This is a genomic window from Neobacillus vireti, from assembly GCF_036962345.1.
GTDB classification, from domain to species: Bacteria; Bacillota; Bacilli; order Bacillales; family Cytobacillaceae; genus Neobacillus; species Neobacillus vireti_A.
Map to the genome: position 1 here is coordinate 86,766 of NZ_JBALNB010000003.1, position 109,007 is coordinate 195,772.

The 109,007-nt window shown below is 37.5% G+C and carries 119 protein-coding genes, 1 other RNA gene and 1 riboswitch; of the genes, 22 read left to right on the plus strand and 98 right to left on the minus strand.

Going from position 1 to position 109,007, the window contains the following annotated elements:
• Nucleotides 1-212 (plus strand): hypothetical protein (locus tag V7108_RS01875; protein ID WP_335567242.1); only part of this gene is annotated, 212 nt, incomplete at its 5' end.
• A 144-nt stretch (nucleotides 213-356) separates the two neighbouring features.
• On the opposite strand, the gene V7108_RS01880 is transcribed toward V7108_RS01875, so the two are convergent.
• Together V7108_RS01880 and V7108_RS01885 are read right to left on the minus strand one after the other, a co-directional pair.
• A complete protein-coding gene (locus tag V7108_RS01880; RefSeq protein WP_335567243.1) occupies nucleotides 357-929 on the minus strand; it encodes an isoprenylcysteine carboxyl methyltransferase family protein in 573 nt (190 codons plus the stop codon).
• Between the two features lie 3 nt (nucleotides 930-932).
• A complete protein-coding gene (locus V7108_RS01885) occupies nucleotides 933-2,021 on the minus strand; it encodes a type III polyketide synthase (protein WP_335567244.1) in 1,089 nt (362 codons plus the stop codon).
• Between the two features lie 688 nt (nucleotides 2,022-2,709).
• Here V7108_RS01885 and V7108_RS01890 point away from each other — a divergent pair.
• The 3 genes from V7108_RS01890 (at nucleotide 2,710) to V7108_RS01900 (ending at nucleotide 5,210) form a co-directional block, all read left to right on the plus strand.
• Complete coding sequence (locus tag V7108_RS01890) at nucleotides 2,710-2,859, plus strand: cytochrome c oxidase subunit 2A (RefSeq protein ID WP_335567245.1); 150 nt, start codon at nucleotides 2,710-2,712, stop codon at nucleotides 2,857-2,859.
• Nucleotides 2,860-3,067: 208 nt separating this feature from the next.
• Nucleotides 3,068-3,544: a cytochrome c oxidase subunit II gene (locus V7108_RS01895; protein ID WP_335510190.1), complete on the plus strand. Its 477-nt coding sequence runs from the start codon at nucleotides 3,068-3,070 to the stop codon at nucleotides 3,542-3,544.
• A gap of 1 nt (nucleotide 3,545) precedes the next feature.
• Entirely contained in the window at nucleotides 3,546-5,210 is a 1,665-nt protein-coding gene (locus V7108_RS01900) for a b(o/a)3-type cytochrome-c oxidase subunit 1 (RefSeq protein ID WP_335510192.1), read from the plus strand.
• Between the two features lie 59 nt (nucleotides 5,211-5,269).
• Here the strand turns inward: V7108_RS01900 and V7108_RS01905 are convergent, their stop codons facing one another.
• Both V7108_RS01905 and V7108_RS01910 read right to left on the minus strand, forming a co-directional pair.
• Nucleotides 5,270-6,778, minus strand: a complete 1,509-nt coding sequence (locus V7108_RS01905; RefSeq protein WP_335567246.1) for a carboxypeptidase M32 — start codon at nucleotides 6,776-6,778, stop codon at nucleotides 5,270-5,272.
• A 185-nt stretch (nucleotides 6,779-6,963) separates the two neighbouring features.
• Nucleotides 6,964-7,197, minus strand: coding sequence for a DUF2249 domain-containing protein (locus V7108_RS01910; protein WP_335510196.1), 234 nt, complete (start codon nucleotides 7,195-7,197; stop codon nucleotides 6,964-6,966).
• Between the two features lie 127 nt (nucleotides 7,198-7,324).
• Here V7108_RS01910 and V7108_RS01915 point away from each other — a divergent pair, with 127 nt between their 5' ends.
• The 6 genes from V7108_RS01915 (at nucleotide 7,325) to V7108_RS01940 (ending at nucleotide 10,347) form a co-directional block, all read left to right on the plus strand.
• Complete coding sequence (locus V7108_RS01915) at nucleotides 7,325-7,471, plus strand: hypothetical protein (protein WP_335510198.1); 147 nt, start codon at nucleotides 7,325-7,327, stop codon at nucleotides 7,469-7,471.
• Nucleotides 7,472-7,600: 129 nt separating this feature from the next.
• Nucleotides 7,601-8,293, plus strand: a complete 693-nt coding sequence (locus tag V7108_RS01920; protein ID WP_335510200.1) for a Crp/Fnr family transcriptional regulator — start codon at nucleotides 7,601-7,603, stop codon at nucleotides 8,291-8,293.
• 17 nt (nucleotides 8,294-8,310) lie between these two features.
• Nucleotides 8,311-8,553, plus strand: coding sequence for a DUF2249 domain-containing protein (locus tag V7108_RS01925; protein ID WP_335510202.1), 243 nt, complete (start codon nucleotides 8,311-8,313; stop codon nucleotides 8,551-8,553).
• Between the two features lie 15 nt (nucleotides 8,554-8,568).
• Nucleotides 8,569-8,775 (plus strand): DUF2249 domain-containing protein, encoded by a 207-nt coding sequence (locus tag V7108_RS01930; RefSeq protein ID WP_335510204.1) that lies wholly within the window; start codon nucleotides 8,569-8,571, stop codon nucleotides 8,773-8,775.
• A 14-nt stretch (nucleotides 8,776-8,789) separates the two neighbouring features.
• Complete coding sequence (locus V7108_RS01935; protein ID WP_335510207.1) at nucleotides 8,790-10,034, plus strand: hypothetical protein; 1,245 nt, start codon at nucleotides 8,790-8,792, stop codon at nucleotides 10,032-10,034.
• Between the two features lie 13 nt (nucleotides 10,035-10,047).
• The gene (locus V7108_RS01940; protein ID WP_335516957.1) at nucleotides 10,048-10,347 is read left to right on the plus strand and encodes a metal-sulfur cluster assembly factor; all 300 of its coding nucleotides are present in this window, start codon (nucleotides 10,048-10,050) and stop codon (nucleotides 10,345-10,347) included.
• A gap of 35 nt (nucleotides 10,348-10,382) precedes the next feature.
• Here V7108_RS01940 and V7108_RS01945 read toward each other — a convergent pair whose 3' ends face one another.
• The 5 genes from V7108_RS01945 to V7108_RS01965 form a co-directional block, all read right to left on the minus strand.
• Entirely contained in the window at nucleotides 10,383-12,308 is a 1,926-nt protein-coding gene (locus V7108_RS01945) for an ATP-dependent DNA helicase (RefSeq protein ID WP_335567247.1), read from the minus strand.
• Nucleotides 12,309-12,374: 66 nt separating this feature from the next.
• Entirely contained in the window at nucleotides 12,375-13,517 is a 1,143-nt protein-coding gene (locus V7108_RS01950; RefSeq protein WP_335516951.1) for a THUMP domain-containing class I SAM-dependent RNA methyltransferase, read from the minus strand.
• 160 nt (nucleotides 13,518-13,677) lie between these two features.
• An RNA gene (gene rnpB, locus V7108_RS01955) (RNase P RNA component class B) lies at nucleotides 13,678-14,072 on the minus strand.
• 80 nt (nucleotides 14,073-14,152) lie between these two features.
• The gene (gene gpsB, locus V7108_RS01960) at nucleotides 14,153-14,458 is read right to left on the minus strand and encodes a cell division regulator GpsB (protein WP_335516947.1); all 306 of its coding nucleotides are present in this window, start codon (nucleotides 14,456-14,458) and stop codon (nucleotides 14,153-14,155) included.
• Between the two features lie 110 nt (nucleotides 14,459-14,568).
• Nucleotides 14,569-15,138 (minus strand): DUF1273 domain-containing protein, encoded by a 570-nt coding sequence (locus V7108_RS01965; protein ID WP_335516945.1) that lies wholly within the window; start codon nucleotides 15,136-15,138, stop codon nucleotides 14,569-14,571.
• A gap of 306 nt (nucleotides 15,139-15,444) precedes the next feature.
• Between V7108_RS01965 and V7108_RS01970 the strand changes: the two genes are divergently transcribed.
• Nucleotides 15,445-16,818: a PAS domain S-box protein gene (locus V7108_RS01970; RefSeq protein ID WP_335567248.1), complete on the plus strand. Its 1,374-nt coding sequence runs from the start codon at nucleotides 15,445-15,447 to the stop codon at nucleotides 16,816-16,818.
• Nucleotides 16,819-16,881: 63 nt separating this feature from the next.
• Here V7108_RS01970 and V7108_RS01975 read toward each other — a convergent pair whose 3' ends face one another.
• The 3 genes from V7108_RS01975 to V7108_RS01985 form a co-directional block, all read right to left on the minus strand.
• Entirely contained in the window at nucleotides 16,882-17,343 is a 462-nt protein-coding gene (locus V7108_RS01975; protein ID WP_335567249.1) for a CotD family spore coat protein, read from the minus strand.
• Nucleotides 17,344-17,802: 459 nt separating this feature from the next.
• Nucleotides 17,803-19,056, minus strand: coding sequence for a ribonuclease H-like domain-containing protein (locus tag V7108_RS01980; protein ID WP_335567250.1), 1,254 nt, complete (start codon nucleotides 19,054-19,056; stop codon nucleotides 17,803-17,805).
• A gap of 19 nt (nucleotides 19,057-19,075) precedes the next feature.
• Nucleotides 19,076-21,349 (minus strand): DEAD/DEAH box helicase, encoded by a 2,274-nt coding sequence (locus V7108_RS01985; protein ID WP_335567251.1) that lies wholly within the window; start codon nucleotides 21,347-21,349, stop codon nucleotides 19,076-19,078.
• Nucleotides 21,350-21,657: 308 nt separating this feature from the next.
• Here V7108_RS01985 and V7108_RS01990 point away from each other — a divergent pair, with 308 nt between their 5' ends.
• Nucleotides 21,658-22,356: a Crp/Fnr family transcriptional regulator gene (locus V7108_RS01990; protein ID WP_335520158.1), complete on the plus strand. Its 699-nt coding sequence runs from the start codon at nucleotides 21,658-21,660 to the stop codon at nucleotides 22,354-22,356.
• Between the two features lie 37 nt (nucleotides 22,357-22,393).
• Here the strand turns inward: V7108_RS01990 and hcp are convergent, their stop codons facing one another.
• On the minus strand, nucleotides 22,394-23,692 hold the full coding sequence (gene hcp, locus V7108_RS01995) for a hydroxylamine reductase (protein WP_335567252.1): 1,299 nt from the start codon (nucleotides 23,690-23,692) through the stop codon (nucleotides 22,394-22,396).
• Between the two features lie 190 nt (nucleotides 23,693-23,882).
• On the opposite strand from hcp, the gene V7108_RS02000 reads away from it, so the two are divergent.
• On the plus strand, nucleotides 23,883-24,362 hold the full coding sequence (locus V7108_RS02000; protein ID WP_335520160.1) for an Hsp20/alpha crystallin family protein: 480 nt from the start codon (nucleotides 23,883-23,885) through the stop codon (nucleotides 24,360-24,362).
• An 83-nt stretch (nucleotides 24,363-24,445) separates the two neighbouring features.
• Here the strand turns inward: V7108_RS02000 and V7108_RS02005 are convergent, their stop codons facing one another.
• Complete coding sequence (locus V7108_RS02005; protein WP_335520162.1) at nucleotides 24,446-25,036, minus strand: YppG family protein; 591 nt, start codon at nucleotides 25,034-25,036, stop codon at nucleotides 24,446-24,448.
• A gap of 159 nt (nucleotides 25,037-25,195) precedes the next feature.
• Between V7108_RS02005 and yppF the strand changes: the two genes are divergently transcribed.
• The gene (gene yppF, locus V7108_RS02010; protein WP_335520163.1) at nucleotides 25,196-25,405 is read left to right on the plus strand and encodes a YppF family protein; all 210 of its coding nucleotides are present in this window, start codon (nucleotides 25,196-25,198) and stop codon (nucleotides 25,403-25,405) included.
• A gap of 361 nt (nucleotides 25,406-25,766) precedes the next feature.
• Here the strand turns inward: yppF and V7108_RS02015 are convergent, their stop codons facing one another.
• The 3 genes from V7108_RS02015 to V7108_RS02025 all read right to left on the minus strand — a co-directional run bounded on the left by V7108_RS02015 (nucleotide 25,767) and on the right by V7108_RS02025 (nucleotide 27,802).
• Complete coding sequence (locus tag V7108_RS02015) at nucleotides 25,767-26,120, minus strand: DUF1798 family protein (RefSeq protein WP_335509899.1); 354 nt, start codon at nucleotides 26,118-26,120, stop codon at nucleotides 25,767-25,769.
• A 94-nt stretch (nucleotides 26,121-26,214) separates the two neighbouring features.
• Entirely contained in the window at nucleotides 26,215-26,490 is a 276-nt protein-coding gene (locus tag V7108_RS02020) for a hypothetical protein (RefSeq protein WP_335567253.1), read from the minus strand.
• Nucleotides 26,491-26,827: 337 nt separating this feature from the next.
• Complete coding sequence (locus V7108_RS02025; protein WP_335567254.1) at nucleotides 26,828-27,802, minus strand: DUF2515 family protein; 975 nt, start codon at nucleotides 27,800-27,802, stop codon at nucleotides 26,828-26,830.
• Between the two features lie 181 nt (nucleotides 27,803-27,983).
• On the opposite strand from V7108_RS02025, the gene recU reads away from it, so the two are divergent.
• Together recU and V7108_RS02035 are read left to right on the plus strand one after the other, a co-directional pair.
• Nucleotides 27,984-28,595, plus strand: a complete 612-nt coding sequence (recU, locus tag V7108_RS02030) for a Holliday junction resolvase RecU (RefSeq protein WP_335509905.1) — start codon at nucleotides 27,984-27,986, stop codon at nucleotides 28,593-28,595.
• Between the two features lie 42 nt (nucleotides 28,596-28,637).
• Nucleotides 28,638-31,214 carry a PBP1A family penicillin-binding protein gene (locus V7108_RS02035; protein WP_335567255.1) on the plus strand — a complete coding sequence of 859 codons (2,577 nt, stop codon included), beginning with the start codon at nucleotides 28,638-28,640 and terminating at the stop codon, nucleotides 31,212-31,214.
• 24 nt (nucleotides 31,215-31,238) lie between these two features.
• On the opposite strand, the gene V7108_RS02040 is transcribed toward V7108_RS02035, so the two are convergent.
• The 18 genes from V7108_RS02040 to V7108_RS02125 form a co-directional block, all read right to left on the minus strand.
• Nucleotides 31,239-31,643, minus strand: coding sequence for a YpoC family protein (locus V7108_RS02040; protein ID WP_335567256.1), 405 nt, complete (start codon nucleotides 31,641-31,643; stop codon nucleotides 31,239-31,241).
• Nucleotides 31,636-32,298, minus strand: coding sequence for an endonuclease III (gene nth, locus V7108_RS02045; RefSeq protein ID WP_335509912.1), 663 nt, complete (start codon nucleotides 32,296-32,298; stop codon nucleotides 31,636-31,638). The genes V7108_RS02040 and nth overlap by 8 nt, the downstream gene beginning before the upstream one ends.
• A gap of 65 nt (nucleotides 32,299-32,363) precedes the next feature.
• Nucleotides 32,364-33,068, minus strand: a complete 705-nt coding sequence (locus tag V7108_RS02050) for a DnaD domain-containing protein (RefSeq protein ID WP_335567257.1) — start codon at nucleotides 33,066-33,068, stop codon at nucleotides 32,364-32,366.
• Nucleotides 33,069-33,194: 126 nt separating this feature from the next.
• Complete coding sequence (locus V7108_RS02055; RefSeq protein WP_335520572.1) at nucleotides 33,195-34,388, minus strand: pyridoxal phosphate-dependent aminotransferase; 1,194 nt, start codon at nucleotides 34,386-34,388, stop codon at nucleotides 33,195-33,197.
• A gap of 25 nt (nucleotides 34,389-34,413) precedes the next feature.
• Nucleotides 34,414-34,887, minus strand: coding sequence for a cell wall elongation regulator TseB-like domain-containing protein (locus V7108_RS02060; protein ID WP_335567258.1), 474 nt, complete (start codon nucleotides 34,885-34,887; stop codon nucleotides 34,414-34,416).
• 19 nt (nucleotides 34,888-34,906) lie between these two features.
• Nucleotides 34,907-35,077: a YpmA family protein gene (locus V7108_RS02065; RefSeq protein ID WP_335517514.1), complete on the minus strand. Its 171-nt coding sequence runs from the start codon at nucleotides 35,075-35,077 to the stop codon at nucleotides 34,907-34,909.
• A gap of 34 nt (nucleotides 35,078-35,111) precedes the next feature.
• Nucleotides 35,112-35,966 carry an ATP-dependent DNA helicase gene (locus V7108_RS02070; RefSeq protein ID WP_335517516.1) on the minus strand — a complete coding sequence of 285 codons (855 nt, stop codon included), beginning with the start codon at nucleotides 35,964-35,966 and terminating at the stop codon, nucleotides 35,112-35,114.
• Between the two features lie 46 nt (nucleotides 35,967-36,012).
• The gene (dinG, locus tag V7108_RS02075; RefSeq protein ID WP_335567259.1) at nucleotides 36,013-38,820 is read right to left on the minus strand and encodes an ATP-dependent DNA helicase DinG; all 2,808 of its coding nucleotides are present in this window, start codon (nucleotides 38,818-38,820) and stop codon (nucleotides 36,013-36,015) included.
• A gap of 125 nt (nucleotides 38,821-38,945) precedes the next feature.
• Nucleotides 38,946-39,329 carry an aspartate 1-decarboxylase gene (panD, locus tag V7108_RS02080; protein WP_335517521.1) on the minus strand — a complete coding sequence of 128 codons (384 nt, stop codon included), beginning with the start codon at nucleotides 39,327-39,329 and terminating at the stop codon, nucleotides 38,946-38,948.
• Nucleotides 39,330-39,352: 23 nt separating this feature from the next.
• On the minus strand, nucleotides 39,353-40,204 hold the full coding sequence (gene panC, locus V7108_RS02085) for a pantoate--beta-alanine ligase (protein ID WP_335567260.1): 852 nt from the start codon (nucleotides 40,202-40,204) through the stop codon (nucleotides 39,353-39,355).
• Nucleotides 40,201-41,037 carry a 3-methyl-2-oxobutanoate hydroxymethyltransferase gene (panB, locus tag V7108_RS02090; protein WP_335567261.1) on the minus strand — a complete coding sequence of 279 codons (837 nt, stop codon included), beginning with the start codon at nucleotides 41,035-41,037 and terminating at the stop codon, nucleotides 40,201-40,203. Before panB ends, panC begins: the two co-directional genes overlap by 4 nt.
• Nucleotides 41,038-41,296: 259 nt before the next feature.
• Nucleotides 41,297-42,274 carry a biotin--[acetyl-CoA-carboxylase] ligase gene (locus V7108_RS02095; RefSeq protein WP_335567262.1) on the minus strand — a complete coding sequence of 326 codons (978 nt, stop codon included), beginning with the start codon at nucleotides 42,272-42,274 and terminating at the stop codon, nucleotides 41,297-41,299.
• A complete protein-coding gene (locus V7108_RS02100) occupies nucleotides 42,259-43,458 on the minus strand; it encodes a CCA tRNA nucleotidyltransferase (RefSeq protein WP_335567263.1) in 1,200 nt (399 codons plus the stop codon). The genes V7108_RS02095 and V7108_RS02100 overlap by 16 nt, the downstream gene beginning before the upstream one ends.
• A gap of 10 nt (nucleotides 43,459-43,468) precedes the next feature.
• On the minus strand, nucleotides 43,469-44,596 hold the full coding sequence (bshA, locus tag V7108_RS02105; protein ID WP_335567264.1) for an N-acetyl-alpha-D-glucosaminyl L-malate synthase BshA: 1,128 nt from the start codon (nucleotides 44,594-44,596) through the stop codon (nucleotides 43,469-43,471).
• Nucleotides 44,597-44,598: 2 nt separating this feature from the next.
• Entirely contained in the window at nucleotides 44,599-45,309 is a 711-nt protein-coding gene (gene bshB1, locus V7108_RS02110) for a bacillithiol biosynthesis deacetylase BshB1 (protein ID WP_335567265.1), read from the minus strand.
• The gene (gene mgsA, locus V7108_RS02115; protein WP_335519748.1) at nucleotides 45,299-45,718 is read right to left on the minus strand and encodes a methylglyoxal synthase; all 420 of its coding nucleotides are present in this window, start codon (nucleotides 45,716-45,718) and stop codon (nucleotides 45,299-45,301) included. The genes bshB1 and mgsA overlap by 11 nt, the downstream gene beginning before the upstream one ends.
• 10 nt (nucleotides 45,719-45,728) lie before the next feature.
• The gene (dapB, locus tag V7108_RS02120) at nucleotides 45,729-46,532 is read right to left on the minus strand and encodes a 4-hydroxy-tetrahydrodipicolinate reductase (RefSeq protein ID WP_335519745.1); all 804 of its coding nucleotides are present in this window, start codon (nucleotides 46,530-46,532) and stop codon (nucleotides 45,729-45,731) included.
• A gap of 6 nt (nucleotides 46,533-46,538) precedes the next feature.
• The gene (locus V7108_RS02125; protein ID WP_335519742.1) at nucleotides 46,539-46,883 is read right to left on the minus strand and encodes a nucleotide pyrophosphohydrolase; all 345 of its coding nucleotides are present in this window, start codon (nucleotides 46,881-46,883) and stop codon (nucleotides 46,539-46,541) included.
• A 178-nt stretch (nucleotides 46,884-47,061) separates the two neighbouring features.
• Here V7108_RS02125 and V7108_RS02130 point away from each other — a divergent pair, with 178 nt between their 5' ends.
• Entirely contained in the window at nucleotides 47,062-47,934 is an 873-nt protein-coding gene (locus V7108_RS02130; RefSeq protein ID WP_335519739.1) for a YitT family protein, read from the plus strand.
• Nucleotides 47,935-47,962: 28 nt separating this feature from the next.
• On the opposite strand, the gene V7108_RS02135 is transcribed toward V7108_RS02130, so the two are convergent.
• The 29 genes from V7108_RS02135 to V7108_RS02275 all read right to left on the minus strand — a co-directional run bounded on the left by V7108_RS02135 (nucleotide 47,963) and on the right by V7108_RS02275 (nucleotide 73,844).
• Nucleotides 47,963-48,643 (minus strand): zinc metallopeptidase, encoded by a 681-nt coding sequence (locus tag V7108_RS02135; protein ID WP_335519736.1) that lies wholly within the window; start codon nucleotides 48,641-48,643, stop codon nucleotides 47,963-47,965.
• A gap of 55 nt (nucleotides 48,644-48,698) precedes the next feature.
• Nucleotides 48,699-49,493, minus strand: a complete 795-nt coding sequence (gene ypjB, locus V7108_RS02140; RefSeq protein ID WP_335519733.1) for a sporulation protein YpjB — start codon at nucleotides 49,491-49,493, stop codon at nucleotides 48,699-48,701.
• A gap of 78 nt (nucleotides 49,494-49,571) precedes the next feature.
• Nucleotides 49,572-50,165 carry a DUF1405 domain-containing protein gene (locus V7108_RS02145; protein WP_335567266.1) on the minus strand — a complete coding sequence of 198 codons (594 nt, stop codon included), beginning with the start codon at nucleotides 50,163-50,165 and terminating at the stop codon, nucleotides 49,572-49,574.
• 65 nt (nucleotides 50,166-50,230) lie between these two features.
• On the minus strand, nucleotides 50,231-51,004 hold the full coding sequence (locus V7108_RS02150; RefSeq protein ID WP_335519728.1) for a menaquinol-cytochrome c reductase cytochrome b/c subunit: 774 nt from the start codon (nucleotides 51,002-51,004) through the stop codon (nucleotides 50,231-50,233).
• A gap of 65 nt (nucleotides 51,005-51,069) precedes the next feature.
• Nucleotides 51,070-51,744 carry a menaquinol-cytochrome c reductase cytochrome b subunit gene (gene qcrB, locus V7108_RS02155; protein ID WP_335567267.1) on the minus strand — a complete coding sequence of 225 codons (675 nt, stop codon included), beginning with the start codon at nucleotides 51,742-51,744 and terminating at the stop codon, nucleotides 51,070-51,072.
• Between the two features lie 3 nt (nucleotides 51,745-51,747).
• On the minus strand, nucleotides 51,748-52,257 hold the full coding sequence (locus V7108_RS02160) for a ubiquinol-cytochrome c reductase iron-sulfur subunit (RefSeq protein WP_335519722.1): 510 nt from the start codon (nucleotides 52,255-52,257) through the stop codon (nucleotides 51,748-51,750).
• A gap of 140 nt (nucleotides 52,258-52,397) precedes the next feature.
• Nucleotides 52,398-52,862 carry a YpiF family protein gene (locus V7108_RS02165; RefSeq protein ID WP_335567268.1) on the minus strand — a complete coding sequence of 155 codons (465 nt, stop codon included), beginning with the start codon at nucleotides 52,860-52,862 and terminating at the stop codon, nucleotides 52,398-52,400.
• A gap of 109 nt (nucleotides 52,863-52,971) precedes the next feature.
• Complete coding sequence (locus V7108_RS02170) at nucleotides 52,972-53,538, minus strand: ReoY family proteolytic degradation factor (RefSeq protein WP_335567269.1); 567 nt, start codon at nucleotides 53,536-53,538, stop codon at nucleotides 52,972-52,974.
• Between the two features lie 36 nt (nucleotides 53,539-53,574).
• A complete protein-coding gene (locus tag V7108_RS02175) occupies nucleotides 53,575-54,840 on the minus strand; it encodes a tetratricopeptide repeat protein (protein WP_335567270.1) in 1,266 nt (421 codons plus the stop codon).
• Between the two features lie 26 nt (nucleotides 54,841-54,866).
• On the minus strand, nucleotides 54,867-55,769 hold the full coding sequence (locus tag V7108_RS02180) for a hypothetical protein (RefSeq protein ID WP_335567271.1): 903 nt from the start codon (nucleotides 55,767-55,769) through the stop codon (nucleotides 54,867-54,869).
• A gap of 103 nt (nucleotides 55,770-55,872) precedes the next feature.
• The gene (gene aroA, locus V7108_RS02185) at nucleotides 55,873-57,162 is read right to left on the minus strand and encodes a 3-phosphoshikimate 1-carboxyvinyltransferase (protein WP_335516110.1); all 1,290 of its coding nucleotides are present in this window, start codon (nucleotides 57,160-57,162) and stop codon (nucleotides 55,873-55,875) included.
• Between the two features lie 24 nt (nucleotides 57,163-57,186).
• Nucleotides 57,187-58,296 carry a prephenate dehydrogenase gene (locus V7108_RS02190; protein WP_335516111.1) on the minus strand — a complete coding sequence of 370 codons (1,110 nt, stop codon included), beginning with the start codon at nucleotides 58,294-58,296 and terminating at the stop codon, nucleotides 57,187-57,189.
• A gap of 11 nt (nucleotides 58,297-58,307) precedes the next feature.
• Nucleotides 58,308-59,420 carry a histidinol-phosphate transaminase gene (gene hisC / locus V7108_RS02195; RefSeq protein ID WP_335516113.1) on the minus strand — a complete coding sequence of 371 codons (1,113 nt, stop codon included), beginning with the start codon at nucleotides 59,418-59,420 and terminating at the stop codon, nucleotides 58,308-58,310.
• A gap of 36 nt (nucleotides 59,421-59,456) precedes the next feature.
• Entirely contained in the window at nucleotides 59,457-59,831 is a 375-nt protein-coding gene (gene aroH, locus V7108_RS02200; protein ID WP_335516116.1) for a chorismate mutase, read from the minus strand.
• A gap of 203 nt (nucleotides 59,832-60,034) precedes the next feature.
• Nucleotides 60,035-61,105, minus strand: coding sequence for a 3-dehydroquinate synthase (gene aroB / locus V7108_RS02205; RefSeq protein WP_335567272.1), 1,071 nt, complete (start codon nucleotides 61,103-61,105; stop codon nucleotides 60,035-60,037).
• Complete coding sequence (aroC, locus tag V7108_RS02210; RefSeq protein ID WP_335567296.1) at nucleotides 61,105-62,277, minus strand: chorismate synthase; 1,173 nt, start codon at nucleotides 62,275-62,277, stop codon at nucleotides 61,105-61,107. The genes aroB and aroC overlap by 1 nt, the downstream gene beginning before the upstream one ends.
• A 240-nt stretch (nucleotides 62,278-62,517) precedes the next feature.
• On the minus strand, nucleotides 62,518-62,964 hold the full coding sequence (gene ndk / locus V7108_RS02215) for a nucleoside-diphosphate kinase (protein WP_335567273.1): 447 nt from the start codon (nucleotides 62,962-62,964) through the stop codon (nucleotides 62,518-62,520).
• A gap of 155 nt (nucleotides 62,965-63,119) precedes the next feature.
• Nucleotides 63,120-64,082 carry a heptaprenyl diphosphate synthase component II gene (gene hepT, locus V7108_RS02220; RefSeq protein ID WP_335516126.1) on the minus strand — a complete coding sequence of 321 codons (963 nt, stop codon included), beginning with the start codon at nucleotides 64,080-64,082 and terminating at the stop codon, nucleotides 63,120-63,122.
• A gap of 42 nt (nucleotides 64,083-64,124) precedes the next feature.
• Complete coding sequence (locus V7108_RS02225; protein ID WP_335567274.1) at nucleotides 64,125-64,829, minus strand: demethylmenaquinone methyltransferase; 705 nt, start codon at nucleotides 64,827-64,829, stop codon at nucleotides 64,125-64,127.
• A 4-nt stretch (nucleotides 64,830-64,833) separates the two neighbouring features.
• On the minus strand, nucleotides 64,834-65,655 hold the full coding sequence (locus V7108_RS02230) for a heptaprenyl diphosphate synthase component 1 (protein WP_335567275.1): 822 nt from the start codon (nucleotides 65,653-65,655) through the stop codon (nucleotides 64,834-64,836).
• 175 nt (nucleotides 65,656-65,830) lie between these two features.
• On the minus strand, nucleotides 65,831-66,067 hold the full coding sequence (gene mtrB / locus V7108_RS02235) for a trp RNA-binding attenuation protein MtrB (RefSeq protein WP_335516134.1): 237 nt from the start codon (nucleotides 66,065-66,067) through the stop codon (nucleotides 65,831-65,833).
• Between the two features lie 12 nt (nucleotides 66,068-66,079).
• The gene (gene folE / locus V7108_RS02240) at nucleotides 66,080-66,646 is read right to left on the minus strand and encodes a GTP cyclohydrolase I FolE (RefSeq protein WP_335567276.1); all 567 of its coding nucleotides are present in this window, start codon (nucleotides 66,644-66,646) and stop codon (nucleotides 66,080-66,082) included.
• Between the two features lie 219 nt (nucleotides 66,647-66,865).
• Nucleotides 66,866-67,138 carry a non-specific DNA-binding protein Hbs gene (hbs, locus tag V7108_RS02245; protein WP_034676225.1) on the minus strand — a complete coding sequence of 91 codons (273 nt, stop codon included), beginning with the start codon at nucleotides 67,136-67,138 and terminating at the stop codon, nucleotides 66,866-66,868.
• 359 nt (nucleotides 67,139-67,497) lie between these two features.
• Complete coding sequence (spoIVA, locus tag V7108_RS02250) at nucleotides 67,498-68,976, minus strand: stage IV sporulation protein A (protein ID WP_335516143.1); 1,479 nt, start codon at nucleotides 68,974-68,976, stop codon at nucleotides 67,498-67,500.
• Nucleotides 68,977-69,332: 356 nt separating this feature from the next.
• The gene (locus V7108_RS02255) at nucleotides 69,333-70,043 is read right to left on the minus strand and encodes a hypothetical protein (protein WP_335567277.1); all 711 of its coding nucleotides are present in this window, start codon (nucleotides 70,041-70,043) and stop codon (nucleotides 69,333-69,335) included.
• 207 nt (nucleotides 70,044-70,250) lie between these two features.
• A complete protein-coding gene (locus V7108_RS02260) occupies nucleotides 70,251-70,436 on the minus strand; it encodes a DUF2768 domain-containing protein (protein ID WP_335516149.1) in 186 nt (61 codons plus the stop codon).
• Nucleotides 70,437-70,679: 243 nt separating this feature from the next.
• On the minus strand, nucleotides 70,680-71,735 hold the full coding sequence (locus V7108_RS02265) for an NAD(P)H-dependent glycerol-3-phosphate dehydrogenase (protein ID WP_335567278.1): 1,056 nt from the start codon (nucleotides 71,733-71,735) through the stop codon (nucleotides 70,680-70,682).
• 22 nt (nucleotides 71,736-71,757) lie between these two features.
• Nucleotides 71,758-73,068, minus strand: a complete 1,311-nt coding sequence (der, locus tag V7108_RS02270) for a ribosome biogenesis GTPase Der (RefSeq protein WP_335567279.1) — start codon at nucleotides 73,066-73,068, stop codon at nucleotides 71,758-71,760.
• Between the two features lie 167 nt (nucleotides 73,069-73,235).
• A complete protein-coding gene (locus V7108_RS02275) occupies nucleotides 73,236-73,844 on the minus strand; it encodes a YphA family membrane protein (protein WP_335567280.1) in 609 nt (202 codons plus the stop codon).
• Between the two features lie 111 nt (nucleotides 73,845-73,955).
• On the opposite strand from V7108_RS02275, the gene V7108_RS02280 reads away from it, so the two are divergent.
• Nucleotides 73,956-74,102 carry a YpzI family protein gene (locus V7108_RS02280; RefSeq protein WP_335518048.1) on the plus strand — a complete coding sequence of 49 codons (147 nt, stop codon included), beginning with the start codon at nucleotides 73,956-73,958 and terminating at the stop codon, nucleotides 74,100-74,102.
• 25 nt (nucleotides 74,103-74,127) lie between these two features.
• Here V7108_RS02280 and fni read toward each other — a convergent pair whose 3' ends face one another.
• The 15 genes from fni to V7108_RS02355 form a co-directional block, all read right to left on the minus strand.
• On the minus strand, nucleotides 74,128-75,183 hold the full coding sequence (gene fni, locus V7108_RS02285) for a type 2 isopentenyl-diphosphate Delta-isomerase (protein ID WP_335567281.1): 1,056 nt from the start codon (nucleotides 75,181-75,183) through the stop codon (nucleotides 74,128-74,130).
• A 12-nt stretch (nucleotides 75,184-75,195) separates the two neighbouring features.
• Complete coding sequence (rpsA, locus tag V7108_RS02290) at nucleotides 75,196-76,335, minus strand: 30S ribosomal protein S1 (protein WP_335567282.1); 1,140 nt, start codon at nucleotides 76,333-76,335, stop codon at nucleotides 75,196-75,198.
• Between the two features lie 128 nt (nucleotides 76,336-76,463).
• Nucleotides 76,464-77,045, minus strand: coding sequence for a lysophospholipid acyltransferase family protein (locus V7108_RS02295; RefSeq protein WP_335518080.1), 582 nt, complete (start codon nucleotides 77,043-77,045; stop codon nucleotides 76,464-76,466).
• 2 nt (nucleotides 77,046-77,047) lie between these two features.
• Nucleotides 77,048-77,722 (minus strand): (d)CMP kinase, encoded by a 675-nt coding sequence (gene cmk, locus V7108_RS02300; RefSeq protein WP_335518057.1) that lies wholly within the window; start codon nucleotides 77,720-77,722, stop codon nucleotides 77,048-77,050.
• Between the two features lie 149 nt (nucleotides 77,723-77,871).
• Nucleotides 77,872-78,051, minus strand: coding sequence for a YpfB family protein (locus V7108_RS02305; RefSeq protein ID WP_335567283.1), 180 nt, complete (start codon nucleotides 78,049-78,051; stop codon nucleotides 77,872-77,874).
• Nucleotides 78,052-78,129: 78 nt separating this feature from the next.
• Complete coding sequence (gene ypeB / locus V7108_RS02310) at nucleotides 78,130-79,482, minus strand: germination protein YpeB (RefSeq protein WP_335567284.1); 1,353 nt, start codon at nucleotides 79,480-79,482, stop codon at nucleotides 78,130-78,132.
• A gap of 12 nt (nucleotides 79,483-79,494) precedes the next feature.
• Nucleotides 79,495-80,364, minus strand: a complete 870-nt coding sequence (sleB, locus tag V7108_RS02315; RefSeq protein WP_335567285.1) for a spore cortex-lytic enzyme — start codon at nucleotides 80,362-80,364, stop codon at nucleotides 79,495-79,497.
• Nucleotides 80,365-80,473: 109 nt separating this feature from the next.
• Complete coding sequence (gene prsW / locus V7108_RS02320) at nucleotides 80,474-81,163, minus strand: glutamic-type intramembrane protease PrsW (RefSeq protein ID WP_335518070.1); 690 nt, start codon at nucleotides 81,161-81,163, stop codon at nucleotides 80,474-80,476.
• 94 nt (nucleotides 81,164-81,257) lie between these two features.
• Complete coding sequence (locus tag V7108_RS02325) at nucleotides 81,258-82,214, minus strand: asparaginase (protein WP_335518073.1); 957 nt, start codon at nucleotides 82,212-82,214, stop codon at nucleotides 81,258-81,260.
• A 4-nt stretch (nucleotides 82,215-82,218) separates the two neighbouring features.
• Nucleotides 82,219-83,190: a YpdA family putative bacillithiol disulfide reductase gene (locus V7108_RS02330; protein WP_335518077.1), complete on the minus strand. Its 972-nt coding sequence runs from the start codon at nucleotides 83,188-83,190 to the stop codon at nucleotides 82,219-82,221.
• Nucleotides 83,191-83,319: 129 nt separating this feature from the next.
• Nucleotides 83,320-84,597 carry a Glu/Leu/Phe/Val family dehydrogenase gene (locus V7108_RS02335; RefSeq protein ID WP_335567286.1) on the minus strand — a complete coding sequence of 426 codons (1,278 nt, stop codon included), beginning with the start codon at nucleotides 84,595-84,597 and terminating at the stop codon, nucleotides 83,320-83,322.
• A 217-nt stretch (nucleotides 84,598-84,814) separates the two neighbouring features.
• Nucleotides 84,815-85,399, minus strand: coding sequence for a genetic competence negative regulator (locus V7108_RS02340; protein WP_335519783.1), 585 nt, complete (start codon nucleotides 85,397-85,399; stop codon nucleotides 84,815-84,817).
• A 70-nt stretch (nucleotides 85,400-85,469) separates the two neighbouring features.
• Nucleotides 85,470-86,381, minus strand: coding sequence for a MerR family transcriptional regulator (locus tag V7108_RS02345; RefSeq protein WP_335519780.1), 912 nt, complete (start codon nucleotides 86,379-86,381; stop codon nucleotides 85,470-85,472).
• 22 nt (nucleotides 86,382-86,403) lie between these two features.
• Nucleotides 86,404-87,171: a metallophosphoesterase gene (locus V7108_RS02350; protein WP_335519777.1), complete on the minus strand. Its 768-nt coding sequence runs from the start codon at nucleotides 87,169-87,171 to the stop codon at nucleotides 86,404-86,406.
• A gap of 368 nt (nucleotides 87,172-87,539) precedes the next feature.
• The gene (locus V7108_RS02355) at nucleotides 87,540-88,172 is read right to left on the minus strand and encodes a CBS domain-containing protein (protein WP_335519774.1); all 633 of its coding nucleotides are present in this window, start codon (nucleotides 88,170-88,172) and stop codon (nucleotides 87,540-87,542) included.
• A gap of 138 nt (nucleotides 88,173-88,310) precedes the next feature.
• Between V7108_RS02355 and V7108_RS02360 the strand changes: the two genes are divergently transcribed.
• The 3 genes from V7108_RS02360 (at nucleotide 88,311) to V7108_RS02370 (ending at nucleotide 89,433) form a co-directional block, all read left to right on the plus strand.
• A complete protein-coding gene (locus tag V7108_RS02360; RefSeq protein ID WP_335519771.1) occupies nucleotides 88,311-88,541 on the plus strand; it encodes a spore coat associated protein CotJA in 231 nt (76 codons plus the stop codon).
• Nucleotides 88,538-88,798, plus strand: coding sequence for a spore coat protein CotJB (locus V7108_RS02365; protein WP_335519768.1), 261 nt, complete (start codon nucleotides 88,538-88,540; stop codon nucleotides 88,796-88,798). Before V7108_RS02360 ends, V7108_RS02365 begins: the two co-directional genes overlap by 4 nt.
• Before the next feature lie 65 nt (nucleotides 88,799-88,863).
• A complete protein-coding gene (locus tag V7108_RS02370) occupies nucleotides 88,864-89,433 on the plus strand; it encodes a manganese catalase family protein (RefSeq protein ID WP_335519765.1) in 570 nt (189 codons plus the stop codon).
• A 28-nt stretch (nucleotides 89,434-89,461) separates the two neighbouring features.
• On the opposite strand, the gene V7108_RS02375 is transcribed toward V7108_RS02370, so the two are convergent.
• The 5 genes from V7108_RS02375 to V7108_RS02395 form a co-directional block, all read right to left on the minus strand.
• Nucleotides 89,462-89,917, minus strand: a complete 456-nt coding sequence (locus tag V7108_RS02375; protein WP_335519762.1) for a DUF2663 family protein — start codon at nucleotides 89,915-89,917, stop codon at nucleotides 89,462-89,464.
• A 90-nt stretch (nucleotides 89,918-90,007) separates the two neighbouring features.
• Nucleotides 90,008-90,649, minus strand: a complete 642-nt coding sequence (locus tag V7108_RS02380; protein WP_335567287.1) for a LysM peptidoglycan-binding domain-containing protein — start codon at nucleotides 90,647-90,649, stop codon at nucleotides 90,008-90,010.
• Nucleotides 90,642-91,250 (minus strand): CPBP family intramembrane glutamic endopeptidase, encoded by a 609-nt coding sequence (locus tag V7108_RS02385; RefSeq protein WP_335519758.1) that lies wholly within the window; start codon nucleotides 91,248-91,250, stop codon nucleotides 90,642-90,644. The genes V7108_RS02380 and V7108_RS02385 overlap by 8 nt, the downstream gene beginning before the upstream one ends.
• Nucleotides 91,247-92,752: a RecQ family ATP-dependent DNA helicase gene (locus V7108_RS02390; RefSeq protein ID WP_335567288.1), complete on the minus strand. Its 1,506-nt coding sequence runs from the start codon at nucleotides 92,750-92,752 to the stop codon at nucleotides 91,247-91,249. The genes V7108_RS02385 and V7108_RS02390 overlap by 4 nt, the downstream gene beginning before the upstream one ends.
• Entirely contained in the window at nucleotides 92,743-93,789 is a 1,047-nt protein-coding gene (locus V7108_RS02395) for a helix-turn-helix domain-containing protein (protein WP_335567289.1), read from the minus strand. Before V7108_RS02395 ends, V7108_RS02390 begins: the two co-directional genes overlap by 10 nt.
• A 238-nt stretch (nucleotides 93,790-94,027) precedes the next feature.
• Between V7108_RS02395 and V7108_RS02400 the strand changes: the two genes are divergently transcribed.
• Nucleotides 94,028-94,276, plus strand: a complete 249-nt coding sequence (locus tag V7108_RS02400) for a ferredoxin (protein WP_063251244.1) — start codon at nucleotides 94,028-94,030, stop codon at nucleotides 94,274-94,276.
• A 105-nt stretch (nucleotides 94,277-94,381) separates the two neighbouring features.
• On the opposite strand, the gene V7108_RS02405 is transcribed toward V7108_RS02400, so the two are convergent.
• The 14 genes from V7108_RS02405 to V7108_RS02470 form a co-directional block, all read right to left on the minus strand.
• Complete coding sequence (locus V7108_RS02405) at nucleotides 94,382-94,951, minus strand: ECF transporter S component (protein WP_335518635.1); 570 nt, start codon at nucleotides 94,949-94,951, stop codon at nucleotides 94,382-94,384.
• A gap of 164 nt (nucleotides 94,952-95,115) precedes the next feature.
• Nucleotides 95,116-95,247: riboswitch (FMN riboswitch) on the minus strand.
• A gap of 312 nt (nucleotides 95,248-95,559) precedes the next feature.
• Nucleotides 95,560-96,282 (minus strand): peptidoglycan DD-metalloendopeptidase family protein, encoded by a 723-nt coding sequence (locus V7108_RS02410; protein WP_335518638.1) that lies wholly within the window; start codon nucleotides 96,280-96,282, stop codon nucleotides 95,560-95,562.
• Between the two features lie 179 nt (nucleotides 96,283-96,461).
• Entirely contained in the window at nucleotides 96,462-97,640 is a 1,179-nt protein-coding gene (locus tag V7108_RS02415; RefSeq protein WP_335518640.1) for a hypothetical protein, read from the minus strand.
• Complete coding sequence (gene sigX, locus V7108_RS02420) at nucleotides 97,615-98,187, minus strand: RNA polymerase sigma factor SigX (protein ID WP_335518643.1); 573 nt, start codon at nucleotides 98,185-98,187, stop codon at nucleotides 97,615-97,617. Before sigX ends, V7108_RS02415 begins: the two co-directional genes overlap by 26 nt.
• Before the next feature lie 179 nt (nucleotides 98,188-98,366).
• A complete protein-coding gene (locus tag V7108_RS02425) occupies nucleotides 98,367-100,148 on the minus strand; it encodes an ATP-binding protein (protein ID WP_335518645.1) in 1,782 nt (593 codons plus the stop codon).
• Complete coding sequence (locus V7108_RS02430; protein WP_335518648.1) at nucleotides 100,145-100,861, minus strand: response regulator transcription factor; 717 nt, start codon at nucleotides 100,859-100,861, stop codon at nucleotides 100,145-100,147. The genes V7108_RS02425 and V7108_RS02430 overlap by 4 nt, the downstream gene beginning before the upstream one ends.
• Nucleotides 100,862-101,023: 162 nt before the next feature.
• A complete protein-coding gene (gene ccsB / locus V7108_RS02435) occupies nucleotides 101,024-102,208 on the minus strand; it encodes a c-type cytochrome biogenesis protein CcsB (RefSeq protein WP_335518651.1) in 1,185 nt (394 codons plus the stop codon).
• Nucleotides 102,209-103,840 (minus strand): cytochrome c biogenesis protein ResB, encoded by a 1,632-nt coding sequence (locus V7108_RS02440; RefSeq protein WP_335567290.1) that lies wholly within the window; start codon nucleotides 103,838-103,840, stop codon nucleotides 102,209-102,211.
• Between the two features lie 22 nt (nucleotides 103,841-103,862).
• Complete coding sequence (gene resA / locus V7108_RS02445; RefSeq protein WP_335517413.1) at nucleotides 103,863-104,387, minus strand: thiol-disulfide oxidoreductase ResA; 525 nt, start codon at nucleotides 104,385-104,387, stop codon at nucleotides 103,863-103,865.
• Nucleotides 104,388-104,492: 105 nt separating this feature from the next.
• Nucleotides 104,493-105,230 (minus strand): 23S rRNA pseudouridine(2605) synthase RluB, encoded by a 738-nt coding sequence (gene rluB / locus V7108_RS02450; RefSeq protein WP_335517416.1) that lies wholly within the window; start codon nucleotides 105,228-105,230, stop codon nucleotides 104,493-104,495.
• Between the two features lie 198 nt (nucleotides 105,231-105,428).
• Nucleotides 105,429-105,965, minus strand: a complete 537-nt coding sequence (locus V7108_RS02455) for a spore maturation protein (RefSeq protein WP_335517419.1) — start codon at nucleotides 105,963-105,965, stop codon at nucleotides 105,429-105,431.
• Nucleotides 105,966-105,970: 5 nt separating this feature from the next.
• Nucleotides 105,971-106,558 carry a nucleoside recognition domain-containing protein gene (locus V7108_RS02460; protein WP_335517422.1) on the minus strand — a complete coding sequence of 196 codons (588 nt, stop codon included), beginning with the start codon at nucleotides 106,556-106,558 and terminating at the stop codon, nucleotides 105,971-105,973.
• Nucleotides 106,551-107,696, minus strand: a complete 1,146-nt coding sequence (locus tag V7108_RS02465; protein WP_335517427.1) for a D-alanyl-D-alanine carboxypeptidase family protein — start codon at nucleotides 107,694-107,696, stop codon at nucleotides 106,551-106,553. The genes V7108_RS02460 and V7108_RS02465 overlap by 8 nt, the downstream gene beginning before the upstream one ends.
• A gap of 301 nt (nucleotides 107,697-107,997) precedes the next feature.
• Complete coding sequence (locus V7108_RS02470; protein ID WP_335517430.1) at nucleotides 107,998-108,888, minus strand: superoxide dismutase; 891 nt, start codon at nucleotides 108,886-108,888, stop codon at nucleotides 107,998-108,000.
• Between the last annotated feature and the right edge of the window lie 119 nt (nucleotides 108,889-109,007).

The window sequence follows — 109,007 nt, forward strand, 5'->3', positions numbered from 1 at the left end:
TCTTCGGTCACTCCAGCTCCTCTGGATTTACCCACATGCTTTTTCTGATTGCTGCTCGGTCACTCCAACCCTCCTGCATTTACCTAAATGCTCTCTCTGAATTCTATTCAGTCACTCCAGCCCCCAAAGGCACAAAAAAAGCCAAGGCACTCGCCTTGGCTTCAAAAAAACATCCTATTAATGCGTTACATTTTTTAAGACGTGTTTCATGACAAATGCGTATATAATTACCGTTCCACCTACTAATGCAAAAGCCATAAGATACACCTTCCTATCCGCTCAAATTGAATGAGAATGATTTTCATTACCTTTAAAAATAGGATATCACAGGTGATAATCATTTTCAATACAAAAAGTTAATTGTCATATTTATTTAACAATTTCGGCAGAAATCGATTACATTTTTCAAAGCTGCCGCCATATTCTGTTAGCTCCTGCAGTGCTTTTTCCTCTGCAGGTATGCGGATTGACAACATCAATACATTTAATAGCGTAAACAGACCCGCTGTTATGTATGCGCCAAACAGTAATGGAACCACCAAAAGTTCAATCGTCACGACTAAATAGTTGGGATGTTTGATAAAACGATAAGGTCCTTTTCTAACGACCTCCAAGTTCGGCAAGACAATGATTTTTGTATTCCAGAAACGACCGAGAGAAGAAATGGCCCAGATTCTAATCAGTTGAGCAACAACAAACACAGGCGCAAACAAAGGCCAGATAGGTGATATTTCACGTGAAAAGGTAAAAGTCTCGAAAAATAAAACTAGAAAAAACAATACATGCATCAGCACGATAAAAGGATAATGACCCCTTCCATATTCGATGGCTCCTTGCTCTTTCATCCACTTTTCATTTCTTCGAGCAATCACTAACTCAAGTAAACGCTGAATAATTAACACTGAAACAAAAATAATAAAAAGAATCATCTGTTACCCCCATTTCAGTAATAGCAATTCGGAACTAAATCCAGGTCCAAGAGCGGTACAGAGTCCATATGAATTCTTTTCACCACCGTTTTCCATAAATCGTTTAAGAACATATAAAATCGTTGCCGAAGACATATTCCCATAATTCCTTAATACATCAAGTGATATGTCTGTCATGGACGCAGGAATTCCCAAGGATTTTATATAGGCATCTATGACTTTTTTTCCGCCAGGATGAGCAATAAAATGTTCAATATCCTCTAGCTCCAGCCCATTTTCTGTTAAGAAATGACTTACATTAGGTTTTAACCACTCTTCGATAATACTTGGGATATCCCTTGAAAATACAACAAACAGTCCTTGATTGCGAATATCCCATCCCATAACATCTAATGAATCGGGCATTAAGGTAGATTGAGTATTTATTATTTCGGGTACAGTCTTTTTCTCACTTAAGTAACGAAGATTTACTTCGTCTCCACAAACTAATGCACAGGAGGCTCCATCTGCAAATAGAGACGTCCCAATTAAGTTGCTCTTTGAGAAATCATTCCGTTGAAAAGTCAAGCTGCAAAGTTCTACAGAGAGCACTAATACCTTCGCTTCAGGGTATGCCTTACAATATTCAAATGCCCTGGATAAGCCAGCAGCACCTCCCGCACAACCAAGACCCCATATTGGTATTCTTTTTGTATGTGATCGAAATGGCAATAGATTCATGATTCTAGCTTCAATACTTGGAGTTGCCATACCCGTTGTTGAGACATAGATGATGGCGTCTATTTCTTGACAATCTATTTCTCTAGACAAAAATGTCTCATTTTTTAGACAGTTAACAATGGCTTGCTTACCGAGAGTGACAGCTGATTCAATATAAGCATTGTTTTTCTCTGCTAATGATTGTTCTTCTTTATACCAATCGATATTTTTTGCCATATGCCTTTTTTCGATTTGTCCATTTTGAAAGGCTTTAAGCAATCTTTCGATATCCTTGAACCTCTCAGTAAAAAGCTCTCTGGCAAAGTCCATCGCTTGCTCTTGTTTAATTTCATAAGGGGGAACTGCTTCTGCAATTGAAAGAATCGAGGGCATCCGTTCTAACTCCTTTAATGTATGTATTGGTATTTTTACCAAATAAAGGAGATTTATGTATAAAAAAAAGCTTCCCTGCGAGAGGGAAGCAAACGTTTTGAAGGTTGTTGTTGTTGTGCTCTTTGATTATAACCCGGATAGTGGATGTATTCATTACGAAAACTTTTCCAATTACAAAAAATTCGACATCATCTCAACCATCGTCAACACAATCGTTTATTTTTTTTCTGATTGTGTTTGAACCTCAATCTTAATCTTTTTATCTGCCAAGACCCCACAGATTTTACAATCTTGTATTTTGTCATACAGGAGACGGCATGGTTCACAATAATATTTTTCCATCAATAACACGCTCGCTTCTCGGAAAACTCATATGCTTCTTTTATTCTATTTAAAATTTTCATAATTGTGACAACAGCTAAAAAAACAAGCTTTTTCATCAAATAAGTCATAATCAATTACTTATATCACAGGCACTAAGTGACAGTTCACAATTTATCCACAACTACCCTGCTACTATTGTGATATATATCACTGATATATCAATTTTATAACATTAACATAGTGGATATATAAGGAATGAACTTTTTGTGAACTGTCGATTTTGTTATTTTTTCTTCACAATTGTTTTGTATTATGAAAGAGAACTTATTATTTAATTTTAATTTTCTGAAGGGAGTCTTGTGGGATGGCGAAAGCGGAACTTAAAACAAACAAAAAAACAGAAATTGAAGACAGCTCTTCTCTTAAAGGGACTTTAGCATCCGTTTTTCTTTTGGGGATCTTTATAGTTGTCACATGGATAAGTGTCTATTTCTTATTTTTAGACCGTTTTTAATAATAACTGTTTTCGTAAAGTTGTTGTTAAAATCCTAAAGCCAATTTTAACGTGGAAATAGTTATTTTGCGCTTTAGAGTTAGTTTGCAGGCTCTTTTCTAATTAAATTTATGCAATTTTCTATTATCCCAAGATAACTTAGTACAATTGTTCCAAAAAGAAACAGTGTTTAAGAAAAGAGCCTTAAAGAGAGAAAGGGGAAAAAACCATGCATATGCATAAGTTTGAAAAAATTTGGTTGATCTTCGGTGTTGGCGCACTTATTGTTTTTTTATCCGTTGTAGGGGTAAGCGCTTTTTACTTGGGTAACAAGCCGCCTAGTTGTTTAACAACCATTGATCCAAAAAAGGTAGATACAGAGGCTCCGTTTGACAAACCTGGATTAAACAAAGTAGAAGGAAAAGAATGGGATTATGAATTAGTGTATGTTGCTTCTGCATTCTTCTATAATCCTGGAGAAGTAGAAGTACCGCTGGGAGCGAAGGTAAAAGTTATTGCCACCACAAAGGACGTTATTCACGGCTTTCAAGTAGCAGGAACCAATATCAATATGATGCTTGAGCCAGGATATGTGAACGAAATTGTTACAACGTTCGATAAAGAAGGCGAATACTTAGTGGTATGTAACGAGTACTGTGGTACCGGTCACCACTTAATGAGTTCTAAGATAAAGGTGGTTAAATAAAATGACTAGCCAAACAACAAAATTAAAAGTTGATCCACGTGATGGAAAGCTTGCGATGGCACACTTTTATGTTGCCTTTATTGCTCTTGCTTTAGGCGGTCTAATGGGTCTGTTACAGACCCTCGTCCGTTCAGGTAAATTCGAGCTTCCATGGGGTATTGATTATTATCAAGTTTTAACTGTGCATGGTGTTTTGATGGGGCTAGTATTAACAACATTCTTCATCATGGGATTCCAATATGCAGCTGTCAGCCGAACTGCAGGAACCCATTCACCAGCTGCAAGAAGAATTGGCTGGATTGGCTTTTGGGTGATGACCATCGGCACCATCATGGCTGCAACCATGGTTTTACTTAAAGAAGCATCTGTTCTTTATACATTCTACGCACCACTGAAGGCTCACTGGATCTTTTACTTAGGTATGACATTCGTAGTAATCGGAAGCTGGCTTGATGGTGCTGCCCAGATTATGACTTATGCCAGATGGCGTAAAAATAATCCGGGTAAACCTAGTCCATTGTTAAGCTTTATGGCCATCATAAATACAGTCATGTGGATTGTAGCAACATTGGGAGTAGCTGCAACCGTATTATTCCAGTTACTTCCATGGTCACTTGGCTTGGTAGATACAGTTGATGTCCTTGTCAGCCGTACATTGTTTTGGTATTTCGGACACCCGCTCGTTTATTTCTGGCTTCTTCCCGCTTATATGTGCTGGTATGCAATCATACCAAAAATTATTGGCGGTAAAATTTTCTCAGATTCATTAGCACGTCTATCCTTTATTCTGTTTTTACTATTCTCAATTCCAGTTGGTTTCCACCATCAATTGACAGAGCCCGGAATTGATCCAGCATGGAAGTTTTTACAGGTCGTTTTAACGTTTATGGTTATCATTCCATCGCTGATGACGGCATTTTCTTTATTTGCAACGTTTGAGAGATATGGACGCTCTAAAGGGGCTACTGGACTGTTTGGCTGGTTCAAGGTTCTTCCATGGAATGACGCTCGTTTTACAGTTCCATTCATTGGGATGGCCAGCTTTATCCCTGCCGGTGCAGGCGGTATCATCAACGCCTCCAACCAAATGAACCAAGTTGTTCATAACACGATTTGGGTAACAGGTCACTTCCATTTAACTGCTGCAACTTCTGTTGTGTTGACATTCTTTGGAATTACTTTTTGGCTTGTCCCACACTTAACTGGACGTAAATTAACGAAAGCAATGAACAAGTTAGGAATTATTCAAGGCTGGGTTTGGTTTATCGGTATGGTCTTTATGTCAGGTGCCATGCACTTCCAAGGTTTACTAGGTGGTCCTAGACGTTCTGCCTTCTCTACTTATGGCGACTCAGCTCAGGCTATGGAATGGATTCCATACCAAATCGCGCAAGCGGTTGGCGGATCCATTCTATTCCTTGGAATCATACTAATGATTATCATTTTTGTTAATCTTGCTTTCTTTGCACCAAAGGGAGACGAGGAATTCCCTGTTGGCGAAGCAGAGAATTTGGAGGAAAAAGCACCAATGATTTTTGAAAACTGGAAGCTGTGGCTTGGAATTACAGCTGCACTTATCTTGTTCGCTTACACAATACCGTTTATTGATATTATTCAAAATGCACCTCCGGGATCAGAAGGTTTTAAGACTTGGAGTTCTTGGTAAATTATAAAGAAGAGGGTGTCCCAAAAGTCTAACTTTTGGACACCCTCTTTTCATTATTGTTATTTTAATTGATATACCTTTCCATACTTATCATACAAATAATCAACTAAATACTGGGCATTTAAGCCTTCCCCTGTTATATCTTTTAGAATTTCAAGCGGTTTTTTAAGCTTACCATATTGATGAACGTTTTTGGTTAGCCATTCTTTAATAGGCAGCAGATTCCCTTCCTCTAACAGTTGGTCAAAGTTTGGCAGGTCTTCGAGCATTTTCTTCTTAAACTGTGCCGCATACATGTATCCTAATGCATAGGATGGAAAATACCCAAAGCTTCCTCCCGCCCAGTGAACATCCTGAAGAACGCCACTGGCGTCATTTTTCGGTGTGATGCCTAAGTACTCTTGATATAATTTATTCCAAACTTCTGGGAGATCCTTAACCTTTATCTCCCCATTAAATAACCCTTTCTCAATTTCATAACGTATAATAATATGAAGTGGATACGTTAATTCATCTGCCTCGATTCGAATAAGTGAAGGTTTCGATTCATTAATGGCTCTGTAAAAATCCTCAATTGCAACTTGATCAAACTGACCGGTTGAATATTTCTTTAAAAGCTCATAATTGTTCTTCCAAAAAGAAAAACTGCGTCCTACCATATTTTCATAGAATAGCGATTGTGATTCATGGATGCCCATTGAAGTTCCCGTACACAATGGCGTTCCAATTAACTCTTTTGAAATATTTTGTTCATACAAGGCATGCCCGCCTTCATGGATGGTACCGAAAACGGCTGTACGAAAATCCTGTTCATCGTAATTTGTGGTAACCCGGACATCCCCTGGATTTAGACCTGACGCAAAGGGGTGCACCGTCTCGTCCAGTCGGCCGGCATTGAAATTGTAGCCCATTTTTTCAAGAATATCCAAACTAAATGCGCGTTGTTTTTCCTTCTTAAATGTTTCAAATAAAAATTCTGTTTTCGGCTTATTCGGCGATTCTGCGATTTGTTTCACTAGTGGGACGATTTTATCCCTTAAATCCCCAAATACGTTGTCAAGAACTTCCACGGTAATTCCTGGCTCATATAGGTCCAACAAAACATCATATCGATTTCCTTCATATCCCCAATAATCTACGAATCTGTTTGTCGTTTCGACCAGCTTTTCTAAGTAAGGTTTAAACATTTCAAAATCAGACTTATCTTTTGCCTCTTCCCAAACTGTTTCAGCTTTTGATTGGAGTATAACATATTCTTTATATTCCTCTGCTGGAATCTTTTTGTTTCGTTCGTATTCTTTTTTGCATTCCTCTAGAATTTTCCTAGTAGTTTCAGGTAGATTGTTCTTATATAAAATTGCTATGTATGCTGCCATTTCTTCAGATGTTGACATTTTAAAGACCTCAGATGAGAGAACACCAATTACTTCTGACCGTTGATCTATCCCTTGCTTTGGCGCACCTGTCCTCAGGTCCCAAAAGATTAGTCCTAATGCCTCATTATAGGCACTCATTTTTTTTACGTATTCTAAAAACTTCTTTTCTATTTGCTCTGGTGTAAGGCTCATAATAAATCCTCCTTTTTCCTAACCATCCCATTTTATCACATTTTTCTGAGAATTAATGGATAAAAAAAACAACAGAAACTAAATTCAGTTGTAAAGTATTTATAGGGAAAGAGGATGTTTCGGAATAACAAAATTAAAAAATATTATAGAGAGGTTTAGACTGTTTCTCAAATTAAACTAGCATTTTACTTTTTACCGATTGTAACTTTCCAAACTTCTGGGCCCTGCTCTTCATATTCCCATGTAAATTGTTCAGGTCTTTCCATCATAAACTGATATTGAAGTGGTCTAGGGTCATGGTCGTTTACAATTTGCATAAATTCACCTGGTTTTAGCTCATCAAAACCATTGAAAATGGTTGGGTGTTTTTCTCGCGGCGGGAAATCTGGTACGTGAATAATCTTTGCATAAGTTTGCAATGCTTTCACTCCTTTTATTTGTTTAACTTCTTTTTCATTATAAAAATTTGATAGTAATGCTTTAGTGCTTATCATCACACCTTTGGGATGATTTTGCTTATATGTATATCTGGAAGGAGAAACTACGATGAAAGAATTAGTAGGTATATGCTCGACTTGCTCTAAAGAGATATTTTGCTTAGACGGCTTCCTAAACGGAGTCCAATCTGATGAGCGAAAGTTATATTGCTTTGATTGCTATGAATCGAGTGAAGAGGAAAATCCGCAAAGTTAGCTCTTGCGGATTTTTTTTACTTGATTTTTTCATTGAGAATAATTTTCACATCTATGATGGAGGTCACATTCATTTCAGCCAATCATTGATAAAATGGTATCAAGAATTACTAATATGAAGGTGATGTTAATGAAACAAGAGGACATAAAAAAGCGATTATCAGATGTTCCTCTATTCAAAGAACTATCCGATGTGGAACTGGAACCTTTTATAAAAATCGCATTGACACGTTTCTACAAGCAGAAGATGTATGTTTTTATGCAGGATGATCCACTTGACAGGGTATTTTTTATCCATTCTGGAAAAATTAAAATCTATAAAACTGATTTTTCGGGGAAGGAACAAATTGTTTCCGTGCTAGAACCGGGAGAGATGTTTCCACATGCCGGCTTTTTCCGGGATGGAAACTTTCCAGCACATGCAGAGGTCTTAGAAGAGGCAAATCTTATTGTTATACCGATTGATAAATTTGAAGAAACGCTTATTGCTTTTCCAGAGCTCTGTATAAAGCTTTTCAAAGTGTTAGGTGAAAAGATTGTTGACCTCCAAGGAAGATTGGAGGCTCAGGTCCTTCATAATACGTTTGAACAAATTGTATTACTACTTATCAGACTTTGCCAATCAAATGGTGAACAAGCAGGCAGCCGGTTTCAGCTAACGACACAATTTACGAACCGCGAATTGGCCAATATGATTGGAACCTCAAGAGAAACAGTCAGCAGAACCATCAACCTTTTAAAAAAGAAAGACTATGTTCATCAACGTGAAGATGGTTTTTATTTAATCGACCGCGAGGGTCTTAAGCAAGAATTATTTTATTAAAAAAGGAGATGTTTGAAATGCAACAAAAAATTATTGAGCTTGATGTTAGAGAAGATTTAAAAAATAAGATTGAACCTTTCCAAAAAATTATGGAGGCCATAAAGGAAGTAAAGAATAATGATATTTTTATCCTCCACGCTCCTTTCAAGCCTGTTCCATTGTTTGCGGTATTGAAAGCAAAAGGTTTTAGCCATGAAGCAAAGGAAATTGAAGCTAAGCACTGGAAAGTTACCTTTACAAAGAATGAGAAATCAGAATAATGAAGGGTGATTAGAATGATATTAGATAATCGAGGTTTAGAACCACCACAGCCAATGATGAGGACTCTTGCAGCTTTAGAAAACCTTGGTGAAGGTGAAGTCTTAACAATCATCAATGACCGCAGACCGATGTTTTTGTATGAACAGCTAGAAGAACTCGGGTTTAAGCAGCGAACAGAACCACAAAACGACGGAAGTTTTAAAATTGAAATCTTCCGATAAGAAGGTGTACAAATATGGTTCCACAGACTACGGGAAGTGAAACAAACATAAAGCTTCCTTTTTCATTTATTATTTTTAGTTTATTTGCGCTCGTGATATCACAGTTTCTTGTGTTGGTAAATGGCCAAATGCTTGTGAATGGCAGTTTCCGGATACCCGCGATTTGGTCAGCAGCCCACATGCTTGTCTTAGGCTGGGCACTAATGGCAGCGATGGGTGCAATGTATCAGCTTGTTCCTGTAGCATTCTTAACAAAGATATGGAATGAAAAATTTGGCTTTATTCAGTTTTTTGTGACTGCTATAGGAATTGGATCATTCTCATGGTTGCTATATGTTTCGCCGCAGAACGCACTCCTGCCAGGCATTTTAATGCTGCTGGGAATCTTAATGTTTTTATTTCAAATGTTAATGACATTAAGAACACAAGCAAAACCAAATATCCTTACAGCCTTTGTTGGCAGTGCACTTATTTGCTTATTCTTAACAATATTCTTGGGAATTACCTTAATTTATTCTCTTCAAACAGGCTTTGCAGCAGAATACTACCAAGCTATCTTTAAGAGCCATCTTCTAATGGGGGTAACCGGCTGGTTTACACTATTAATTTTTGGGTTTTCTTATAAAATGGTACCGATGTTTTCATTATCACACGGGTTTCCAATGGTACATGCACGTTATGTATATGGACTTTATGTTTCCGGTCTTGTCATTACATTACTATCATTCTTTAATGGGAGTCCATTTCTATTAAAAGCAGGATTTTTCTTATTGCTTGCGGGGTTTTCAGTTTTCAGCTGGCATATCTCTATCATTATTAAAAAGAGGTTAAAGAAAAAGCTCGATAATTCGTTTACATTTGCCTTAGTGGCAATTGGGTTAGGAAATATTATCCACCTTGCAGCTTTTATCTCATTATGGAGTAAAGAAAATTCAGTCCTATTGGGTCCGTTCGTTTACTTATATTTATTGCTGTGGATTGTCCTTAGTATTATGGGTTATTTATATAAAATTGTTCCATTCCTTTGGTGGACATATAAGTATAGTAAGGAAATTGGAAAGAAATCAGTTCCATCCTTAAAAGACATGATGAACGAAAAAATTGTTGTTCCCTTATTTTCTACATTTGTAATAGCTGTAATCGCTGTGTTTCTATCAATCATCTTAGAAACCATTCTACTTTTTAATAGCGGACAATTTGTACTATCCATTGTATTTATCGCAATTGCTATTAGTATTCTAAAAGTATTAAAAAAATAATGAGGTGTTTAGGATGAATTTAAGAGATAAAGTAATCGATGCGTTAAAAACTGTATATGATCCTGAATTGAATATAAATGTTGTAGACTTAGGATTGATTTATAATGTTGATGTAACGGATGAGAATGATGTTGCTGTTACGATGACGTTAACAACCCCTGGCTGCCCTCTTCATGACAGTATCACAAGAGGTGTACGTTATAGTATTGAAGGAATTGAAGAAACAAAAAACGTAGAAGTTAATCTTGTTTGGGAACCAGCATGGTCACCTGAGAAGATGACAGCTGATGGTCTTCGATTATTAGGAAGATAAAGAAAAAGGTCAGCCGCTCTGGCTGACTTTTTCTTCTATACTTCGACTGCCTCTGTAGGAAGCACAGCCTTAATTTTCTGCAACAGCGATGGATTGATGTCCTCATTTAACATGATATGAACCGTACCTTTATCTTGTTCACTTCGAATCAATCGACCTATCCCCTGTCTTAGTCGAAGGAGCATATAAGGTAAGTCTACCTCTTCAAATGCGTTCGTAACCCCATTTCTCTTTGCTGTGAACACCGGATCATTTGGTGGAAATGGCAGCGAAAAAATCATTACATTTTCTAACGATCTTCCTGGGATATCTAAACCTTCCCAAAGATGAATCGTACATAGAATCGCATGCTCGTCATTTTGAAACTTGGAAACAAGCGTACTAATTTCTTCGTCTCCTTCGAAATAAACTGGATAGGGAACCTTTCCTGAAAGCCTTACTTTAAGACTCTTTAGTTCATTTTGATTATTTAGGAGAATCAGTGCCCGACCCTCTGATTGGACAATCTTGCTGACAACATAGTCAAGTTTCTCCTCCACTGTGCTCATATTAAATTTTGGCAGAAAGACTTCCATTTTTTCCTGATAATCAAATGGTGAATTAACAGAAAAGGATAAATACTCTTTAATCCCCAAGCTATTGGCAATATAATCAAACTTCTTGTCATTTGATAAGGTTGCAGAAGAGAAAATAAATGGTTTTTTCTGAGAGAATACTTCATCTCTCATTACTTCTTCCACCATTTTCGGCATAATGACAAGTGTCCGTTCATAGCCCTTTTCTTCAAACCAAGTAATTCCGTTCATTTCTTTCAAGAAAAGTGATAACGAGTAAGTGATTTGCTCTAAATATTCTTCAACAATTTTTAAATCGTAATCATTAATAACGTACAATTCACTTTCAAAGACAAGCTCTTCCTCTATTGCTTGCAGCCTATTTAGCAGCTTTTTACCATACTCTATGAGAACAGGGCTCATGGTAATCATTTGTTTTTCTGACCCTTCTGATGGTACCGCATGCTGTGAAATCGCACTAAAGAACTTATCATTTTCCAAAAGGGCTTCTTCAATGGTATATAACGTTTTTTCACGTACTTCATTTTCCATTAATCTTGTCAAAAGCGTTTCAAGGGTGGAATCGGTAAAACGATAGCTTAACGCTTTCTGTGCTGCATATTCAAGTAAGTGTCCTTCATCGAAAACAACTGAAGAATGCTCAGGCAGTAACGGAAGCTGCCCTTCACGTTTCCGTGACTCTTTTGTCCAGATATGTTCCATATAAAAATCATGGGAGCAAATGATTAAGTCTTTTGCATGTCGGTAGTAATCACGATTTAATGTGAGTCCGCAACGGTGTCTTTTTTCACAAGAGAAACAGTCCTGAACCATATCCCAGTTGATTTTTCCCCAAGTATCATCAGACAACGAAGGATAATCCCTGCGATCTCCATATCGTTCAAACTTTTGCATAGAACCATCACTATGTACAAAATCTGGTAATTCCTCATAAATTCTGACAATATCATCATTAAAGTCTTCATGCCTCACATAATCAAGCTTTTTCAAACAGAGATATTGATCTCTTGATTTTGCCAATCGAACATCGATATTGAGCCCTAGTATTTTCTCAAGCTTGGCAATATCGCCTTCTTTTTTAACGAGCTGTTCAATTAATGTCTCATCTGCACAAGCAATTATAGCCGGCCGATTTGTATATCTGGCATACATAATCGCGTAAAGCAAGTAAACAATTGTTTTTCCAGTTCCAACCCCTGCTTCAGCAAACATGACTTTTTTTTCTTTAAAGGCCTTTTCCAGCTGGAAGGCCATAAAGATTTGTTCATCACGTAATTCAAACCCTGCTTCGGGCAAAGTGTCATAAAATAAGTCACCAATCCACTCACTCAGCTTGTCATAAAAAGATTCAGTTTTAGAAACAACAAATGGAATGCGGTCTTGCATATAGCCCCTCCTAGAAACGAATGAAATGGAGCCCTATTTGATAGGCTCCAAATTTAATTTTAATTATTATTCAATTGTACGGGGAGGTCTTTTCCCCCAATATTGATAAAGATCTGTACGAATAAAACCATTAAACAACTTCCGCTTTTTTGTAGCTGGTTTGCCATAAAATTGCTCGAACTGTTCATTTGACGTCATTATATAAATTGACCAGGTATCCAGCTTACTAAAAGCCTTTCCCATTTCACTGTACATTTGCTCAACTGCTTTTTTCTCACCGAGCCGCTCTCCATAGGGAGGATTTCCGACAATGACGCCATATTCCTTATTCGTGGTGATATCTCTCACTTGCATTTGCTTATATTGAATGAGGTCTCCAAGACCTGCTTCAAAAGAGTTTTCCTGTGCGATCTTAACCATTCGGTGATCAATATCTGTCCCTGTAATATCGAGTTGCTGATCATACTTTGCTAAATCCTCTGCTTCTGTTCTTGCTTGATCCCAGACCGTTTCAGGAATCCAATTCCAAGACTCTGAGACGAATTCTCGGTTAAAGCCTGGTGCAATATTTTGACCGATCATAGCAGCTTCTATGGGAATAGTACCAGAACCACAGAATGGATCAATAAACGGTTTGTCAGGCTTCCAATTGGTCAGTGAAACCAATGCTGCCGCAAGAGTTTCCTTTAATGGAGCCTCCCCTTGATCAACCCGATATCCTCGTTTATGAAGACCTTGACCACTCGTATCAATCGTGATGGTTGCAACGTCTTTTAACAATGCAACTTCAATTCGAAAATAGGCACCGGACTCCTCAAACCAAGAATTTCTCTTATAATGGCTTTTCATCCGATCAACAACAGCTTTCTTCACAATCGCTTGGCAATCTGAAACACTGAAAAGTTTGGATTTTACCGATTTCCCCGTAACGGGAAATTCAGCATCCTCCGGTAGATACTTTTCCCAAGGTAAAGCTTTTGTCTTTTCAAATAATTCATCAAAAGTATAGGCTTTGAATTCACCGACCTTAATTTTCACTCTATCTGCTGTTCGAAGCCACAGATTACTGCGGGCAATCGCATTTTCATCACCTGTATAAATGACCTTACCGTTTTCTACTTCACACTCATAACCGAGCGCCCGTACTTCTTTTGCTACAATAGCTTCCAAACCCATTGCAGCAGTTGCAATTAATTGATATTTTCCCATTTCGTCCACCCTTAACTTTTTACCTTATTATGTATGCTTGCCTATCATACCATTATAGACCAATATCGGTAAGCCCATGCAAGAACGATATTCTCAAAAAAGTAAAAAGACTCTCCTCATGGGAGAGTCGATACCATTGATTTTATTTACATTAATAACGTTCTGTAAGCCATGTTCTGTACCATGGTACTGCAAACGACGTTAGACGTCTCGTACCTAGGTGGTAATCATCTATCTACAGATTCGTAATGAATCTGTCCTTCTCCTCGTTGAATTCCTCAGAGAAAGTGCCCCTACCATTATTTGGGTTTCTCGCTCGTGGGGTTTACCTCGTTCCACCCTTTTCATTTCTGAAAAGGCTCCGTCACTGTGGCACTTTTATAGGTATTCATACCATATCCTAAAAGGACTTAGGTATTTTCCCGGCCGTCAGCCCTCAGGCTGCCCTAGCTTATGAATTCACTAGGCACGAACACTACGAGCATCTCAGCTCGTGCGAGCATGGACTTTCCTCTACAAGGAAGCAAATGCTCCTTGCAGCGATTACCCGAACGTAATTAATGAGTACTTTTTTATTATATGCATTTAATCCTTATTAATCAATGGTATTAATTTGGAAGCATAGGTACAATCTGTCAATCGTTATATAGCTTGTTTCCGAAAACATGCTTTTCAAGATTTGATAAACGCTTCAAGATATCAAAGTTTGTAGTGCCTGCCGGCTGTGTAACCGGCTGTCTTCTAGATGTTTCTTCCAATTGCTTACGTAAGCGAAGATTTTCCTGCTGCAACTCTTCAATTTCTTGATGGAACGTTTCATAATCCTTAATAATTAAGTCCAAATACTTATCTACATCTTCTTGTTTATAGCCTCGGACGCCGGTCTTGAATTCTTTCTCTAATATATCCTTAGCTGTTAATTTCACCTTATCGCTTAACATTCAATTTCACCTCAGTATTCGCCAATCATTACCTATTATTTACTCAAATATATGTGGTTTTGTCAATTTTTCTTTTCTCTTTAGAATAAAATACAAACGTAATTATGATTTTAATAAAAATCTGACCGCTTTAATTCTTCTTCTTCTTCAACGACCATTTGAAGATCATATGGTGTAATGGTTATTATTTTGTAATTGGTTGTTTGAGCAAATTTTTCTGCCTCTCGTAATAGATACTTTGGTGACCCGTTTTCGTTATCACTGTCAAACAAGATTAATAATCCGTCTGAATTTTTTATTAAAAATTTATTTTTTTGGACAAATTGCCATGGCCCTTGATAAGGCTGCTTTGAAATTGCTGTGGTAAAGTCTGCTTGATAAATAATCTTTTGATATAACTCCTGTCTCTCAGAATTCCAATTCTCTTCTTGTCCTAGAAATGGAGTAATAACAGCCAATTTAAGGTGGGGATATTTTCTTTTTAGAGATAAGACCACTTCTGCGGACCACAGTTCCACCCCCGATTGTCCACTTACAATGGCCCAGTTTAATCCAGCATCCAAAAGTGTAATTAGTTCTTTTTCTATAGCCTTTTTTATGTAATTTACGTTTTGATGATTGTCCTTATAAATTCCTAACTCATGTGACTTGTAGCCAGAAATTAATAGTCGTTCAAGCAATATAATTCCTCCTGTAAATGGATAATAAACTCCTATACATTATATCAGTAAGGATGGGTAATTAATTTGTCAATGGTAAACACATCAAAAATATTGAAAGTTTTGACAATTACATTTAAAATTAACTTAATATATGAACTGAACGGAAGTTGATACAGGGATACTCTCCTGGTATTTTTTTAATGTTCAACGGCGGAAAGGAACTGATAAAGATAGATGAACAGTCCTGTTGAAGAAATTAAGAACGAGAGAAAACTTTTACTAAAAAAACTTTTAAATGAAGGTATTGAGAAAAGGTGGAAATTTTTGACCAATTATCCAGATGCCATTTTTGTTCTGGATTTTCATGGTCAATTTGTTTTTGTCAATTCACGATTTGAGAAATTAACACAATTCGCAGAAGAAGAATTAATGACAAAGAAAATTCAATTTCTCGTTGATATCGGAAGTTTGGACAAGGTATTTAATTACTTTCACAGGGCTGTCTTAGGTCAAATTCAAACTTTCGATTGCAAAATATCAACCAAAGCGGGGAATATAATTGATACAAACTTCATCATTGTTCCCATTATTGTAGAAGATGCAATTGTAGGAGTTTATGTCGTAGCGAAAGATATTACTCATTATAAACGCAAAAAAGTTGAAATAAGAAAAATAGAGGAATTTTATCGAGTCCTAACAGAAAATGTTGTAGACATTATTTTAAACACCAACCGTTTAGGAAAAATAATTTATGTCTCCCCGTCTTGTGAGTATGTACTTGGGTACAAACCAGAAGAACTAATAGGAAAACATTTATCAATACTTTTTTATAAGGATGATTTGGAAAGAGCTTCTTTGGAAAGAGAAAAGCTGTTAACCAATTATGAGAACACAAGAGGCTCATATCGGTTCTGTAAGAAGAATGGCGATTTCATCTGGATGGAATCAGTATGTAAGCCAATCATTGATAGTGATACGCAAAATCTATTAGAAGTGGTAACAGTCTTTCGTGATATTACGGAAAGAAGAATGACAGAAGAACTTATGATCAACTCAGAGAAGCTGAATATTGCAGGACAGCTTGCAGCTGGAATCGCACACGAGGTTCGCAACCCATTGACTGCTATAAAAGGATTTCTCCAGCTTATGGAGGCACAATCTACTAACAACTTGTACTTCGATATTATAAAATCCGAGATGGACAGGATCGAACTTATTCTAAGTGAATTATTGGTTCTGGCCAAACCACTGGATGCGAAGTTTGAAAGTGAAAATATGAATGCATTAATCAATAATGTAAAAACCTTAATTGATACCCAGGCGATTTTAAATAATGTTCAAATAGACATTGTATATGAAAATGGGGATTTGACCATTAGGTGTGATAAGAACCAATTAAAGCAAGTTTTCATTAATTTTTTGAAAAATGCCATTGAAGCAATGCCGAATGGCGGAAACATTATCATTGAAATAAAAAAGTTTAGTGAGGATAAAGCTAGAATCCTTATAAAAGATACAGGAATCGGAATTCCTCAACATATATTAAAACGAATCGGTCAGCCATTCATTACAACTAAACAAGGCGGGACTGGTTTAGGCATTATGATTTCTAAACAAATCATTGAAAATCATAAAGGAACGGTTCATTTTTGGAGTGATGAAAAGGGAACGATGATTGAAATGATCTTACCTTTTTAGAGAAGAATAGATCAATATTGCTTTAAGAAAAAAACAAGGGCAAAAATTGCCCTTGTTAGGTTTTTATCCAAAGAAACGTCGAGGCCGTGGGAATTGTCCTGGTGCCATGCCTGGTCCCATACCCGGAGCCATACCTGGTCCTCCCATGCCTGGTCCTCCCATGCCTGGACCCATCATGCCTGGTCCCATCATGCCCGGTCCTCCCATGCCTGGTCCCATACCCATTTGCGGCATGTTTGGCATGTTTGGTAAAGCATTGCTTTGTGCTCCTGCAACAGCTGTTGGCATAGGTGCTGGCATAGGTGCTGGCATACCCCCACCACAACAGTCGATGTGCTGATTACAGCATTCTTCAGCGCAAGAAGCTGTAGTTGGACAATAGTGTTTATGCTGGAACATATGATGATTAATAGTTGTTAAATGTTTTGGGTGAATATGTGGTACTACCGTTGTTGAAAAAGTGTGGTTAACGAATTGTTGCGTCGGATGAATGACTGGCGGTGCAAAATTAGTTCCAAGATACAATTTAAGCTCTCCCTTCAAATATTTATTCTGTTTACATTAACAGCCTATGTTAGAAGGGAAATTCTTGTACTAAGGAAAATACCTATTTTTCATAAATCTAATTAAGATTAACTTCACTTAGACAACTGTCCAGCTCATAAGCTTCGTGATACGTGTCTAATTTCCTTTTTAGTTCTACGCTTTTTTCTTTATAGCATGGAATATAAGTTATCTTTTAAGCTTGAAAAAAGTACTGCAGTCAAACAAACGACAATAAAAAATAAATACAAGATTGCTTTATACATAGTATCTGCCCCATTATTGTATTATAGTCGTTTTTTACTCACAGTTTAATATTTTACATGTTTCACCTATAAGAAACAATATGGATTATCGAGTGAAATGTTAAAATTTTGTTACAAATACTCGAAAATTAATCAAAATAATTACATAGTCCAAAATAGTTGCCTAATCCTCCGTTTACCTGGGTAATTTAGTGAATTTTCGTTCCAATCTTTTCCGTCTGATTTCAAACTGCTGCTGAACTTTTTCGGCTTGAACCTTTTTATAATCCAAGTCATTTAAAGCCTTTAAACAATAATCCAAAGCAAGCTTATAATCTTTTATTTTATGCTCATATATTTTAGCAGCTTCTATACACGCTTCCAGACTCAATTCTTCATTTCCTCCCTCAGCCACCTCTAAAAACAATCGTAAACTTTGTTCCCAGTTTTGTGCTTTTTTAGACTGATAGGCTAACGCCAGCTTTGCTTTTAACGATGTCGTATCACTTCCTTCTACAAGCTTGGTCAATACCTTAGCTGCTTCGTCCTTTTCTCCTAAGGAGTCATACCACCGTCCGACTTCAAACGATTCCTTACGGGTTTGTTTGTCATCCATTCCACAGAGTTGAAAGGTTAGATGCGTATATAACGTCACTAGAGACAAAATATCAATTTCATTGTGCTTAATAATCCCTAACATGCCATCCGGTTGTTTACTTTCGATGAAATCAAAATAAATCATTGGGGCCAAATACCCAGGGATATCATCTTCCCGTGTTATACCTAATACGTCTTTTTCGACGACTGCTAACTTTAGACGATCCAATTTGTGTTTCCAAAGTCTTCTAGCAGCATGAAATAAATCAAAATGACCAAATGCTGGAAGTTTAGGAACATGCTCCCTAACAAGTGTATGCCTAGTTTTCACTTGTGGCCAATCAAAGGATTTCCCGTTATAGGTGACTAATGTTTTGTAGTTCACCTGCTCTAGAAAGCTTTGATATAAAGGCACTTCTGCACCTGGATGTGGGAGAATATGCTGCCTTAAAACGAGATTTTCGCCGATTACGCTCGCATAACCAAGTAAAAAAATGGTATTACCGACTCCCCCGCCAAGCCCAGTTGTTTCTGTATCAAAAAAGAATAATTCTTCCGGACGGTGCCCTTCTGCAGATAATGGATGGTTAACAGGACTTTTATTCCAGATATCAACCGCCTTAAGAAAATCATGAAAATGGTAAAGACCATGCTTTTGTGACAAAGGAAATTTTACTTCACGAATCAGACAGTAATCCTGGTCCAAAAAATAAGGGGTCACATTTTCACTTTCCCATTTTGGAAGGAAAGGAATCTCAATTTTTGCTGTTTCATGAGAAACCTTGCTCTCTGTCTCTTGTCCTCCACCTGATATATGTGGTTTTAAGCGATTCAATTTACTTTTCAATGACATGGTTTACCTACCTCGTTTATTAAAAAGAATTTATAAATGCCTCAATAATTTTTAGTGTATCATTTTTAGCCGTATCACCAACAGTTTCTGCCCCGATACAGGATGGGCATCCGGTTTGACATTTACAATTGTCGATCATCTTCTTTGTTTCTGAGAATACGACGGTCATTCCAGAATGAATTTTCTCGCTTAAACCAATTCCACCTGGATAACGATCATAAAAGAAGATTGTTGGTTTTTCGTTATGATCCGCTTTTACCTGTGGAATAACATGTATATCTTGGGGATCTGCCATAACAAATAATGGGGCGATATGATTTAAAGCATGTGCCGTCCCAACTAGCCCCTGTTCTAATCGGTCTTGTCCCATTTCTGAGAATGATTTATTTAATGAAATCCATGCCGCACTTGTATGCAGTTCTTCCTCAGGGAGATGAATGGGGCCAGAACCGATATTTTCATGTGTTTCAAATTTGATTTTCTTGAAAATGGTTGCCATCGCCCGAACACTAACATCCCCGTATCCAACTTCGGCATACTCAAGTTTGTTCAGCTTGTCTTCTTCTAATACCTTTAATTGAACAGCTAAATTGGCATCCGTAAAATAATCAACATCGACTTCCCTTACAAATGCCTTTTTCTCATCCCAATCAAGCTTTTCTACTTGAAATTGGGTTCCTTGGTGGAGATAAATGGCCTCATCATGAAGAAGAGTCATTGCTGAAAATCGATCCATTTCTCCAATTACTCTTGCATTCGCAATATCTGATTGATCAATAATAATCACATTTTCCTGAGAAGCAGAGCGCAAGCTGATATTATGAGCAGGAAATGAATCATTCATCCAATACCATTTATCACCGTTCTTATAGAGAATTCGTTCTTCTGTTAAATATTCAAGCAGCTCTTCCGTTCCAACTTTCCCAAACTGTTCATCAACTTTAAAAGGAAGCTCAAACGAAGCACACTTCATATGATCGATCAAAATGATCAGATTATCAGGATTAATTCTTGCCGTCTCCGGACTTTTATTAAAAAAATACTCCGGGTTCTGTATTATATATTGGTCAAGAGGACTTGAACTTGCCACCATAATGACAAGAGCTTCCCCATGCCGCCTTCCCGCTCTGCCTGCCTGCTGCCAAGCACTGGAAATGGTTCCTGGATATCCAGTCATAATGCATACCTGCAGCTGACCAATATCTACTCCCAGCTCCAATGCGTTCGTACTTACCACTCCGTAGATTTCCCCCGCGCGTAGCCCCTTTTCAATTTTTCTTCTTTCTGTAGGCAGATAGCCGCCTCGATACCCCATGATCGATTTGGATCCTAATTGATTTTTCACTAATTCCTGAAGATACGTTAAAATAATTTCAACCCTTACTCTGCTTCTAGCAAAGACAATGGTTTGAATTTTATTTTTTAACAATTCACCCGCGATTTTTCGAACTTCAAGTGTTGCACTTCTTCTTATGTTTAAGGGTTTATTAACAATTGGCGGATTATAAAAAAGAAAATGTTTCGTTCCACTAGGAGCACCATTATTATCAATAAGGATCATTTTTTCCTCTGTTAGGTTTTCAGCAAGCTCTAGCGGATTGGCGATCGTAGCGGAAGTACAGATAAAAACAGGATTACTGCCATAATAACGGCAAATCCGTTTTAATCTCCGAATAACATTGGCAACATGACTGCCAAAAACGCCTCGATACGTATGAAGCTCATCAATGACAACAAATTTAAGATTTTCAAAGAGGGAAACCCATTTTGTATGATGAGGCAGTATTGCTGAGTGGAGCATATCTGGATTGGTAATGACCACATGCCCAGCCTTGCGGACCTTTTGGCGGATGTTCGCAGGTGTATCACCATCATAGGTATAACTATTAATATCAACACCAGCAGCTTGAATGATTTCATTTATTTCACTTTTTTGGTCTTGCGCAAGAGCTTTTGTTGGAAACATATATAGCGCCCTAGCATTCGAGTTTGATAGAATGCTTTGCAAAACTGGAAGATTATAACAAAGGGTTTTACCTGAGGCAGTTGGCGTCACGGCAACAACACTATTTCCAGCGATAATTTTCTCAAATGCGGATTTTTGGTGTGTATAAAGCTTTTCTATCCCCTTTCTTTTTAATGCCTGTATTAATGCCATATGCAAGTTTTCTGGTAGTGAAACGGTTTGTGCTTCCTTTGCTTCTAATGTCTTCCACGTAACAATATTTTCTTTAAAATCTTCCTTTATTTTTAAATCAGCAAGAATTTCCTGCAGATTTTTTTTCAATTTCATGGGATCACCTCATTACTCTATTATACCGAATAAACGTTCGCAGAAATAGTCTATTAATTAGGCTCTTTTCTTATACTTCGTTGTTTTTGAAAAAAAATTTAATAATTATAATAAAGTTTCCGCAGAAAATAACATATTTTTAATAAGAAAGGAGCTACAAACTCCATTCCAAAGGGCAAAATTACTATTTCCACGTTAAAATCGGCTTTAGGATTTTAACAACTATTTTTACAAAACCGCCGTTAATTATTATTTGTTTGTCTGTTACAATAGTATAAGATATTTTATTTCATCTGTGGAGGTGGAACATGAGGATTGAAGAGATTAAGAAAGTACTTTCTGAATTCATGCTTTTTAAGGAATTAGATAACTATGAATTAACAAAGATTGCAAATATTTCCATAGCAAGAGAGTGGAAAAGGCAAAGCCATGTTTTTCTTCAAGGTGATCCCCTAGAAAATGTATATTTTATTTATGATGGAAAAATCAAGGTGTACAAAAGTGATATCCACGGCAAGGAACAAATTGTCGCCATTATGAAAAAGGGCGAAATGTTTCCACATGTTGGCTTTTTTAGAAAGGGTGATTACCCGGCTTATGCTGAAGTTCTTGAACCATCAACACTTATCGCAGTTCCTATTTCTAAATTTGAAAGTGTTCTGATTGAGTACCCTGAGTTATGTATTAAGGTATTTAAGGTATTAGGTGAAAAGATCGTTGATTTACAAAACCGACTAGAAGAACAAATTTTAAACAATACATACGAGCAAATTATTAAACTTTTAATTCGCCTTGCTCAGAAACATGGCAAGGAATTAGAAGATGGAACGATTCTGTTGAAATCTGAATTTACCAATCGAGATCTTGCCAGTATGATTGGCACAACGAGGGAAACCATCAGCAGGACACTGACAAAAATGAAAAAAGATAAATTGATTGAAGTGGATGATCGTGGGGATATGATACTTGATATTGAAATCCTCATGGAGGAAATTAATTTAATTTAAAACTGCAGCACATTGGGTGCTGCGGTTTTTCTGTTCTCTATGCTTTAGTTAGCTGAAGCATATCCGCCATGTCTTCTTGTGCGTTACCGATTAATTTTAAGTTAAATGTGTCTTGGAGAACCTGCAAAACACCTTCAGAGATGAATTCAGGGGGCTTTGGTCCAATACGTATATCTTGAATTCCTAAACTGAATAATCCTAAAAGGATGGCTACTGCTTTTTGCTCAAACCAGGATAAGACGATACTTACAGGAAGTTCATTGATTTCGCAGCCAAATGCCTCTGCTAGTGCCATCGCTATCTTTACCGTAGATCCTGAGTTATTACATTGTCCTAAGTCAATATAACGAGGGATGTTTGTCCCGGGAACAACACCGTAGTCCACATCGTTAAAACGGAATTTCCCGCATGACGTGGTCAAAATTACAGTTTCCTGTGGGAGTGATGTTGCAAGTTCACGATAATAATCTCCCCCATTTCCAGGTGCGTCACAGCCTGCAATCACAAAGAAGCGCTTAATTTTCCCTGCTTTTACAGCTTCAATTACTTCTGGTGCTAGGCCAAGAACAGTTTCATGGTGAAAACCTGTGAGCAGAGTTTCTTCTGAATGAATATTGGCTTCTGGTAGTTCAAGTGCTCTTTCGATTAATGGTGAAAAATCATCATTCATTATTTTTTGAACATTCTCAAGACCAGCTACTTCATAACTGAACATTCTATCAGCATATGTACCTTTAATTGGCATTACACAATTTGTTGTTTCCAAAATCGCTCCTGGGAAATTTTCAAAAAGACGGCGTTGGTCATACCATGCTTTTCCGATATTTCCCTTTAAGTGAGTATATTTTTTCAATGCTGGATATCCGTGGGCTGGCAGCATTTCAGAATGCGTATAAATATTAATTCCCTTACCCTCTGTTTGCTTTAATAATTCTTCAAGAGCAAACAAGTTATGTCCAGAGACCACAATACTTTTTCCTTCTATTTTGTTTTGGCTTACGCGAATTGGCTCAGGAATACCCAGCCGCTTCGTATGAGCCTCATCAAGCATTTCCATCACCCGAACTGTTGCCTGCCCCACTTTCATCGCCATTTCAATATGTTCTTGAACATTAAAATTGGAATTTGTTAGCGTCATATAAAGTGCTTCTTGTGTGGTCGTATCCACAAATGAATCACTATACCCTAATTGATTGGCATGAGTCCGGTATGCAGCAATTCCTTTCAACCCATAGATAATGGTATCCTGCAAACTTGAAATCGTTTCGTCTTTTCCACAAACCCCCACCACTGTACATCCTCCTGATGGAGTTTGTTCACATTGATTACAGAACATGATTCTTCCTCCTTCCTTTTATTTACTGCTTAAGGATACAAATCCTATAAAAATATTCATGTGATATTTGTCACAAGTCATAGAGTTGTTATAAAAGGTTCATAACTTTATCTCATTTTTATGACGCGCACCAAAAGGGGGTAAGAGCATATGATATGGTGAGAAAATTCGGAAAGAGAGGGAAAGCATTATGTCATCCATGCCTCCGAGTGGCCAAAATAACAATAATAAGGAAAAACCTGAAAATTTTCGGGATTTACTTAGAACTATGAATGACTTCATTCATGAAAAACCGGTTAAAGGATTTCTAAAATCAATTGATGAATTTTTTAATAGTCCGTTTCCTGCGGGAGCTTTTCCTGTCCAAGTACGGGAAACCGCAGATGAGTATATTATTTCCGCGGAGCTGCCTGGAGTTAAAAAGGAGCAAATACAACTAAATATTTTACCTAATCAAGTAAACATCTCCATCGAAAATCAAGAAATTGAAACAAAAGAGGATCTAAACAACCACCTTTTTCAAAAAAGAGTTTCACAGCAAAGGCTGTCACGAACAATCCCATTACCTATCGTGATTAATGAAAAAATGGTTAAAGCCTCCTATCGAGATGGGTTACTCAACATACGAATTCCAATCATAAGAGGGAAAACGATAAATATTGAGGATTAAATCATAAAATAAAAATGCTCGAACAAAAAAATTTCGACAAATACCAATAAGAAAGACGGCTTTTATGCCGTCTTTCTACTTTTTTATGCTTTAAAAATTCCTCCGAGCCCCTTCACCAATGAGGATACCTGTGTTACTGCATTAACCACTTGCCCCGCCGTATTTACCATCTTATTTACGTCCACTGTGCCATCTTGTGATTTAAATGAATTCATAATCGATTGTATTCCCCCAGGGTGCTTTAGCATTGCATTTGGTTTCGGATAAGGGTTCATGATAGAGTAATCATTCATTTGCGGCATGTAGTGATTTGGTCCCATTTCTTCTTTGGGTTGCAGTGGATTTTGAAAGAGAAATTGTGCATCTTTAGGAGAATATTGACCAGTTGATTTTGGCACTTGCTGAGGTATTCCCACAGGATGATAGGCCGGTTCATATGATTGATATGATTGTGGATAAGGCTGCTGATAGTAAGGGTTTTGTTGTTGATATGGGTGCCATTCCATACCTTGCACTGCTTGGTAAGGATTTGGCTGATTACGAGGAAACACTTGATAATTCGCTGAATCATATATCGGTCTCCTGTAATTCATTTGCCCCGAGTATCCATGATTTATAAAATGATTTGATCTATTTTTACCAAACATGGGCAAACATCTCCTCCGCGTTTTCATCACTACACACTATGGTTAAAAGGAGGAAATGGTGCATAAAACGAAATAAATTTCAATGTCAAAATCACGAGAATTTTGTCTAAAGTTTAAATATTTTAAAAACTAGGAATTCCTTATTTTCATGGTACTATTAAAAAAATGATGAAGGAGGAGTTACATATGGTCATACGCTCACTTAAAAGCAAATTTAATCAAAGTCGGGACTACAACACCGATGACGTTAACGCATTATTGGATTTTGCTAAGAAGGCTTATATTCACAATGAGATTGACATTAAGGAATACCGTCTCGTTGTTCGCGAACTCGAAGCTCAGGGCGCTATGATTCCTGACGATTTTAATGAAGACTCCCTCATCGAAAATGCATAAAAGGATACAATACAGCTAGAAAAACTCCAAAGGAGATGCAGAAATGCATCTCTTTTTTATTACTGTCTAGCTCTAGCGCCCTAGCGGCTAGTGTCCTTCGCTCTCCGCGAGTAAAAATCCTTCAGGATTTTTACCTACCTACGATAAGTCAACATCGAATCGCTAACGCTCTTCGTGTTTCCTTTATCTCAGTTGGAGCGCTCCACAAGGAAGGCCTCGGCAGCATGGGCTTCGCACGAAGAAAAAGCGTTAGCTTTTTCGAGGAGGCCATACGCCGCTGAACACTATGGAAAGCTACTTCGAATAATCATCGCAGGACCAAGCTGCACTTTGGCTTGGTCCGAGGGCGCTTCCGCTTTTCTCATTCTAATTCCTTTATAACTTCTAATAGAAAAAATTCAACGGTTCGATTTGCATTTAAAAATCTTGAACGGCTGGTTTTAGGAAAAAACGCCTGTATCGATAATTGCTCCATATGTTCTGAAGTGGAATCGATTTGTTTTAAATGGATGTGCTTTTGAGGACTGACGGCTAACCAATTTTTCATCAAAGCACTCCATTCAACTGTAAGTTCCTTTACTGTATTCGCAAACGGCTTAACAACTTGGTGAAAATCATGTTCGGTCGCCTCTTCACGAGCTTCCTCATAGTATTTTAAAGCTAGTTGGTTATAATGCAGCAGCTTTTTTGTTAGCTGTAGAATCTCCTCAGACATTGGTGTTCTTTCCCTTCTATATATAACAAAATAAAAAGCAGCTTTATTAAAGCTACTCAATGGTTTTTTGCATTCTTTTTTATTTTACCGGTAATTAAAAGCCCAATTCAAGTTTTAGTGCTCTGGTAACTGAATTGTTTTGCTCTACTGCACATTCGTCAGATACAGGATTTATCCGATCTAATTCCTGTTCAAGTTTATAAAGTCTTTGTACCGGTGATGATAATTTTAATAGCTCCTCATGGTTCATTTGATTGCGAAGGTCTGAGAAAGAAGTTTCAAGAACATTCTCCAATTCTTCTAATTGATCATAAATTTCTGTCAGCATAGAAAGCAGCTTTTCCTTTTCTGGCAATGACGAGTTTATCAAATTTAGAACCTCCTCGCTTTTTCTTACTAAGTACTATTCTCTTTATTTTGTATGCTTCCTTCCCCTCTGACAAAACTAGAAGGTATTCGCCAAAGAAAGTGCCAATCTGGCAATTATTCCCTACCCATTCGACAGAGGCACATACTCGCATTAAAAATTGAAAATCGAACAAGCTAAAATTGGAGGTGTTAATAATGGCTAAAAAGAAACAAAATAAAAAATCCGGAGCAGCACAAGTTGAAAATAAAGTTGGCTACGGTGATAAAAAACTCGAAGGACCAAATCGTCCAGCAGAATAAGAAGTCATATAAAAAGCAAGGCAAAGCGGCCTTGCTTTTTAGATTTTCTTCAAATTTGCTGCTCGATGGATGGCCAGCATTAATTCCATCTGATTTGATTTTTCATAGTACCAATCTGTTAAGTGAATACTATGTCGATGCCTTGCTGGAATATGCAGCCATGCCGGGGATATCATTCGGTTCTTGCTCCAATCATCATATTGATAATGATTGTGATCTATAATCGGGTAGGTTGCCCTTAAAAGTGGTGTCCTACGGCTGGTTTTTGTCTTAAAGAATTGTTCATAATCATTTCTCGAACCGGTATGTGGAGTTTTATCAGCAAATTCGAAAAAAAAAGGGAATAATCGCGGATGCGTTAAAATTCGAGCAAGCCTTTTCCCAAGATTTATTCGTTTCGATAATGACTTAAAACCATTCACACTTGCTCCATATAATTCGCCCCCACATGTAGGAAATAGCACGCAGCTAAAATGAAGCCAATCTTGAAAAGTAAAAATCCAAGAATCGAAAACCCTCTTTTTATAAACAGGATGTTGGATTACCGGTCCATGAATCACATTTTGTTCATTGATAATTAACGCAGTGGTGAGCCTTTCACGATTGCTTTCTTTCCAATACCTTTCCCATTCTTTTTGAATAAATTCTGAACATTTAAAATATGGAAGAAGATGAAACATTGGAGTGTTTCGTTTCGTCGAATATTGATAGATCAAAAGTTGGGGATAAACATCGTGGAAGATTAACCAATTGGCTCTCTCGAAGGTAAGGAATAGATCTTTCCTTGTTTTGGGCTCTAAAATTTCTCGAAAAACATCGCCCTCTAGATCGCACATATTCCATCCGCCATTCCTTGAAACCATACTGGCGAGAAATGACCAAATAACATCGGGGTTCCTTTTAAAATAAGAAAAATATGCGTCAGTCCTTGAAATATTGTCAAGATTCTTTTTATTGGTTTCGCTCCTAATTTGACTGATGGTCTCAATCTCATGTAATGTAAGATGACGCATATTCTTCAACAACTTTCATTATAGGTAGTTTTAGAGAATTAATTTTTATGAAAAAGGAATCATGCTTTTTCTTGACAGTCAAGGTACATTATTTTTATTAGCGTGTGTTTTCCTAAAAATTTTATACGCCCATTACAGCACAGATTTGTTATGATAAGTAATAGCGTGAGAGGTGCTTATCATGAATTTTAATTATCCAAATGGAAAAAGGTACATTCCAAACAGTATCGAAATAACTGCAAAAGTAAAAAAACAGAGTAATCCATCATATAGTAATAGAGGTATGACCCTCGAAGAAGATTTAAATGAGACGAATGAATATTACCGAGAAAGAAATATTGCTGTGATTCACAAAAAACCTACACCCGTTCAAATTGTCAAAGTTGATTATCCGAAAAGAAGTGCTGCAGTAATAAAAGAGGCATACTTTAAACAAGCTTCCACAACCGACTACAACGGGGTCTATAAAGGTAAATATATTGATTTTGAGGCAAAGGAAACAGCTAATACGACATCATTTCCATTGAAAAATTTTCACCAGCATCAAATTGATCATATGGAGGAAGTGGTTTCACAGGGTGGAATCTGTTTTGTAATTCTTCGGTTTTCCAAACAGGAACAAGTATACTTATTGCAAGCAAAACATTTGTTATCTTTTTGGGAAAGAATGAAAAATGGAGGAAGAAAATCCATTACCAAGGAAGAAATTGAGCAAAATGCTTATTTCATTCCGCTTGGATTTCACCCTCGTATTGACTATATTAAAATAATAGATACTCTTTTTCATTTTTAACTAGTTGAAATTGATTGTTGCATGAAAGGAAGGAATTTTATTATGGCAGGAGAATTTCAATCAAGAGAGGAGCGCCGTAAAAAACTCCAACAATCCAAAGGAAAAAAACAAGTGAAGAAAAAACCGGGCAGTATTGTTAAGAAAATTTTTCTATCCCTTGTTGCACTTGGCATTATTGGTATTTTAGCCGGCGTTGGAACTTTTGCTTATTTGGTAAAGGATACCCCTAAACTTGATCCGAAATTATTAAAAGACCCCATCTCCTCTAAAGTTTTGGATAAAGATGGTGAGCTAATTTCAGAGGTTGGTTCAGAGAATCGTGAATATGTTAATTATAAGGAAATACCAAAGCTAGTCGAAGATGCCGTGTTAGCAGTAGAAGATGTTCGTTTTTATAAACACCATGGTTTAGATCCGATTCGATTGGCCGGAGCCGTTGTGGCCAACTTCCGTGAAGGATTCGGTTCCGAAGGGGCAAGTACGATTACGCAGCAGGTAATCAAAAACTCATTCTTAACTCCTGAAAAAACCCTAAAGCGAAAGGTTCAGGAAGCATGGATGGCCTATCAGCTTGAACAAAAATATACGAAGCACCAAATTTTTGAAATGTATGTTAATAAAGTTTTTGTATCTGAAAACAGTCATGGACTAGCAACGGCTGCAAAAATTTATTATGGGAAACCATTAAATGAACTTACTCTTCCAGAAGCCGCACAGCTCGCTGGAATGCCGCAAAGTCCAAATAATTATAACCCATTTGATCACCCGGACTTAGCAGAAAAACGACGTAATATCGTGTTGATGTTAATGGAACAGCATGGCTATATTACCAAGGAGGAAATGAAAGAAGCGCAAAGTACTCCAGTGACGGCCACATTGGTTAAAGAAGAGGAAAGAGTTAGGGACGAAAAGCCTTATGATTCTTTCGTCGATGCCGTTATTGATGAAGTTGAAGCTCAAGGGGATTTTGATATCTTCTCTGATGGTTTAACGATTCATACGACTCTTGATAAAAATGCTCAATTGTATGTAAATACCATTCTTAATACGGATGAAGTCATAAATTATCCGGATGCCAATTTCCAAGCAGGGATCGCCCTCATCGATACAAAAACAGGGGAAATCCGTGCGATTGGCGGAGGTCGTAACCAAGATGTGAAACGTGGCTTTAACTATGCAATCGATACTAGGCGGCAGCCTGGCTCAACGATAAAACCTGTTCTCGATTATGGTCCAGCCATTGAATATCTCAATTGGGGTACCTATCAAACGATTGATGATAAACCAATCAAGTATTCTACAGGGCAGGAATTTGGCAACTGGGACAATAAATATATGGGACCGATGTCGATGCGTACGGCACTGGCGCTTTCTAGAAATACTCCTGCCGTTCAAGCACTACAACAGGTAGGTTTAGAAAAGGCAAAAGAATTCGCCATCAACATTGGGATTCCATTAAAGGAAATTTTTGAATCCTATGCTATTGGTGGGTTTGGTGGAAAAACAGTTGGGGTTTCCCCTCTGCAAATGGCTGGCGCCTTCAGCGCATTTGGGAATAACGGTATGTATACTAAGCCTTATGCGGTAAAAAAAATCGAGCTTAGGGATGGAACTGTCCTTGATACAGCGCCAGAATCAAAGCTTGCCATGAAGGATTCTACCGCATTTATGGTTACTGATATGTTAAAGAGCGTTATGGTTTCGCCTGGTACTGGAACGACAGCAAAAGTTCCTGGACTTCCGATTGCCGGAAAAACTGGTACAACGAACTATACAGCAGATGAATTGAAAAAATGGAATATTGCCAGCGGCAGAGTTGTCCCTGACGCTTGGTTTACAGGTTATACTACAAATTATACTGCTTCTGTTTGGACGGGATATGCCGAAAGAAAGACACCAATCCAACCTGGAGACGATCAAAAAATAGCACAATTAATCTTTAAAAATCTAATGGCTTATGTTTCTAAAGATATCAAGACATCTGATTTTCCTATGCCTGACAGTGTACAAAAAGTAAGGGTTGAAAAGGGATCTAAACCGCCTGCATTAGCTAGTGAGTTTACACCTGATAGTGAGGTAATTATAGAGTACGCAGTGAAAGGTCATGCACCAAAAACCGTTTCGGAAAAGTATAACAAGATTGCAGCGCCTGTTAACCCTAATGCAATCTATGATCCTGGAAAAAATGTTGTGACATTAACGTGGGATTACCCTAATCCGGACAATGGTAAGGTTCAATATGAAGTGACCGTTACGGATGGGACAACACCAAATACCTCAACCGTTTCAGACAGAGTAGTTACGCTTCAGAATCCAACGCCAGGTACCAAATATAGCATTTCAATTGTTGCGATCATCGATGGAAAGAGAAGTGATCCTGCAACAACAACAGTTGACATACCATTGCCACAACAAAATGGTCAAGACGAAGGCAATGGTAACCGTAATGGCAATGGCAACGGTGCTGGTAATGGCAATGGTAATGGCAACGGTAATGGTAATGGTGAAGAAGACGATGGCGGTGAAGAAGACGGTAATGCACCAGTAACCACCGAGCCTGGAAGCGGAAATGGTAATGGCAATAACAATGGCAATGGTAATACTAACGGCAATAGCTGAAGTGGAGGATAAAGCAAAAAGCGTCTAGCCCTTTGAGGTTAGACGCTTTTTTACGATATTATTTTTTACATATAATTTGTTTTGTTCGATAAACAATTCAGAGAGCTGACGATAAGAATGAAATAATTTTGGTCTGCCGATGATAAAACCCAGCCTTTCGTCAAGATTGACGGGTTTTATCTCGATAAAGTCAATTGGTTCAAGTTCAGTAACCTTCACCTTTCTATCGTTCGTCAGATATAATAATTGGATGAACAAGGAAATCCCCTTTTTCATCCCCTGAAGTGTGTTTTTTTGATCTCGATTACGGTAAAGAATCTCAAGTTCATCTCTTAACCGGTCCCATTCAGCTAATAGAAGTGGAATATTCTCTTTCGAAGGTTCTAAATCCTGCTCATCTAGAAAAGGAATGATTAGTTGATTATCCATTCACTACTTCCCTTCCCTTCATTCTCTTTTTCCCCTCTCTGCACAGCTCTAATAATGGACAGCTTGGGCATTGGGGGTTTTGGGCTTTACAATGATATCTTCCAAAGAAAATCAATCTGTGGTGAGTAACCGACCACTCATCTTCAGGAACCTTCTTCATCAATGTTTTTTCAACTTCCAGTACAGAATCCTTCCAGCGGCATATACCCAGTCGCTTACTTACTCTCTCAACATGTGTATCTACTGCAATCGCAGGAACATTAAATGCCACTGAAACGACAACATTTGCCGTTTTTCTGCCAACCCCCGGAAGTTTTGTTAATTCATCTCGGTCATTTGGAACTTCACCATCGTATTCATCCAACAATAAACGGCATAAACTTTGGATATTTTTTGCTTTATTTCGGTATAGTCCAATCGATCGAATGTCATTTTGTAATTCTTCCTGTGAGACACGTAAATAATCTTCTGGTGTTTTGTATTTTTCAAATAAATCCTTCGTAACCTTATTAACTAGCACATCCGTACATTGCGCCGATAGAGCAACTGCAATGACGAGCTCAAAAGGATTTGAATGGGTTAATTCACAATGGGCGTCAGGGAACATCTCGCCCATTTTATCTAGACAAAAACGAATTTGTGTATTGTTTAACAAAAATTTTCACCTGCCAGTTTTATAAATAGAAACAAACGAGAGAAATCAGCTCTCGTTTACTAGATTTATTGCTCAAGCCAATTGTAAAAGGGCACAGAATTTGGTGAAGAGGTTTGAGAATCTTGTACCGGCCGATTCGGCGTTTGCTTTTGACGAAACTTTCTTCCATGATTTTTTGCCTGTTCAATGGTCTTAATGCCGTTCTTTTTCCATTCAAAAAGAATCCTGTCAATATAGCGGAAATTTAACTTTCCTGACATTACCGATTCTCTTAATGCAGCCTTAATTATTACCGGATCATGGTGATCATCATCCATCCACATGGCCAGTGATTCACACTCAAATGGAGATAAAGGACGGCCAAATTCCTTTTCAAAACAGGTGTATAGGTCACTTTCGTCCGCCTTTTTTGCGACTTCTTGGGTATTTTTATTTTTCATTAAAAACTGATCCACTAGCCGCTCCCATAAGGGTTCAACGGAGTATTTCTCAAACATGATTCCTTCTGGTGAGAATTCATCTATTATTTTAATAAACCCTTTTTGGATTAATCGTCGCAGCAGCTCATTACATTCGGAAACAGTAATTGTCATACGTGAGGAGAGCTCTTCTGGGGTTGGAAAGTGATTTCCTTTTTCGATAAAAGTAATAATATTTAATAAAAGGACTATTTCATGTTCATTTAAATTCATATTTCTATACTCAGAAAATAATACAGCAGGAATGGTTATATTACCTTCTTGAAGCCATGATAATATACTTGTTTTCATTTTTTACGACACCTCTTGCTTAGTATAACATGAACATCTTCTCTCTGTAAGAGGATTGGTTTAACCATATTTTATAAGAAAAGTAAAAAGCCTGCAGCTGCAGACTTTTTTTGATCATCCAATATTTTAATCTTGACGTTTTGATTCAACGAAATCCTTGATTCTTGCTACTGCCTTCTCTAGTAAATCTAAAGAGGTTGCATAGGATAGACGGATATTATCCGGTGTACCGAACCCAGAGCCTGGAATTACTGCTACCTTAGCCTCAACTAATAATGCTTCAACAAAAGCATCGACATCTGGATATCCAGTTATTTCTGCAGCTCCCTTTGCATTCGGATACAAATAAAACGCACCTTGTGGTTTTACACAAGTGAAACCTGGTATCGAAACTAATTGATCATAAATTACTCCTAAACGATGTTCAAAAGCCTGACGCATTTCTTCTACTGGCTCTTGAGGTCCATTATATGCCGCGATTGATGCATATTGGGCAGTAGTTGTCGGGTTGGAAGTGCTGTGACTTGCAAGGTTCGTCATTGCCTCAATGATTGCTTTATTTCCAGCAGCATATCCAATACGCCAGCCTGTCATGGAATGTGATTTAGAGACGCCATTAATGATGATGGTTTGCTCTTTTAACTCTGGTGATAACTGTGCAATCGAAACATGCTTATATTCACCATATATAAGTTTTTCATAAATTTCATCTGATACAATTAATACATTTCTTTCCAAGCATAATTTTCCTATTTCCTGTAGTTCTTCAGCTGTATAAATAACACCTGTAGGGTTACTAGGAGAATTGATAATAACTGCCTTTGTCTTTTCAGAAATTACGCTTGCTAATTGTTCAGGAGTAACTTTAAATTGTTGAGACTCCAAGCCGTCTACATAAACAGGTACCCCTCCTGCTAATTTTACTTGCTCGGGGTAGCTTACCCAGTAAGGGGTTGGGATAATTACTTCATCACCTTCATTTAAAAGGACTTGAAATAAGGTATAAAGAGCATGTTTTGCCCCGTTGGCAACAATAATTTCATTTGGTTTATAGGAAAGCCCTTGGTCTCTTTCAAGCTTTTCAATTATAGCCTTTTTCAAAGCTGGCAGGCCTGCAGATGGAGTATACTTCGTATGACCTTCATTCATCGAGCGTGCTGCAGCGTCTATGATATGCTGTGGTGTGTTATAATCAGGTTCACCTGCGCCTAGACCTATAACATCTACCCCTTGTTCCTTTAATTCTTTTGCCTTTGCTGTAATGGCTAAAGTTGTTGAAGGTGTAAGTGCCATTACCCTGTTTGCTAATTTGACTGCCATTCCAATTTCCTCCTGCTCAATCAAGCTATAAATTTTCAATTTTTTTAAGCCATTCACCTGTTTTAAAATCTACATAATAATAATTTATTAAATTATTTTCAGAACGGTAATGAATTTCCCATAATGGGATATTATTTTCCATTCCTAATTTTACAGAAATAATTTTTGTTGGATTTTTTTCATCAAGAAGTCTTTTAACGGCTTCTTCTTTAGATAATCCATTTTTTCGTTTATCCACTATTACTTTTTTGCTTTTCTCGGGAATCCATACGATGATATTTTCACCTTTTTTATTTTTCCCCTCAAGAACACTAACAGTTTCTGTTCCATGGTAGATATGAAAATCCTCTATTTCGCTTAGCTCAACCTTTTCTTTTGCCAAGGAAGCTGCTTTTTCTTCCGCCGTAACAAGCGGCTCCTGAGCACTAACATATACTTTAATAAAAACACCAACAGAAATGACTATAAATAGTACAAGAAATATTAAAATTTTTTTCATTTTACTCCACTTTTCATCTTTATGTACGATAAATCGTAAAAATCGCTTTACTTTGATCTTCTCGATCAAGTGCCAATCCAAATACTAAATCCTTTTGCTTTAGTGTTCGATTAAGGGCATCTACAATCTTGTATAGGTCAGGACTATGCTGAAGCTTAACAGTGGAGAGGACTTCGATTTTTGATTCCATTCTATTCCTCCTTTATCTCTCTAAAGCAATAATATCAGCTATAGTCCTCCTTTTCTACTGGAAAAGTGAATACTTCGTAATTATTTTCTGTGAATTTTATTGTAATAGTGCCATGTTTTTTTGTAAAAAAAACCTCTGACCAATTATCCTGCAGGTCATAGATGATATCTGGGTCAGGTTGATGCTGTTCTGATTCAAAAAGAATCGAGATTTGAGGATTAACGTATTGAATTAATTGCTCAGATAGAGAATCTTCCTTCGCCCATTTCGGCACTTTAAATATAGTTACCTCATCTAAATTTTTCTTTAATAAGTTCTCTTCCGCGTGATCACTTGATGAAGTCATTAAGAACAGACGATGCTTAAAAAATTGCAAAGAAAAATCTAATCCTTCATCTTCACCGTTACCAGCAAAAAGCACTTCTGCAGATAAATCTGGTAATAGAGTCTGTATTGTGCCCTCTTTCCATGGAATCACTACTACGCCGATAAAGGCCGCGTCTTTATTTGTTATTTCCATTGCTATTTCAGGTGTTGTAATTACTTGCCTTACTTTATATTTCGAAATTATATGTGTAATTTCATCCAGAAAAAGATTTTGACGGTCGGTAATAACGAGTGTTGTAATTTCCTTTACACCATAAGTTTTAAGCATATTTTGTAATTCTTCACTTGTTTCTTTTCCACCGATATTAACCAATATATTTTCTCCATTAGAGCCCTGGATTAGAGTGGCTTCTCCATCACCTAACCCTAAAAAAGAGACGGCAATCTCATGATCTTTCAATTTTAAATCGATACTTTCGATATTTCCATAATCAATAGAAGAGGCATTTCCAAATGAAGTCAAATGAAAAAAGATTGCTGTCATTAATAGTATCACTCTCATACACATACCTCCTTATTTATAGGATGTGTAATTTTTCCATATTTCATTATAACCATTTGTAAATAATTTCTACTAATTCATCAATATTTCCCTTCTTCATGGGTACAGGTGGAATGGATTGTAAAAATGCCTTTCCATATTTTGAGGTAATAATTCTTTTATCGAAAACCATCATAATCCCACGGTCGTTTTCTGTTCGGATAAGGCGTCCAAAACCCTGTTTAAATCGAAGGATTGCCTCTGGTAAAGAATACTCCGTAAAGGCGTTTCCACCTTTTTGTGTAATTAATTGACACTTTGCTTCTGTTAACGGTTCATCCGGTGGACTAAATGGCAGTCTGACAATAACCAAACATGATAAATCCTCACCAGGGATATCAACACCTTCCCAGAAGCTGCTAGTTCCCAGCAAAATGGCTTTATCATACCTTTGGAAATTCCTCGTTAGCCTTGAGCGGCTGCCACTGGTAATCCCTTGAGCAATCATGGCAAATTCATCCAAAAAACCACTTTCTTTAATTAGCTCATATGTTTTCTTTAACATATCGTGGGCTGTAAATAGAATCAACATTCTTCCCTTGGTCGCCTCAGCAATCGTAATAATGTGTTCCGTTATCGCAACGACATAATCATCTAGACTAGTGGAATTAACCTCTGGCAAGTCATTAGGGATTAATAGCTGCACCTGATTTTTATAATCAAAAGGTGAAGCAATAGACATCGTTCGTGTATTGTCTTTGGAAAGTCCCATTTCGTTTATCATATAATTAAACGAATGATTGACTGTCAGGGTTGCTGAAGTTAAGACCACACCTTTCTTTACACGAAAAAACTTTTCATGTAAAGAAGCTGCAACAAAGGCTGGCTGCGCATAAAAGGTTGTTACATTTTGCTGTGAACGGAAATCAATTTCGATCCATTTTACCTCGTTAGATTCTTTAATAAAACAATCTTGTACGGTATTTCTCAGCTCTTCTAATTCGTTTCTAAAGGAAATGATTTCTTCTAGTTTTCCTTTTTGCTTACTCGATAATGTTCTCTTATTTATCTTTATTAACTCTAACCGCTCCGATATAGCACCTTGTAAATCCTTCAAAAGGAAGGCAAATCTTTCAGCACTGTGCACAAGCGCATTTTTTTCTTTTCCACCCTTGTCACGTGAAAAACGCACCTTCGCACGGTTTCCTGCTCGTCTTTCTGCAGAATTTGATTTTGCATAAAGAGCAGTCAACTTAAAAAACTCGTCCATTTCATAGGATAGGTCTGCAGCTAATTGATTTATTTTTATCGTTTGTGTTAAATCACCTTTGTTTGCTACAAGTGAGTCTAGTATCCTTTCTAGTTCATAAAAAAGCTGACGTTGTTCAAATTGGCCAAATTGATTTAATAGCAATCGAGTGGTTAAATAGTCTAATGAGCGGCCAAAGTATTGACTTGCCACCTTTTCAAAATGATGTCCTTCATCGATGATGGCATATTCAAAGTCTGGTAAAAAAGACTTTTCAGCCGATAAATTACTTAATAGCAGAGAATGGTTGGTAATAATGATATCAGCATGCAGTGCCTCGTTTTTCGCACGTAAATAAAAATCCTTCTCCTGCCAAACCTTATTCCGAGTAAAGACCGTTTGCTCGTTCTTTATTTTATTCCAGAAGATATTTCCACCGCTTGAAAGATTCAATTCGTCACGATCTCCGGTTTCCGTTTCTGTCAGCCATACAAGAATTTGCATTTTCGTTAAGGTGGTATCATAATTATCGTTTTCCTCGAGTAAGGAAAGGGCAAATCTCTCTAGACTAATATAATGGTTTCTCCCTTTTAATAAAATGGACTTTACCCCAAAAGGAAGTATCTTTGCTAATAAAGGAATTTCTTTATGGATGATCTGTTCCTGAAGTTGGATGGTGTGTGTACTCACCACAACAGGGAGCCTGTTTTGTTTAGCAAAATAGGCAGCAGGCAGTAAATACCCAAGAGACTTTCCTACACCCGTTCCTGCCTCAATAAGCGTATGCATACCTGAATTAAAGGCTTGATAAACCCCATCCATCATTTCAAATTGGCCCGTTCTATTTTCAAAGACAGTAAAGCCTTCTTTAATTAGCTCGATTTTATCTTTATCACTGTCAGGATATTGGAATTCATACTGGTATGGTCTGCTCACTGCCATCGAATAAACTGGCTGTTTTTTTAGGGCAAGCATATTGCATATCTCAAGCGACTCTTTCCAACTCTCACTGTCCTGATCTATTTCTAAAATAATTTCATCGATTAATTGTTGTAAATCGCTTTTTAGCCCGCCAGCTAGTTGAGAAAGCTGGCGAAGAGTCAATTCAGGTAATTGAGTTAAACGATTTACAAGTATTAGAAAAAGCTCAGCTGTTACCTGTGCATCACTATCTGCCTGATGCGGCCGATCATGTTCTAGATCCTCTCGGACAGCTAAATCAGATAGCTTGTAACCATCTGCAGTTGGAAAGATAATCCTTGCCATTTCCACTGTGTCTAGAACTGGACCGTAAAAACCTTCGAACCCCGCTTGTACTAATTCTTCCTGTAAGAATGACAAATCAAATAATACATTATGTGCAACAAAATAAGCACCCTCCAAAAGATCATTCACTCGTGGGGCTATTTCTGCAAAAACGCGAGCGCTCTTCACCATTTCATCCTTTAACCCTGTTAATTCCTCAATAAATATTGGGATTGACCTTTGTGGGTTGATTAGAGATGAAAACCTTTCAGTGATTTTCCCATCTTCAATGACCACAGCGGCAAATTGGATTATTTTATCCCCTTTTTTCGGGTTATTTCCTGTAGTTTCCAAATCGACTACAACAAATTTATTTAACATATGATTTAACACCTCAGACCTTCATTAAAACGGTATCACAAAATAGGTAAAAGAAAAAGTAAACCTTACACTTAGTATATAAAATTAACACAAAAAAAGAAAAAATCCCCGAAAAACAGGGATTTCTACATAATCGTTAATGCTGGCTCTGCATATATAAGTTCCATAATCTTGTTATCTTCACCCATAATCGCAACTTTAGGTTTGTGGCTTTGGACTTTTTCTTCAGAGACCAAGCAATAGGAGATGATGATAACAATATCACCCTTCTGTACAAGCCGAGCGGCAGCCCCATTTAAGCAAACGACCCCACTGCCTCTTTCACCAGGAATGATATAAGTTTCTAAACGTGCACCATTATTATTATTGACGATTTGAACCTTTTCATTTGCCATCATGCCCACTGCGTCTAGTAAATCTTCATCTATGGTAATACTTCCAACATAATTAAGATTTGCTTCTGTAACAGTTGCACGATGGATTTTACCATTCATCATGTGCCGAAACATGGTATTCCTCCTCTTGTATTCGCCTAGGCTTCTACTTCTATGATGAAATTATCAATTAACCGAACCTTTGAAAATTTTACTGCCAGGGCAATGATAATGGTGCCTGATAAAGTCTCAACTGTTTTCAATTGAGGATACGAATAGACCTCAACATAATCAATTTCCCCTTTGGTCTCGGAAGCTATCATATTTGTTACTAGCGTTTTTATGGTGTTTGGATTTCGAACCCCTTTGTCAATTTCCGCCTTAGCAGCAATTAAGCTATGATAAAGGGCGGTTGCTTGAACCCTTTCTTCAGGGAGAAGATTAACATTTCGGGAACTTTTTGCAAGCCCATCTTCTTCTCGGACGATATCTACAGGTATTAATTCAATTGGAAAATTAAAATCTGAAATTAATCCTTCTACGACTGCAACTTGCTGTGCGTCCTTTTTACCAAAGTAAGCTCTTGTCGGCATAACAATATTAAATAACTTTGTTAGGACAGCAGCCACACCATCAAAATGACCAGGTCGCGATTTACCGCATAAAACATCGGTACGCTCCTGAACAATTATTTTTACTGATGTAGGCTGTGGGTACATTTCCTCCGCACTAGGATAAAATAGGATGTCTACCCCTTCACATTCAGCCAATGATTTGTCCCTTGAAAAGTCTCGAGGATACGTTGAAAAATCTTCAGTCGGACCAAATTGCAATGGATTCACAAATATGCTTAAAACAACAACATCATTGTCTTGTCTAGCTTTTTTTATTAGGGTTAAATGACCTTCATGTAAAAATCCCATTGTTGGCACAAATCCAATAGATCTTGATTGGGATTTCAATTTTTTCATTTCCGTTTGCATTTCATGTATTTTGGTTATGACTCTCATTTTATTCCTCCGTATAGTCCGCTGAGCTCACGTTCTTTCATGGTAAAGGAATGCTTATCATCAGGAAACTGTTCCGATTTGACATCCTTCACATATGCTTGGATCGATTCAATAATAAACGGATTTAAGGAATAATATTGCTTTACGAACTTCGGTACACGCTCTACTCCATACCCTAAAATATCATGATAGACTAATACTTGCCCATCTACATCAACGCCTGCTCCAATACCGATCACAGGAATAGATACATGTTTAGAGACTTCATCGGCAAGCTGTTTCGGTACACATTCAAGCACAATGGCGAATGCCCCAGCTTCTTCACATTTTTTTGCATCTTCTAATAGTTTAATTGCGTCTTTCGCTTCTTTTCCTTGAACTTTATAGCCGCCTAATACGCCAACGGATTGTGGTGTTAAACCGAGATGACCACAAACTGGAATGCCAGCCTTAGTAAGTGCTGATATTTTTTCAATTACTTCATCTGCACCTTCCAGCTTAACTGCATGAGCACCCGTTTCCTGGATTAATCTGCCTGCGTTCTTTAATGTATCCTGAATGGATAAATGGTAGGATAGGAAAGGCATATCAACGACAATAAACGTATCCTTAGCTCCTCTTTTTACCGCTTTTGCATGATGAATCATGTCTTCGATCGTTACCGGGACTGTTGAATCGTATCCAAGTACAACCATTCCAAGTGAGTCTCCAACCAAAATGACATCCACACCAGCCTGTTCCGCCTGCTTAGCAGATGGATAATCATAGGCAGTAAGCATGACGATTTTTTCATTATTTTCTTTCATTTTTAAGAAGTCTGTACTTTGTTTCATTCATATTCCCTCCTTTTAGTAGGAAGAGAGGGGTATAAAAGAGCAAATAAAAAGATCCATCTGAAGGCAGAGGATCTTGGTACTCTTTCACGTGTTCTATCCCTCTGTCCCGGTCCGCTTTACGGATCTAGGCAGAAACCTTTTTAAGTTGTAAAAAAATAGTTTCAGGTGCAGCTCTCAAGGATACCGCCCATTATTTGAATTATAAAAAAAATCTCAAAAAATCGCAAGATAATCTTTTTGTCTGCATGCAATCTTTTTAAAGTTCAATATCCGCCGAATATATATGATGTATTTTCCCATGTCCATCTTCTATCATTAACACTCCATCATCTGTGATCCCTTTTGCAATCCCTATAATCGAATGTGAAAGTGTTCGCGCCGTAATTTTCTTGCCAATGCTTATCGCATAACTTTCCCATAGAAGCTTAATAGGTTGGAACCCTTCTTCTAAATAAAGTAAATACAATTTTTCTAGATTCGTAAAGATTCCTTTTATTAAATCAGCCCTCGATACTTTTTCTCCTTTTTCAAGCAGAAGTGAGGTAGCGATCTGCTCTATATCGCTAGGAAAATCTTCCCTTGTTTGATTAACATTAATGCCAATACCAATGATAACGGAATTAATCCGGTCCGCTTCTGCTTCAAGTTCAGTAAGTATTCCTGTTACCTTTTTTCCGCTTATAAGGATATCATTCGGCCATTTAATTTCTGGTATCAGACCGGTGAGATCCTCAATTGCCTGAACAATGGCTACCGCCGTTATCAGCGTTAATTGTGGAGCTTTCGGCAATGGAATATTAGGTCTAAGGATCAAACTCATCCAAATACCTGTATATTTAGGAGAATGCCATCTGCGGTCCATTCTTCCACGGCCAGACACTTGTTCTTCAGCAATAATTACTGTTCCTTCTGGAGCAGCCTCAAATGCTAAACGTTGTGCAATCTTTTGGGTAGATTCTACACAATCCTCATGGTATACATTTTTACCGATGAATTTAGTGGTTAATCCAAGTCTCAATTCATCAGGTGTTATTTTTTCAGGTGTTTTCACGATCCGATAGCCTTTTCGGCGGACTGCCTCTAATTCAAATCCTTCTTTTCGGAGCTCCTCAATATGCTTCCAAACTGCAGTCCTGGAGCAGCCAATTAACTCTGCAATATGCTGCCCTGATAAATAGGCACCATCGGCTTTTGTGAAAGCATCGAGCAAGTCCTTCCTTAATTGTGATTGCACTTTAAGAGCCACTCCTTTATCATTTTCTTTTGATTAATTAGACTGCCTGCTAGGATGGCCTGCTCAATCTTAAGCAGCAGCTCTTTGATCCATGGTCCACCGCTTTTGTTAAACCATTCCATTAAGTCGTTCCCCGTTACGTCCATTTCTGATCGATTTTTTATTGGAAGCCCTTCATATACTTGGATATATTGGTAAATCGTATCCTTTGTCTCAATTCCTTTTATCACCAGATACAGAACCTCCGCAGATAGGAAAATATCCTTCGTGGCCATATACAAATCATACGAAGACCAGCTTTCTTCGAACCTCTTATCTAAGTAGTGTAAGATAAGCTGAATCTCCCTTATTTCCTTTATTGGACTTCTCCAGTCTCTTAGAAATCCCTCTATATCCTTAGATTTGAGTTCTAGGCAAAAGACAAGCAATGCCCACATTTCACGTGTGGTTAACCGATCAAGCTTGTACTCTAACATTAATTTAAGGCGAGCCTCTTGGTTTGATAGTCCTGGTAAATAGGAATTCATATTGGTTTTTAGAATGAGTTGAATCGCTTTTTTTCGGTTTTCACCTAAGAGTAACTTATCGAACTCCGTGTGTTTTCGTTCAACAGCAATATTATCAAGCAAGTGTACGAGATTTATCAGCGCATTTAGTGTTTCGTCTTCAATCCGGAAAGACAACTGACTAACAAAACGAACCGCTCGCATCATTCTTAGTGCATCCTCTTGAAAACGATCTGCTGCTTTTCCGACTGTCATGATCACTTGATTCTTTATGGAAAGTTCACCCTTAAAGGGATCAATAAGATTTCCGTCTTTATCCATGGCAATGGCATTCATTGTAAAATCTCTGCGTTGTAAATCCTCTTTCAGGTTCCTAATAAATGACACTGCTTTCGGTCTGCGGAAATCTTCGTATTCAGCCTCCGTACGGAAGGTAGTAATTTCATACGATTGATTTTGATATAAAACAAGAACAGTCCCATGCTCAATTCCAACATCTACAGTTTTTGAAAAGATTTGCTTCACTTCCTCAGGAGTTGCAGAAGTAGCAATATCCACGTCGTTTATTTCTTTATTTAAAAGTAAATCCCTGACTGCCCCGCCTACAAAATAGGCCTCAAAACCTGCAGCTTCTAACTTTTCTATTACTGGTACCGCGGCTAAAAATTGCTCTTTCATAGTAATCACCTTATTTTAAGAGCTTATAATATAACTGCTCATATTGACCGACAATTTGGTCGGCTCTGAATTTTTCATTTACAACTGAGACCCCATTATTAGCAAATTCTTGATGAAGTTGTGGATTACTTAAAAGTAAAATCGCTTTAGAAGAAATATCGTCAATATTACCTAATTCACATATGTACCCTGTCTCACCATGCTGAATAACCTCAGGCATTCCACCAACATCCGTACCAATACATGGAACCCCGCACGCCATTGCCTCAAGAGCTACCAATCCAAAACTCTCTTTTTCAGACAATAATAGCTTTAAATCACTTATTGAGTATAATTCGTCTAAGTTTTCTTGTTTCCCTAGTAGATGAACTTTATCTGTTAATCCTAATTTCTTTACAAGGCTGCACACCGGTGTCATTTCCGGACCATCTCCTACCAGCAATAATTTTGCTGGCATCGCAGCGGAAATTCTTGCAAATGTTTTTACAACATCCTGAACCCGCTTTACTGGTCGAAAATTGGAAACATGGATAACAACTTTTTCATTTTCTTTGATTCCAAATTCATTTTTTAAATGGTTTGCATCCCGTTTTTGATAAATTCTTTGATCAATAAAGTTATAAACCGTTTCAATCTGCTTGTCTGGCTGAATCAGTTCGTGAGTTTGCTCAATTAAAGAACGGGAAACAGCTGTTACGGTGTCAGATTTTTCAATTCCAAATTTAATTGCTTCTGTAAGGGATGGGTCGTACCCAAGAACCGTAATATCTGTCCCATGAAGCGTGGTAACAATCTTTACATCTACATTACTCATTTGTTTGGCCAAAATGGCACACACTGCATGTGGAATGGCATAATGAACATGGAGAATGTCCAGTTTCTCTCTGTTCGCAACCTCTGCCATTTTACTTGCTAATGCAATGTCATATGGTGGATATTGAAAAACCGAGTATTGATTGACTTCAACCTGATGATAAAAAATATTGTGATACATTCTGTTTAGTCTAAAAGGCATACTAGATGAAATAAAATGGATTTCATGTCCCTTCTCAGCTAGCATTTTACCTAATTCTGTTGCTACAACTCCTGAACCCCCAACAGTGGGGTAACAGGTAATTCCTATTTTAAGTTTCCTCATTCTTAATCTCCCATCAAATCTCGATTCAAGAGGATTGGTACTTTTGATTTAAAACCTTCCGCAAATTGGACACCAACTTGTTGACCGAATAATCTTTCCCTTGCCTCCACCGTTTCAATATACCCATTTACAAGCGGTGTATTGACACTTGTTTCTGTTTGTTCAAATTGGCTTTCATATGCTCTCAAGGCTGCCAGCTTCCGTTCAATGGTTGTTGAGATATCCATTGTGAAATCTGGCTTATGGAAGCCATTGATCATATAAAAATACACGTTTGTAACCTTATGGGGTTTTTGAAAATCCTCTGTTTGGTATTTTCTTATGCCCGCGGAAAAGACCGCCTCTTCAATAAGGCGGGCACAGTTTCCATGATCAGGATGGCGGTCTTCAAAATAGGGAGCAAAGACAATTTGAGGTTGATACCTTCTAATTACTGCTGCAATTTTTTTTATAAATTCCTCCTGGAGAAGGAGTCCTCTATCTGGAAAACCGAGTGACAACCTTTCCGTCACACCTAATATTTCAGCTGCTTTATTGGCTTCCTCTTTCCTTAACTCAATAGTCCCATTTGAAGAAAGCTGCGCTTCGGTTAAATCACATATTCCTACCCTTTTTCCACTTGCTGTCAATTTTGCAATACTTCCTCCCATGCCGATTTCTACATCATCAGCATGAGCACCGAACGCTAGTATATGTAAAGGTTTATCGCTCATCACTTTCACCAGTCTCGTGGACAATATTTCTCCATTCTAGGAAGCCTTCATCTAAGCCTCTTATCAAAAGTTCGGCGGTCCCCATATTAGTTGCAAGGGGAATGGAATATACGTCACAAAGGCGGACTAATGCAGTTACATCAGGTTCATGCGGCTGTGCAGTTAGCGGATCACGAAAAAAGAAAATTGCATCCATTTTATTTTTTGCAATCATTGCCCCGATTTCTTGATCCCCACCTAATGGTCCAGATTGAAACCTGGTAACAGGTAACCCAGTAGCTTCTTGAATTCTCATCCCTGTAGTTCCGGTCGCAAAAAGTGTATGCTCTGAAAAGATTGTTTGATAGGCTGTTGTAAATTGAACTAGGTCATTTTTTTTATTATCATGTGCAATTAAGGCTATATTCATGGTAGTACCCCTATTCTAAAATGTTTTCAAGTCCATAGACAAAATTATCTTGCTTCATTACTGTCTCAACTGCTATTTTTACACCTGACATAAACGAGGCACGGTTATAGGAATCATGGCGAATCGTTAATGTTTGACCGTCTGCTCCAAATAAAACCTGTTGATGGGCAATTAGACCTGGAAGTCTGACTGAATGGATATGCATTCCATCAACCTCGGCCCCCCTTGCTCCACTTATCGTTTCCTTCTCGTCTGGATGACCCTGCTGTTTGGATTCCCTTACTGCAGTGATCATTTCTGCCGTTTTCACAGCTGTACCTGAAGGAGCGTCTAGTTTTTTGTCGTGATGCAGTTCAATGATTTCGACATCATTAAAATATTTTGCTGCCATTTGCGAAAACTTCATCATTAGCACTGCACCTAGTGCAAAATTTGGAGCAATAATACATCCAAGTTTTTTGTCCTTACAAATTCCTTCTAACTCTTCCAAATCTTTTTTTGTAAACCCAGTAGTACCAACAACAGGTCTTACATGATGAAGAAGTGCTGTTCTGGCATGATACATTCCCACCTCTGGTGTCGTTAAGTCAATTAAAACATCACACTCTACACTTTGCAGGCATGTCTCGATATTCGTAAAAATCGGTACATTCTTTACTGCGTGGAATCCTTCGAGATCACTTAACATATGACCATCATATTTATAATCGATAACAGCCTTTAACTCAAAATGTTCGGTATTGGTTACCATTTTGACGGCCTCGCTGCCCATCCGTCCCCGTGGCCCCGCAATTATAATTTTCACCTTACTCACACTCTCTCACTCCTGATCCTTATTTTCTATCCTTGTCCAACGATCCTTGTCCCTAGTATTAAATTTATTCATTACGTAGTCGTGTGCATCTTCCAAGTCAATATGTAATGAATTGGCTAAGCAAATAATGACGAAAAGAAGATCTCCTAACTCCTCCTCGATAGCCTTTTCAGTTTCGCTGGATTTCTTTGGTTTTTCACCATAATAATGATTTACTTCTCTAGCCAGTTCACCTAGTTCTTCAGTGAGTCTTGCTACCATTGCAAGAGGACTAAAATAACCTTCTTTAAATTGGCTTATGTATGTATCTACTTCTGTTTGCATGTCTTTGATAGATTTTCCATTGATCATACACACTCACCTCGTTAAACAATTTACTTACTAAATACATTATCTAAATTAAGCTAGTTTTACAAATATTTTTGTATTAAGTATATACCTTCCTTACCAAAATTGCTCTTCTATTGTTAATCCGCTATAATAAAATCCGCTGGTTAAATGAAATAATTGGAAGAGGAGGCAGGATAATATGTTATTTGGACTTAAAATGAAAAATATATTATTTATCTTAATAGGTACAGCCATTATGTCTTTTGGACTTGTACATTTTAATATGCAAAATAAACTAGCTGAAGGCGGTTTTACAGGTATAACCCTTCTACTTTATTTCATGTTCAAATGGGATCCCTCTTATACAAACTTACTTTTAAATATTCCTCTCTTTTTTATCGGTTGGAAATTACTCGGGAGAAATGCTTTCTTATATACCATTCTTGGCACGGTTGGTATCTCTGTGTTTTTATGGATTTTTCAACGTTACTCGATTGAAATGCCGCTAAAGGACGATTTATTATTAGCTGCATTATTTGCCGGTGTCTTTCTCGGAATCGGATTAGGGATTATCTTCCGTTATGGCGGGACCACTGGCGGCGTTGATATTATTGCAAGACTTGTTCAGAAATACGCCGGCTGGAGCATGGGAAGGACAATGTTTATCTTCGATATTTGTGTTATTGGCGCTTCTGTTCTTACATATTTGAATTATAGAGAAGCCATGTACACCCTGGTGGCAGTATTTATCGGGGCTAGAGTGATTGATTTCATTCAAGAAGGAGCCTATACGGCAAGAGGGGCAATGATTGTCTCGGAGAAAAATGAAGATATAGCAAAGAAGATTATGGAGGAAATGGACCGGGGTGTTACTGTTCTCAAAGGGTATGGTTCTTTTACAAAATTGGAACGCGAAGTTTTATATTGTGTTGTCGCTAAGAATGAGATTGTGCGCTTGAAAAATTTAATAACTTCCGTTGACCCTCATGCTTTTGTTTCCGTAACAGTAGTCCATGATGTCCATGGAGAAGGATTTACACTAGACGAAAATAAGAAGCCCATAGAAATTTAAAAAAGCAATGTCCGTTTGTGACATTGCTTTATTCATTACTTCTATTCATACCTGTGAAAATGAGGACTAGCCTTAGTAACTCTAATACCGCTACCGCGGCAGCTGCTACGTAGGTTAATGCGGCTGCATTTAAAACTTTCCTAGCATTACGCTCCTCCTCGTTCCGAATGAATCCCAACGAGACGACTTGGTCCATAGCACGATTAGAAGCATTAAATTCAACTGGTAATGTGATTACTTGAAAGAGAACCGCTGCTGCCATAAAAATAATTCCTGCTAACAACAAGCCGCTCATTTGAAAAAAGATTCCGATCAAAACAAGGACCCACGAAAAGTTTGACCCAATATTGGCTACTGGGACTAATGCGTGGCGAAAGCGTAAAAAAGTATAGCGCTCGGCATCCTGAATAGCATGTCCACATTCATGTGCAGCGATAGCGGTTGAAGCGATGGAATGACCCCGGAAATTTTCAGGAGATAACCTCACTGTTTTTGTTCTTGGGTCATAGTGGTCACTTAAAAACCCTCTGCCCTCTTCAACACCAACATTAAAAAGACCATTTGAATTAAGTACCTCTCTCGCAACTTCTGCTCCGGTTCGATAGGATGAATTGGCTATACGAGAATATTTGATATACGTACCCTTTACCCTAAATTGGGCCCATAATGGTACCAAAATAATTATTAAAAAATAAAGTAAAAATAACATAGTGAACCTCCAGTATTCTACGGGTGTAATCAACTTGTTGAAGTTCAAATTAAGATTAATCCTTATGAACTCTAGAACGGTTCATTCTGGCTTCTTTCTCACCCTGGTATTTTCTCCATCCAACATACGATAGGGTTAAAATGATAATGCTGCCGGTTGAGATGATTACCCACCATAAAGACGGGTCTGCCTCATCCTCATCCATGTTTTCAAATAAATCTTTTAAATCCATTTCTAAACTTTCTAATTCTTCCAGGGTTTTTACGTTATGAACAACTTCTGATCGATATTCATCAATGAAATTGATACGTGCATCAATTCTTTGAATATTTTCTGCAGATACATCAATTTTCATACTCGGATATATAATGTTGTATAAGGACATAAACGTATTAAAATTAGAGTGAAAATGTGCGGAATCGCCAATATTTGCCGCTTCTCTTGCTTCTCGGAAGGCATCCATAATTTGATTCTCCATCTCCGTCCATAATGGTTGATGGCTAGTAGCAATGGCATCCACCACAAGACGAAATTTTGTCAGTCTTAGAACCCTTTCCTCATACTCCATATTTGAACTCGCAGCTGCCTCTAAAGCTTCATCATGGGATACTGTAATAATTCTCTGTTCATCCATGGAAAATGGATGTTCCTTGTTAGAGATGTCAGAAAATTGTTCTGAAAAATAATCTAACAATTTTTTTCCATCTTCATATCTCTGAAATTTAATCATTTGAAGTGCTTCATCAGAGATATTATCGAGCTTCTCTATCGGTCTATGCCCGTGGGCATAGGCCGTCATGGGAGTCAGCATAACGACAATTAAGAATACTAGTAACCATTTATACTTCAAACCTTGTCCCCCCTATCATTACTAATAAAATGTATGAACGGGTGGACAAGGTTAGACCATCTTTTATCCTATCATTAACTATTTTAGTTCTAGTTGGAATCGTTTTGGGCGTATCACAAAATAATAGCCGATAGCAATCGATAAAACTGATAGCCAAAATGTAAAATAACCAATTTTTGGTGTAAATTCATTTAACATATGATATCTCGGAAGCATGAAAAAGACATAGTCAATTACATCATTATGTAATGTCCAAATCGCAGCCACCAGCAAATGCACCCATTTAAAACGATAAAAAGGGGCGTAGAGCAAAGCTTGAACAGCCATGGCAAAATGAGATAAAGCCAACATTAGTCCGATCCAGTCTAATTCACCTTGTATGATAAAAACAAGAGAATTCATTACCACCGCCCAAATTCCATATTTAAATAAGGTAACAATCGCGAGAGATTCCATAAGCGGCCAATTCTTTTTCAACAGAAAGGCTGCTAATACAAAGACAAAAAACAAACTAGCAGTTGGACTATCAGGAACAAATAGAAGGAAAATCGGTGGTGTTTCTTTTAATTGCCAGCCATACCACACATATCCGTAAGCAGTTCCAGCAATATTGATGACTAACAAAATCCATAAAAATGATCTGTGTGCTAAGAGAGGATAAATGCGGTTCACTACTAATTCCTCTTTTCTATTTAATAATAAAAGCTGACGAAAGTCCGTCAGCTTTTATGATCTAGTTATTTACCTAAGCCTGAGATGTATTCAGAAAGCTTTTTAAGCTGTTCGTCATCACCTTTAAAGACTCCTGGCGGCATAGTTCCTATACCTTCTTTTGCAATTTTTGCAATTTCGTCAGCAGATAATCCAGTATCAATTAAAGTTGGCGCACCAGCACCACCCTGGAAGGCATCACCATGACAAGTGATACAAGTATTGTCTGAAGCAATCTGATATTCTTCCGACGTCTTATCAATTTCAACATCAGCCACAATCTTTCCATATTCTTTTGCAGCTTCCCAATCGTGGGTAGAAGCAGACTGCCATGTTAAAAATGTAATAGCAGCTAATGCCAAAAGCATAAAGCCAGTTGCAAGTGGACGCTTGCTCGGACGGCGCTCTGGTCCACGATCTAAGAACGGAGCTAATAGTAATGCTCCAAAAGCTAGTCCAGGGATAACCATTGCACCAACTACAGTATAAGGTCCAGCTGCAAACTCATACTTCAGTAATTGATATAAGAACAAGAAATACCAGTCCGGCATTGGAACATATCCTGTATCTGACGGATCCGCTATCCTTTCAAGTGGACTCGGATGTGCTACTGTTAAACTTAAAAAGCCGACAAGAAATACTGCACCTACCAACCATTCTTTCAAAAGGAAATTAGGCCAAAATGCCTCTGTTTTACCAGGGTATTCTGAGTAATCTTTCGGAATATTCTTTTTCGTACGGACCTCTGGCGCCAATACACGAGAGTCACCTACGAACTTCATTCCTTTACCGCGATGCATCGAACAATCCCCCTCCTTTATTCGTAAATTTAGAAAATTAATATTTCGGAATCAAATTGAGAGTATTATAGTGGTCCAGAAATACCCTGTTTACGAATCATCATGAAATGAGCTGCCATTAAGCCAAATAATGCAGCAGGCAAGAAGAACACGTGAATCGCAAAGAATCTAGTTAAGGTTTGAGCACCTACAATGGTCTCATGGCCCGAAAGCAGAGTTTTTAAGTAAACTCCAATAAACGGTACTGCTTCAATAATTTGAAGCGTAACCTTCGTTGCAAACAACGCTTTCATATCCCAAGGTAATAAATAACCTGTTAAACCTAAAGCTAGCATGATGAAGAAAATAAGAACTCCGACAATCCAGTTAAGTTCACGAGGCTTTTTGTATGCGCCTTGGAAGAAAACGCGTAATGTATGTAAGAACATCATTACAATAACTAAACTTGCACCCCAGTGGTGCATACCGCGTACGATTCGTCCGAAAGCTACTTGGTTTTGAAGGTAGAATACGGATTCCCACGCGTTTTTAATATCTGGTACATAATACATCGTTAAGAACATACCAGAAAGAATTTGAATAACTGTTACAAAAAACGTTAGACCGCCAAAGCAATAAACAAACGCAGAAAAGTGATGCGCAGGATTTACATGCTCAGGGACTTCATGGTCTGCGATATCGCGCCACAAAGGCGTAATATCTAAACGTTCATCTACCCAATCGTAAATTTTGTTTAACAATGATTACGCCTCCTTCGTCCGTGGTTCAGCTTTTCCTAAATAAAGTAAACCGTCTTTTTCTTGTAATGGATATACATCTAGTGGTGCAATTGGCGGAGTACCCTTGACGTTTGTTCCATCTTTTGTATAACGTCCAAAGTGACATGGACAGAAGAATTCATCCGGATATTCTTTGTCAGTCCCCCAAGCAACCGTACAACCTAAGTGTTTACATACCGGTGACAGGGCTACAATATTATCTTGTTCATCCTTATACACCCAGGCAGTATTTGTCACTTCTGAAGTATACCATGCATCCTTTTGTTCAAACGTGAAATCAACCCGTTGTGGTTCCGCAGTGATATCGGAAATTTTCAATGGAGTTGCAACAAAATCTCCGCCTGCTTCAGCCGTTAAAACTGGATCAATGGCAAATCGAACCATTGGCATTAACATTCCTGCTGCCATAAACCCGCCTACACCTGTAAGAGTGTAACTTAAAAATTGTCTTCTTGAAACACGATGCTTACTCATGCTTATCCCCCCTCTATTCACAAGTTAAGTCCATCGGACATAAATTAAACACATATAAAACTAGGACATAACCATGATATATCAATCTTTATCCTAGGTCAATATCATACTATTTTAAAAACATATTTAATCTCAAAGAATTACAAATTTTCATGCCATTTTTGAGTAAACAGGCTTAAGAGTTGTTTTACTTGGCTCTCAATCATTGAAACTTTCTGGGAATCATTTAAGTGCTCCAGAGGTAAAGATGGGAGCCAAATTAATGGACCTGTCAACTCCTTCTCATATTTTTTCCAATCGCTGTCAGAGGTTATGTAAAAAATATACTTAAAATCATTTTTTTCGATATTAGCTTCCCAGTTTTTCAACTTACCAAACACGTCTTCTAGGTCGTCACTTTTCAAGAATGTAAATGGAGGAAACAACATCAATCGTCCAGTGAATTGCCTTTCTAAATAATTGGTTAACAAGGTAATAAATTCAGTACTTGAGGCAGATTGTTTCATTTCATTTCCAAATGATACCGATATTAAGGGAATTACTGCTGTATCCACGTACTCTTTTGCGGTTAAATAGGTTTCTACATCCTTCGAGACCCACTTCATTATGACACCAGCCTTCTTTCAAATCATTACTCCTATCATATCAAAATTTATTGGACAACCGCAAAGAAAATATAGAAATCCACGGAAATCAATAAAAATGGAAGCCTGCTTAGCGCAAGCTTCCATTCTTCTCTGCTTCTTTTAGTTGATTTAGCTGTTCCGTTAAGGCACAGAAGGCGATTTTGTCCTGCTTATCGAGTGCATCATCAATTAATTGAAGCAACTTCTCTCGTTGAAACCTTTCAATACTATTCTGTAAAAATTGCTCTGCTAATACTCCGTCTTTTTCATTTACTTGAAGGTGTTTTGGGACAAATGGATTTTCCTCTAATACTGCAGCATATTGGTGAGCTTGATTTGATGCATGAAAGTTTAATTGAATAAAAATGTCCTCATCACGATTTAACCGAATATCATGAAAGGATTTTTCAGCATCAGTTGTCATCACATTTTCTTTATAAAAACGAAATGGTACTTTATCAACGCAGTGTGTTGACATGATCAGCCCACGCGGACAATACTGTGCTTGTTCTACAAAATGAACCTTCTCCATTAATTGGTCGTGACTCATTAAATAATTTAGAATCCAAACACACTCTCTACGTTTTAATTGATAATGATTTAAAAACCAACGAATAAAGTCCTTTTTCTCGTTGACAGAAACAGGGGTTGCCATATGATAGTTTCCCTCCTCTGTATATTCAGCTTTTTATTACTTCTCTCTACTAATTAGACGGTCAAGCAAATCAGCATACTCTCCATTTGTTGGATCACCTTTTTGTAACTGTTTAAAAATTTCGGCAGCAAGGTCGGTTTTTCCTTCCTCAATTAAAAAATATCCGTAATCGTTCAAAAATGCTTCATTATCCTTAAAAAAATTATATGCACTTTCATATTTGTCTAATGCATAGGAATATTCCTCTAACTTATCATATGCAAGAGCAGAATCCCATAGGAGCTGGGGTTCCTCATCTTCAACAATGTCCAACTGTGAAATTAAATCGATAACTGCCTCATACCTCTCTTCCTGAAAAAAGAGCTTATTCAAAGTTAGTGCTGCTTCTGTAAAGCCTGGATCTAATGCTAGTGCCTCCCGAAAATATTGTTCAGCTTGCTCTGGCATGCCAAGTTTGATGGCAATTTTGCCGCCATAGAAAAACAAATCCTTATTAAACTCATCCTGACTAATTCCTTCTTGTATAGCCTTTAAGCTATTTTCAAGCTCTTCTTCCCGTTCATATGCTTTTGCTAGATGTAAATAGAGGGAATGGTATTCTGGATCCAGCCCTTTTAATTCCTCAAACTTCTCAATCGAAGTTCGATTATATCCTGCTTGAAGCGCTGTAAAAGCATAGCCAAATAACGTATTAATCTCTACCCTCTCATCGATTGCTTTGTCATAAAAGGCTAATGCTTCCTCAAATTCTCCCGAAGCGCTTAGGAGCTCAGCCATTCGTTGATAAATACTCACACCGGCGACTTCAATCTGCTCCTTTAGAACAGCTTCATATGATTTCAAGGCCTTTGTTACTTCACCTTGTTCACTATAAAGTTCGCCTAGGGCAAAATCAATAATCACCTCATCAGGCAATAGATCCTTTGCTTTTTGCAGTTTACTTTCACATACCTCATATAAACCTAGAACTTGATATAAGTCAGCTAACAGCAATAGAGATTGTCCAAAGCTAGGGTCATGTTCAGAAATTTTCTCTAATACAAGAATTGCTTGTTCCTCATCACCGGACTCGACTACTATTTCAGCCAGCAGGACGAGTAGTTCGCCTTCTTCGGGATATATTGCTAAAAGGTTTTCGACGAGCGCCTTGGATTCGGCTAAAAATCCATACTGGAACATTTCTTCAGCAAGAAGGAATTTTTCATCGGGCTGACCTTTTGTTAATACAACATTATATTCATTTATAGCTTCATTATGTTGGCCGTTTTCCAACATTGTAATAATTTTGTCTACTCTGTCCATAATCTTTATCCTCTCGGTTCCCTTGATTAACTTAAATAAAAATAAGACGGGGTTCGCACCTTAACATATTCTCCATTTCCAGGTTTAAATAAAACTTTTTCCCCTGCTCGTATTACTTGTCCCTTACTAACTGTTACTACAAGTCTATCACTATGATAATGAAATAATGCTGCTTCATCAACATTCATGATTTCTCGAGCTTTATAAAATAAATTGTAGCTTACTTCGGATCCATGCAGTAAACTTGCCTTTTGCGGGTATAATCCTAGTTTGTTCAGCAAAGGAACGGATAATGGGTGATTTTCTTTAACCTCTTCAAGAATAGAAGGAATTTTTTCATTTTCCATTATTAACTTCCATTTCGACACAACCTTCCTTGGTTCCTTCTTTACATCCTTAGAAATTATTGGGACAAGCGGACAATTATACGGAAAGAGCGCCTCTCGTATCCATCCCCAAGGAATTTCACTAAATTCAGCCATATCATCAATCTCAATAAAAATGGCCGGAACCCTTTCTTTTTTACACTTTCTAATAAAGGAGGGAGTTAATATTCTTAATGGAATTTTTACACTGATGAGAAAATCGATTGGACTGCTGACAAGAGATGTTTTGGTTTCTTTTATTTTTTCTGACAATTCACTTTCGTAAGAAATCGTAATATAGGTAAGGAATGTAGTACATCCCTTTAGAAGGAAGTTCTCAATCATGTATTTTCGAAATTCCTGAAAGGGAGCATTAAGAGGGATTTTACTGTCTAAAATTACATAAGCTGGAGTCATGATAAAAGGTTCTGCATTCATTCTCATTAACTTATTATGGTGAATTCGATTTTGCTTTACAGCAATTTGTGTTCCCTCGATTAAAAGGGATGATTGTGTAAGTTTAGTCTCTTTTAAAATATTGGCATTTTCAATGATATATCCCATCTTACCACCCTTTCCACAGCTTTGCCTCTTTAAGACAAGCTATGTGTCAGCTGTAGAAACTATGACAGGAAAAATCATGTAAAAAAGCCGCCGAGTGGCAGCTTTATTTTTTTAGGCTATTTAAATGACCGAAGAAATTTGGGTAGGAAACTGAAATGGCTTCTGGGTTTTCCAGCTCAACATGATCTTTGCATAGCAAAGATGCAATTGCAAGCATCATACCAATTCTATGGTCACCATGGCTGGATACAGTTCCTCCTTTGAGAGAGGCACCTCCATGAATAATCATTCCGTCTTCGGTTGCTTCTATTGAAGCACCTAGTTTTGTTAGTTCTTGCACAACTGTATCAATTCGATTTGTTTCTTTCACTTTAAGCTCCGAGGCGTCTTTTATAATCGTTGTCCCTTCGGCTTGTGTCGCTAATAAGGCAATGATTGGAATTTCATCGATAAGTCTTGGGATTACATCCCCCTCAACGACAGTCCCTCTTAAACTTGAAGTTTTAATTGTAATATCACCAGCTGGTTCAAAAGAATCTTTATCATGGTTATGAATCTCGATTGCAGCTCCCATTTGATTCATAACCTCAATGATACCTGTCCTTGTAGGATTAAGACCAACATTCTTTAGAACAATTTCACTGTCAGGTACAATCGCTCCAGCAACTAGGAAAAACGCAGCGGAAGAAATATCTCCAGGAACATGGATATCAGAAGCGTAAAGCTTTTGACCGCCTTTTACCGTAATCGTACGATTATCTTTCTGAATTTCACCGCCAAACTTCCGGATCATTCTTTCCGTATGGTCGCGTGATTCAGCTTTTTCAATGATCGTTGACTCTCCCTCAGCTTGTAAACCGGCAAGAATAAGAGCTGACTTGACCTGAGCACTTGCCACAGGCATTTTATAATGAATCGGTTTTAAGCTGCCGCCACGCACGCTGAGGGGGGTAAACTCACCACTTTTACGGCCATCGATTTTTGCACCCATCGTTTTGAGCGGTTCTGTTACCCTAGTCATCGGTCTTTTACCAATTGAATGGTCACCTATAAGAGAAGAGTGGAATGGTCTCCCTGCTAAAATACCTAATAATAGTCGAATCGTTGTTCCAGAATTACCAACGTCCAATAGGTCATTAGGTTCCTTTAACCCATCAAACCCGTTTCCATAAATGGTTATTTCATTTTCATTTTCTTCAATTACGACCCCTAATTTTCTAAAACAGGAAATCGTGCTCAAACAATCATCACCGGGAAGAAAATTCGTTACCCTTGTAACTCCATCGGCTATGGAGCCAAACATTACTGATCGATGAGAAATTGATTTATCCCCAGGTATTTCAATAACACCTTTTAAGCCTTTCACTGTTGGCTGTAATTCTATTATTTCCATGTAATCACCCATATTCAAATCAATTTATATTCCAATTGAGGTTGCGTAGCTTGAGCAATTGTGAATACATCTCTCTGCACGCTGCCTGTCCTCTTCTGTTTGAAAACTAATGACTAGTACTCCATAAATCTCATCTTCTCGTGTTTCTAAAATGCGAATATTCGTTATACTAATATTTTCTTTTGCTAAGTATCCAGTAACCTCAGAAACACTACCAGGATAATCCGGAACGTCGACAAATAGATCGTAGAATGAAGGAATTGCTCCCTTTTCTCTTACAGGCAATCCATCACGGTATTGCTTGGCCTGCTGAAAATAGCGGAAAATTTCATCACTATTTTCTTCCTCGAGTAACTCCTTCACCTCATCCATTTCTTCCTTCCATTTATCAATTAACTCTATTAAAACCTCGCGATTATGAAGTAATATATCCTTCCACATTGCAGGACTGCTAGAAGCTATCCTTGTAATATCTCTAAACCCGCCTGCTGCTAGACGTGGAATAAGACTCTCTTCATCCGCTAACCTTTCCGTTTGGCGAACAATCGAGGCTGCAATGATATGAGGGAAATGACTTACAATTCCAGTTAAATAATCATGGGTTTTGGGGGTAACACTTAAGAATTTTGCATTTGTACCTTTGAGCCATGTCTTTAACAGTTCCACTTTTGAGTTTTCAATGTGGTCCTCTGGTGTTAATAGATAAAAAGCATTCTCAAAAAGAATTTCTTTTGCAGCTGACACACCACTTTTATGGGAACCAGCCATCGGATGACCGCCAATAAAGGTGTATCCTTTATTCTTTAAACCAGCAGCATTGGCAACAATTTTACTTTTTGTACTTCCTGTATCAGTAATGATAACTTCTGGTTTTAACGATTGCTCCGACAATAAGTGAATGATCGCTTCCGTTTCAATTACTGGTGCGGAAATAATAATTAAATCTGCGGTTTTAGCTCCATCAGCTATATCATCAGCCACTTCATCAATAACACCAAGCATTTTTGCAAGCCTAGCTTGTTCTTGATTAATATCATAGCCAACAATAAAAGCATCTTTATGTTCTTTTCTAATACATAGAGCCAAGGAACCGCCAATTAACCCAAGCCCAATTACAAACACCCGGCCTATCATTGGCAGTCCCCCTAATTTCCACTGAGCTGAGCTGTATGTTGTTCAGCTAGAAATTCTCCTAACGCTTTAAGCACACCCTCATTTTGCTCTTCCGTACCAACTGTAATCCTTAAAGAGGTTGGGAATCCTAATGCTTTACCCGATCTAACAATAAAGCCTTTTTCTAAAAGAAATTGAAACCCTTTGTCTGCATCAGCATTAATATTTATTAAAATAAAATTAGTTTGAGAAGGATAATAGCTAAGCTTGTGCTGTTCACAGAATTTATAAAATTGATTTAAACCTTGTTTGTTCTTTTCTTTACAAGTTTGAACAAACTCTTGGTCACTAAGTGCAGCTTGTGCCGCCACCTGTCCAAATGAATTAACATTGAACGGTTCTCTTGCAGGTTCCAGCGCTTTAACAATCTCTTTGTTCGCAACGCCATAGCCTACCCTTAATGAGGAAATACCATATATTTTAGAAAAAGTTCGTAACACGATTAGATTGGGATATGAGCGTGTTAATTCAATTGAATTATAATAATCATCTGCAAAAACGTATTCATAATACGCTTCATCGAGGACTACTAAAACATCGGAAGAGACCTTATCCAAGAATGCAATTAATTTATTTTCTGATACATATGTACCCGTTGGATTATTAGGGCTGCATACCCAGACAACATTCGTCTGATCATCGATGGCATTATACATTTTCTCTAAATCATGTTGACCATCAAGTAAAGGGATTTCCCTTATCTCTGCTCCTTCAATTACCGCATTATGTTTGTATTGCGAGAAGGAAGGGGTCGCCATTACAGTGTTAGCACCCGGATGTAAGAGAGCCCTTGAAATAATTTGAATTAGGTTATCAGAACCATTACCAAATATGAGTTCTTCTTGGCTGACATTTAAAAAAGAAGCAACGGATTCCCTTAAGTTCGTCATATAGCCATCAGGGTAAATAGGAAGGTCAGGCTGATTCCTTTCTAATGCAGAAAGTACTTTCGGAGAACACCCAAAAGGATTCTCATTAGATGCAAGTTTAACAATCTGGTCTAATTTATATTGTTTCTTAACTGATTCAATTGATTTTCCTGGCTGATATGGAGTCAGGCTTAATAACTGTTTTTTCCATCTCATTTTATCTCCACTCCATCCGTATTAATAATTTGCTTTCTACTTGGCCACAGTATTGCCTAAATCTGGTCGCAGGACCTTTGCTCCGTTTAAATAAACATGAACAACTTCTTCCTGTTTAACAGTTGTATTCACGTGCAGCATTACTCTAACGCACATTGGTAAAGAATTTATTACTGGCAATTCTCTCATACACATAACCGGTACATAAGTCCAGCCATCAAATTTACGCAGTGCTCTCGCCGGAAAGGCTGCGTTCAGGTCCTCTGTTGTTGAAATAAAAACAGAAGCAACCTGCTCTGGGAGGATATTGTTTCTCTCGATTAATTGTTTTAAAAGCTCTTCTGTTGCAGATACGATTACTTCTTCGGAATTGCTATCTACAGTGATTGCTCCCCTCATCCCTCTAATCATGACAAGTCCCTCCTTGTTTTTAATACGGCTCTTTTCTTTAACTATGATGATTTTTGAACAAGTTTAATGATTGTGCCAAGTTTCCATAGAAAAAATAATTTAATAAGAAAAGAGCCTACAAACTAAATTCTAAAGCGCAAAATTGCTATTTCCACGTTAAAATCGGCTTTAAGATTTTAACAACAATCTATACAAATACAACCTTAAAAATTTCTAATGTGATTTAGTAAAAAGTCATCCGAAAGCTCCTGGAGCTTCGGTTTTCCAATCTGCTCTAATAATACAAATTTAACAGACCCGCCTGATGACTTTTTATCTTGCTTCATTTTTGACAGCAAACGTTCAGTGGAAAGATGCGCCGGAATCTCTGTTTGATAGCCAAGTTCTTGAACCCAGGTAACAAACTCATCTATATCAAAAGATAACCCTGCTACCTCTTTACTTAGCTTTAAGGCAAATACCATTCCAATCATAACGGCTTCACCATGTGTAAAATTCCCGTAGCCCATTTCCGATTCAATGGCATGACCTAGTGTATGTCCAAAATTTAGATAAGCACGAATCCCCGTTTCTCTTTCATCCTTTGATACAAATTCATTTTTGATTTGAATCCCTTTTGTGAGTGATTCAAATAATTGTCGAGATGATAAGGCGTCAAGACGGTGAATATCTGATTTTAACCATTTATAAAAGTTGTTATCATAAATAAGGGCATGCTTAATAACTTCCGCAAAACCAGATCGAATTTCTTGTTTAGAAAGTGTATGAAGCAATTCAAGGTCGTAAAAAACAGCCTCCGGCTGGTGGAAAGCTCCAATCATATTTTTGCCTAGCGGATGATTAATAGCCACTTTTCCACCAACCGCGCTATCATGGGCAAGGATTGTCGTTGGCACTTGAATAAAGGGTATTCCCCTCATAAATGATGCTGCTACAAAACCCGATAGGTCACCCACCGCACCGCCGCCAAATGCAATAATAAGGGATTTTCGGTCTAAGCGGTTTTCCAAAGCCGTCGATAAGGCTTCATAGAAAACCTCGAATGTTTTGGCTTTTTCTCCGCCTGGAGCAGTAAAAATAGCAGGTTCCCATTGGGATATAAGTGGTGCTAATTTATCCATGTGTAATTTTCCAACGGTTTCATCCGTAATAATTAATATTCTAGTCAGATCACTAAAGTTTGATGATAAAAAAGTGCTTATTTCACTCCGTACACCTTCGCCAACAAACACCTCATACTGTTTCGAGCTTGTTTGGATTTTAATAGCTTCCATTAAAATTCCCTCGCGTAATCACGCTGGCGCTTAATTTCGGCGGCAAATGTTTCGAAACGATCACTATAGAATTGCTCAATAAGTGAATTAGCTAGTTCCCATGCTACAACATTCTCTGCAACCACTGCTGCGGCAGGAACTGCACAGCTGTCTGAACGCTCAACACTTGCAGAAAAAGGCTCCTTCGTATCGATATCCACACTCATTAACGGCTTATAAAGCGTTGGTATAGGCTTCATTACTCCGCGCACAACAATTGGCATCCCATTAGTCATGCCGCCTTCAAAACCGCCAAGACGATTAGTTTTGCGGGTATAGCCATTTTCTTTATCCCAAACAATTTCGTCATGGACTTCGCTTCCTGGCTTACTTGCTGCTTCAAAGCCAATTCCAATCTCTACTCCTTTAAATGCATTAATGCTTACAATAGCTGCCGCAAGTTTTGCATCTAATTTCCTATCATATTGAACATAGCTGCCTACCCCTGCTGGCATACCGGTTGCGATTACTTCAACAACACCACCAATGGAATCGCCGTTCTTCTTCGCATTGTCAATCGCATCCATCATTTCCTGCTCTACCTCTTTATCGGCGCAGCGTACAGGTGAAAGCTCTGTTCTTTCCTTTAACTCTTCAAAGGTTAAATCAGGGTTGGCTTTAGCCTTAATACCACCTATTTCAACAACATGTGAAACAAGTGTAACTCCAACTAGAGATAAAAGTTTCTTAGCAACTGCACCGGCCGCTACTCTTACCGTAGTCTCTCGTGCTGATGAACGTTCAAGAACATTTCTCATATCTCGATGACCGTATTTTATCGCACCATTTAAGTCAGCATGACCAGGTCTTGGTCTCGTTATTTTACGTTTTACTTCATCTTCTTGTCCTTCAATTAATGGATCTGCTCCCATAATTTTAGTCCAATGCTTCCAGTCATTGTTCTCTACCACTAAGCAAATCGGAGATCCAAGTGTTTGGCCATGACGAACTCCAGATGTAATTTGAACTGTATCTTTTTCTATTTGCATTCTTCTTCCGCGGCCATAACCTTGCTGCCGCCTTGCAAGCTCTGTATTAATATCTTCAGCCAATAAGGGCATCCCTGCTGGCAGTCCCTCTAAAATAGTCGTTAATTGTGGACCGTGTGATTCTCCTGCTGTTAAATATCTCATTCCCATTACTCTTTCCCCCTTCAACTCATTAAAGGATTTTTATCAATATACCATATTAAGACCAATAAACCTAGTATAATTATCTGAAAATAGCATAAATTGATGGATGCTTATTTAATTAATGATAAACACGTTTCACCCTTTTGTACACTATTTGTTAACAAAATATTTTTTTAATTCTGATGAATACGCATACAAAAAAGCACCTGTATCAAGGATACAAGTGCCTTTTACCCGAAATTAATAAATCCATTCATTCACGAGTTTACTGTACTCTACAACGCCGCCGTCTTTAAAAAACAACCCAATTTCACGTTCAGCGCTTGCAGGAGAATCAGATCCGTGAATAACATTCTTTCCAACAGTTAAACCAAAATCTCCACGTATAGTACCTGGTGCGGCATCCTTAGGATTTGTTGATCCCATCATTTGACGTGCTGTAGCAATAACATTTTCACCTTGCCAAACCATTGCAAAAACAGGTCCGGATGTGATGAAATCTACTAACTCACCAAAAAACGGACGTTCTTTATGCTCGCCATAGTGCTCCTGGGCAAGTTCAGTTGGAATGCTCATTAATTTAGCGCCTGCTAATTGGAAACCCTTCTTTTCAAAACGACCAACGATTTCTCCGATTAAATTACGCTGTACACCGTCAGGCTTCACCATTAAAAATGTTTTTTCCATGAATTCCACTCCTAAAATAGTATGTATAATAATTGCCATAGTGGGACAATCCATGAAGATGTTAACATTTTTTAGAATATTTCGCAAGTCGAAAGCGATTTCAATTAAAAAATTGACAGAAAAAGAGAGTAAACCATGGTTTGACTCTCTTTTTCTCAATATTTCCGTCTTCCAATAAACTTTGCGATATCTCGCAGTGTCTTATTTGCTTTGTTCGCGGGTAGTTCTTCTAGTACGGCTAGTGCCTTTTTTAGGTACATATCGCTTAATGCGATGGACCTTTCTATAGCACCAGACTCTTTAATAAGGGAGATGATTTTTTGTATTTGAATAGGCTCCATATCCTCGTGAACCTTTTCAATCTCAAACCGAATCTGATCGTTTTCCATTGCATAGAGAGCAGGAGCTGTGATATTTCCCTGAAGTAAGTCACTGCCAGCTGGCTTACCAAGTTCCTCTTCCGTCGAGGTAAAATCCAAAATATCATCTGTTATCTGAAATGCCATGCCGACGTAATATCCAAATCGGTATAATTTTTTATGTATGGATTCCTCAACATCAGCAGTAATCGCACCCAGCTGACAGCTGGCAGAGATTAACAAGGCTGTCTTTCTTTTAATTCTGCGCAAATAATCCCTAAGATTCTGATTAAATCGATATTTATCTTTAATCTGCTGGATTTCACCCACAGATACTTCAACAATGGTATTGGCTAATATTTTATGAGCTAAGGGCTTATTAATTTCACTCATCAATTCCAACGAGAGCGCAAAAATAAAGTCACCCGTATACATGGCCGTCTTGTTGTCCCATTTCGCTTTAACCGTTGGCTGACCCCTTCTAATATCGGCATTGTCGATGACATCATCATGCACAAGGGAAGCCATATGAATAAGTTCAAGTGCAACGGCAACGTTTTTCATTACATTAATATCGTACTGGCCAAACTTTCCAGCCAATAAAACAAAAACAGGCCGAATTCTTTTACCTCCTGCCCGCAGGGTGTGCAATGAAGCCCGTTTCAAAAGAAGAGAGTCCGCCTGGATTGTCTCTTCTAATTTTTTTTCGATTAAATTAATATCTGAATTCAAAAATGAATACATCATCTTTAATTTCATTTGTATTCACCAGCTTTTCATCCTGTTTACATATCAAAAAAATTACTTTTTATGTCCTATATGAACCGCTGCCGCGCCGCCGCTATATGGTTTATAAAAAACATTTTTGAAGCCTGCAGTTTCAAACATTCTCGCTAATTCTTTCATACCAGGGAAATCACGTGCAGATTCTTGAAGCCATGAGTATTCTTCGTAGCTTTTAGCAAATAATTTACCAAACATTGGCATGATAAAACGGAAATAAAAATAATAAAGTTGTTTATACCCTATAAGAGTAGGCTGGGAGGTTTCTAAACAGACTGCAATCCCGCCCGGCTTAACTACACGGTTCATTTCTTTTAATACCTGAAGATAATCCGGCACATTTCTTAAACCAAAACCTATTGTTACATAGTCGAAGCTATTATCAGGAAAAGGCAGCTCCATGGCATTTCCATGAACTAAATTCACATGTTTTAAACCCATGCTTTTTACTTTTTCGATCCCAACATTTAGCATATTCTGACTAAAGTCCAATCCAGTAACCTCACCAGATGGACCAACAGCCTCAGATAGTGCAATCGTCCAGTCCCCTGTTCCACAACAAACATCCAGCGCTTTCGAACCTGGCTTGACATTCATTCTTTTCATGGTATCTTTACGCCATTTAATGTGTTGTTGAAAACTTATCACAGAGTTCATTTTATCGTAGTTATCGGAAATTTTCTCAAAAACCTTATGAACTCGTTGTTCTTTGGATTGCTGCATATGCTTACCCTTCTTCCACTAAAGATTTCGCAAATGGTTGATGTTCATTAATGATCGAAGTAATTCTAGCTTCAAGCATATCATTTAAATATGGGAGCTGACTTATTCCTTTTATAAGAAATTGTTTGGAAGAATCAAGATAACGATCACAAATCACAAGCAAATCTCTCTGCTGATTATCTGACAATTTATTTACTGAAAGATTTTTAATAGGACTAATAAAATCCTTCATTGATTCGAACATGATGCTGCTTCCAGTTTCCAAAAAAAGTTTCTTTTCGAAAAGCAAGCGCTTAAAGAAAAATAAATTTACAATAAAGTCATTCCATAAGTCTACTTTAAAACGTCCGGAGAATTTAACAAGTAAAGAGCTTTCAATTTTTTTTATACTTGTCATTAAATTTTCGATTCCATTCAGTTCTTTTTGATAAATGGACACTTTATGTTCATTAACTTCTTTTACCCCTCTTGAGAGCTCTCTTATCATATTGATATCTTCTGACTCAGCCAATAGTTTATAATACAATCCACTATAATAGTCCCCAGCTAGGACTGTTAATTGTCTATTAATTTCATCAACAGTTGCATTCGATATATGCTCATGGGTATCAAGGGCAATTTGTATTAGCATTGTTGTCGTTGCGTAATTCTTTAACTCATTGTAAGACAATTCGAGCCTATCCATGATGGATACGAGAATAAGCAGTTTATCTTCATCAATTACAGGCATATCAATATGTTTAAGCAAGTAAGAATGATATACTTTTTGCTCAACTTGCTCCTTAATGTCTGTAAACTTTTGTCGAATGTCTGGCAATTTAATCACCCTTGCTTCCCCGAATTTATATATTTATTATGTTCCTTTTGTTTAAACAAGGCAGTGACAATTATATCATAAAAGCTTATGTATGGGCAGAAATTCACAAAATAAATACATTTCTACCGAAGGGAAATTAGCATATAAAAAATAAGTAGTGTTTACTATATAGACTTTACTCTCATTACTTATTATTTTCGCTTTCAATTTCGCCAAACTGAGTCAATATTTTTGCATTTCCTCTAATTTTTATTGCTGAAGTATGTTCTGTAAATTGGGCAATTAATACTTCCCCTTTATCAAGCTTTTCAGAGTGATGAAATTTAGTATCTGTTCCTCGAGTCAATCCAATCACACTAACCCCATCATCAATTGCTTTTATCACAACAAAGTCACTGTTTTGCGTTTCTCGCTTTTCCATAGTATCCCCCACTTAATTCTTAATTAAAGTTAGAATTTCAGATCGAGCGATTGTATCCTTGACAAGATTGCCCCTTACTGCTGTTGTCACTGTTTTTGAACCAGGTTTCTTTACACCGCGCATCGTCATACACATATGTTCTGCCTCGACAACGACCATTACCCCATGAGGATCTAATTTTTCCATTATACTATCAGCTATGGTTGAAGTAATTCTCTCCTGTAATTGTGGTCTTTTAGAGACCGCCTCTACAGCCCTTGCCAATTTACTTAAACCAGTTACACGTCCATTTTTTGGTATATATGCAACATGAGCTGACCCGAAGAATGGTACAAGATGATGTTCACACATAGAATAAAACGGGATATCCTTCACCAAAACTAGTTCTTCATGGTCTTCACTGAAAATAGTCTCAAAGTGTTTCTTCGGATCTTCCTTTAATCCGCTAAAAACTTCTTCATACATTTTTGCAACTCGTTTCGGCGTATCGAGCAGGCCTTCTCTGTTGGGATCTTCCCCAATCGCCGTTAAGATTAAACGTACCGCCTCTTCAATTTGGGTACGATTTACTTCAGTCATGCATATTCCCCCTACTGTATATCAAACAAGTATAAACGACTATTACATATTAGCACAACAAAAGAGATATAGAAAAGCGGAAGCGGCTTGAACAGGGGCGGCCTATCACTACGAGCCCCTAGGCTGCTTGCGCTAGACAAGTTCAAAGTTACCATCAGCATAGAAAAAAGGCCATGGAGGTTACCATGACCTTTTTGCCGAGGCAATAAATTTATGTAATTATTTTACTGCGTCTTTAAGCGCTTTACCTGGTTTGAAAGCAGGAACTTTGCTTGCACCAATTTCGATTTCCTCACCAGTTTGAGGATTGCGGCCTTTACGTGCTGCACGTTCGCGTACTTCAAAGTTACCAAAACCGATTAATTGGACTTTATCACCATTTTTCAAAGCATCTAGAATTGAATCAAAAACAGCATCGACTGCTTTTGTAGCGTCTTTTTTAGAAAGCTCGCTTGCTTCTGCAACTGCGTTAATTAGTTCTGTTTTGTTCATGCTATTCACCTCCTCCCAGTATATTAAGTAAAGAATCGTAAATAAGAGTTCTTATCTACATTTCTAAACAATTTTCCTTAATTCTATACGTCATAGCGCGGTTTTATTGGAAAAGTAATCAAAAATTACTGCTTTTGTTTTTTAATTCACTTTTTTAATAAGAAACCTTATTATATAAAGGTTTTAAGCACCAAACGTAGGTCTGTTAAAAGATTATCACAATCATTTACGCTTATCAAGAATATTTCATGAAATAATGGTAATCTTTTCTTCATTTCTACAAATTTCTACTATTTTCGACAAGATTGAGTGTTGTTTTTTGTAAAATCAAAAAAGACTCCATATTTGGAGTCTTCTGCTTACAGGATTATAGCGATTAGGCCGCCTGATCCTTCGTTTATAATTCTTTCTAATGTTTCTTTTAATTTATATCTTGCGTTCTCTGGCATTAAGGATAGCTTTGCTTGAATCCCTTCCCTAACGATAGAACTTAAAGAGCGGCCAAAAATATCAGAATTCCAGATGGATAATGGATCATCTTCAAAATCCTGCATTAAATAACGGACGAGTTCTTCACTTTGCTTTTCCGTACCAATAATCGGGGCAAACTCAGATTCAACATCGACCTTTATCATATGAATGGATGGAGCCACCGCTCGCAGCCTTACCCCGAACCTCGCACCTTGACGGATAATTTCAGGTTCTTCAAGGCTCATATCTGAAAGTGATGGAGATGCAATACCGTATCCAGTCTGCTTCACCATCCTTAGTGCGTCTGAAATATGATCATATTCTGCTTTTGCATGAGCAAAATCCTGCATTAACTCTAGGAGATGATCTTTTCCTCTAATTTCCACACCGACGATTTCTTTTAAAATATCATCATAAAGTTCATCTGGTGCAAATAAATCAATCTCTGCTACACCTTGACCCATTTCAATTCCTGCTAGGCCAGCACTTTCAATGTAGTCAAAGTCGCTAAATTGCTGCACAACCCTATCAACATCTCTTAATCTTTTGATATCTTTAACTGTTTCTTTTACTGCTTCTTGATAGCTTTCACGCAGCCAGTGATTCTCCCTTAACACCATTACCCAGCTTGGGAGATTAACATTAACCTCAAGTACTGGGAATTCATATAAAGCTTCTCTTAGAACATTAAGAACATCACTGTCACGCATGCTTTCTACACTCATCGCTAGTACTGGAATATCATACTTTTCCGCTAAGCTAGACCTGAGTGTTTCCGTGCTTGGGTGATATGGCTGCGCGCTGTTGACGACCATAATGAATGGTTTGCCAACCTCTTTCAACTCGTTTATCACTCTTTCTTCAGCCTCAATATAGTTACTTCTTGGTATCTCACCAATAGTTCCATCCGTAGTAACAACTACACCTATTGTGGAATGTTCTTGGATCACCTTTCTAGTACCAATTTCAGCAGCTTCATGGAACGGAATTGGCTCTTCGTACCAAGGAGTAGTTATCATCCTAGGACCATTTTCATCCTCATATCCTTTAGCACCTGGAACCGTGTAACCGACACAGTCAACCAGTCTTATATTTACATTAAGACCTTCGTCAACATGGACGGAAGCAGCTTGATTCGGAACAAACTTAGGCTCCGTTGTCATGATTGTTTTCCCTGCAGCACTCTGAGGAAGTTCATCAACTGTTCTAGATCTCTCTGCCTCATTTTCTATATTCGGTAAAACCACGAGCTCCATAAATTTTTTAATAAATGTGGATTTTCCTGTTCTTACAGCACCAACTACTCCTAAATAAATATCACCGCCGGTTCTTTCGGCAATATCTTTGAAAATATCAACCTTTTCCAAGTGATCCCCTCCCGATCATAGAGTAAAGTGGGATAATATTATCCATTAAGATATTTTTGGACAATATATGTGTATGACGTTGTCCTATATTGTTATGACTCTTTTTAAAAATTTTTTTACCCCCTTAACGATTTATTCCTTGAATATGCTAGTATCTGTTGTGTCTGAACAGTTGATCGTATGAGGGTTTCTGGTAAAGTAACACGGTATATAGTCACGTTCCGTATTTGTCTTTATCCCATTTGGCAACTGGCACCAATGTGCCTAAAAAAAACCCTTCTCCTACAATATATTTCGCAAGAGAAGGGTTATGACTATTTAGCATTCTTATGTTAGTTGTTTTTAAGAAAAGAGCTTCAGTTCTCTAAAAAAACTGGTTCGTTGGTCTCAGGATCGACGATATAGGGTAAAGAATAAGCCGGAACAAACATAGAACTTTCCACAAGAATATTTCGAATATCCTCACCGGTTATTATCTGTTTGTCCGTTTTTTTAAGCTCTTGATATAGATCTTGACGGTAATCAACATACACTTCTGCATTCGTCGTTACCACAAATGGAAGATTTTTATTTGAAAACGGGCTAACGGCGTACGGTTCCTGCTTATAACCTAGCTTGTTGTAATCAAGTGTATACACATGATTAGCTAGCTGGTCTTTATAGGGCGGATAGCCATTTGTTTTGATTCTGACATTAATACCACGAATGGCATCAGCCATTCTTAAATCTAAAAGCTTTACAGTTGGATTCGTTTCTACATCCACAAGGACGTATTGGAAAATCCCGCCGCTTTCAAATGCATTACCTGGCGGCTCTGCAAGATATTTGGGAGCAATTTTTTTAAAGTCAATCGGATATTTTTGGTAAATTGGCGTATCTGCTTCCCTTGTTTTAATCGGCAGAATTCCCCCATTTTCCTCCTTAAAGGAATTTACAGCCTGTTGAACAGCTTGGAGTTGGTCTTGATATGGGATTTGGTTCTGTGTTAACTTCTCAGAAGGATACATACAGCCTGTTAAGAACAATGAAGTAAAAACAAGCAGGATGCCTATGACTTTCCAATTCATACAATCACCTATTTTTTTCTTATTATGTAAGGCTCTTTTCTTAAACCTTATCCATTTGGAGATAAAAGCTGTGGATGAGCTATGACCTGTTGCGAAATAGCCTTCAATTGTAAGAAAAGAGCTCGCAAACTTAATTTTATGCACGAAATAGCTTGGTCCACGTTAAAATCGGCTTTAGGATTTTAACAACTAAATTCCGAAAACATCCTATGTAAAAAGGACAATGAATAACGTAATAGCCGAGATAAATAAAAAGATGTAGGCAAGGAGAGCCGTGATCAACTTGAGGACTCCTTTTAACTTGTAGCGGCTAAGATAAATTGTAATAATAGCAAGAAACATTATTCCCATACCTGCAATTGAAATCCACATTTTTAGCATTCCTGGTGACAAAAAGACACCCCCCTTATTCCGAAAGCTATTATAACATAAGGGAGGTGGTTCTTAAAAAAATTTTGTTTAACGGCAATAAAAAAACTGAAGTAAAGAGGGGCGAATTCTTTACTTCAGTCTTAGTGACTAATCAACCCATAACGCTTCGGTTCATACTACACGTGTGCTTCGCTTGCATTGTATGCAAAAAGATTTAAATGCGAATCATCGAATGCCTATTTTTCGGTGAAAAATGCACAATTTTTACTCCTCGAGGTTTCTTTCTTCAAGAATATTCACTAAATCTTCCATTTCATGGGTTTTACCACGAGCCATTAATACATCAACTGCATCTTTTGCATTTTTACCATTAAACAATACATCATAGAGGACACATGTAATCGGCATGCTGACATCATACTTTTTTGAAAGCTGATAGGCCGCTTTCGTTGTCCTAACACCTTCTACAACCATTCCCATGTTATCAAGAACCTCATCAAGGTTTTTACCTTTACCAAGTAAATTTCCAGCTCTCCAGTTCCTTGAATGGACACTGGTACACGTAACAATTAAGTCCCCAATTCCGGTTAATCCTGAGAAAGTTAGTGGATTTGCCCCCATTTTGGTTCCAAGTCTAGCTATTTCAGCTAATCCTCTTGTCATTAAAGCCGCCTTTGCATTATCACCATACCCAAGCCCGTCCGTAATTCCCGCAGCCAAAGCGATGATATTCTTTAACGCGCCGCCGATTTCTACACCTATTACATCTGGATTTGTATAGACCCGAAAATTAAGGTTAATAAACAAGTCTTGAATTTCTTCTGCAGCTTCCATATCCTCCGAAGATACGGTAACAGTTGTTGGATGCCTTTTACTAACTTCTTCTGCATGGCTGGGGCCTGAGAGCACTACAACAGCTTTCAACAGCTCACTAGGCATTTCTTCCTTAATGACTTCTGAGACGCGCAGAAGAGAGTCTGGTTCAATCCCTTTACTAACATGTGCAATAATTAAGGGTGAGCTCTCTACGGACTTCATTTTTCCAAGTACTTCGCGTATGGCTTTCGTTGGCACTGCAAGGATAACTGTTTTGATATCAGATAATGCATCATGTAATGATGCATAACCTACTATTAAGTCAGGTAGTAAAATTTCTGGCAAATATTTTTTGTTCGTATGGAATTGATTAATCTCTTCAACCTGGCCTTCATTATGGCTCCACAACCGAACTGGATGTCCATTGTCAGCCAGGACCATTGCAAGGGCAGTTCCCCAGCTTCCTGCTCCAATGACAGCAACCGTTTCTTTATTTCCCTGCATATAATTCACTCCCACCGTAAAATTATTTTCTTTCTCTTGCGTAAATTTTTATCGGGGTTCCCTCGAATCCAAATGCCTCTCGGATCCGATTTTCTAAGAAGCGCTCATATGAGAAATGCATTAATTCTGGTTCGTTTACAAATACAACAAAGGTTGGCGGTTTAACAGCTACTTGTGTTGTGTAATAAATCTTTAATCGTCGCCCTTTATCTGTTGGTGTTGGATTCATGGCAACTGCATCCATAATGATATCATTTAAAACGCTTGTTTCAACACGCATGGAATGGTTTTCGCTGGCAGTATTAATCATTGGTAAAAGCGTATGGATCCGTTTTTTCGTCTTTGCAGATAAGAAAACAATAGGAGCATAACTTAAGAACAGAAAATGTTCCCGAATTTTTTGTTCAAGTTCCCTCATCGTTTTCTCATCTTTTTCAACGGCATCCCACTTGTTGACAACAATCACAATTGCCCGGCCCGCTTCATGTGCATATCCAGCAATTTTCTTATCTTGTTCGATGATTCCTTCTTCTGCATTAATAACGACTAAAACAACATCTGACCGCTCTATTGCCCTTAAAGCACGAAGTACACTATATTTTTCTGTACTCTCATAGACCTTTCCTTTTTTACGCATTCCTGCTGTATCAATGATGACATATTTTCCACCATTGTACGTATACGGAGAATCCACTGCATCCCTAGTTGTTCCGGCAATGTCACTTACAATCACGCGCTCTTCTCCCAGAATGGCATTGACTAATGATGATTTTCCAACATTTGGCCGACCTATTAAAGAGAATTTAATCGTATCTTCATCATAATCCAGTCCCTTATCCTTTGGAAAGTGTTTAGCAGCCTCGTCTAGTAAGTCACCTAATCCGAGCCCATGAGAACCGGATACAGGTATTGGCTCTCCAAATCCTAAAGAATAAAAATCATAAATTTGTTCGCGCATTTCAGGATTATCAATTTTATTAACCGCTAATACAACCGGCTTTTTGGATTTATATAATATCTTTGCGACCTCTTCGTCTGCGGCTGTAACTCCTTCTCTTCCATTTGTTAAGAAGATAATAACATCTGCTTCATCAATCGCGACTTCAGCCTGCTGACGAATCTGCTCTAGAAATGGTTCATCCCCAATATCGATTCCACCCGTATCAATTACATTAAAATCATGTGTTAACCATTCTCCAGAACTATAAATTCGATCACGTGTTACTCCAGGGATATCTTCAACAATTGAAATTCTTTCTCCAACAATTCTGTTGAAGATGGTGGACTTTCCGACATTCGGTCGTCCTACTATGGCTATAACAGGTTTTACCATTATCATCGCCATCCTTTCTATTTCTTCTATTTATCAATACTTTTGTTATTTTTATCGTTATGGTGTACTAATGATAAAGAAACCCTTCCTTAAAACAGAAGGGTCTAACCATATTATTTTAGCAATGTTAATCCTTTCTAGCAAACCAAAAACTTGGAAGGATTCATTTAGGAAGACTTTTGTTTTCCCTTCGCTAAAAATTGAAGATGGTTCTGATAGTAAATACCTGCATTTTCAAGTATACTCCAGCTTACTAGAAGCAAGACGGTAAGAGCAAAAACATCCAAATATGCAATCGTTCCAACAGGGTAGGAAAATTCAAACTTATTTAGGTAAATAGCGTAGAAAATCTCTCCATGCATAGTGCCGCTAGTAAAAATTAACAATCTTCCTTTTAAAGTCGTTTGTAATAATATAGCAAGGATGCTAAAGCAAATTCCCATCATCCATTCCTTTTGAAAAATGACCCAGACGGGATCATAAATAACGAATAGGTTAAATGTAACGTACGAAATGGTTAATATAAATGAACAAATAAAAGAATACAGTAAGGACCCAAGCTTTTTTTTACTTAGAATTAAATAAGATAATATCAGCAAAAATAATCCACTAGCATAAAACTCGAATCCTGCCGCTACAAAATGAACATTTGAGAGTATAATCACCAATAATGTTACAACCGCTAATTTTGTACGGTACCGATTTTGCTTGTCCATAAAAAATGTAATATAAACCCAAAACAACCAAAGAACCCAATAGAACAATGAACCCTCCATTTTGTACACACCTCCTACTATTCCCATTATCGGTATTCTTTATGTACTTTCATACTTACCTGTATAATCTTTCAACAACAAATTCATGTTAATAGTAGGAGGTGTAGAAAAATGGGAAAGGATCGACAAGAAAAAAAGCTAAAGGATAGTAGAAGAGTGGAATCAGACCGGGATCAGGCGCTGCATTACCCGGGATCAACAAAGCTTTCCAGCCCTGAAGAAGCAAGAAAATTAAATGATAATAAGTATAGTGAATAAATAAAGCTCCCGCTGCTGCGGGAGCTTATTTTATACTACGCTGGCTATATGCTTTGGTATCGATTCCCCTTTGGGTCAGCCAATGATGAGTTTGGCCGGAAACCATTAGTGGAGCCTTTTGCAAATCTTGAATAGATATTGCCCCTAAGGCAGTCATAATCATTTTTAACTCATGATGCAGGGACGAAATTTCTGCGTGTAATGAATCGATTCCCTCATCAATAAGGATTTTTAAAAAATATCCTGCAAAGCCAGCTGCACTCGCTCCTAACGCTAATCCTTTTGCCATATCAATACTAGTAGTAAAACCACCAGAACCAATAATCGGTACACTAGAAGCATGAGAGGCTTCACAAATAGATATCGCTGTAGGAATCCCCCATTGATTAAAGAAGAAATTTGATTTATCACTGCGCTTATTCTCTATTTCAGCAAAATTTGTACCCCCGAACCCGCCTATATCAATGGCTGAAACACCCACAGATGAGAGAATCTCAGCCGTTTCTTTTGACATACCAAATCCAACCTCTTTAACAATTACAGGTACACTTACTCCCTTTACAATCGCTTCTATTCTATTAAGCGCATTAGAAAATTCGCGGTCTCCTTCGGGCATTGTCAGTTCTTGTATTACATTTAAATGCACTTGCAATGCATTTGCCCCAATCATCTCAACTGCTATTCTAGCGTGTTCTGGGGATGCTTCGCTTCCTAGGTTGGCAATCAGAATTCCAGATGGATTTTCTTTTCTTACCACTTCATATGTATATCTTTCAGATTTGTCTTTCAATGCAGACATTTGTGACCCTACTGCCATGGCAAGACCCGCAGCACTCGCCACCTGTGCCAGCTGCTTGTTAAGCGTGTAGGTTTTCTCACCGCCGCCACCCGTCATGGCATTGATAAAAATTGGCGAACTTAAAGAAAGTTCGCCAATTTTTTGGTGTAACCGGACATCTGAAACATTAATGTTTGGTAAACTTTGATGAATAAATTGAATATCATCAAATGCTGTTGCTCGTTTTTGCCCTGTTTCCAGTGCAAAGCGAATATGGTCCCATTTCCGTTCAGCTCTAGACACTGCGTATCACCATTATTTTCCTAGATTCTTTAATTTATCGCCAATCATTTCTCCAAGCTGGAAGCCTTTAGATTCTTCAGGAAGTTCGTAATCAAAGTTTTCTTCTACTTCTTTTTCAAGCAGGTCCTTGATACTTAAGGAAAGTCTCTGTTCTTGCTCATTTGCATCCAGGACTTTCACTTGAACTTCTTGACCTTCTTTTAATACTTCATGCGGCGTCCCGATATGTTTGTGAGCAATTTGTGAAATATGAACTAGCCCCTCAACACCAGGGAACACTTCCACAAAGGCACCATAGGAAACCAATCGTTTTACAGTCCCGGTTAGACTACTGCCCTTAGGTGCTTTTTCAGCTATATCAGACCATGGTCCAGGTTGTGTTTCTTTAATAGATAAAGAAATTCTTTCATTATCACGATCTACATTAAGAACCTTAACTTTTACTTTTTGTCCTTCTTGGACTACATCAGATGGCTTGTCAATATGTTGGTAAGACAATTGGGAAATGTGCACAAGTCCATCAATGCCGCCGATATCAACAAATGCTCCAAAATCCGTAATTCTTTGAACCGTTCCATCAATAACCTGTCCAGGATTAATTGAATTTAAGAGATTTTTCTTATGTTTTCCTTTTTCTTCCTCTACCACTGCACGGTGAGATAAGATTAAGCGATTTTTTTCCTTATCAAGTTCAACAATTTTAAAAGTAAGATTTTTACCCTTATAATCAGAAAAATCTTCAACAAAATGTGCTTCTACTAAAGATGCTGGAACAAACCCACGGACGCCAAGGTCCACGACGAGTCCGCCTTTAACTACATCTTTTACTTCTGTTTCAAATACTTCGCCACTATTAAATAGGTTCTCAAGGTTTACCCAAGCTTTCTCAGCGTCAACTTTTCTTTTTGACAAAATGAGGGCATCCTCTTCCACTTTTAATACTTCAAGTTCTAATTCATCACCTTCAGAAACAACATCAGAGGCTCTCTCAACATGCAGGCTGGAAAGCTCACTAATTGGAATAATACCATCATGTTTACTATCTTGAATGTTTACGATTACTTGTTTTTCTTCTACCTTGGTGACTTGTCCAGTGACTTTATCTCCAATAGAATAATTTTTTACTTCAACTTGATTCATTTCTTCCGACATATGTATTCCTCCTTAATCCATATACTACTTAATAAATATATAATGTTTAATACAAACAAACGAGTGAATATTCTATATAATCTCTTTTAATTAACTTCTTACAAATAGCCTATTTTGTCAAGCAGAACCTATTTGTTCTCTTTTATAAGTTTATGGATTTCTGACATAATTAATTCAGTTACCTCTTCGGCAGAGGCTCTAGCAGCCCGCACTTCCTCCATTGCAATCGGCTTCCCATAAACAACCTTTAACTTTTTCAAACTCTTGTATGGACCAATGATAGCACATGGTACGACCTCTGCTTCTGCTCTAAGGGCAAAAAAACCCGCTCCCGATAGACCTTTGCCGATTTCACCCGTTTTACTTCTCGTCCCTTCAGGAAAAAGCCCGAAAACATTTCCATCTTTTAATACCTTTAATCCAGCTCTTAATGATTCCCTATCTCCCTTACCCCTTTTTACTGGGAAAGCATTACACTTTCTCACGATATTCCCCAATACAGGAACGTTGAATAGTTCTTCTTTGGCCATAAAATGGACAGGCCTTGGGGCAGTAATACCAACGACTAAAGGATCAAAATTATGAATATGATTTGTACAAAGCAGCACCCCGCCATTTTTAGGAAAATGCTCTAATCCAATCACTTCAATTCGATACCATGGTTTAAAAATGGTTGCAACAGCCGATCTTGCAAATGAATAAAACGTCACACTCATCCAACCCTTTCATGCACGAGAGCCATAATTTTTTCTACTACTTCATTGATAGCTAAGGATGTAGTGTCAATTTCTATTGCGTCGTCTGCCTTTTTTAAAGGTGCATACTCTCGTTCAGAATCTATTTTATCACGACGGGCAATTTCCTCTTTTAGTTGTTCTAAATTGGAAGAATAACCTTTTGCCAGATTTTCAGTATGGCGTCTAACTGCTCTTTCCTCAACACTTGCAAGTAAAAATACCTTTACTTCAGCATTTGGCAGCACATGTGTACCTATATCCCTGCCATCCATTACAACACCTCCGCTAACGGCAAAGGATTGCTGCATCCGTACCATTTCTTCACGGACTTTTTGGTGCTTAGCAACAATCGATACTGAATTAGTTACCTCTGTGGAGCGGATAGCATCTGTCACCTCTTGATTATCAAGGAACACCAATTGACCTTTAGGCGAAGGATAAAGTTCTAATTTTGTTGAAAGTAAAATTTCTAATAAGGTATCTTCATCCTCTAGATTAAGATTGCTATTCAGTGCTTTAAAGGTCAAGGCCCGATACATTGCACCAGTGTCAATATATATGTAAGATAATCTTTCTGCTACAACTTTTGCTACTGTACTTTTTCCGGCTGCAGCAGGACCGTCAATTGCAATTGATAATTTCTTTTCCATAAATCCTCCTAAGTCACTCTTGTCGTCTCGTAGACCTATATTTTTATTTTACCATAAGAAAGGGTAAAGCCTCTTTTTTTTAGCGTTTTAATAATTATTTCTATTATAATTTCCGTATGAGCATAAAAAAAAAGCAGTGTTCTGCTTTTTTATTTTCCGTTAAAGGTTTGTAAGATTTCAGTAAATGTATTCTCATTTACTCCTTCATATTTGGTTAGCTGCTCTAATTGTGGAAAAATATCCAATTGGTGTAAAAATAACTGGGCAAAAAAAAGGAAGACAAATTGGACAATAATTATCTTTATTAATACTCTTTCAACAATCTTCATTTTATACCATCACTCCAATTTACCAATTACTACTAGTATTGGAGTGATGGTATTGTTTTATTCTTTTATGCTGCAAATCTAAATCACTTCGTCGTATATATTCTCGGCGTTCTTTAACTTTTCAACTTCTTCTTCGGTACCATCCATGGCATTAATAAAGATTCTATAGGTATCATCCTCTATGGTTCCTAAGAACTCATAACATAGAACTTCCTTATTTAAATCATTAACAATGATTGATTGTCTTTCTTCCATAACTTTGAAGTTTGGATTTACTTTTGCCCGGGCTTGCTCACTTGATAACACAGGCTTTTCAACTTTTCTCGTGTCATTTAATGATTTTAAGTACTCCTCCGCAGAGAAGCCAATAATGTTTCCATTATCTAATGCCACTTCTACTTTTAATGCCTCTGGATATATTCTAATATTGTTTTCACTGGTAACAAAATTAAAGACACCCGTATGATCATATTGAGTACTCTCAAACAATTCTAAATTTTTGTAGCCATTTTCCTTTAGAAAAGCAGCAGCCTTAAGGTTTGCATCGTTTAAACTAATTTTCTGCTCTTTCACATCTCTGTAATTAATAAACCATATCGGATACCCTGCTTTTTTCGTAATATCCATACTTCCTTCTTGTCCCGTTTTCTTATTTCTTAGTGATACACTATAAAATCCATAATCAGAACCTTTACCGTTCTCTGTTACTTTTACTTCCGCATTTCCATCAAATTTCATATATTTTTTTGCAATGCTTATGGCTTCTTTTTCAGAAATGGTTTTTCCTTTAATCTTCTTGAAATTATCATCCTTCTTTTGCATGTTTGCAAAAGTCGGTCCAAAGTCACTCTCATCATAGCCAGTTACGGTTTTTTCAACTGTTTTAAAACCATCAATAATCGTATTGTCTGTTGTTTCTTTTCCTGAAGCCAACGCTAATTCAACATCCATCCAGCGTAGATTATTTGCCAATACCATATGCTGTACTTTTCGAAGCTCTTTCTGAATTTCACCAGATTGCTTATAAAGAACCTTTAATGTTTCATACTCTTCCTCTGATAAAGGTTCTTTATCTAAATCTCTCACTGCAGTTTGATAACTAAATTTCCCAATCTTCGCTAAAAACTCTTCGGTTTTATTAAATGGGAGCAATGTAAGCGGCAGCTGCCCAACATCGCTGTGTGCTTCGGATGTTAGTCTCCACACCTCAACTAACGAAGGAGACAGAGAATATCTAGAGTTCATTGCAAGTGTTGTTCCAATTTTATCGTGTAGTATATCCATTTGATAGGTAAGATCATGAAAAGCACGTTGATAATTATTTTCAGCATTTAATAATATTGCGTTTTTCTCTCGATGTTCTTGATAACCCCAGTAGGCCGTACCGGCTACACCTACCGCTAGAACACCTATAATGATTCCTCTAATCATCCAATCACCCCTCTATTCACAAAAAATATGTTTTCCAATTCGTTTAATTTGCGGCCGTGACCATATCCACTTACTTGTTGCCGTTACTGGATTAAAATAATAAAGTGCTTCCCCGGTTGGGTCTATGCCGTTTATTGCATCAATCACAGCTTTTTTAGCTTGTGCGTTTGGTGTCAGCCAAATTTGACCATCTGCAACAGCTGTAAATGCACCAGGCTCAAAAATAACTCCTGAGACGGTGTTTGGAAACGATGCACTATTAACACGATTTAAGATAACAGCAGCTACTGCCACTTGTCCGGTGTATGGTTCACCCCTTGCCTCTCCATAAACAGCATTCGCCATCAATTGGATATCGTTACTTGAGAAACCTCCTGGAGTATTAGCAGCAGTTGGTTTTTTAGGTGCCGCTTTAGGGGCTGCCGGTGCCGGTTTTGGATTAGCCGTATTAGCAGGAGATTTTGGTGCTGTTGCTTTGGGTTGTGGTGCAGCCTGCTTTTTTTGATCCACCCCGCCGTAATGAGTAAATTTATTTCCTTTATTTATTTGATTTTTTACAAATTGTTTATCATATTTACTTGCTTTCACTAATTTTGCCTTTGTATCTTTTCCAGCAAGGCCGTCGATTGGCAGCCCAAATTCATACTGAAAATTCCTAAGTGCCCAATAAGTGCTCCATCCGAACACACCATCAATTTTCTTATTGTAAAATCCCAAATACTGAAGTCTTGATTGCAGCTCAATGACATCATCTCCAATAGAGCCTTGTTGAATAACCTGATTAGAGAATGCAAATGCCTTATTTCCCTCCAGACTTGTAAATGGCATTATACAAAGGGAGATTAAGATTGGAACTGTAAATCGAACAATTTTCTTCTTCATTTAAAATAACCCCCAGTTGTAAATCTTTTTAGTTGTAAACCTATTTTTTGTTTTAATGGCAAATTTATTCAAAAAAAACCCCTTCATTTAAAAATGAAGGGGTTTCTTTTTAAGAATGAAAGGTATTTTGAGTTGAAAATTGTTTTTTCTTATGGTTTGTCGTTAAAATTCGCGCCATTTTTACCTTTCTTAATCCAAACCACCAAAGAAAGATCATAAAAGGCAAAATAATATATAACCAGTTTTCTTGTGAGATTAAAATATAATCATAAGATCCATGTAAAATGAAAGGTAAAAGTAAAGAAAGTATTACCCATTTACCCTTTTTCCCATCAGTAAATTTTGCTTTACCCATGTAAAACCCCATAATTACTCCGAATAGTGCATGACTCGATACAGGCAGTAACGCCCTGGCCATTGCATGTTCAATTCCATTTGCAACCAAATAAAATATATTTTCGACGGTCGCAAACCCAAGAGATACAGCAACTCCATATACAATTCCATCAAAGGGTTCATCAAACTCCACATGTTGGTAAATCGCATAGAAGAGGATAAACCATTTGAAAAACTCTTCAAGAAGACTAGAAGAAAGAAATGCCTCAATAAATCCAGATTTAATAATATTCTCTGTATGGAGTACATGCTGAATAAACATAATTGGAAACACTAAGAGAGCACCATACAAGAATGTTCTAAGTACTACTGATATTGGTTCTGATTCATATTCATCTTTTAAATAAAAGTAACTTAACAAGGCCAGTCCGGGGGCAATACCGGCTGATAATATTCCCAGCATGGATAATCCTCATTTCACAATCGATTGTTACCTTAATCGTAACATGATATCCGCATTTATTAAATGAAAGATTATAGCCATTTGAGAATTGCTCTTAAAATTTAATTTTCCTTAAGCCAGAGGCCAGAGCAACAGCTAATTTAATTCTAGCTTTTTTTGAGTCATTATCACTGCCAAGAATTACACCTTTTTTGTATAAATCATAAGCACTGCCTTTATAATCATATGTGGTGTAAACAGAACCTTCCTCAGCGCTCGTTGTAATAACCAAGATGATTCCTTCCGAAAGTGACTTTTCGATTTCCTCCATCATTTGCGGCGCAACCTGGCCACGCCCAACACCTTCGAGAACAATTCCTTTGACGCCTGACTCTCTTGCAGCCTTAATAAATTTTCCATCAGCCCCAATATAACATTTTATAATTTCTACTTGGGGAATAGCTGCTTGAATACCATAATATTCCCGCTTTATTGGCTTTTGAAAAATATGTACGACGTCATTATCAATAATACCAAGATAACCGAATCCAAAAACGTCAAACCCCTGGATATTCGAGGCATGTTCCTTTTTTACATACCTAGCAGTAAATATCCGCTCATTGAACACCACTACAGCCCCCGCATCTTGTAAATCATCACAACACGCAGAATAGATGGCATGCCTTAAGTTAATGTAGACATCGCTGCCTAATTCCTCTGGCGAACGCTGGGACCCAGTTATAACTACTGGTCTTATGTCTTTTATGGTTAAATCAAGAAAGTAAGCTGTTTCTTCAAGAGTATCTGTACCATGAGTAACCACTACCCCAGAAATGGTATCATCCTGGAAGTATGTTTCAATTTTATTTTTTAAAACGACTAGGTCATCAAATGTAATATGTATGCTTGCCTTTTGAAATACAGATTCAATGATGATTTCGATATCATTTGGCAGATTACACATGGAAGCAAGCTCTTCGCCTGTTAATTCCCCTGAAGCTAATTTTCCCGAGTCTTTATTTGTTTTACTTGCTATTGTTCCACCAGTCGTTAACAATACAACTTTTTTCATCTTTTCACCCCTTTATTACTTTTTCTTGAATAGATTGTGCTATAAGACCGCCATGGAACCTGCCATTTTCTATAAATATTTCGTTGGCATTATTTCCAGCAGCGATAACTCCTGCAATATAAATCCCATCAACATTCGTCTCCATTGAATCAGGATTAAATAATGGTCTTCCGGATTCCTCATCAATTAATATTCCCATGGTCTTAAGGAAATGATGATCTGGTCTGTAGCCAGTCATCGCAAAAACAAAGTCATTGTAAATCGACTTTTCTTTTCCATCTTTTTGATATCGAACCTGGTCTTCCGTTATCTCGATGAGATGTGAATTAAATTCCATCGTAATGATATTGTTTCGTACTAATGCTTCAAATTCTGGGAGAATCCATGGCTTAATGCTAGAGGAGTATTCTGTTCCACGATAAATAACAGTCACTCTTGCACCCGCTTTTACGAGTTCAAGCGCTGCATCAACACTTGAATTTTTCCCGCCGATTACACAGACATCCTTATCAAAATATGGATGGGCTTCTTTAAAATAATGAGAAACTTTCGGTAAATCTTCCCCGGGAATATTCATGTAGTTTGGGTGGTCATAGTATCCTGTCGCAATCACTACAAACTGAGCCTGATATATTTGTTTATCCGATAAAACTTGAAACTGTTTTCCTTCTTTTAACACATTAGTAACCTTTTCAAAAGAATTGACACGCAGTTGTTTCCTTTTAACAACATCTCGGTAATATACGAGCGCTTGGTTTCGTTTTGGTTTATAACTTTCAGTAATAAATGGAATATCTCCAATTTCAAGTTTTTCACTCGTACTAAAAAACGTTTGATGTGTTGGATAATGATAGATAGCATTTACTACATTCCCTTTTTCAAGGATGAGAGGATTAAACCCAACTTCTTTAAAAGCAATCGCAGCGGCTAAACCACATGGTCCCCCTCCGACAATAATAATATCTTCTACTTGCAAAATGATCACCTCAATTTATTATTCCACAATGGCTATTTTAACAACAATCTTTATTAAAAGACTCCAAAAAAAAAACTCCTACCGTCATATGATAGGAGTTTTTCTATATTGTTTCAATCGTAATGCTTTTTAAATCCATCCTCTGAAGCGGCTTGCCTCAGCCATTTTTCTAACACCAACCATATAGGCAGCTAATCGCATATCAACACGCCGTGTTTGCGCTGTATCATAAATATTGTTAAAGGATTTCACCATTACTTTTTCAAGTTTTTCCTCAACTTCCTCTTCTGACCAGTAATATCCTTGGTTATTTTGCACCCATTCGAAGTAAGAAACTGTAACTCCGCCAGCGGAAGCAAGTACATCTGGTACGAGTAAAATGCCGCGTTCTGTTAGTATTTCTGTTGCCTCAAGTGTTGTTGGTCCGTTAGCAGCTTCAACAACGATACTTGCGCGAATATTCTGTGCATTTTCTGCTGTTATTTGATTTTCAATTGCAGCTGGTACAAGGATATCACACTCAAGTTCTAGTAATTCTTTATTTGTAATTGTATTATTAAATAATTTCGTTACTGTACCAAAGCTATCGCGACGGTCTAGAAGATAGTCAATATCAAGTCCATTCGGGTCATACAATGCACCATATGCATCGGAAATACCAACTACTTTAGCGCCTGCATCATGCATAAATTTGGATAAGAAACTTCCAGCATTACCAAAGCCTTGAACGACAACCCTAGCACCTTCAATTTGAATTCCCTTCTTTTTAGCAGCCTCACGGATACAAATTGTTACACCCTTCGCTGTAGCTGATTCACGGCCATGAGAACCCCCTAAGACTAGCGGCTTGCCAGTAATAAATCCTGGAGAGTTAAATTCATCGATACGGCTATACTCGTCCATCATCCAAGCCATTATTTGAGAATTCGTAAACACATCCGGGGCAGGAATATCTTTTGTTGGTCCTACAATTTGACTAATAGCCCGTACATAGCCGCGGCTTAATCTTTCAAGCTCTCTAAAAGACATATCGCGCGGGTCACAAATAATACCGCCTTTACCACCGCCGTATGGAAGATCCACAATCCCACACTTCAAGCTCATCCAAATGGAAAGAGCTTTTACTTCCGTCTCTGAAACATTGGGATGAAATCGAATTCCGCCCTTTGTTGGTCCTACCGCGTCATTGTGCTGTGCACGGTAGCCCGTAAATATTTTTATTGAACCGTCGTCCATTCTTATTGGAATTTTAACTGTCATCATTCGTAACGGCTCTTTTAAGAGTTCATAAACTTCTTCAGGATAACCTAACTTTTCAAGAGCTTTATGTATAACTGTCTGTGTTGAAGTTAAAACATTATTTTCTTCCTCTTGATTAGTTTTTTCATTACCTTTTTCGGCTACCATTTGTAAACCTCCTAGAAAATCACTTTAACAAATGTTGTCGCATTCAGACACAAGTATACACCTTTAATAGATTTATGCAAGATGAAAAATACACTTTTCACTATTTTCAAGTTATTCTTTGTAATCGCCATCATTCCTATTATACCGGCAATGGAACCTGCCTAATCCGGTATTAGATAGCAAAAAGGAGCGGTGGACTCCTTCCTTAATTCCTTCATTATTTGAAATATTTTAGAATCGTCTCCACCGCTTTATTTTCAATAATCTGGTTTCCATATTCAGAAAGAACGTGTGTACTAAGAATTGAAGGATTCCCATATTCTGAGAAGAAGGCTGCAACTTTTTCTACCATGGAAGGGTCGAGATTATTCATAAGTAAGTAATAGCAGTCATGATAAGAATATAAACTGCCGCCGCTGACGTTTAATGGAAACAGCGTTTTTGAAAGCCCGATGATATCTTCGAAACTTTCGAATTGGTAAAGGAGATTTTCACATCCCTCCACCCTGACTTGCATCTCTAAGAAGCCATCAAATAATACTTCTTCCTCTTCTTCACTATTATCTTCAACCGTAATAATCATAATCATTCCTTGAGCTTGCAAGGAGAAAATTTCAACTGCTACTGACCCCTGAATATCAACATCAAATTCCTCGCTTGCTTCTTCCAGCATGTCATGGAAAAGCTGGTGCCATTTTATCGAATCCTTCCAAATATCATCTTTGGAAAGGCCCCGATCATTTAAATCATCAGAGGTTAAAAAAATTTTAATCTTATTGACTGTTAAGCGTTCTAAGCGCATGTATTTTGCCCCCTGCCGTGACATAACTCTTATCCCTAGTGTATGTCATTGGCGTTGGTTGGTGCTTTGTCTAGTATTCCAACCGTTCCAATAGCCACATTTCCCAATCCTTTTTTGTTTGCCCAAGAATGTAAGTGGAAAATTGTTCCTTCTCCGCGGAATTCATTGTAGATATCGCGTGGCCACAAAGCCCAATGGCAAGATCCTGGTAGTTTAAAGAAAGCAAATTAGTTAATGTAAGTGCTTCGTATAAATCTTTCGAATCCTCACACGAGATGATCAAAATATCTGGATGAATCATCTCCATTACTTTTTTTATATCCTCTTCAGAATGATAAGTACCTATATTTATTACATCTATACCCTGTTTTCTTAAGAAATAGCTGAACAAGAGCAAATTTATAGCTTCCCCGTCTTTAGAACTGGTAATACATAGAGCTTTGTTAAGATGAATATCATTTGGAAGACTGTGAATAACTGTATTAATCCTTGCACTTAAGTGCCTTGAAGAAAAATTCCTTTGGGCACTAATTATGTATCCATTCTTAAAAGAGTCCTCTATTTTTAAAAAAACCTGACTAAAAATATCAATAATTACCTTTTCCATGGTAAAAATACTAAACATAGTATTCATTACTTCATTGATCTTGTGATGTTCAAAGTGGATTAAGGCGTCATACAGTGAATCAATCTGGCTCGCTAACGGATTGAGTGTCTTAAGGTTTATTGCATCAGTATCCATTTGTGAGGGGTTATGCCCCATTAAAGAAATAGCTTGACTGATGGTAAACCCTTGATTTACCTTTTTGATTAACCATTTTAATATTTTTATATGCTCATCTGTATATAATCGATGGCCAGCTTCATTCCTAACCGGCGCAATCATTTGATATCTTCTTTCCCATGCTCTTAATGTTCCTGGTTGAATCCCAAGCATTAATGCAGCTGCTTTAATATTATATTTTCCTTCTTGGTCACTCATGTTGAATCCTCCGATATTAAACCTAACCATTCTTGATTTTAATTAAATGGCACTGTGCAGGTGCCCCTAATCGTAATGGAACCCCTGTTGTACCATAGCCATTACTAATTAAAATAACAGTATTATCCAACTTTTTCACTTTCCCTTTTTCGTATGGACTATAACCCAAAATATGTATTTGTCCGCCGTGGGTATGTCCACTTAGAACTAGACTTATATTATGTTCTGGCAATACTTTATCTGTGATGTCTGGAAAGTGACTGACCAATACTTTAAAGCTATTTTCTTCTGCATCAACTAATGCCAAGTCCAGTCTATCCCGTTCTTGGTTTAAGACATCCACCCCGAGCAGTGATAATTTATCTCCTTTAGCAGATTCAAAAATGGCTGCAGTGTTATCTAATACCTTCACTCCATACTCCAAAAGAATAGCGTCTAATTTCCGAAAATCGGTTTCATAATCATTATTTCCCCAAACAAAATAAACAGGACCTAATCGTTTTAATCGATCAAGATTTTGTTTCACTCTTTTAAAAGGAACCTTCTGTTCAGTTAGGTCTCCACCAATTATAACTATATCCACTTTCCCTTTTATCTCATTAATAATCTCCTCGGAAATAAGACGCTTATGGACATCAGAGATAAAAAAAATGGAAACAACACCAAACGAGTCTGGAAAATTCTCGAATGTCATTTCATGATGTACCACTGTATTTCGAAAAGCCTCTTTCAGCATATACAAGATAAGAACTGCTCCCACAATCAAAAGTAAAATGATTAATATACCCATATTTTCCCCTTTACAACTGTTAATGTTCTACAGAAATCATACCATAACGGAAATTAAAACCAAACAGACTAATGTTTACTCCTTATTTTCTTAACCTGTTTAATAATACGTTGGAGAATCTCTTGAAATAATTGTACACAGGCCACTAATCCAACAAATAAAGCTATTAAGGAAGCAAAGAATTCCAACGGATAAATTATCGGGCCGACCAAGACATCAGAAAAATGAAATGGATAAGTAATTGGAAACCATTCAATCAATAAATATCCACACAAAAAAATCAACAATAGCCTCCACATGATCCTCAACACAAAAATCCCTCCCATACAATGTATGAAAAGGATTTGATTTCTTTCCGTTTAGATTTATTAATCTTCCTGGATACTTAAAATACGGAAACCTTGCTCTTCAAGCCTCTTTGTGAATTTATTAATATTGTCCTTCTTTTCAACCTTCATGACAATTCTCCGCACTAATTTATCGGTCTCATCGAATGTTACGAGTGAAATAATATGCTCATGGAAATGATGGGCAATTTCAGATAGTCGAGCGATACGCCCTTCCGTTTCAACAGATGTGAACGCTATTCTAACTCCGGGGCGATTTACACCGAAAGCACTCTGAAAAGTGGAGAGCACATCTGAGCGTGTTACCACTCCTAAAAATTTGCGCGTTGAATCCACAACTGCTAATAATGGAAAATCTTTTAAATCAAGAAGGGTTTTTTCAAAAACTTCCTCACCCAATAAATATTTATCTTGATGTGTAGCAATATCCTTAACTAGTGTGGAATTTAAATATTCAATCTTCGGTTTACCTGACAGAAAGTAGCTTTCATAAATTTTATATCGTGTAGCAACACCTAAATACTTTTCCCCGTGTAAAACTGGAACACCATCAATTTCATTTTTCTCCAATAGTTCTAATGCCATTGACAATGTTGTGTCCTCTTGAACCGTTACACAGTTATGACTTGGAATCATCATATTTTTTACAAACAAACCGATCACCTCTATGTAATTTTATACATATTTATTATACTTCAACAAAAAGCATGGATTATCCTTTATTTCAATATTATGTCATGAAACTGCATATTTTTCATATTTATTAATGATGATTAATTAGGGAGGGCGACTATGTTTACTCTATATAAAACTTGGCATCCCATCGCTAGTCCATTTGACCCCTGCAAGCCAATTCTAGAAAAAACCTTTTCAACACCACCAAATCTATATATCGGCTTCCAACCGCCAAACCTGCCACAATTTTCACCACTTGAAGCACTTCGAGCAGGTACACTCTGGAAACCATTTTACGACCCATATTACAATCCATTTGAGAAAGCAAAGGGGGGAGTTCCAAGATGAAACAAATCCCGCCAGAATATTATCAAATAATGGAACAGCTCCAAGCCGTTGACTTTGTATTGGTTGAATTGACCTTGTACTTAGACACACATCCTGATGACCTTGAAGCGATTAAGCAATTTAATCATTATGTAAAAGAGAGAAAGACAATAAAAAAGGCTTTTGAGAGTCAATTCGGTCCCCTTATGCAATTTGGTCACAGCTATTCCGGACACCCATGGAATTGGAACGAACCGCCTTGGCCGTGGCAGGTCTAATTGTGGCAGCCCACTGAAGGAAGGTAAATTGCCATAAAAACTTATCCAGGGAGGGAAACGTGCACATGTGGATATACGAAAAAAAGCTTCAATATCCTGTTCGTGTTAGTACTTGTAATCCAACATTAGCAAAATATTTAATTGAGCAATATGGAGGAGCAGACGGTGAACTATCAGCTGCTTTACGCTATTTAAATCAGCGCTATTCCATACCTGATAAAGTAATTGGTCTATTAACTGATATTGGAACGGAGGAATTTGCGCATCTGGAAATGATTGCCACAATGATATATAAACTTACAAAAGATGCCACTCCAGAAATGATGAAGGCTGCAGGACTCGGAGACCATTATGCCAATCACGATAATGCTTTATATTATCATAATGCCGCTGGTGTTCCTTGGACAGCTTCTTATATTGCCGCAAAGGGTGACCCCATTGCGGACCTTTATGAAGATATTGCTGCTGAAGAAAAAGCCAGGGCTACTTACCAATGGATTATCAACCTTAGTGATGACCCTGATCTAAATGATGGTCTACGTTTCCTTCGAGAGCGAGAGATTATCCATTCCCAGCGGTTCCGTGAAGCAGTAGAAATATTAAAAGAAGAGCAAGGTAAAAAAATATTCTTCTAATACTTAAGAAGCAGACTCGGGCTGCTTCTTATTTTTTTTCATGATAAAGATTGATATCGTACGTTTTTTTCATTACCTCAAAGTCCACATGGCGATTTTTCCAATGCTCATCCTTCTTCCATAAATCCTTACTCCGGTTTACAATTTCACATCTTAACTCTTGGTATTCTTTTTCCTTTTTATCTTTTTGCTGTTTTAATACATTCATAGCTCCATACAGTATAGCAGTAATCGCCAACAACCCAAGGTTAACGGCGTTGCTGACAGAAGCTGAAAACATTGCGAAGAAAGAATAAGAATATTGCTTTGCGATCATAAAATAAAAATAGCTAAAAAAAAGAAAAGCAAAAAGCAACATTGAATAAATCGTTAAATAATGCCATTTTTTTGCTGTATCAAACTTAACCTTTCTTTTCCGCACATTTTCAAGCATTTGTTTCGTTGCTTCATCTGTATTTTCAAGTAAGCGGATTGGTTTATCCATTTTATCAACCACCTCTTTACTATAAATATGAACTTGTCCGTAAAATTATGAAAAAAATTGCATTAAAAAAAGCCGTCCTAAATGGATCGGCTACTTAGTTAGAGGAATTTCTAAGACTTGCCCTAAGTAAATTTCATTACCCTTTAAGTTATTTGCTTTTCGAATAACTTCCTCTCCAGCTTTAGAATGATAATATTTTAATGAAATACGATAGAGATTTTCTCCCTTTTTAACAGTATGATAAACGACTGTTTCCGTTGGGGCAGCAACATTCTTATCAGTACCTTGGCCGCTAAAACTTACTGGTTCAGAATTTGAATCTTCAACCTGTGTATCCGGATTAACTGTCTGTTGCACTTCGATAGCTTCATCATTATTTTCCGCGGCAGATTCTTCTTCCTCATTATTTTCTGAAGTGCCTTCCGTTTCCGACTTTTCAAAATTAATGACTTCGTAACCAGAAGAATCTCCAGAGACTTTCTTGGTCGCTTTTTTTCCTTCTTCAAGATAAGAATAAGCGCTAAATATAACTATTGGAAGAAGAATAAAAAATAAAACTAATATACGAATAACGGGATACTTTAATTTCCATTTCGTTTTTTTTCTCTTTTCCCTGTGAATCCTTTCTCTAGGTGGTAATTGTTCACGTACTTCAGATGTTTCTTCATTTATTTTTTCAATTCGCTGCTTTAGCCGTTCAGCTTGGCTTCTGAAAGGTTCTTCTTTATTCATGAAGTATTCCCTCCTTTTCTCCGACATCTATGGTGCGTCTAAATTTAATATAAAGGCCTAATAAAAAATCAATGGTGAAATGCATCATAATTGTCACAGCTAAATTGCCTGTCCAATCATATATGAAACCAATTAAAAAACTAATGATGACAATATTAGAGAATAAAAACCAATTAAAAAGGTAGCGATAATGGACAATGGCAAAAATGAGGCTTGCTAAAATAAGTCCGACCTTTGTTTGAATAACTCCCCGAAACAGTAATTCTTCACTTAGTGCAACTACTGCTGCAATCCAGGCAATGTGAAGAACACTTCTCCTTTTGAATATTCTATCGTTCAAACCGCCATCATCGTAATAAGAAGACGGAAGCCATTTCATCAAAAATATGTCTGTAAAGACTACCGCTAATCCCGCAAGAAAACCTATTAATAAAAATCTACTATTTGAAAAATCAATTGCTTGTAAAAATGAAAAATGATCAAATAAAATAATACCTAAAATAAATGTAAGAACAAGTAGTATTAATTGGGTCATGTATAAATGAAAGAGAAGATCTTTGTCGGATAATCCTTTAATTAATTCTTGATATTTATTTTTCATTCACTCAACTCACTATTTAGTAAAATATTAGCCAAATAATCCTGCCATCCTTCATTAGCTGGTTTGGATTGACCACTTTCTTTCGCGTTGTATGGATCCAGCATAACACCGCAAACATCGCAGCAATGACTAGTTTTCATGTTAACTGAACCTTCTTCAAAATAATCTAAAATGACATCTCTTCTACATGATTTTGACTTAATCCATTTTTTCATATAGTAAATACTATCTTTCTTTACTGTTAATCTTTCATTTACAAATTTCTTCAAACTATGCTTTATCTCTTCAAGATTTGAAACGGCTTGAGAATTATTGATTAAGTCCAATATAATACGCCATTGGACCTCTGAAAAACCGCCATATTCTCTTAAATGCTGGTTCCCATCCAGAAAATGATCATTAGGAATTTCTTGCTGTGGAAATTGTGAAAACAGCCAGTCAATTTGTAATTCAGATGGCAGTTCTCCTTCGGCCAGTTGAACAGGAAGCTGTTCATCCCCTGGGGAGTAAAGCAATACTGCTATACTTGCCTCACCATCACGCCCAGCTCTGCCAATCTCTTGCAGGTAAGATTCAATTTGCATCGGCATATGATAGTGGATAATAAATCGAATATCCTCTTTATTAACCCCCATACCAAAAGCACTTGTTGCACAAATCACATCAAGTTGTCCATGAATGAATTGTTGTTGAATCAAAATTCTTTGCTCCTGCTCTAACCCTCCATGGTAGGCCATAACCCTATAAATGCCCTTTTCAACTAACAAGGCTGCCATTTGTTCTGCAACCTTTTTACTTGAAAAGTAAATAATTCCAGGCTTTTGAAGCTGAAGAACTAACTGTATCAAACGGGATTGTTTATCATGGTAGTTCGGTACCTCTTCAACATAAAAAGCAATATTAGGACGATCAATGGTAGACTCAATTTTAGTGTACTCCTGTAAGTCAAGGGATTGGATAATGTCCTCTCTTACCTTTTTGGTTGCAGTTGCTGTTAAAGCAAGCGTTAGCGGATTACCAAGTTTCTTACGGAATTCTCCTAGCTTTGAATAATCAGGGCGGAAGTCATAGCCCCATTGAGAAATACAATGCGCCTCATCTACCACAAATAAAGATATAGTAAGGGCTTGTAACCTTTTGAGAATAAAGGGTAAGCTTAACATTTCTGGAGAAACAAAAATATACTTGTATTTATTTAAATTTCCTAATACATAGCCTCTCTTTTCAGAATCTAGAAATGAGTTTAAAGCAATTACTCGTTTCTCACCAAATTTCATGAGCTGCTCCACCTGATCCTGCATTAAAGATAATAGAGGAGAAATAATTAAAACTTGACCATCAAATATATATCCAGGCAGCTGGTAGCATAAAGATTTACCTGTTCCTGTCGGGAGCATTGCAATGGTGTGGTTTCCTTCGAGTAAAGACACAATCACTTCTTTTTGCCCAGTTTTAAACGTCTGATAACCAAAATACTTATATAAAAGTTTTTCTAACTCCATTTTCTATCACCATACTTTGCAAGAACAAGCCTTATTTGAAAATAAGAAGCTGTTTTTAAACTGTTTCTTATTACTTTAAGCTGCTTAGTAACTTTTTCTCGAGATATTTCTAAAATCTTCATTTGAATTTCTTCTTCTACAAACTTGTTAATCGAAAAGTCTTTTATATTTAATGCGAATTCTACAAGATGATCTTCAATGGTACTTATTTTTAAATTCCGAATGCTTGCTATTTCCTCCAGTGAAAAACCTTGATTTAAGAGCAGCCAGGTTTTCCGAGAAGAAAGAGTTAACGAATTACTTTGTTCTAGATTCATAATCAGTGACGATAATACTTTAAAACGAGTAGGATCGTTTTCAACGATTTGAATCAAATAATGAAGGATATTAATAAATTCTAGATGATACTGTACGGAATCTTTGTTCAACATCCTTGCAGCTTGCGTAGAGGTGAAACCTATTTGCTGATATCCAGTAAATCGAAAAACCAGTACGGCAGGATTGATATCCTTAGCTTGCTCAAGACAATACATTAATTCTGTGTAGAGGATTTTCCCCAGGTTTTTTTTGGGTATGGAGCAAGATTTCAAAAAATTTTTTAACCAGTTATGAACCTCGGTATTTTTTTGGATAGGAATATATTTTGTTTCTTGGAATGTAAAGTTAGATGTTACTTGAATTAGCAAGGATAGTCTTTCCCATACTAATAAAGTGTAGGGTTGATATTTCCAGCCATTTATATAATGGGGTTGTGGGTAATTGAGTAAATAATCTTCTCCTGCTGTGGTAAGTAGAAATCTTTGTTCACCGCAGGTTTCCACAAGTTTCTTCTCTAGAATGGTATTAAAAATTTGATCAAAATTATCGCGTGTTAACGGTTCAAGAATTCGAAAATACTTCTTGAGTGAAAAGAAATGGGCATCTTGGAGCGTTTGCGATGATTTTTTTCCATTTAGAAGATGAAAGATGGAATAAATGGTTCTTTCCCCATTTAACTGTTTTAAACAATACAAAATAATTATTTCAATATACCCCATGCTATGCCACCACTTTTTTTGCTTATAATCGACAAATTCACCTAATTTTCACTCCCTATTCTATCATGAAACTGGATGACATGATGCTAAAAAATGTGGAAGATTCGGTAATACACTATCTATAGGCATTTTTTCTATTGAAAAGTTTCTCGTACAGTCTTACAATAGGAATGAGTAATGCGTTTCCAATTCTTTATGGAAAAGTGAGTAAGTTATATTATTGGGAGGTTATTTTTTCATGGCTAAGTATACAATTGTTGACAAAGAGACTTGCATTGCATGCGGCGCATGCGGAGCAGCAGCACCAGATATTTATGATTATGACGATGAGGGTATTGCATTTGTAACTCTTGACGATAACGAGGGTATTGTAGAAATCCCTGATGTTTTAATTGACGATATGATGGATGCATTTGAAGGCTGTCCAACAGATTCAATTAAAGTTGCTGACGAACCATTCGACGGAAACGCAACCAAATTCGAATAATATTTTGTCTTAAAATATTGTTAGATAAAACCCCCGCCAAAATGGCGGGGGTTTTATCTTGGCAATTAAAAAGAAACTAGGCAGGAACCTGATTTCTAACCGATTTTATACGCTTTTTACGGTCGTTAATTTATTAATCCATGTTTGCATTCTAATGAATAGCAACATAAATATGGAGGACATGATTACCCCTTTTAAAATATTGAAAGGCAAGATAGCAGGTACGACTAAATTACGCATATCAGGAAACTTTAACAGTGATGTATAAGCCGGTAAAATAAATACGTAATTTAAGATACTCATCATTACCGCCATACTAACGGTCCCCACTATGAGTGCAAGAGTCATCCCTTTTCTCGTTTTCATTTTATTGTATACATAGTAAGTAGGTAATACAAACAGGATAGCGGCCAGAAAATTTGCAATATGACCTACCGGGATTCCTGTTGCACTGCCAGTAGCAAAATAATTGAGTGCATTTTTGAAGAAACTGACTAATATACCTGCTGCAGGACCAAAAATTAATGCAGCGATTAATGCTGGAATATCGCTGAAATCAATCAATAAGAAATTTGGAAATAGCGGCAGCGGAAAATTTATCAGCATTAATAAATAGGCGATACTGCTCAGCATTCCAATTGCTACAATTGCTTTGACACTCATTCTTTTCGTCATTTTCCTCTCTCCTTTTTGATCCATCAAGTTAGGAAGAGAGGTTCAGCAATGATAAGGTGTCCTAGTAAAATACAAAAACCCCAAGAAAATAATTCTTGAGGGAGTTTACAAAGGCACTCTTAATAAACGTTCAAAGGACTAGCAATTTTTGAACGTCGCAGAACCTCCATCTTCTCCCATCCAGACTATACTGTCGGCTTTGGAATCTCACCAAATCCTGCCATAAAGGCTCGCGGGCTCAAGAGTTTTACTCTAATACCGCCGATCGGGAATTTCACCCTGCCCCGAAGATAGATCGATATTTAATTTCCATTTCATTATACTAATAAAATTGGATTTTGAAAAGAAAAATTACTTATAACAATCTTGACAAGGACAAATCTTTTTGCCCTTTTATGAGATTTGTCCTCAAGCCCCCTGATTTAGGACAAATCCTCTTATCACTTTTACATGATTTGTCCTCAAGCCCCCTGATTTAGGACAAATCCTCTTACCCCTTTTACATGATTTGTCCTCAAAGCACCCCTTATTAAGGACAAATCCTCTTTTATTTAAACTTCAACCGCCACAGGATAAACCTGCTGACCATAATGGCAAGCAGGTTCATTTTATTTATCAATAACTAAAATTTGATCTGGCAGGATGAGATCAGAATTTAGTTGGTTAACTTCTTTTAATTTTGAAACGGTAAGGTTACTTTTCTTTGCAATGGAAGTTAAGGTATCACCTGCTTGTACAATATAATGGGCTTTGTTGTTTTTTACAGTGGTACTGGCAACTAAGCTTTCTATATTTCCCGCCATTCCCTCTTTTACTGCCACACCCACTTCAGCATACCCAAGTAGTCTCTCCGGGTCTATCGCATTTTTCTTATCAAACGTCCATTCGATTTGATGGCTCTCAAAATGAAGATGTACACCTGTAGATTGGCCCGTTCTTCCCATTGTTCCGATTCTATCACCCTGTTTAATGTCTTGACCTTCATTTACAAGTCGATTATTTAAATGGGCATAAACGGTAACAAAATTATTGGGGTGCTCAATAAATATGACATTTCCATATGTTTTTGAGTAATAGGATTTACCCACTACCCCATCCTCTACTGCCACGATGGGCGTATTTAAACTTCCTGCAATATCGATTCCTTTATGTGTTCCATGCCTTGTCCCATATGTATCAGATATGACACCATCCGTGGGCCATATCCATCCTGCTTTTATTTCTTTCGAATCTTGCATACTCGCTTCTGTCTGTTTACCTCCTAAAAATAATAAACTGACAAAAAGCGCCATAATTGCGGCGATTAAAAGCCGCCTTATGTAGTCTCGCATTTTACTATTTTCCTCCTTAATCTAGTCCTCACTACCACATACCATATGATTCCTAATTGTTGTTTAGAACATATAGTTTGGTTTGAGCAGTTAAGCATACTTGTTATAATTTGGAGAGAAATGGTTTTTTATACATTAAAAAAGATTAACCTAGATAGATTAATCTTTTTTAACGTTATTTATTGGATCTGGCGATAATTGGCTGCTACTGGTACTTTTATTTCCTGTGACAAATCAAAAGGTCCTAATTGTTGAATCGGAGCGTTTAAAATGGTTATAGTCTCTATACCAAATTCCTTAGCCGTTAATAATATCGCATCGAATGAGTGGATCGTTTCTAGGTCATTTTTCATTGTGGTGTTTTTATCCAAGGTAATAGTTAATTGATCATTTTCTACGGTCAGTTCCATAGAAGAAAAGGATGGCACTATTGATGTATTTAACCTTAGATCACTTTGTCCTGTCTTCATTGCGTCAAAAGCTTCGTTAATATCTTGATACAATTCTGTTGAAGGGACTAAAAAGGTGGTTTCCATTCCATCGGGTGTATAAAAGAAATAAGCATGTTTTCCTTCCGATTCAATGTCTATTTCTTCAATAGAACCATAATTTCCAAGTTCTATTCCCGGCTGACCGTTTGTAGTGAAATTAATTTTACTTGCCTGGCTATTCGAAGCAATGTTATTGTTCAATGAACTTAAAAAGTTCTTTTCCGCGGCAGAACCTTGCCCATACTTATGATCCTGAGGTACGTCTACAGTGACGGAATTAGTACTAGGATCCCATGTAAAACTTGCGTTTAGGGGATAATAGTCAGTCAAACCCCATTTCTCCTCTTCTAATTGCCCCATTGTTTCAGTGAAATTTGTCAGCCAATCCTTCTTATCGGCTTCGGAATTTATAAGAATAGAAACAGGTACTAAAAATTGAGCCTGAGCATCAGGAATCCAATAGGTGATTACTGTCCCATTTCCTACTTCAAAATCATACAGAGCAGATTTGTCATTTTCTGTTACAGACAATTTAGATTCTGCATTTAATTTATCTGTTGCTTCCTCTTTTGTCATTAAATTTGCTGAATCATTTTCAGAAAGACCTTTCTGCTGATCAAGAGACGATTCCTCCTGTTTTACAGTATCAAAAGAATAGTCAGTTCCATTGAACAATTGAGGACCTAATAAGAAAATAAGGAGTAACACTGCAGCTGTAGCAAAACTAGGAACTAACCATGCAGGTCTTTTCCTCTTTTTTATAAAAAGATTTTGATAAATGTCACGAGGATTGCGATGGTCTTGTATTTTCGGCATTTGCCTTAATAATTCTTCGAGCTGCTTATCGCTCCACTCTGACTTGTTCACTATCTGAGCCCTCCTTTTCATTAAATATTTCCATATGCTTTTTTAGTACTTTCAATGCACGGTGCTGAGTGGTTTTCACTTTACTTTCAGTCCAACCCAGTGCCTCTGCAGTTTCTAATATTGATAAATCGTTCAAAAAACGTAAGATGATAACAGATCGTTGATCAACCGTACAATGATTCAAACATTGATAAATCCATTTAACTTCTTCTTTTTGTATCGTTATTTCTTCTGGTATCGGATATTCATCCTTTACTTGATTAGTAGACCAATCAAATTTTTCAAGCAGTCTGCCTTTCCATCCCTTTTGTTTCCGAAATGAATCGATTGCAACATTACGCGCAATAGAAAATAGCCATGTTTTTTCACTGCTCTTTCCTTCAAAGCGTTGGTAGGATTTAAAAACCCTAATATAAACTTCCTGGACGAGGTCCTCTGCCTGTTCTTTGTTCCTTACCATGTAAAATAGAAATTGAAATACATCATGATGATATTTTTGATATAATTCATCGAAAACGGAGTCCATCCCATTCCCCTCCCCGTTCATATAATTAGTCGAACCTTATGTACAAAAAGTTACACATATTAAATATAGACTTTATATGAAAAAAAGTGAAGGTATTAAAACAACAAAAAACCCATCCCATGGATGAGTTTAACGTTTTTAATCTAGTGCTTCCGCAGGTAAATGTTTCCCGTGAATCAAGAGAAATCGCCATTTTTTTCTTATTTTCGTGGAAGCAAGAAGGTAAATGTCGTTCCTTGTCCAATTTTACTGCGCACAGATATATGCCCTCGATGTGCATCAATGATATGCTTTACAATAGCAAGTCCCAATCCTGTACCAGATCTTCCTCTCGTACGGGCCTTATCAGCTTTATAAAAACGCTCAAATACAAATGGTAAATCTTCTTCTGGTATACCTGAACCAGAATCGGATACTTCTACTTTAATGCCGAAATCATCTCTTTTAACAAGTAATATAACTGAACCGCCATGCGGAGTATGTCTTATGGCATTATCGATTAAATTGGTAAGTACTTGTTCAATCCGATCTGGGTCAAATAAAATCGGAGGAATGTCTTTCTCTAAATCAGCACTTAGATGTATTTCATTTTCCCTTACAAGCCCTTGAAATTTATGAACAATTCGATTCATAAACGATTCTAAGTTAACCTCATCTAGCGTTAATTGAATATGGCCAGCTTCCATTCTTGCGAGATCGAGAAGCTCATTGACAAGGCGGCCCATTCGCAATGATTCGTCATAAATGACCTTCGCCATTTCTTTTTTCTCTTCCTGGGATTCTGCAATATCATCTACAATGGCTTCACTATAGCCCTGTAACATTGAAATCGGTGTTCTAAGCTCATGAGAAACATTTGCAATAAAGTCTTGTCTCATTTTTTCTAATACTCGTTCTTCCGTCATATCTCTTAGGACAGCTACAGCTCCCCGAATAAAACGGTTACTGTATAGCGGGCTGACTAGAATAACCCAATGACGGCCTTGAAGAGAAATCTCCCCGGCTTGCTCTGTCTCCGTATCCACCGCTTGTTGAAAAAGCTTCATCGCTTCTGTTGGAATTTCGTCTGAGGCAGTACCAGTCCCACCTTTTTCATAGTACCAATATTGTAAAAATCGGTCCGCAGGAGGATTGGTGATTAAGATCGTCCCATCACGGTTGAAAGTAATAACTCCATCTGCCATACTGCTTAGGATACTTGCAAGCTGCTCCTTCTCCTGACTAAGAGCATTCATATTGAACTTTAACTGCCGACCCATTTGGTTAAACGCTGTGGCCAGTTCCCCAATTTCGTCATGCGTTAAAATTGGTACTTTCGTATCAAACTTACCTCTTGCCACTTCGAAGGCTGCTTCCCTCATTTTCCTTAATGGTTCAGTAATCCTTGTAGATAAAAAGAATGCAAAAATAGTGGTTAAGATGATTGCAACACCCGCAACGAGTAATATAAAATTAGTCGTTGAATGTGTCGTTTCTTGAACTACCTCTAAGGATTGATAGATGAAAACCGCACCATTTTGTTCATCATCCATGTGCAGCGGTACCCCGATTATCGAATATTTCGCATTATTTTTTTCTGTTTGACTTGTTGGAAGTTTTGAAACCTTTTCAACTGTTATATCTTCCACAAAGACCTTCGATAATTCTTCGTCATTACGTATTTCGGATACAGAAAGTTTTACTGAGTTTTCAGAGTTAGGCGAGAAATATATTTCATTTTTATTTTTAATAATAACCAACTTGGTAACATCGTCGATAATTTCCCATGAGATTTCTAAGCCCAAGGGGAATTGCTCATCTGGATGATTTTCCAACACTTTTGCTATTTTCTCAGCCTGATGAGTTAGAGTATTTTTGGTTTCCGTAATATTGTTATTCTCGAAGAATTCTAAGAGCATGACAGTTAAGATGAAAAGGATAAAGGCAACCAAAAATATGATAGTAAGCCAAAGCTTACCAACTACACTCCGTAAAAAGGTCATTCATTAACTACCTCAAATTTGTAGCCTACTCCCCAAACTGTTACAATCATTCTTGCAGCTTGCTCAGAGACTTTATTTAACTTTTCACGCAAACGTTTAACATGTGTATCAACCGTACGAAGATCGCCAAAAAATTCATAATGCCAAACTTCTTTCAATAATTGCTCACGGTCAAACACCTTATCAGGCGATTTTGCAAGGAAATATAGTAATTCATATTCTTTTGGAGTTAAGCTTACTTCCTTACTATCTGCCAAAACTCTATGTGCATCATTATCAATTGTTAAATGAGGGAAAACAATTACATCCTTAGATGTGGTCTCTGTTTGAAGATAACTAGTTTGAGAAGCTCTTCTTAACAAGGCTTTAACACGCAGGACAACTTCCCTTGGACTAAATGGTTTAACAATATAGTCATCCGTACCGACTTCGAATCCCTGTACACGGTTAACCTCTTCACCCTTAGCTGTTAACATGATAACTGGTGTAGCTTTCTTCTCTCTTAATTCACGACAAACCTCTATGCCATCTTTTCCGGGCATCATTAAGTCTAAAAGGATTACATCATAATCATTTGCAATCGCCTTCGTTAACGCTTCATTTCCATCCTCTGCTTCATCAATTATATATTCTTCACGCTCTAAATACATTTTTAACAAACGACGAATTCTTTCCTCGTCATCAACTACTAAAATTTTCACGTCTTTATCCATTATTAATCCCCCCATGCAGTTATTTTACAAAATGCGACTATTTTAATCTATACATATTAGAAATTGTCCATATAAATAGTGTCAAATTTTTGACAACTAAACTAAATAATTTAAAAAAAAAGCCTTAACTCTAAAAGTAAAGGCTATAAATTTTATATCGTTTTACCCAGCGTATGAATGAAGTCCTGCAATGACAAGGTTTACCGCTACCAAGTTAAACATAATGATCACAAAACCAATTACTGCAAGCCATGCAGACTTTTCACCATGCCATCCCTTTGATAAACGAAGGTGTAAAAAGGCTGCGTAAAACAACCAAGTAATTAATGCCCAAACCTCTTTTGGGTCCCAGCCCCAAAATCGGGTCCATGCGATTTGTGCCCAAATCATTGCAAAAATCAATGCACCTAAAGTAAAAACCGGAAATCCAATCAATACAGAACGATAGCTTATTTCATCGACAAAATCCAGGTTAATGTTTTTAACTAAGGGCTGGAGTGCTGCAGAAATCCGCTTTCTTAAAATTAATCTTATTAAACCATAAAGAATTAATCCACCAATAAATGACCAAATAACTGAATTTAATTTCTTTGCATTTATTAGTGCAGGCATTTCAACAAGCGGTTCAAACTTCCCTTCCGTTAGTAACTCCCCTTCATGAGGTCCTGTAATCGCTGGCATCGTATATTCCATTTTTGCCTCGAGATCGTTCTTATTGATCCAATTAAATTCTGCTTTATAATCCATAGCTGAAAATAGAGTAGATACAAGAACAAATCCCAATGTTGTTACTAAACCAAACATTACCACTTCAAGCCAAAATGTTCGCTTACTCGCTTTAGATTGGTCAATAACCTTTACTAGATAAATTAATCCTGCTGCAAAGCTTATTGCCAGAATGGCTTCTCCTAAAGCTGCTGTTGTAACATGAATATGGAGCCAGTCACTTTGTAATGCAGGTATTAACGGCGATATATCTCTTGGAAACATGCTGGCATAAGCAATGATGAGTATGGCAACTGGCATGGTAAACAAGCCAAGAAGAGGTGTCCGATAAATAAAATAAATAACAATGAATGCACCAACAAGACATAATCCAAAAAAGGTTGTAAATTCAAATAAATTACTAACAGGTGCATGTCCTGCTGCAATCCATCTTGTAATAAAATATCCCACCTGAGAAACGAAGCCCACAATGGTTAAAAAGACAGCGATTTTACCCCACCGATTAGTATTTTTCTTTTCTCCAGTATCCTTCTTAGCCTTTATAGCTCCACCAAAGAAGAGGGTCGCAATTAAATAAAGAATAAATGCAATATAAAGTAAATTACTACTTAGTGTTACCAACTAGACACCCTCCTTATCCATTTCTACTCTTTGAATTTGATCATCAGGAATATTAATTTTCGTTTCAGATAGTGCTGTTTCAATTTCTTTTTTTAACCCATACCAATTTTTATTCGTATGAGCAGCAATCCAAGTTTCTCCATTTTTGGTTTGCACCCAAATTCTACGATGGTTCCAGTAAGCTCCTTGAATAACACCAATCATAAAGATAATACCGCCCAGAACAATAATCCAAATGGTCAAGTCTTTACGCACGGTTAACGCTGTAACATTTTTGGTTTCAATACCTTTGAAAGCCATTTTATATTGGTTATCACCCAAAGGCTCAATGGTTTGTTGAATGGCAACAAAACTGGTTTCTCCTTCAGGGGCTTCTGGTGAAATCATTTTGAAAACAAAAGCAGGATTATTGGGTATCCGTGATTTTGTTGTCGGCTCCCCGCTTTCTGCAAATTCAAAGTCTGGGAAAAAGCTCAACACTTCAACCCTATATCCATTCCCCAAGTCATATTTTGGTTCTGGGTCATAAAGACTTATTTTTACGTCTCCAAATGTTTTGCCAGTTTCTTTATTTGTTAATGAGAAGGACATTGTGTTCAATTCATCGAGTTTGTAGTCTACTTGATATAATGCAAACTGTTCAAATTTTAATGGTTGATTTACTCGAATTTTGTGCTCTTTCACCTTTTCTAATTCCGGCTGTTCCCCAGGTATTGCTGGACCCACTCTTTTATAAAGTACTGCGTTAGTTTGATAATTTTTAACAACCATTCCTGCACGATCTATTGCAGCTTCGAATGTTTTGTCTTCTTCCTTATTGTAATTTTCTAAGATAAACTTTTCATTAGCCACATAATATTGCCCATCTGTTTCAGGGACAACTTTTGTTTCGCCTTCACGAAGCCATAGAACTTTATCTATATACATTCCAGGAACAAATCGCAGCATACCGCCAATTAAAAAGATGATTAATCCAACATGGTTCACATATGGACCCCATCGTGAAAAACGACCTTTTTCAGCAAGCAAATCTCCATTTTCTTCTCTCACATTGTATCGTTTAGACTCTAAGCGCTGTTTCACTACTTCTAAGTCATTTTTATCAACATTCTTGCTTATTCCAAACAAACGTTGACGCTTTAAAAATCCTTCGTGTCTCGTTACTCTTTGTGCTTTTAGTGCTTTATACAATGGTACAACCCTGTCTAAACTACATATGACAAGAGAAATACCTATCATCGCTATTAATACCAAATACCACCAAGAACTATATAAATTATTCAAGCCTAATTCATAATATAATGCTCCAAACCAGCCATACTGATCTTTGTAGTATTCTGCTGCAGGCATCGTTGGCGGTATGTACATTTCCTGAGGAAGAATCGTCCCAGCTGCCGAAGCAACTAAGGTGATAACGATCAGCCACACACCCACCTTTACGGAAGAAAAAAAGTTCCATATTTTATCAACAATGGACTTATTATATGTTTGTGAGCGGCGTGCACTGCCTTCATACCGCATATCCAGCAGTGATTTACCTTCTGACTGTTCATCTAGGACTTTTCCGCATGCCTCACACAATACGGTTCCATGTGGATTAACATGGCCGCATTCACATTTAACATCTTTCATTGCTAAAACTCCCTACAACCCCTTAAGGTTTAATTTTCTCCATGTACTCCTTTACCGTTCTTTCAGTCATCGTTCCTGTATGGTATTTAACCACTTTCCCATCCTTATCAATCAAAAATGTTGCAGGCAGTGGATTTATGCCATACGCTGTTTGAACCTGTCCGTCTGTATCAATTACAATTGGAAAATCTAGTTTCTTGCGTTCTGCAAAATGATTAACAGCTAATTCTGACTCACTGACATTAACCGCCAACACTTGGACCCCACTATCTTTGAAATGGTTATATTGATTATTTATATAAGGCATTTCTGCTTCACACGGCTTACACCAAGTTCCCCAGAAATTTAAAAATACACCCTGACCTTTATAATCAGAAAGCTTATGCTTCTCACCATTCATATCAACCAAGGCAAAGTCTGGAGCTTGTTTCCCCACTTCTACTTTCATACGGTTATCCTTTGTCAGGTTGGCATATAGTGTGTAGGTAACGGCTGCAGCAAGAATAACTAGAATGGTCGTCCTCATTACTAATCGCCGTTTTTTCATTGTTCTTCCCTCCCTGAAAGTTCAATAAATCGTCACAATTCTTCTAAATTATATCACTTATCACTGCAACTATAGTAAAAACAATCAACTGCAAATGTGACATCTTTATGAATTTTTTTTAGTAGACTCTAATGATAATCCTCGTAATAGCTTTACCTCATGATGTGTTAACTGTCTAGCTTCCCCAGCTGATAAACCATGCAATGTTAAAAAGCTATATCGCTCACGTTTTAGCTTTAGCACTTCATGCCCAATTGCTTCAAACATTCTCCTAACTTGACGATTCCGTCCTTCATGAATGGTTATTTCAATAATTGAAGTTTGCTTTTGCTTATCAGCTGAAAGTATTTTTACTTTCGCCGGGGCAGTTTTTCCATCTTCAAGATGTATTCCTCTTTCTAACTTTCTTAAGCTTTCTTTTGAGGGAATTCCCTTTGTTTTCGCAACATAAACTTTATCAATTTGATTGCGGGGATGCATGAGTAAATTCGCAAACTCCCCGTCGTTCGTTAACAGTAATAATCCCGAGGTATCGAAATCTAGTCTTCCGACTGGAAAAATTCTTTCTTGAATGTATGGGAAGAAATCAGTTACGACCTTTCTTCCTTTATCATCGCTAACACTGGAAATAACACCGCGTGGTTTATATAAAAGGAAATAAACAGGTTCCTCTTTTTCAATCTGAATCCCATTCACTTCAACTCTGTCAGAGTTTGTGACTTTTATCCCAAGTTCTGTAACAATTTTTCCATTAACTTTGACCTTACCTTCTTTAATTAGCTCTTCTGATTTTCTTCTTGATGCGATTCCTGCTCGTGCAATAACTTTTTGTAATCTTTCCACTATGATCCACCTCAGCTGTTTACCTTATTTGGAGTTATGGGTGACAACACCACAATTAACCTAGGAAACAAATTTGTTATACTTTCCTACTGAATTATGACACATTATCGCCCTTTTTCAAAGCAAGGGCTATTTTATCCAGAAAAAATAAAAAAAGCGGGCTCCTATTTTTACCAGTGGAACCCGCTTTCTATACAGCTACTTTGATCCAAATACAAATACCACTACAAAAATAGCTGCGATAATCCCAACTAAATCTGCAAGAAGTCCAACTTTTAGTGCATCTCCCATTTTTTTGATCCCAACGGCACCGAAATATACGGTTAGGACATAAAAAGTAGTATCAGTACTCCCTTGCAATACCGAGGCAAGTCTTCCAATAAAGGAATCCGGTCCATAGACAGCAATTAAGTCACTAGTCATACCAAGTGCAGCCGTTCCAGAGATGGGTCTAATTAAAATCAGGGGAACGATTTCAGCTGGAACTCCAATTGCTTCCATTGCAGGTCTAATCCAATTCATTAGTGCTTCTAAAGCACCTGATGCACGAAAAACAGTAATCGCTACAAGCATACCTACAAGAAACGGAATAATGGAGACAGCAATTTTGATCCCCTCTTTCCCGCCTTCAACAAAGCTCTCATACGTTGGAACTTGTTTAAATGTTCCATATAAGAGAATAAAACCGATTAAAACTGGAATAAATCCAAGGGAAATAAGCGAAAGAAGTTCCATTCTATTCATCCTTTACGACGTCGTCGATTATAAAAATACCGGTCAATCATTACAGCACCAAGCATGGAGATTATGGTTGCAATTAATGTTGGTACAACTATCTCAGTTGGGGAGGCAGAATGATAATTCATTCGAATCGCAATTACGGTTGTAGGAATAATTGTTATACTCGCAGTATTAATGGCCAAAAAGGTAACCATGGACCTGCTTGCTGAATTCTTCCCGCCATTTAATTGTTTTAGCTCCTCCATTGCTTTAATACCAAGAGGTGTAGCAGCATTTCCCAATCCAAACATATTCGCAATCATATTTGACAATATATACCCCATTGCAGGATGATTTGATGGTACCTCAGGAAATAACCTGCTCACTAAGGGGCGAAATAGCTTTGCCAATTTTTTTAACAAACCAGATTCCTCAGCAATCCGCATCATTCCCAGCCAAAATACAAGAATGCTAATCAACCCAATACAAAGCGTCACTGCTTCCTTCGCCCCATCAAATATTGCCTTATTCACTTCTTCCAGTGTCCCGTTGATTATGGCGAAGATAATGCCCACTATCGTCATAAAAACCCAGATATAGTTAACCATTTAGTTTCACACCAATAAGTGATAGAAAAATATCTTTTAACGAATCCAATAGTCCCTTCTTCTTCTCAGGACTTCCCTGATAGTATATTGGCGTTTCTCTTACCACTTTTCCATCAAGGAAAACTTGTGCCTTTCCAACAGCCTCCCCATTATGGTTTGATTCGTTCCAATCTTCATCAGGCTTATTCAGTTTATATTTTATGGAAAACAAGTCCATTTCTTCATCCGTTGCAGGGTATACAACACTGTTTTTTAAATATAGATGTTTTTGATAAAGCTTATTTGTTTTGATATCTAGTTTCCCTTTTGACAACACTTCCGCCATATCATAGGTTTTAAAAGCATTTTCATACATAGCAATATGATCGTTCCAGTCATCCGGTGCATTTAGAGTTACGGCAATTAATTTCATGTCCCCGTTGGCCGCTGTAGTAACAAGGGTTCTTTTTGCACGTTTTGTATACCCAGTTTTACCGCCAGTCGTATATTTGTATTTTGTAAGTAACCGATTTTTGTTTTTCCACTCGCGATCCCAATTTTCGGTGGGATTTGGCGCTTTATACTGCTTCGTTCCAGCTATTTTTTTGTATGTTTTATTATTCATAGCATACCTAGTCAATAGCGCCATGTCATAGGCTGTTGAATAGTGGTCTTCATGGTCATCAAGTCCATGTGGATTGGAAAAATGTGTATTTAGCATACCTATTTCTTTCGCTTTCTGGTTCATCATATAAACAAACCCATCTAAGCCTCCTCCGACATGTTCGGCAATGGCCACTGCTGTGTCATTCCCTGACCTTAACATTAAGCCATATACTAAATGCTCGAGCTGGATTTTTTCCCCTGGCTTTAAGTAAACGGACGAACCTTCTGCTCGAGTAGCTTGTTCACTTACTTTCACTAATTCATTCATTTTACCCGATTCGATTGCAAGAATCGCAGTCATTATTTTTGTAATACTTGCGATCCTCCTTTTTGTGTGGGCATCTTTCTCAAATAGGATACGCCCAGATTCTTGCTCCATTAGAACTGCACCTCGTGCACTTATGGAAACGGAAGCATCCACCTGTTGAGGAATGTTTGTAATGAATAGTGAGACCATGAGGGCAAATATGACTGGCTTCCAAATTATTCTCATAAGTTTACCTCGTCCCCTTCTTTAACAATTCTAGCTTCAGCGCCTAGGGGCTCGGGTTCATAAACCAATCCGTCAAGAAGGTAAAGATCGACCTTCTCGCCGGCTTGTCTTAGGCCTGTCGCCCCTGGGCACTAAGGAAAGCTCCTTAGAGTAATCCTAAAAGAACAAGCTATGCTTGTTCCGAAGGCGCTTCCGCTTTTCTGAGACTAGCTTTCTAAAATTTTATGCAGGACAAGGCATGATATGACAATTTGTCTTTAAAAATGAAAAGACAATCAGCTTCATGCTGACTGTCTTAAGGTTAAAATGCTGGCCATTTAATCTCAGAAGCTTTATCAAATCTCATTTCTACATCATTCCAGTTTACAAGATTCCACCAACTGTCTACATAGCCTCCCCTGTTATTTTTATACTGGAGATAATAAGCATGCTCCCAAACATCTAGGACAAGAAGTGGAATGGTATCCCATTGCGTTAACAACATATGTCTTTCTGACTGCAATACCTCAAGATGCCTCGCCCTGGGTGACCATACGAGGATTGCCCACCCGACCCCTTCTACCTGTTTTGCGGCTTCTGAAAATTGCTTTTTAAATTTATCGAAACTGCCAAAATACTGGTCAATTTCCCTTTTAAGAAGACCCTGAGGGCTGCCTCCGCCCTTAGGAATCATGTTTTTCCAAAAGATCGTGTGCAAGTAATGTCCTGACCCATGAAATGCTAATTCGCGTGACCAATGCTTAATGAGGGAAAAATCATTGCTTTCTCTTGCCTTCTTTAGGCTTAATTCGGCCTTGTTTAATCCATCTACATAGGAGCGATGGTGCTTATCATGGTGCAGCCTCATGATTTCTTCCGAGATATGAGGTTCAAGTGCATTGTAGGCATATGGAAGCTCTGGTAGTTTATGCCCCCCCGGAGGGACTGACTTATTCTCAACCCAGATAGTCCCGGTGCCTTGTTTACGGGAAAAATAATTTTCCATTTGTTCATGAATTTCCTCAGCTTTTGACTGAAGACTGAGCATGTCATGATCGCTAAGTGATTGACTTGTATTTTCTATCAGCTCAGTGAAATGTTCAAGCTGGTCCCATAACTCTAAGTTATCCTTTAGATTATCTGAACTTAGAAATCGTTTCATTTCCTCATTCCATTCAAAAATTTCATGAACGTACTCACTAAATCGATTCATGTTCATCACATCCTTTATTTTGAATCTAACTAAAAGGTATGAAAAAGATCATGGATGTATGAACAACTGAAGGTTATCCAAACAAAAAACTGACCTTATATGATCTGCCCCGTAAATGT

Excerpts from the sequence above, each read along its gene's own strand:
- V7108_RS02175 (WP_335567270.1), bottom strand. The coding sequence starts at position 54,840 with ATGGACAGAGTAGACAAAATTATTACAATGTTGGAAAACGGCCAACAT.
- ypeB (WP_335567284.1), bottom strand. The coding sequence starts at position 79,482 with ATGATTAGAGGAATCATTATAGGTGTTCTAGCGGTAGGTGTAGCCGGT.
- ndk (WP_335567273.1), bottom strand. The coding sequence starts at position 62,964 with ATGGAAAAAACATTTTTAATGGTGAAGCCTGACGGTGTACAGCGTAAT.
- V7108_RS02275 (WP_335567280.1), bottom strand. The coding sequence starts at position 73,844 with ATGGAGGGTTCATTGTTCTATTGGGTTCTTTGGTTGTTTTGGGTTTAT.
- V7108_RS02060 (WP_335567258.1), bottom strand. The coding sequence starts at position 34,887 with ATGAAAAAAATTTTAATATTTCTTGTACTATTTATAGTCATTTCTGTT.
- V7108_RS01890 (WP_335567245.1), top strand. The coding sequence starts at position 2,710 with ATGGCGAAAGCGGAACTTAAAACAAACAAAAAAACAGAAATTGAAGAC.
- V7108_RS02430 (WP_335518648.1), bottom strand. The coding sequence starts at position 100,861 with ATGGATAAAGACGTGAAAATTTTAGTAGTTGATGACGAGGAAAGAATT.
- V7108_RS01880 (WP_335567243.1), bottom strand. The coding sequence starts at position 929 with ATGATTCTTTTTATTATTTTTGTTTCAGTGTTAATTATTCAGCGTTTA.
- aroH (WP_335516116.1), bottom strand. The coding sequence starts at position 59,831 with ATGATTAGAGGGATGAGGGGAGCAATCACTGTAGATAGCAATTCCGAA.
- hbs (WP_034676225.1), bottom strand. The coding sequence starts at position 67,138 with ATGAACAAAACAGAACTAATTAACGCAGTTGCAGAAGCAAGCGAGCTT.
- V7108_RS02170 (WP_335567269.1), bottom strand. The coding sequence starts at position 53,538 with ATGGCAACCCCTGTTTCTGTCAACGAGAAAAAGGACTTTATTCGTTGG.
- V7108_RS02360 (WP_335519771.1), top strand. The coding sequence starts at position 88,311 with ATGTTTACTCTATATAAAACTTGGCATCCCATCGCTAGTCCATTTGAC.
- folE (WP_335567276.1), bottom strand. The coding sequence starts at position 66,646 with ATGACTGAAGTAAATCGTACCCAAATTGAAGAGGCGGTACGTTTAATC.
- V7108_RS02465 (WP_335517427.1), bottom strand. The coding sequence starts at position 107,696 with ATGAGAATAATTTGGAAGCCAGTCATATTTGCCCTCATGGTCTCACTA.
- V7108_RS02015 (WP_335509899.1), bottom strand. The coding sequence starts at position 26,120 with ATGTCTGAGGAGATTCTACAGCTAACAAAAAAGCTGCTGCATTATAAC.
- V7108_RS02395 (WP_335567289.1), bottom strand. The coding sequence starts at position 93,789 with ATGGGGTATATTGAAATAATTATTTTGTATTGTTTAAAACAGTTAAAT.
- V7108_RS02350 (WP_335519777.1), bottom strand. The coding sequence starts at position 87,171 with ATGGGTATATTAATCATTTTACTTTTGATTGTGGGAGCAGTTCTTATC.
- sigX (WP_335518643.1), bottom strand. The coding sequence starts at position 98,187 with ATGAACGGGGAGGGGAATGGGATGGACTCCGTTTTCGATGAATTATAT.
- V7108_RS02135 (WP_335519736.1), bottom strand. The coding sequence starts at position 48,643 with ATGTTATTTTTACTTTATTTTTTAATAATTATTTTGGTACCATTATGG.
- V7108_RS02125 (WP_335519742.1), bottom strand. The coding sequence starts at position 46,883 with ATGATCAATGGAAAATCTATCAAAGACATGCAAACAGAAGTAGATACA.
- V7108_RS02065 (WP_335517514.1), bottom strand. The coding sequence starts at position 35,077 with ATGGAATCAAAAATCGAAGTCCTCTCCACTGTTAAGCTTCAGCATAGT.
- resA (WP_335517413.1), bottom strand. The coding sequence starts at position 104,387 with ATGAAAAAACGGCGATTAGTAATGAGGACGACCATTCTAGTTATTCTT.
- V7108_RS02375 (WP_335519762.1), bottom strand. The coding sequence starts at position 89,917 with ATGGATAAACCAATCCGCTTACTTGAAAATACAGATGAAGCAACGAAA.
- yppF (WP_335520163.1), top strand. The coding sequence starts at position 25,196 with ATGGTCATACGCTCACTTAAAAGCAAATTTAATCAAAGTCGGGACTAC.
- hcp (WP_335567252.1), bottom strand. The coding sequence starts at position 23,692 with ATGTTCTGTAATCAATGTGAACAAACTCCATCAGGAGGATGTACAGTG.
- V7108_RS01990 (WP_335520158.1), top strand. The coding sequence starts at position 21,658 with ATGAGGATTGAAGAGATTAAGAAAGTACTTTCTGAATTCATGCTTTTT.
- V7108_RS02335 (WP_335567286.1), bottom strand. The coding sequence starts at position 84,597 with ATGGTAGCCGAAAAAGGTAATGAAAAAACTAATCAAGAGGAAGAAAAT.
- aroA (WP_335516110.1), bottom strand. The coding sequence starts at position 57,162 with ATGGAAATAATAGAATTACAGCCAACAGTGAAAGGCTTAAAAGGTGTT.
- V7108_RS02305 (WP_335567283.1), bottom strand. The coding sequence starts at position 78,051 with ATGAAGATTGTTGAAAGAGTATTAATAAAGATAATTATTGTCCAATTT.
- V7108_RS02265 (WP_335567278.1), bottom strand. The coding sequence starts at position 71,735 with ATGCAGGGAAATAAAGAAACGGTTGCTGTCATTGGAGCAGGAAGCTGG.
- V7108_RS01985 (WP_335567251.1), bottom strand. The coding sequence starts at position 21,349 with ATGAAATTGAAAAAAAATCTGCAGGAAATTCTTGCTGATTTAAAAATA.
- sleB (WP_335567285.1), bottom strand. The coding sequence starts at position 80,364 with ATGAAGAAGAAAATTGTTCGATTTACAGTTCCAATCTTAATCTCCCTT.
- V7108_RS02470 (WP_335517430.1), bottom strand. The coding sequence starts at position 108,888 with ATGAATCGATTTAGTGAGTACGTTCATGAAATTTTTGAATGGAATGAG.
- V7108_RS02050 (WP_335567257.1), bottom strand. The coding sequence starts at position 33,068 with ATGAAAACAAGTATATTATCATGGCTTCAAGAAGGTAATATAACCATT.
- dinG (WP_335567259.1), bottom strand. The coding sequence starts at position 38,820 with ATGTTAAATAAATTTGTTGTAGTCGATTTGGAAACTACAGGAAATAAC.
- V7108_RS01935 (WP_335510207.1), top strand. The coding sequence starts at position 8,790 with ATGGTTCCACAGACTACGGGAAGTGAAACAAACATAAAGCTTCCTTTT.
- gpsB (WP_335516947.1), bottom strand. The coding sequence starts at position 14,458 with ATGTTAAGCGATAAGGTGAAATTAACAGCTAAGGATATATTAGAGAAA.
- V7108_RS02025 (WP_335567254.1), bottom strand. The coding sequence starts at position 27,802 with ATGCGTCATCTTACATTACATGAGATTGAGACCATCAGTCAAATTAGG.
- V7108_RS02035 (WP_335567255.1), top strand. The coding sequence starts at position 28,638 with ATGGCAGGAGAATTTCAATCAAGAGAGGAGCGCCGTAAAAAACTCCAA.
- recU (WP_335509905.1), top strand. The coding sequence starts at position 27,984 with ATGAATTTTAATTATCCAAATGGAAAAAGGTACATTCCAAACAGTATC.
- aroC (WP_335567296.1), bottom strand. The coding sequence starts at position 62,277 with ATGAGATATTTAACAGCAGGAGAATCACACGGTCCACAATTAACGACT.
- V7108_RS02440 (WP_335567290.1), bottom strand. The coding sequence starts at position 103,840 with ATGAAAGATGTTAAATGTGAATGCGGCCATGTTAATCCACATGGAACC.
- V7108_RS02150 (WP_335519728.1), bottom strand. The coding sequence starts at position 51,004 with ATGCATCGCGGTAAAGGAATGAAGTTCGTAGGTGACTCTCGTGTATTG.
- V7108_RS02410 (WP_335518638.1), bottom strand. The coding sequence starts at position 96,282 with ATGCGAGACTACATAAGGCGGCTTTTAATCGCCGCAATTATGGCGCTT.
- hisC (WP_335516113.1), bottom strand. The coding sequence starts at position 59,420 with ATGAGATGGAAAAAACAGTTATTAAGCCTGACTCCATATCAGCCAGGA.
- mtrB (WP_335516134.1), bottom strand. The coding sequence starts at position 66,067 with ATGGAAAAGCGAGAAACGCAAAACAGTGACTTTGTTGTGATAAAAGCA.
- V7108_RS02460 (WP_335517422.1), bottom strand. The coding sequence starts at position 106,558 with ATGGTTAACTATATCTGGGTTTTTATGACGATAGTGGGCATTATCTTC.
- V7108_RS01940 (WP_335516957.1), top strand. The coding sequence starts at position 10,048 with ATGAATTTAAGAGATAAAGTAATCGATGCGTTAAAAACTGTATATGAT.
- V7108_RS02390 (WP_335567288.1), bottom strand. The coding sequence starts at position 92,752 with ATGGAGTTAGAAAAACTTTTATATAAGTATTTTGGTTATCAGACGTTT.
- bshA (WP_335567264.1), bottom strand. The coding sequence starts at position 44,596 with ATGAGGAAACTTAAAATAGGAATTACCTGTTACCCCACTGTTGGGGGT.
- hepT (WP_335516126.1), bottom strand. The coding sequence starts at position 64,082 with ATGAAATTAAAGATGATGTATTCATTTTTGAATTCAGATATTAATTTA.
- V7108_RS01925 (WP_335510202.1), top strand. The coding sequence starts at position 8,311 with ATGCAACAAAAAATTATTGAGCTTGATGTTAGAGAAGATTTAAAAAAT.
- V7108_RS02055 (WP_335520572.1), bottom strand. The coding sequence starts at position 34,388 with ATGGCAGTCAAATTAGCAAACAGGGTAATGGCACTTACACCTTCAACA.
- V7108_RS01885 (WP_335567244.1), bottom strand. The coding sequence starts at position 2,021 with ATGCCCTCGATTCTTTCAATTGCAGAAGCAGTTCCCCCTTATGAAATT.
- V7108_RS02340 (WP_335519783.1), bottom strand. The coding sequence starts at position 85,399 with ATGCGCTTAGAACGCTTAACAGTCAATAAGATTAAAATTTTTTTAACC.
- V7108_RS02365 (WP_335519768.1), top strand. The coding sequence starts at position 88,538 with ATGAAACAAATCCCGCCAGAATATTATCAAATAATGGAACAGCTCCAA.
- V7108_RS02225 (WP_335567274.1), bottom strand. The coding sequence starts at position 64,829 with ATGCAGCAATCCAAAGAACAACGAGTTCATAAGGTTTTTGAGAAAATT.
- V7108_RS02180 (WP_335567271.1), bottom strand. The coding sequence starts at position 55,769 with ATGGGATATATCATTGAAAATGCCAATATTTTAAAAGAGACTAAACTT.
- V7108_RS02370 (WP_335519765.1), top strand. The coding sequence starts at position 88,864 with ATGTGGATATACGAAAAAAAGCTTCAATATCCTGTTCGTGTTAGTACT.
- aroB (WP_335567272.1), bottom strand. The coding sequence starts at position 61,105 with ATGGAAGCTATTAAAATCCAAACAAGCTCGAAACAGTATGAGGTGTTT.
- der (WP_335567279.1), bottom strand. The coding sequence starts at position 73,068 with ATGGTAAAACCTGTTATAGCCATAGTAGGACGACCGAATGTCGGAAAG.
- V7108_RS02040 (WP_335567256.1), bottom strand. The coding sequence starts at position 31,643 with ATGGATAATCAACTAATCATTCCTTTTCTAGATGAGCAGGATTTAGAA.
- V7108_RS02345 (WP_335519780.1), bottom strand. The coding sequence starts at position 86,381 with ATGAGTGACCAAGAAGGAAAATATAATATTAAAGCAGCTGCATTAATG.
- V7108_RS01950 (WP_335516951.1), bottom strand. The coding sequence starts at position 13,517 with ATGGGAAAATATCAATTAATTGCAACTGCTGCAATGGGTTTGGAAGCT.
- V7108_RS01900 (WP_335510192.1), top strand. The coding sequence starts at position 3,546 with ATGACTAGCCAAACAACAAAATTAAAAGTTGATCCACGTGATGGAAAG.
- V7108_RS02070 (WP_335517516.1), bottom strand. The coding sequence starts at position 35,966 with ATGAGAGTGATACTATTAATGACAGCAATCTTTTTTCATTTGACTTCA.
- panC (WP_335567260.1), bottom strand. The coding sequence starts at position 40,204 with ATGAGAGTCATAACCAAAATACATGAAATGCAAACGGAAATGAAAAAA.
- V7108_RS02005 (WP_335520162.1), bottom strand. The coding sequence starts at position 25,036 with ATGAAAACGCGGAGGAGATGTTTGCCCATGTTTGGTAAAAATAGATCA.
- V7108_RS02425 (WP_335518645.1), bottom strand. The coding sequence starts at position 100,148 with ATGACCTTTTTACGGAGTGTAGTTGGTAAGCTTTGGCTTACTATCATA.
- V7108_RS02325 (WP_335518073.1), bottom strand. The coding sequence starts at position 82,214 with ATGAAAAAAGTTGTATTGTTAACGACTGGTGGAACAATAGCAAGTAAA.
- V7108_RS01915 (WP_335510198.1), top strand. The coding sequence starts at position 7,325 with ATGAAAGAATTAGTAGGTATATGCTCGACTTGCTCTAAAGAGATATTT.
- V7108_RS02400 (WP_063251244.1), top strand. The coding sequence starts at position 94,028 with ATGGCTAAGTATACAATTGTTGACAAAGAGACTTGCATTGCATGCGGC.
- cmk (WP_335518057.1), bottom strand. The coding sequence starts at position 77,722 with ATGGAAAAGAAATTATCAATTGCAATTGACGGTCCTGCTGCAGCCGGA.
- V7108_RS01980 (WP_335567250.1), bottom strand. The coding sequence starts at position 19,056 with ATGTCATTGAAAAGTAAATTGAATCGCTTAAAACCACATATATCAGGT.
- prsW (WP_335518070.1), bottom strand. The coding sequence starts at position 81,163 with ATGCTGGGAATATTATCAGCCGGTATTGCCCCCGGACTGGCCTTGTTA.
- V7108_RS02455 (WP_335517419.1), bottom strand. The coding sequence starts at position 105,965 with ATGGAACTTCTTTCGCTTATTTCCCTTGGATTTATTCCAGTTTTAATC.
- V7108_RS02100 (WP_335567263.1), bottom strand. The coding sequence starts at position 43,458 with ATGAAAGAGCAATTTTTAGCCGCGGTACCAGTAATAGAAAAGTTAGAA.
- V7108_RS02255 (WP_335567277.1), bottom strand. The coding sequence starts at position 70,043 with ATGAATTGGAAAGTCATAGGCATCCTGCTTGTTTTTACTTCATTGTTC.
- mgsA (WP_335519748.1), bottom strand. The coding sequence starts at position 45,718 with ATGAATATAGCCTTAATTGCACATGATAATAAAAAAAATGACCTAGTT.
- V7108_RS02405 (WP_335518635.1), bottom strand. The coding sequence starts at position 94,951 with ATGACGAAAAGAATGAGTGTCAAAGCAATTGTAGCAATTGGAATGCTG.
- V7108_RS02280 (WP_335518048.1), top strand. The coding sequence starts at position 73,956 with ATGGGAAAGGATCGACAAGAAAAAAAGCTAAAGGATAGTAGAAGAGTG.
- V7108_RS01930 (WP_335510204.1), top strand. The coding sequence starts at position 8,569 with ATGATATTAGATAATCGAGGTTTAGAACCACCACAGCCAATGATGAGG.
- V7108_RS02130 (WP_335519739.1), top strand. The coding sequence starts at position 47,062 with ATGTTATTTGGACTTAAAATGAAAAATATATTATTTATCTTAATAGGT.
- panB (WP_335567261.1), bottom strand. The coding sequence starts at position 41,037 with ATGAAACAAAGTACAGACTTCTTAAAAATGAAAGAAAATAATGAAAAA.
- V7108_RS02160 (WP_335519722.1), bottom strand. The coding sequence starts at position 52,257 with ATGAGTAAGCATCGTGTTTCAAGAAGACAATTTTTAAGTTACACTCTT.
- bshB1 (WP_335567265.1), bottom strand. The coding sequence starts at position 45,309 with ATGAGCGATAAACCTTTACATATACTAGCGTTCGGTGCTCATGCTGAT.
- rpsA (WP_335567282.1), bottom strand. The coding sequence starts at position 76,335 with ATGTCGGAAGAAATGAATCAAGTTGAAGTAAAAAATTATTCTATTGGA.
- V7108_RS02380 (WP_335567287.1), bottom strand. The coding sequence starts at position 90,649 with ATGAATAAAGAAGAACCTTTCAGAAGCCAAGCTGAACGGCTAAAGCAG.
- V7108_RS01920 (WP_335510200.1), top strand. The coding sequence starts at position 7,601 with ATGAAACAAGAGGACATAAAAAAGCGATTATCAGATGTTCCTCTATTC.
- V7108_RS01905 (WP_335567246.1), bottom strand. The coding sequence starts at position 6,778 with ATGAGCCTTACACCAGAGCAAATAGAAAAGAAGTTTTTAGAATACGTA.
- V7108_RS02165 (WP_335567268.1), bottom strand. The coding sequence starts at position 52,862 with ATGAAGTGGGTCTCGAAGGATGTAGAAACCTATTTAACCGCAAAAGAG.
- V7108_RS02190 (WP_335516111.1), bottom strand. The coding sequence starts at position 58,296 with ATGATAGGCCGGGTGTTTGTAATTGGGCTTGGGTTAATTGGCGGTTCC.
- panD (WP_335517521.1), bottom strand. The coding sequence starts at position 39,329 with ATGTTTCGGCACATGATGAATGGTAAAATCCATCGTGCAACTGTTACA.
- V7108_RS01895 (WP_335510190.1), top strand. The coding sequence starts at position 3,068 with ATGCATATGCATAAGTTTGAAAAAATTTGGTTGATCTTCGGTGTTGGC.
- V7108_RS02000 (WP_335520160.1), top strand. The coding sequence starts at position 23,883 with ATGTCATCCATGCCTCCGAGTGGCCAAAATAACAATAATAAGGAAAAA.
- V7108_RS01945 (WP_335567247.1), bottom strand. The coding sequence starts at position 12,308 with ATGCAAGACCGCATTCCATTTGTTGTTTCTAAAACTGAATCTTTTTAT.
- V7108_RS02385 (WP_335519758.1), bottom strand. The coding sequence starts at position 91,250 with ATGAAAAATAAATATCAAGAATTAATTAAAGGATTATCCGACAAAGAT.